The following is a 113,666-nucleotide window of genomic DNA, read 5'->3' as shown; positions in this document are numbered from 1 at the left end:
TCCTGGCTGCTCGGTGTGCTCCGGTCGGCCAAGACACCGGCACCGGCCTGGGGCCCGGCCCAAACGCCGGCCATCTGGTCGGCGCCCGCACCCCGCTCCCGGCGGCCCGAGGCCACGGCTCCCAGCGTGCAGAACGTGCTGCTCGTGCTCGGCGGCGTCCTGCTGACCGTCGCGGCGATCGCGTTCACGCTGGTCAGCTGGGGGCAGTTGGGCATCGCGGGCCGGGCGGTGGTCCTGGGCGCGGTCACCTTCGCCGCGCTCGCCGCACCCGTGCCGCTGCTGAAGCGCGGGCTCCGCTCGACGGCCGAGTCGGTGGCGGGCCTCGGCCTGGTGCTGACGGTGCTCGACGCCTACGCCCTGCACCAGGTCGCCCTCCCGAAGGTGGACGGCACCGGGTACGCGGCCGCCGCGACGGCGCTCCTGGCCGTGCTGTGGGCGGCGTACGGACGCTCGCTCGGCGCCCTGCGTCTGCCGCTCCCGGCGGCGATGGCGACGGCCCAACTCCCGCTGCTGCTCTGGGTCGTGGCAGCCGGTGCGGGTCATCACGCGATCACGGCGGCGCTGCTGGTGACGGCAGCGTTCGACACGGTCGTGGCCCTCTCGGTGTCCGTGCGCTCCGTACGTGTCGTCGCCGCCGTCGGCGCGTACGGGACGGGCGCCTGGGGCCTTCTGGCGGCCGGCTGGCTCTCGTGGGAGGCCACCGGTCCGAGCGCCGCCGCCCGTGCGGCGGCGCTCCTCGCCCTCGCCGCGGCGATCGCGCTGGGGGCCGCGTGGCGTGCTCCCGCCGCGCAGGCCGCCCCCGGTCTCGCGTCGACCGGCGGCCTGATCACCGTCGCCGCGGCGGGCGGCGTGCTCCGCTCGGTGCTGCCCGACGCCTGGACGGTTCCGGGCTATCTGCTGTGCGGCATCGCGTTGTTGGCCGTACGCGGCACCTGGCTGCCGGAGTCCGTACGCCGTGGCCTGCCGTGGTCCTCCGCGGGCGTGCAGGCCCTCGCCGTGGCATGGACCCTGCCCCTCGTCACCGTGGTCCTCGTGGGCCCGGCCGGCTGGGCGGAAAACGTGTGGTCCGGTGCGCCTTCCGACGCCCGGGACGCGGTGACGGTCTCCATGCCCTGGCCGTCGAACACGGAGACGGCTCCACTGGTGCTGGCCGCGGTCGCGGCGGTCCTGGTCCTGACGTTCCGGGGCGGGCCGCACCGGTCCGTCGCCCTGAGCGGTGCGCTCGGTCTGGCCTGGGCCTCTGTCCTCGTCCTGCCCGCCACTCTCGAACTCCCTTACCCGGCAGGCCTGTTGATGCTGGGCGTAACCACTGCCGCCACCTTGACGGCAGCGGCGTACAGCCGTCATGCACACCCGACCGACGACGGCCCCACAAGCCCGACAGAGCCCCCGGCATCGGCCTCAAGCCCGGCCAACACCCGCCCCTCCCCCATCACCCTGACCACCCTCGGCCTGGCGCTCCTCACCTCTCTCCACCTCGTCGCGCTGTCCCTCGCCGCCGAGGCCGCCACGCTCGCCGTCCTCGGAAGCCTGACCGCCCTCTTCGCGGCGGCAGCCGTGTGGCAGAAGCACGAGATCCGGGCCGTCTCGGCCGCCGCGTCCCTCGCGTACGCCGCCGCGCTGGCCTGTGCCACAGGCGCGTCGCTGGACTGGCAGCCGCACCACATCGCGCTGCTCGTGCTGGTGGTGCCGGCCACGGCCGCGCTCCTCGCGGCCCGGCTCAAGGACGCGACGCCGACACTGGCCGTCGAGATCACGGGAGCCGTCGCCGCCCTGTTGGCGATCGACCTCGCGGCCCTGGAACCGCCCGTGCTCGCCCTCGTGCTGGCCCTGTGCGGCGTGATCGCCGCGGGCACCGCGGTCCGGCCGGACCGCAGGCGGCTCGGCTATGTGGCGGCAACCCTGTTCGTACTGGCCACCTGGGTCCGGCTGGCTTCCTGGGAGGTCGGCTCGCCCGAGGCGTACACCCTGCCGGTGACCGTACCGGCGCTGGTCGTCGGGTTCGTCCGCCGGAGGCGGGACCCGGGGACCTCGTCCTGGACGGCGTACGGGCCCGGTCTGTCGGTGACCCTGCTGCCGAGCCTTCTGGCGGCATGGGGCGACCTCGACTGGCTGCGCCCGCTGCTCCTCGGCACGGCTGCTCTCCTGGTCACCCTCGTCGGCGCCCGGCAACGCCTCCAGGCCCTGCTCGTCCTCGGCGGCGGCACCCTCGCCCTGGTCGCCCTCCACGAACTGGCCCCGTACATCGCCCAGGCCATGGGCGCCGTACCGCGCTGGGCACCCCCGGCCCTGGCCGGCCTCCTGCTCCTCGCCCTGGGCGCAACATACGAACAACGGCTCCGAGACGCCCGCCGAGTCCGAGAGGTACTGGGCAGAATGCACTGAGGGACGCGCCCCGTCAGGGGGGCGTCCCTCAGGGGCGCGGGGAACTGCGCGCTCAGCCACAACGAACCCGCAGACAACCCCGCGTCCCCAGTGGAACGTCACGGCATCTTGTCGCCCACCAACGCCAGATTCTGAATAGCCGCCAACCCGTACAACGCCGTCGTGTTGGTCGAGACCCACGACGCCTCACGTCCCGAAACCAAGCCGGTCGGCCCGTCGACCTCCTTCGTGGACCAGTCCGTCGACTCCTTGTAGTCCCACGTGTCGGCACTGTTGTAGAACTGCCGCCACGCCCGCGCGGCGAGCGCGTCGTCGCCCAACTGGACGGCGGCGTACGCGTCCTGCCGCGCGTGCCCCTGGAAGAGCAGCAGGGAGCCGAAGTCGGAGCCGTAGCGGGCCTTCTGCTCGGCCTTGGTGGCGTTGAAGTAGCGGCAGTAGTCGAGCCACGCCTCCTTGAACTTCGGCATGTCGATCTGGTCGAGGAGTTCGGCGTTCAGCTCGACCAGACCGAACATCGCCGAGAGATGCGAGACCCCGACCACGGCCTTGTCGGCGACGGCGAACTTCCCGGTGTCCAGGTCGTACAGGGCGCTGCCCTGGACGAACCCGTTGGGCTGGGCGGCGATGGTCTCCATCGTCGACAGGACCCGCGCCTTCGCCTTCTCCCACTTGGGCCCGCGCCGCTCCCACTCGGTGAGCCAGGCGGAGACCAGACCGCTCCAGTCGGTGCCGAAGCCGATCGAGAGCGCGTTGCGGTCCGGCTCGTACGGCTCGGTGCGGATCTTGCGGATGGGGTCGAGGACGAGGAACGTCTCGTCGGAGTCGACGTTGGCGTGCATCAGGTCGCCGACGCGCTCGTCCGCCGTGAGGAAGTAGTAGTAGCGCCGGTAGGTGGTGTTGGCGATGCGCTGCTGCTTGGCGCTGTCCGCGTAGTGCTGGACGCCGTGGCGGGTGCCGAGGCCCGCCCACTTGCCGAGGTGGTAGACATCGACCTCGCCGGTGTGGCGGGTCATGGCCTCCGCGAAGCGGAAGATGTCCGCGCGCCCGGAGCGCATGTACGCGAACCACAGCCACAGGTCGGGCGAGAGTTCGGAGTTGTCCCAGGCGTAGCCGCCGACGTCGTAGCACCACTGGTGGCGGCTGGGGTCGTAGCTGTGCATGATGTCGCCGTAGTCCCAGAAGCCGTACCAACGGCGCATCTCCACCTGGTCCTTGTAATAGGTGAAGAGGAAGTCGAGGTGGTCCTCGATCTTCGCCTTGGCGGCGGTGGAGCGGTCCGGCTCGGAGAACAGCTTCCCGAACACGCCCGCCTTGATGAGGTGCTGGGGCGGGGCGGCGAGCTGCGCCGGGGTGCGGACGGCCTCCACCTGTTCGGCCATCGCCTCGGCGCTCGGCGTCGACTCGTGGGCCCAGAAGAGGAGTTCGCTGGTGCGGGCGATGCCGTAGGGCGTGCCGAACTCCGGCTCGTAGTCCTCGTAGGTGATGTTGAGGCCTTCGAGCTGTTCGGGGTACGTGTCCTGGCCCATGCCGTCGTGATAGAAGCGCAGGTCCATGGGCTGCGCCTCGGGCGACCAGAGCCACATGGTGACCTCGGCCTCGTCGGTCTGGGCGTCGCGGATGTCGAGCTGGGCCGGGAACTTCTCCCAGAAGTCCCGCAGCCCGAAGGCGAGTCCGCCGCTCGCGCCGCCGACGTACCCGAAGCCGCTCGCCCGCCGGCCGCCGCCCGCGCCGATCCAGCCGTGGCCCTTCTTGGTGCGCTTGCGGACCGAGAAGCCGTCCGCGGACAGCTGGGAGAGGGTGTAGTCGCCCCACTCGGGGATGTACTGGAGGCGGGTGGTCACCCGCTGGTCCCAGGTCGACGGGTCGGGCAGCTTCTTGCCCTCGAACTGGGCCGTCCGCACGGCCGTGCCCGGGTCCCGGCGCAGACCGGTGATGCCCTTGACCGCCTCGCGCAGCAGACCGGTGCCCTCTCCGCCGATACGGATGTGCCGGTCGTACGCGGCGTCGCGCATCGGCACCTTGAACCGGACGCCGATACCGCGGATGAAGTCACCGCTGGCCTTCCCCGGCTCCTGGGTGCCGTCGAAGGTGATCGTGTGCACCATGCGGAACGACTCGGCGCCCGCGTAGAAGTAGAGCCGGACCGAGAAGGGCAGCCAACTCCGGCTGCCCTTGCGGTGCTTGCCGTCGATACGGACGACGGCACGGACGGGCCCGTCCTGCTCGACCTCCACCTCCGCGATGACGCTCTCGAACCGCTCGTACTTCTCCGCGCCCTGGTCGCCGTCCTCGATCTCGGGCTGCCGCAGCAGCACGAGACGGCCGTCCTTGGCGATCTCCGTCGAGCCGCGCAGTACGGACTTCACCAGCGTGGAGCCGCTCTTGCCGATCCTCGCGGTGATGACACCGGTGGACACGTCGATGGAGCCGCCGCGCTTGTCGACGGTCACCTTCTTCGCGGGCGCGGCGGGCGACCCCGCGGCGAGCGTGAGCCTGCCGCTCCCCGCCCCCGGCCCGACCGCGTGCGCCGTCCACTTCAGGGAGCCGTCCGGCCAGTAGCCGATCGGCCAGGACTGGACGGGCACCTCCTTGCCGTCGCCGTCGGTCAGCGCGAACGTCTGCTCCTTCTCGTACGCGCCCTTCGGCCAGGGCACGCCCACGGTCGAGCCGGGGGCGGCGCCGAGGCCGCCGTCCTCCAGCCAGTCCAGGGTCACCGGGTCCGCGTCGGCGGCCTCGGCTCTCGGCGCGGCCTGCGCCTCCTGCGCGCCCAGGGCCCAGCTGAACTGGGCGGCGGCTCCGGCGACGGCGGCCGCCTTGAGGAGGGACCTACGGGGGATGGGAGACATGAGATGCAGCCATTCCTTTCCGTGCGGGGAAGTCAGGGGCATGACAGAGAGAGGCGCGGCGACGGGCGCCGACCTTGTGTACGCGTGATGGGTGTTGTTGGACGATCGCTCAGCGGTGCCGGCCGCGCTCCTCCACGGCGAGCGCCGCCGCCGCGACGGCCCCCAGCACGGGGACCGCCAGCGGCAGGACGACCCAGGCGGAGCAGGCCACCACGGCCACTCCGCCGACCAGCAGGAACGACCCGGCGGGGTCGAGGACGGTACGGCGCCCTGCGGCCCCGAGCAGTTCCCGCCAGGACGCGCCGGGCTCCCAGACCGCCGCCGCGCGCAGCCCCGCGACGACCAGCCCGATCAGGGCGAACAGACCGACGGCCCCGACGACCGGGCCGCCCGGAATCCCGGCACGCACGGCCTGGACGTCGACCCACACCGCGAGGGCCGCGGCCCACCCGGTGAGTCCCGCGATCCACCCGCCGCGCAGGGCCGACCGGTAGTCCGCGACGAACTCCCGCCAGCCGCCGCCCAGATGGGCCGTGCGCCGTCGAAGATGCCGGGATCCGGCGGCGAACGCGGCGGGATAGGTGACCACCGGCAGCGAGGCCACCGCGATCCACACCCCGGTGAGCAGACATTCGGCGAACAGTGCGAACCGCTCGGCGAAGGCCGATTCACGCCTGGGAGCGGCGGCCGTACGTGCCTTGGTGCGCGTCTGGGTCATGACCGGCTCAGCCCTTCAGCCCGGAGGTCGCCATGCCGTCGATCAGGTACCGCTGGAAGGCGAGGAAGAAGGCCAGCACGGGCAGCAGCGCCACCAGCGACATGGCGATCATGCCGCCGTAGTTGGCGACGCCCTCCTGGTCGCGGAACATCATCATGCCCAGCGAGACGGTGTACTTGCCGGGCTCGTTGAGGTAGATCAGCGGGCCCATGAAGTCGTTCCAGGCGTTGATGAAGGTGAAGATCGCGCTGGTGATGAGCGCCGGACGGCAGAGCGGCAGCACGATCGACCAGTAGATCCGCAGATGCCCGCAGCCGTCGAGCCGCGCCGCCTCGTCCAGCTCCTTCGGCAGGTTCCGCATGAACTGCACCATGAGGAAGACGAAGAACGCCTCGGTGGCCAGGTACTTGCCGATCAGCAGCGGTACATAGGTGTTGATGAGCTCCATCTTCTGGAACATCACGTACTGCGGGATGAGCAGCACGTGGTACGGCAGCAGCAGCGTGCCGATCATCAGCGAGAACATCACGTTGCGCCCGGCGAACCGGATGCGGGCGAAGGCGTACGCCGTCAGCGAGCAGGAGATCAGGATGCCGACGACGGAGCCGAGCGCGTAGAAGAGGGAGTTCTCGAAGAACGTGGCGATCGAGATGTCCGCGATGCCGTCGGCGAGCCCCTTGAAGTTCTGGAGGATCGGGCTGGTCGGGAAGAGCTGCAGACTGCCGATGATCTCCCGGCTGGGCTTGAACGAGGCGCCGAGGACCCAGATGACGGGATAGAGGACGACCGCGAGGACCAGCAGGGCGCCGAGGTGCCAGGCGAGCGACCCGGTCCGCCTGCGCCCGAGGTCCAGCGACCTGCGCGGGGCGGTCGGGGTCGTGGTCGGAGTCGTGGTGGTGCTCATCGGGAGGCCTCCTCGTAGTGCACCCACCGCTTCTGGGACCAGAAGAGGACCGCCGTCACCAGCGCCACGGCAAGCAGCAGCATCCAGGCCATCGCGGAGGCGAAGCCCATCTGGGCCTCCTTGAAGCCCTTCTGGTACAGGTAACAGGTGTAGACGAGCGTGGAGTCGGCCGGTCCGCAGGTGGCGTTGGAGACGACGTACGCCGAGCCGAAGATCTGGAAGGAGTGGATGGTCTCCAGCAGGACGTTGAAGAACAGCACCGGCGAGATCATCGGCAGGGTGATGCTCCAGAACCGCTTGAACGGCCCGGCGCCGTCCACCTCGGCCGCCTCGTACAGCTCCTTGGGCACCTGCTTGAGCCCGGCGAGGAAGATCACCATGGGCGCCCCGAACTGCCAGACGGTGAGCGCCACCAGGCTGTAGAGCACCCAGTCCGGGTTGCCGACCCAGCCGCCCACGTCCCAGCCGAAGAACGACTGCGTACGGTCCACGACGGCGTCGTCGGAGAACAGCGCGCGCCACACGAAGCCGACGGAGACGCTCGCGCCGATCAGCGACGGGGCGTAGAACGCGGCGCGGTAGAAGGCCTGCCCGCGGCGGCTCTGCGCGAGCAGCAGGGCGACGCCCAGCGCGAGCAGCAGCTTCAGCGGGGTGCCGATGACGACGTACTTCGCCGTCACCTCCACCGACTTCTGCCAGCGCGGATCGTCGAGCATCTTGGTGAAGTTGTCGAGGCCGATCCACTTCGGGGAGTCGAAGAGGTTGTAGTCGGTGAACGCGAAATAGAGCGAGGCGGCCATCGGCCCCGCGGTCAGCAGCAGAAAGCCCGCGATCCACGGGGACATGAAGAGGTAGCCGGCCAGATTCTCCCGGCGGCCCCGCCGCTTGACGGCGGCGGGGGGACCGGGACGCGCCTGAGGGGTATCCGGCGGAGAGTCCTTGATGAGCGTCGTCACTGCTGTTCCCATCAGGCGGCAAGCGCGGTCTCGGCCTCGGAGAAGAACTGCTTCACCGCGTCGGAGACCTTGGTCTTGCCCTGGGACAGGTCACCGGCGATGCGCAGGAACGCGGCTTCGACGGTGTCGGCGCCCGCCGGGTGCGGAGTGATCGTCCCGAGGACCCCGGCCGCCGCGACGTCCTCCTCGTACTTGGCGATCGCCTGGTTCGGGGCGTCGGTCGGCTTGTACGCGTCGAACTGCTCGGTGGTGGCGAGGATGCCGCGGTCGTAGCCCATGATCTTGCCGACCTCGGGGTCGTGCACCATGAAGTCGATGAACTGCGCGACCTCCTTGGGGTGCTTGGTCCGGGCGGAGCCGCTCAGCATGAGCGAGGAGAGGTACTGGCCGGTCTGCTTGCCGTCGGTCGTCGGGATCGGCGCGAGCCCGTACGTGCTGTCGCCCTCGGTGGCGTAGCGCACGGTGAAGTTGTCCCAGGTGAACTCGGACGCCGCGTCGCCGGAGGCCAGGGAGGACTTGGGCTTGTTCTGCTCGACCTTCTTCGGGTCGGTGATGATCCCCGCCTTGACGCGGTTGTAGCCGTCCTGCCACCACTCCGTCAGGTCGGCCTCGTCGAATCCGAGACCGTCCTCCGTGAAGAACGCCTTGCCGTTCTGGCGCAGATAGAGGTCGTAGAGGTACATGATCCCGAAGTAGCCGGTGTCCCCCGCCACCTTCTGGCTGTCGTGGATCTTCTTGAGGGCGGCGAAGTACTCGTCCCAGGTCCACCCTTCCTCGGGCTTGATCCCGGCCTTCTCGAAGACCTTCTCGTCAAGGACGAGTGACATCGTGTTGGAACCGACGGGTATACCGAGCAGCTTTCCGTCGACCTCGCCGACCTTCTCGACTCCGGCGCGGAAGTTCTTGAGGCTCAGATTTCCCGCGTCCACTTGGGACTTGAGATCGAGGAGAACACTTCTCTTGTCGTACTTCCGCAGATATGCCACCGCGTTCTGGAATACGTCCGGGGGATTTCCGCCCGCGGCCTGCGTCTGGAACTTCTCCCAAAAGGCCACGTAATCCTGGAAGTCCGTCTTCACCTTGATCTTCGGGTACTTCTTCTCGAAGAGCGCGATGGTCTGGTTGATGCGCTTGGCCCGCTCCTCCGCGCCCCACCAGGCGAAGCGGATCTCGACGGTTCCGTCTCCCGATCCACCACTGTCTCCCCCGCAGGCCGTCGTCGTGGCCAGCCCCAGCGTGGCCAGCGACGCTCCGGCCGCCTTGAGGACCGTCCGCCTCTCAACACTCCCGTTTTCTCCCACAGTCGGGCCTCCCCGCGACGTAGCCGTCCGCTCCATGAATCGTTTCAAGTAAGCGCTTGCTGGCACAAGGTACGGAGGGTCTTAGCGGGCGTCAATGATTCGGACAGGAATCGGTGTGAACGGGGTCGCCGGCGCGACGGCCTGAACTGGGGTGATGTGGCGGGGTGTTGGGCGGGAGTGCTGGGCGAGTGTGCAGGTGGGGCGGGGTTGGTCGGGTGGTCGAACGGGGTTTGGTGGGCTGGATTCGGGAGGGGGTGGAGTGAAGGTTGGGGGTGGGGAGTTGGTGGGGTGGTGGGAGTCGGGGGTGGGTGTCGGGGGCGGGGACCTGCGTGGGTGCTGATGGCGGGGCGTTCGGGAGGCTGGCTGGTGGCGGGGCGTTCGGGAGGCTGGTTGGTGGGGGTGGCTGGTGTTTGCGTGTGCCGGGGGGCTTGAGCAGGCATGTTGCTCAGGTGAGGGCGGCTTGTGTGGGCTTTCGGGTGCGGGTTCGTTGTGGCCGGTCGCGCAGTTCCCCGCGCCCCTGATGGGGCTTGGTGTGGGGCGGGATGTCAGGAGGGGCGGTCGTGCGTGGGGTGGTGGGGTGGCTTGGGTTGGTGCGCCGGGGGTGGGGAGTTCACGGTGGCTGGGCCGTGGGGGACTCCGGTCGGGCGTCCATTGCGCCCGGGAGTACCCGGCAGGCATCCACTTCAGGATGACCGCGGTCGGGCGCCCGGCCCTCGGAAACATGGCCGGGCGGCTCCTCAGCGGGGCCCAGACTCGGCGCCCATCGCATGACCGCAGGCTGACGCCCTCACCGGGGAGCCGAGGCCGACGTCCGCTCCGGGAGACCCGAGCCCAAGGTCTGCTCGCCAGAATCACAGCCAAGCGTCCTTTTCGGAGGCCCGGGCTCAGCGTCCGCCCCTGGAGGCCCGAGCCGGCTTCCGCTCCTCAGGATCGCGTCCGGGCGTCCGCTCCGAGAAGCCCGGACCAGCGTCCACTCCGGGAAATCTCGTCCGCGTACCCTCTCGGCGACGCCCGGACTCAGCGCCCACTCCGAGAGGTCCAGGCCCCAACGCCCACTCCACGAAACCGCAGTTCAGCGCCCTCTCCGCAGGCGCCGACCCAGCGCCACTCCGCGAGGCCACAACCGGGCACCTCCGTGAAGCCCGAGTTCAACGCCGCTCGCGAAACCATGGCCGGGCACTCCCACCACGAAGCCAAAGGTCAGCGTCCAGTCCGCGGCATCTCAGGCGGGCGCCGTCATCGGAGAGGCCCAGACCAGCGCCATTTCGCGGAATCGCAGCCGGGCGCCGCCACCGAGACGTCTGGGTTCAGCGCCACTCAACGGGGTCGCTGTCGGGCGCGCTCGCCGAGAGGTCCCAACCAGTGCCCTGCACGGGGAACCCGGACACACATCCGTCACAGGGAATCCACGTAGGCGTCCGCTCCGAACCCTCCGGTCGGCCACGTACCGGAACGCCCGCTCCAGCCGGCCACGTACCCGGGGTGCAGGTGGTGGGCCCTCGGCATGCCGCGGACCCGGGCCGAAACGGCGATTGGCGGCCGGATCCACGTGCTCTGTGGATCCGGCCGCCAACCGGCACGGTGGGCGATACTGGGATCGAACCAGTGACCTCTTCGGTGTGAACGAAGCGCTCTCCCGCTGAGCTAATCGCCCGGGCGCACGGAGAAGATTACCCCATGTCAGGGGGTGCCTCCGACCGCCTTCGAAGGATGCGGAGGGCTGCTACTCCTTGATCTTCCACGGCATCTCGAAGCCGAACTTCCAGACGTAGATCCCGACCAGCACCGCGATGATCACCAGCCCGACGGACGTCAGGATGATGTTGCGGCGCCGCACCTTGGGATCGAGCGCCTTCTGTGTCGCCTCGGTCACCTTGCGCTTCGTCCAGCGGAGCACCAGCTGGGCCCAGACGAACTCGGTCGCCCAGATCGCCATGCCGCCGAAGATCACCAGCCACCCCGGTCCGGGCAGCGGCAGCATGATCACGCCGGCCACGACGACCGCGAGGCCCACGATGAACACGCCCACCTGCCAGCTCAGGTGCAGCGCCCGTCGCGCCTTGATGAATTCCGGCGCACGGGATCCGAGCGCCGGCTCGCTCTTCGCTCCGTCGGCCGCCGCGACGGCCTCCCCCGTTTCGTCACTCCCCGTATTCATACGGCCAAACCCTACCCGACGGAAACCGGTCACCGGAATGGTGGTACTCCGCGAACGAGCACTCGGCCGGAAGAGGTACCTAAAGACACGCAAAACACTCAGAGGGGTTTACAACGGCACCGTAGGTGGCATGTCGATTTCGCCGACGTGCGAATCCCCGAGCGCACACTGAGCGAAAGGCCCTGGCGCTTATGAACACCACGGTCAGCTGCGAGCTGCACCTGCGCCTCGTTGTGTCGAGCGAGTCCTCACTGCCTGTTCCCGCAGGACTGCGGTATGACACGGCCGATCCCTACGCCGTGCACGCCACCTTCCACACCGGAGCCGAAGAGACCGTCGAGTGGGTGTTCGCCCGCGACCTTCTGGCCGAGGGCCTGCACCGGCCCACCGGCACCGGCGACGTCCGCGTCTGGCCGTCGCGCAGCCACGGTCAGGGCGTCGTGTGCATCGCCCTGAGCTCTCCGGAGGGAGAGGCCCTGCTCGAGGCCCCGGCGAGGGCCCTGGAGTCGTTCCTGAAGCGAACAGACGCCGCCGTGCCCCCTGGCACGGAACACCGGCACTTCGATCTCGACACGGAGCTCTCGCACATCCTGGCCGAAAGCTAGGACGAGACTCCGCACCAAGCCGCCCGGCGCCGTCCACTCGGGGAGACGGCTCGGGCTCAGACAACCGCATATGGCGCATGCACAGGCGCCGCCACCATGGATGTTCATGGTGGCGGCGCCTGTGCATGCGCCTGCGCAGACGTCCGTGGCGGTCCCGCGCGGATGCTGTCGGCCCGTGCCCGGAGGCCGTCCGCCGGGACTGAGCCCGTCCCCCGGGTCGGTAAGCGGCTAGCATCGGCCAGCATCGGCGGGCAGCCGCCCGACCCCCAGGCCAGGGAGCGAAATGTGCTGATCACCCACGACACCCGGTGCGCCCTCGACGCCGTGGTAGATCTGGTGAACACCGCACCGGAGGACGACACGGCGGACGGGCTCGCAAACCTCCCAGCCCTGCACGATTTCGTACGGAACCACGACATCAGCGATGTCGGCACCCTGTCCGAGCTCGATCTCTCGGCGGTGCGCAAGATCCGCACGCGTTTCGCCGGAGTCTTCGCGGGCACGGATCCCCGGGCCGCCGCCGCGCTCATCAACGAGCTGGTCGCCGCCGCGGGCACCACTCCGCGTCTCACGGATCACGACGGCTACGACTGGCACGTGCACTACTTCGCGCCGGGCGCGTCCGTCGCAGACCATCTCGCCGCCGACTGCGGCATGGCCCTGGCGTTCTTCGTGGTGGCGGGCGAACAGGAGCGGCTGCGCCGCTGTGAGGCACCGGACTGCAGGCGCGCCTTCGTCGATCTCTCCCGCAACCGCTCCCGCCGCTACTGCGACAGCCGCACCTGCGGAAACCGTCTGCATGTGGCCGCCTACCGGGCGCGTCGCAAGGAGGCGGCGGGCTGACGGAGTCCTCGGCGGGTGGCGCCAGGGACTCCGCGTACGGCTCAGAGCAGCAGCAGATCGTGCAGCGAAGCCATGAGCAGCAGACAGCCGATCACCGCAAGGAAGATCATCAGCGGTGGCTGGGAAAGCGCGAAGAGACAACCCCGCGGCTCCTCGGAAGGGGCAGCGGTGTCGCTCTGTGTTGTGTCCAGCATCTCGCGGCGATGATGGCGCAGCGGACTGGCCCTACGCGATCAACACGCCCGGATTATGGGGGAGTTAGCCGAAATCCGTGACACAGCGGTCCACGATCTGGGATAGGTGCCTGCAGCACCCGAGCAACTGTGTCGTTTCAGAGCGTCATATGCCGTGCCGTTTCATATGCCGTGCTTCTTGAGGATGGCCTCGATGTCGCTGAAGTCCTCCCCCTGCTCGGCCTTGCGGGGCTTGGCGGCGGGTCGGGCCGCCTGGCGGGTGGCCGGTGCCGCGCCGAGCGAGGGTGCCGAGGCCGCGGGGGCCACCGCCTCGCGCTGTGCGGCCCGGGCGGCCTTGCGCTCCTTGCGGGTCCCGCCGGTGCGCCGCTCCACCGCGCGCGAGGTCATGAAGAGCAGCCAGGCCCCGCCGAGCACTCCGAAGCCCGCCCAGGCCATCGGGCTGAAGGCGGTCTCCGCCGCCCATTCGACGGCCCCGGTCATCACCAGACCGAGGGGGACCAGCGAGTACGCGGTGAGGCGGACCGCCATGAGGAAACGCTTGCGGTACGCGGTGACCGCGGCGATGCCCAGGCCGGCCGCGGCGACAGCGGAACAGACGGTCTCGGCAATCATCCGGTCCTCCAGACATGGCTGGGGCGAGCAGGGTCAGATTCGTCCCTTCCATCCTGCACCGCCCGCTGCCCGGTATGCCATGGTCCGGGCAGACCTCAGGGACATCTCCGGGTCGGCTCCTCCTCAGGGCCCGGCCCCCGTACGCGATCAGGAGTGGTCCGGGGTTCGCTCAGGGGCGGAAGGTCCCGGTGGCGGTAAATCCCCGTGGCGGAAGGTCCCGGTTGGGCCGCTGGAGCCTCGGCTGGAAGACTGAGACTCATGAGCGACTCCTCCCCCGCACGCCCCGCCGCCCCCGTCCTGGACGTCTGGTGCGAACTGCAGTGCCCGGACTGCCGTGGCGCCCTCGACGACCTGCGCGCGCTGCGCGCCCGCTACGGCGACCGGCTGGAGCTGCGGCTGCGGCACTTCCCGCTGGAGAAGCACAAGCACGCCTTCGCCGCCGCCCAGGCCGCCGAGGAGGCCGCGGAACAGGGGCAGGCCTGGCCGTACGTCGAGGCGGTGCTCGGGCGCGTACAGGAGCTGGACCGTAAGGGAGAACCCTTCCTGGTCGAGGTGGCCGGGGAACTCGGCCTGGACGCCGAGGAGTTCGACACCGCCCTCATCGACGGCCGGCACATCCTGATCGTCGACGCCGACCAGGCCGAGGGCAAGGCCATCGGCGTGACCGGCACCCCGACGTACGTCATCGACGGCGAGCGGCTCGACGGCGGCCAGAGCCAGGAGGGGCTGCGCGAGCGCGTCGAGGAGATCGTGGACCGGCTGCTGGCCGAGCAGAAGGCCTGACCCCCGAACCCGCGCCCGCTGGAGGCAGACGTACGGCTACAGCAGGTTCTTGTAGAAGTGGTAGGTGGTCGTCTCGTAGCCGAGTGACTCGTAGAGCCGCTCGGCCGGGGCGTTCCCGTCGAAGACGTTCAGGCGGATGCCGGGGTGTCCGGCGGCGATCGCCTGCACCTCCGCCAGGAGCATCAGCGAACGGCCGTGGCCCCGGCCGCGATGGCGCTCGTCGGACTCGACCTCGTAGACGAACGACCAGCCGTCGCGCGCGCCCAGCCACAGCACGCCGACCGGCGTTCCCTCGTGTTCCAGGATGCTGAAGTCCATGCCCGCGCTGCCGATCCCGTCCGGCAGCGAAGTGGCGTGGTCCCGCTCGGACTTGGCGCGGGCCTCGGCCTCGGGCACTCCGCGGGTGATCCAGTCCTTGACGTACTCCTCCTTCGCCCGCTCCTCCCAGGGCCCGAACTCGGCCTCCGTCATGGGGCGTCCCAGGCTGCCGACGGGCAGTTCGGGCGGCGTGTCGCCGAGCCGCTTCTCCATGTGGCGGTTGCGCAGCACGTAACCGAGGGCCGTGGTCAGCCGCAGTGCGGCCGTGGCCGTGGCGGGCACCGACGCCTCGATCCGCGTACAGCCCCAGCCGCGCGCCACCTCCTCCGCGGCGAGCGCGGCCACGGTGCCGCGGCCACGTCCGCGGTCCGGTTCGTCGATGCCGAGGTCTTGGATCCGGGCGACGGACGGCCCGGAGAGGGAGTTCGCGGCGAGGTGTATCCCGCCGACGGGGCGGCTGTTCACGCACACCGTGTAGTGCCGTGACAACGCCCCGTCGGCGTCGCGCTGAAGCGGCTCGGTCGGCCGCAGGGTCGTGGTCATCAGGGGTGTTGTACCCGTCCGCGAGGCCTACGTCATCCGGTTAAGTGCGCGGGTCCTGTCAGGGATCGAGGTCGTCGCCCGCCCGCTCGTAGAAGATCCGCATCGCCTTGGCGGTCACCGGGCCCGGTACGCCCGGCAGTTCGCGGCCGTCGGCCCGGTGCACGGCCTGCACATCGCGCAGCGACGAGGTCAGGAAGATCTCGTCGGCCCGCTCCAGGACGTCCAGCGGCAGGTCGGTCTCCCTGGCGCCCGTCCACTCGACGGTGAGGGCCCGGGTGATGCCGGCCAGGCAGCCGGAGGCCACCGGCGGGGTGTGGATCTCGCCGTCGAGGACGACGAAGACGTTCGAGCCCGTGCCCTCGCAGAGCTGTCCGACCGTGTTCGCGAACAGCGCCTCGGACGCGCCCTGTTCGCGCGCGCGGGCGAGGGCGACGACGTTCTCGGCGTACGAGGTCGTCTTGAGGCCCGTCAGCGTGCCGCGCTCGTTGCGGGTCCACGGCACGGTGATCACGGCGGTGGAGTCGGGACGCCGGGTGGACTCGCCGAGGGCGACGACCAGGGTCGGTCCGTGCTCCCCGCGGTCGGAGCCGAGCGGCCCGTGGCCCCCGGTGTACGTGATCCGCAGCCGGCCGAGCGGCACCGGGTTGGCCTCCAGGACGGCCGCGCAGGCCCGGCGCACCTCGTCGTGGTCGGGCTCGGGCAGCCCGAGGCCGCTCGCCGAGCGCGCCAGCCGGTCGAGGTGGCGGGTGAGCGCGAACGGGCGTCCGTCGACCGCCTTCACGGTCTCGAAGACGCCGTCGCCCACGGTCAGCCCGTGGTCGAAGACGGAGACACGGGCCGATTCGCTGTCCTGCAGCCCGCCGTCGAGCCAGAGCTTCACCTGTGGGTCCCTTCACTTGCGTCGTACGCCCCTGGGTACACCCCCGACGCTACAGCGAGCAGTCGCGCGGCTTTCAGTTCGGTCTCCTCCCACTCCCGGTCAGGGTCCGAACCCCAGGTGATGCCCGCGCCGGAACCGAAGCGCAGCACGCCCTCCGCCCGGTCGATCCAGAAGGTGCGGATGCCGACGGCCAGCTCTCCGGTGCCGCGGTCCGCGTCGACCCAGCCGATGCCGCCGCAGTACGGGCCCCGTGGCGCGGTCTCCAGGGCCTCGATGATCCGCAGGGCGCTGGACTTCGGCGCACCGGTCACCGAGCCGGGCGGGAAGGCCGCGGCCAGCAGTTCGGGCCAGCCCGCGCCCTCGCGCAGTTCGCCCCGGACGGTGGAGACGAGGTGGACCAGCCCGGGGTGCTTCTCGACCACGCACAGGTCGGGCACGGTCACGCTGCCCGTGGCGCACACCCTGCCCAGGTCGTTGCGCACCAGGTCCACGATCATCACGTTCTCGGCGCGGTCCTTCTCCAACAGGTCCGCCTCGGTCCGCCCGGTGCCCTTGATCGGGCCCGACTCGACCACCGCCCCGCTGACCCGGAGGAAGAGCTCGGGTGACGCGGTCGCTGTCTCCACGTCGTGGCTGGGCAGGCGAATCGTTCCGGCATACGGTGCCGGGTTGCCGCGCGCCAGCAGGGCGGTCAGCGCGTCCACGTCGGCGCCGGGCTCGACGGGCGCGGACAGGACCCGGCAGAGGTTCGCCTGGTACAGGTCACCTGCCGCGATGTGCTCCCGGATGCGCCGGACACCGGCCGTGTACGCGGCGCGGTCGAGCGACGACGTCCAGTCACCGACCGCCGGACCGTGCCACTCCCCCGGCACCGGCGAGGGGACGGGCTCCCGTCGTACGTCCGCGAAACGGGCACAGACCAGCCGCCCCTCGAAGTCGGCGCTGACGGCCCAGAAGCCACTGGAGTCCAGGGCCGCCGGGTCGCTGGTGACATCGAGGAGACCGGTCGCGACGATGTTGCCGAAACGGGCGAGAGCTGGGAGGTCGTGCACGGCTGTGAGTCTATGGCGGGTGACCCGCGGGTGCCCCGGCCGTGTCCTGGAGCGGGCGTAGCGCAGCACGCTGCACAAACGCGTTTTTGTGCTGGCCCCGGAATCCGCTAGAGTTCAACACGTCGCCGGGACGCTCACGCGAACCGGAAACGACAAGCGGACGTAGCTCAGTTGGTAGAGCGCAACCTTGCCAAGGTTGAGGTCGCCAGTTCGAACCTGGTCGTCCGCTCGCAGGAAGTGGGGGATCTTCCCGAACCCCCGCACTCCTGGTGGAGTGGCCGAGAGGCGAGGCAACGGCCTGCAAAGCCGTCTACACGGGTTCAAATCCCGTCTCCACCTCCAAGGACGATTAGCTCAGCGGGAGAGCGCTTCCCTGACACGGAAGAGGTCACTGGTTCAATCCCAGTATCGTCCACTGGATCTTCCGGTACGTTCGGCGAGATCCGATCCCGCGCGATTAGCTCAGCGGGAGAGCGCTTCCCTGACACGGAAGAGGTCACTGGTTCAATCCCAGTATCGCGCACGCACTACGCACCATCTGCAGGTCCCACCTGCGCGATTAGCTCAGCGGGAGAGCGCTTCCCTGACACGGAAGAGGTCACTGGTTCAATCCCAGTATCGCGCACCAGCCGAAGCCCCCGGCCGTCTCGTACGGTCGGGGGCTTCGTCGTTCCTCCTGGTCCGTCAGGAGGAGAAGAGCATGTGGCCGAAGCTCTTGTGACGCTTGTTGTGGCCGTAGTGACCGCCATGGCCGCCGTGACCGCCGTGCGGGGCACCCCAGGCGGGTGCGGGGGCCGCAGGGTACGCCTGCGGGGCACCTGCGGCCGGGTACGCCTGCGGGACACCAGGGGGCGGCGGTGCGGGCTGCGAGTACTGGCCCTCCAGGCGGGCCAGCGACTCCAGCTCGCCGTAGTCGAGAAATATCCCGCGGCAGCCGCTGCACTGCTCGATCTGGACGCCATTGCGGTTGTACGTGTGCATCGGCGCGTGACACTTCGGACACTGCATGCTCGGCTCAACTCCTCGCCGGTCGGTACTGCTTCCGCCAGGACAGACTCCGCCCGGCTTCGGTCGGTTGCACCCTACGTCGCGTATTCTCCCGCCAACTCCGGCGGGTGTGTGGCCATTCGGTCACAAGCGTCGATGACGGACGTTTCCACCTCGTCCAACGGGCGCTCCGCCGCGACCGACTTGGCGATCGCCAGGGCGGCGGTCTGCACGGTCAGGGCGCGGGCCGGGACGTCGAGGGCCGGCCAGGGATCGCCGTCCGCCGGGACCGCCGGGCCATCGGCCTTCTGATACGCCGTGAGGAAGCGGGCCCACTCGTCGGGCGGGAGCAGGCCGCAGGCGAACCAGGCCGCGGGGCGGGCCAGATCCCACGCGGGCTCGCCCAGGCCCAGGTCGTCGATGTCGATGAGCAGCCAGCCGCCGTCCCGCGTCCGCACCAGCTGGCCCAGGTGGAGGTCACCGTGGCACAGCGTGCGCGCGTACGGCATCGGGGCCTCGTCCCTCGCCCAGGCGGGCAGGACGGCCCAGGCGCGCAGGACCGGGGCGGCCGCCGGGTGCGGGCCTGCCGCGTGGAGGCGCGCGACGGCGCGGGCCGCCTTGGCCGGGCCGCGCATGGGCGGGAAGCCGGGCGGGAGCACGGACTGCGGCGTCCGGTGGAGCCGCGCGAGGAGGGTGGCGGCCGCCTCCCACGGGGCGGCGTCGGGGTCGTCCCGGTCCACGGGACTGCCGTACGGCCAGAAGGTGACCGGCCGTCCGTGCGACTCGACCGCGGTCGGTCTCCGCGGGGGCAGGAGGATGCCGTCGAGCCGGGGATGCGCCGCGACCGCCATCCGCGCCGCGAGCTCGCCGGAGTCGGTGTCGGCGGCGTGCGCCTTCGCCACGGTGCCGGCGTGCCGGACGACGGTGCCGTCGGGCCGGTCGGCCAGCACGGAGGTCTCCGTACCGCAGACACAGGCTTCCGCCGCCGGATGAGCGACGGCCCGCACCTTCGCCCGGAGCGCGGGCAGCAGGTCTGCGGTCACTCGGTCCCCCTCAGGTCGTACGGCGCCGGCTCCCCGTGAGCGTACGCAGACGTTGTGAGCGCCTGGGACCGCAACCATCAATTGAGGAACCACGACGGCGAGCAATTTGGTCCGCGAGAGCGGCGCCGGTCTAGGCGCAAAGGACAGCAATGCGGGCGCAGCTCCCCAGCTGCGCCCGCATTTTTGCCGTCCGCCGCACCCCCGTCCCCACGGGGTTTCATGGCCGGATGTCCCCGCCCGGACCGCTCTTCCGGGCCTGGGGCGCCGCTCAGCGCCCCAGCATCACGCCCACGGACGACGCCTGTGTGACCACTGCTTCCCAGCCGCCGAAGACGACTACGAGCAGGGTGGCCAGAGGGAGGACCATGGCCGTCGCCACCAGGGGGTGGCGTCGGCCGGACCGGCTGGAACCGAACGCGGCGCTGTACGCCTTGCGTCCCTGCGTGCGGATCATGGTCCGCGATGCTGTGTCCGCCATGGTCCCTCTCCTGACCGTTCTGTTGAGATCTCTTGGACGAGATCTGTCGAAAAGCTTCTGCTGTCTGGCAGCGGCGGGTGTCTGACCTCGGGGGACGAGTGCTGCACCCGCCGCTTGACAACAAATCTAGGCGTGGGAGGCGTGCGGGTCGTCATGCCCTCGTACCTATTACCGGGCCTCCCCGAGGATGACCGGTGACCTGCGGACTACTCCCCTGGGTGGAGAAGAGGTCCTAGGTCTCAGGGGTTTCCCGGAGGGGACGTCCGGTCTGTTCCGAGCTGTCCTCCCTCGGGACCGGCTGCTCGACGAGGGCGAGCACCCTGGTGGCCATGAAGCGGGCCGTGCGGACGACCGATCCGCTTCGGGTGACTTCGCTCACTTCGACCACCCCCCTGCGGACCGCTGTCTCCACCCGGCGGCCCGCCCGGCTTGCCACCACCTCGTACGTACGCGTCGTGTCCCCGGCGTCGACCACTATCTCCACGCGATCACCCTTCACGGGTCCAATCCCCCTTCTGCGACGGATGGTTGGGGATCCGTGCAGCTCAACGCCGCCCGGTTCCCCCGTCCCCTGACCACCTTTCAAGTTTCCCACCCGGCACTGACAATCGATCGGGCCGTGAGGGCGCGGCCTCTGCGCGCACCCGGCCGCGGAAACGTAAGCTGTGGCTCGTCAAACGGACCGGGCAGCGGGGATGGACATGGCGATGATGCGCCTGAGGCGCGAGGACCCGCGTGTCGTCGGCTCGTTCAGGCTTCACCGACGGCTCGGCGCGGGCGGGATGGGCGTTGTCTATCTGGGCTCCGACCGGCGTGGCCAGCGGGTCGCGCTGAAGGTGATCCGGCCGGACCTGGCGGAGGATCAGGAGTTCCGGTCGCGGTTCGCCCGTGAGGTGTCCGCGGCACGGCGGATCCGGGGCGGCTGCACCGCGCGGCTGGTCGCCGCGGATCTGGAAGCGGACCGGCCCTGGTTCGCGACGCAGTACGTGCCGGGACCCTCGCTGCACGACAAGGTCAACGACGAGGGCCCGCTCTGCGCGGCCGAGGTCGCGGCCGTCGGCGCCGCCCTCTCCGAGGGGCTCGTCGCCGTGCACGAGGCCGGTGTCGTCCACCGCGACCTGAAGCCGTCGAACATCCTGCTGTCCCCGAAGGGGCCACGCATCATCGACTTCGGCATCGCCTGGGCGACCGGTGCGAGCACGCTGACGCACGTCGGTACGGCGGTGGGGTCGCCCGGGTTCCTGGCGCCTGAGCAGGTGCGGGGCGCGGCGGTCACGCCGGCCACGGACGTGTTCGCCCTGGGGGCCACGCTGGCCTACGCGGCGACCCAGGACTCGCCCTTCGGGCACGGCAGTTCCGAAGTGATGCTCTACAGAGTCGTGCACGAGGAGGCGCAGCTGCACGGGGTGCCGGACGCGCTGGCCCCTCTCGTACGGGCCTGTCTGGCGAAGGACCCCGAGGAGCGGCCCAGCACGCTGCAGTTGTCGCTGCGGCTGAAGGAGATCGCGGCCCGGGAGGCACAGGGGATGGGCGACGCACGGCCGCCCGCGCCCCGTACCGCCGAGGCCGACCGGCCGACCGGGCGGCTCACCGAGAGCTACCCGGAGCAGCGCACTCAGCGGCGTACGCAGGGCACGTCCTCGCCTCGCGGGAACGGCAGCGGCGGTGCGTCGCGGTCGGGGGCCCGTCCGGCGCCCTCGCGGTCCGGTACGGGGAGTCGGCCCGGGCCGCCCCGGAGTGGGTCGGGACGTTCCGGGCCGCGGACCACCGGGACGGGGCGGCGGCCTGCCAATCCGCGGTTGTTGCGGCAGCGGTTGTTTGTGTTCGTGGTCGTGACGCTGTTGGTGGCGTTGGGGATTGCGGCGGCGCAGGGGTGTCAGGGGCCCGCCCGGGGGCTTGATCGTGGGGGCCCGGGCGGGGATGTGCGGCAGGCGCAGACGTACGGACAGAGAGCGGTTCAGCTCGGCGGGTGAGCGTTTTTTGCCGGCTGCGGGTGCGTCGTGGCTGGTCGCGCCCACGCGGCGGAGCCGCACAACGTCACAGCCCCGCGCCCCTTGCGGGGCCGTAGGCCCCTCTAACTCTGTGGTCTGCCCGTTGCCACCGCGTAGAACGCGACCGCTGCCGCCGCTCCCACGTTCAGGGAGTCGACGCCGTGGGCCATGGGGATGCGGACCCATTCGTCCGCCGCCACCAGGGCCTGGGTGGACAGGCCGTCGCCCTCCGCGCCCAGCATCAGGGCCACGCGGTCCATCTTGTGCGGGGCCGCCTCGTCCAGGGACTTGGCCTTCTCGTCCGGGGTGAGGGCGAGGAGGGTGAAGCCTGCCTCGCGGACCGTTTCCAGGCCCTTGGGCCAGGTGTCCAGACGGGCGTACGGGACGGAGAAGACCGCGCCCATGGAGACCTTCACGGAGCGGCGGTAGAGCGGGTCGGCGCAGTCGGGGGACAGCAGAACCGCGTCCATGCCGAGGGCGGCGGCGCTGCGGAAGATCGCGCCGATGTTGGTGTGGTCGTTGACCGACTCCATGACGACGACCCGGCGGGCCGTCTGGAGCAGGTCGTCCGGGGTCGGCAGCGGCTTGCGCTGCATGGAGGCGAGGGCGCCTCGGTGCACGTGGTAGCCGGTGACCTGTTCGGCGAGGTCCGGGCTGACCGCGTACACCGGGGCCGGCAGCTCGTCGATGACGTCGCGCATGACGTCGACCCACTTGGCGGAGAGCAGCATCGAGCGCATCTCGTAACCGGCGTCCTTGGCCCGTCTGATGACCTTCTCGCCCTCGGCGATGAACAGGCCCTCGGCGGGTTCTCGCTTGCGGCGCAGCTCCACGTCGGTCAGGCCCGTGTAGTCGCGCAGACGGGGGTCGGCTGGGTCCTCAACGGTGATGAGATCGGCCACAGGGTGATACTGCCTTGTCCTGGGTGTGGTGCCAACGGCTTGGAACGGGTTGGGTTACCCGGGGTTACTCGGACGCCCTCGAGGAGCTGCCCGGGCGCACGGCCACGACCTCGCCGATGACGATGACCGACGGGGGCTTCACGTTCTCGGCGAGTACGGTCTCGGCGACCGTGGCGAGCGTCGCGTCGACCCTGCGCTGCGCGGCGGTCGTGCCCTCCTGGACGACGGCCACGGGCGTGTCCGCCGACTTGCCGTTGTCCATCAACGTACGGGCGATGGCGCCGACCTTGTCCACGCCCATCAGGATGACCAGGGTGCCGCGGAGCTTGGCGAGGGCCGCCCAGTCGACCAGGGAGCGTTCGTCGTCGGGGGCGATGTGACCGCTGACGACCGTGAAGTCGTGGGCCACCCCGCGGTGGGTGACCGGGATGCCCGCCGCGCCCGGGACGGAGATCGAGCTGGAGATGCCCGGGACGACCGTGCAGGCGATGCCCGCCTCGGCCAGCGCCTGGACCTCCTCCATGCCACGGCCGTAGACGTAGGGGTCACCGCCCTTCAGACGGACGACCGCCTTGCCCTGCTTGGCGTGCTCGATCAGCGCGTTGTTGATGGCCTCCTGAGCCATGAAACGGCCGTACGGGATCTTCGCCGCGTCGATCACCTCGACGTGCGGCGGGAGTTCGGCGAGGAGGTCGCGGGGGCCGAGGCGGTCGGCGATGACCACGTCCGCCTCGGCGAGGAGGCGGCGGCCGCGGACCGTGATCAGGTCCGGGTCGCCGGGGCCGCCGCCGACCAGGGCGACGCCGGGGGTGCGGGTGCGGTGATGGGGCGCGACGAGGGTGCCGTCGCGCAGGCCCTCCACGACCGCGTCCCTGATGGCCGCCGTGTGGCGGGGGTCGCGGCCCTTCGCGTTCGTCGTGAGGACGGCGATCGTGACGCCCTCGCTGTGGCCGGTGGCCGGGGTCCAGGCCGTGGCCGCGTCCGCGTCGTCCGAGCGGACGCACCACACTCGGTGGGCCTCCGCCTCGGCGGAGGCGGCGGCGTTCGCCTCGGTGTCGCTGGTGGCGATCAGGGCGTACCAGGCTTCCGCGAGGTCGCCGGGCTCGTACGGGCGCCTTGTCCAGGTCAGCTCGCCCGCGTCCGCCATCGCCTCGACGGAGGGGGTGGCGGCCGGGGACACGAGGTGGATGTCCGCGCCTGCCGCGATGAGGGCCGGGAGGCGGCGTTGGGCCACCTGGCCGGCGCCGAGGACTACTACGCGGCGGCCGGTGAGGCGGAGGCCTACGGGGTAGGCGGGGTTTTCGGCCATGGAGGTGCGGCTCCTCATGCGGGTGGTGCGGGTGGGCGCGCTGCTGCCTTGGAGCGGGCCTGACGTGCGGATTTTATGGTGCGGGGTGGTGGGTGGCCGGGGTGGGTGGGGGTTCTTTCCCCAGGCCCGCCCCTTCCCGAAACCGGGGGCTCTGCCCCCGGACCCCCGAACCGTGCGGGTGGGTTCCTGGTTGTGCCCACCCGTTCCGCCGTGCGGAACGCCTGCCCACAACCAGGAACGGGCTACTTCTCGGTTACCCCCGCCGAGTCGAATGTCGCTACCTCGTGCATTGCTCGGGCCGCGCTCTGGACCACCGGGAGGGCCAGGAGGGCGCCTGTGCCCTCGCCGAGGCGGAGGTCGAGGTCGACCAGGGGGCGTAGGCCGAGCTTGTTGAGGGCGGCCACGTGGCCCGGTTCGGCGCTGCGGTGGCCGGCGATGCAGGCCGCGAGGACCTCGGGGGCGATGGCGCGGGCCACCAGGGCGGCGGCGCCGGCGCTGACGCCGTCCAGGATCACCGGGGTGCGCAGGGAGGCGCCGCCCAGCAGGAGGCCCACCATCGCGGCGTGCTCCAGGCCGCCGATGGCCGCGAGGACGCCGATCGGGTCGGCCGGGTCCGGCTGGTGGAGCTCCAGGGCACGGCGTACGACCTCGGTCTTGCGGGCCAGGGTCTCGTCGTTGATGCCGGTACCGCGGCCTGTGACGTCGGCCGGGTCGCTGTCCGTGAAGACGGAGATCAGGGCAGCGGAGGCGGTGGTGTTGGCGATGCCCATCTCGCCCGTGATCAGGGCCTTGTTGCCGGCCGCCACGAGGTCACGGGCCGTCTCGATGCCCACCTCGATGGCCGCCTTGACCTCCTCGCGGGTCAGCGCGGGGCCGGTCGTCATGTCGGCCGTGCCCGCGCGGACCTTGCGCGGCAGGAGGCCCGGGGTCGCGGGCAGATCGGAGGCCACGCCGACGTCCACGACGCAGACCTCGGCGCCGACCTGGTTGGCGAAGGCGTTGCAGACCGCTCCGCCGCCGAGGATGTTGGCCACCATCTGGCCGGTGACCTCCTGCGGCCACGGGGTGACGCCCTGGGCGTGGACACCGTGGTCGCCCGCGAAGATCGCGACGGCCGCGGGCTCCGGGATCGGCGGCGGGCACATCCTGGAGAGGCCCGAGAGCTGGGCGGAGATGATCTCCAGCATGCCCAGGGCCCCGGCCGGCTTGGTCATGCGCTTCTGGCGCTCCCACGCCTCACCGAGCGCCTTGGCGTCCAGCGGGCGGATGTTGGAGACGGTCTCGGCGAGCAGGTCGTGCGGCTCCTCACCGGGCAGCGCGCGACGGCCGTACGTCTCCTCGTGCACGACCCAGGAGAGCGGGCGGCGCTTGGACCAGCCCGCCTGCAGCAGCTCGGGCTCCTCCGGGAACTCGTCGACGTATCCGACACAGAGGTAGGCGACGACGTCCAGGTGCTCGGGCAGGCCCAGTTCGCGGACCATCTCCCGCTCGTCGAAGAAGCTGACCCAGCCCACGCCCAGGCCCTCGGCCCGGGCGGCGAGCCACAGGTTCTCGACCGCGAGCGCCGATGAGTACGGGGCCATCTGCGGCTGGGTGTGACGGCCGAGGGTGTGCCGGCCGCCCCGGGTCGAGTCGGCGGTGACGACGATGTTCACCGGGGTGTCGAGGATGGCCTCGATCTTCAGTTCCTTGAACTGCTTCGCGCGGCCCTTGGGCAGCGACTTGGCGTACGCCTCGCGCTGGCGCTGGGCCAGTTCGTGCATCGTGCGCCGGGTCTCCGCCGAGCGGATGACGACGAAGTCCCACGGCTGGGAGTGGCCGACGGACGGTGCCGTGTGGGCAGCTTCCAGGACCCGGAGCAGCACGTCGTGCGGGATGGGGTCGCTGCGGAAGCCGTTGCGGATGTCCCGGCGCTCGCGCATCACGCGCAGGACGGCCTCGCGCTCGGCGTCGTCGTAGCCGGGCGCGGCCGGGCCGGCGGGCTCTCTCGTCTCTGCCACGGCGGCCGTGCTCTCTTCCTGGTCGGCGGCCCTGGTGTCCAGGTCCTCCGCGTGCTGTGCGGCTACGGGCTCCGCGTCCTGGTCGTGGCCCTGGCCCTGGTGGTCCTGGTCCTCGACCGGAGCCTCCGGTACGGGAGTTGCCTCGGCCTCGGGGGCCTGCTCGGGCTCCCTGGGGGTGGGCAGGGTGAGTGCCGGTACCGGCTCCTCCGCGGGCGCGGCGTCGGGCACGGGCTCGGGCGCGGGCTGCTCGACCGGCATGACTTGCTCGACGGGCGCGAACTGTTCAGCGGTCGCGAGCTGCTCTGTGGTCGCCGCGACCGGGGCCGGCGTCTCCTCGGCGGGCTGCTCGGCGAGTTCCTCCGGGAAGGGCGGCACGGTCATGGCGTGCGGCGGGGTCGGAGCCAGGTGCGGGGTGGTCGGGATGGTGCCCTCGACCGGCACGAACTGACCGACGCGCTCTTCCGCGTGGGCCACCTCCACGGGGGCGGCCATGACGACGGCCGCTTCGTCGTGGGGCTCGTGGCCGTGGGACTCGTGGCCGTGGGACTCGTGGCCCTGGGCCGGGGCGTCGTGGCTCGGGTCGCCGTGGACCGCGAGCGGTTCGGGTGCCGCGACCTGGTCGGGTACCGCCGCCGGTTCGGGTGCCTCGGGCTGTACGGCGATGTCGACCTGGGCCGCCTGCGAGGGGTCGACGTCGGCGACGCTCACGACGGGCGCTTCCGCGGGCTCCGTGAACTGCGGGGGCTGGGCGGCCTCCTGAGCCTGGGCGGCCTCTTCCACGGCGGGCGCGGGTTCCGCCAACTGCGGTTGCTGCTGCGGGATCTCGGCCTGCGGACCGGCCTCGGCGAACTGCGCCGCATGGTCCTGGAACTGCTGCTCCGCCGCGTACGCGGCCTGCGAGTGCGGGTCCGGCTCCGCGTGCGCGGGCTGCACCTCGCCGAGCGCCTGCGGAGGCTGGTACGCCTCGGGCGCGTGCGAGCCGGTGTCGTCCGACTGCTGCGAGGCGTATGCGGCGACCGGCGCTACCGGGAACGGCGTGGGCTGCGGGAACTGGGCGAGGTCCGGAGCGGGCGCGAACTCGGGGGCGGTCTGGGCGACCTCGTGGGTCTGGGGCGTCTCCGGAGCCTGCGGGAAGAGCGAACCGTCCGCGAGCAGCGGGGCCTGCGCGTAGTCCTGGACCTGAACCGCTTCCGGGGCCTGGGCGACGGCCTCCGGTGCCTGGACCGCTTCGGGAGCCTGTACCGCTTCGGGAGCCTGCACGGCTTCGGGAACCTGCACGGCTTCGGGAACCTGCACGGCTTCCGGCTGCTGAGGAACGTACGCGGGATCCGGAGCCGGTACGGCCTCCGGGGCCGGCTCCGCCTCCGGAACGTCGGCGACGGCCTGGACCGGAGCGGGCCCGGCCTCGTGGACCTCGGCAGCGCCCGGCGGGTCCGGATGCACCTGCTGTGCCTGCTCCACCTGGGCCTGCTCGGGGGCGGGCACCTCGGCCGGAGACTGAGCGGCGGGGATTCCTTCGCCCCCCGCGAGCGGGACACCCCCGGCGTCGGAAGCGTGCGCGGCCTCCGCGACCGGCGCGGGCCCGTCGTCCGGAGTGCCACCGGCGTGCGCTCCCCCGCTCTCGGGGAAGACCGTTTCTGCAGCCGCGGCCTCCGAGCCGACCTGTGCCACCGGCGGCGCGACCTGTACCTGAGCCTGTGCTCCCCAGGGAGCCGCGCCCTGCGGCGCGATCTCGTCCCGCGGCACGTCGAGGTACTCGGGACCGACGGTGGGCGGACCGGCCTGTCGTACGGGAACGGCGTGGACCGGTGCTCCCGCCGGGCCGCGGTCGGCGAGGGAACGGACCGGGCTGCCGGCGCCGTCCGGGGTGGGCGGGCCGAGGTGCAGCGGGCGACGGGCGACGGGCGGCTGCGGAGCGGGCGAGGACATCCGGACGGCGCTGAGGTCGACCGAGCCGCTGTCGCGGCCCGCCGTCTCGTGCGGTCCCGGTTCGTGGACGGTCTCGACGACCGGCGCCGGGGCCGGCGGGGCCACTTCGTTGCCCCACGCGCCCTGGGCGCCCGGCAGCAGCAACAGGTCTTCGTCTTCGGCGGTGCTGTCGGAGAGGTAGGTGTACGCGCCGGGGGCGGGGACGCCCGGCTGCTCCACCATGCCTTGGTTCTCCGGCAGCCCCTCGCCCGGGACCTGGCCGGTGTCGGTCATGCGTACCCCTCGCCCATCGGTTAGTGCTCCAACGACCTGCTCGTCCGGAGCGGCGCACCGACCGCCCGCAATGAAGTAACGAGCATGCGTGCCGGGCGGCACGAACGACCGGTCGACAAAGCCATTAACAGGCATTGTCGCGGTCGGCCCGCCACCGCGACAGGGTGATCCGCCACGGCCCGCTGTGGACTGCGCCACGTTGCGCGTCCTCCGGTTTTCCGCCGTACCACACGCATCCCAAAACAGGTGCGTTTTCCGGACATTGACCGGCGAAATACCGGACAAGCCGAGCGCGGTGCAACGATCGGCCAGCTTACCGCGCGCGGTACGACAACCGGATCACAGGGCGCGGTCGGGCAGGAGCCCGGTGAGCAGGAACGCGACGCTCCGCTCCTTCTCCGTCCAGGCCCTGGTGTCCAGCTCGACGGACTGCAGAAGGGCGCATTCGACCTGGTAGCCGTGCTCCGTCAGGTCCCTGCCGACGAGTTCGGCGGCGTCGCGTGTCGCGGCGTGCGTGACGATCCGCTGGGGGCGCCGGTCGGCGACGGCGGAGACCACCGCGGCGCCGCCGCCCCCGACGCGTACGACGTCCGGTTCGGGCAGGTTCTCCAGGACGTGGGGCGCGCTGCCGTGGGTGATCTGGAGCTGGACGCCGAAGCGGCGGGCGGTGGCCATGGTGCGGGCGCAGGCGTTGGGATCGCGGTCGACGGCGATGACGGCGGCTCCGCAGCGCGCGGCCTCCGTGGCGAAGGCGCCGCTGCCGGAGCCGATGTCCCACACGAGGTCGCCGACGCGCGGTCCCAGGCGGGCGAGTTGGGCCGCCCGCAGTACCTCGGTCTCACCCTCGCCGAGATCACCGCCGTACACCTCGTCGGGCAGGGCCCAGCCGCGCGGTCCCGTTCCCGGGTCGCGTCCGGCGATCCAGCTGCCGCCCTCGGCGGCGGCGACGGGCCCGCCCATGACGATGACGATGTTCGGGTCGCGCCAGGTGTGGTCGGCGACCTTGTCGGAGGTCAGGATCGTGACGCGTTCGCGCGCGGTGCCCAGTTCCTCGCAGATGACGAAGGTGCGGTGGACCCCTTCGAGGAGCAGGCCCAGCTCGGCAGGGCCGGCTCCGGGCGAGGTGAAGACGGCGACCTTGGTGTGGGCGCGACACACATTCACCGCGCGTCGCAGGGTGCGCCTGTGTGCCACGACCACCTGTGCGTCGTCCCAGGGCATACCGGCACGGGCGAAGGCGGTGGCCACGGACGACACGGCCGGGACGACTTCGACCTCCAGGCCGAACTCGGGGACGCGCAGGGTGCGTACGACTCCGAAGAAGCCCGGGTCGCCGTCGGCGAGGACGACGGCCGTGCCCCGGTGGGCGGCGATGCGGCGGGCGGCGAGGGCGACGCTGCCGAGCCGGATGCGCTCGGCGCCCGCGGGGACCTCGGGGAGGACGAGGTGATGGCCCGCGCCCGCCACCAGCGTGGCGGCACCGAGAGCCGAGCGCGCCGCGTCGGTCAGCGGCGAGCCGTCCCAGCCGATCACCGTGACCCGGTCGGCCATCGTCGTCAGTCTCCTGGAGTCTTCGCAGGTCTCGGATGGGCATGCGGCCGCCAGGCAGGCATGCGGAGCCCCGTGAGCGTACCTCGGGACTTCCGGGAGCGGGGGCGCGGGTCCGCGGCCGTCCTCCGTGCGGTGGCCGTCCGGCTACGGCGTCGGTTCCGACGCGACCGCGACGTCAGTTCCAGTCGGAGTACGAGGTGAAGCCGCCGGTGTCGGCGAGCTGCTCGGCGATGCCCTCGATGTCCTCGGGGAGCAGGCCCCACACGATGAAGTCGGTGCGCAGGGTGACCCAGCTCCCGTCCTCGGTACGGGTGCGCGCTATACAGGCGTTGCGCAGGACTCCCTCGCTGATGCAGCCGATCTTCTGCGCGACCTGCTGCGAGGCGGTGTTGTCCGCGGCGGTGCGCAGCTCCAGGCGCTCGAACTTCTGGTCGCCGAAGAGCCATTGGGCGGTGGCGAGCGCCGCCTCGGACGCGTATCCCTCACCGCGCGCCCACGGGGCGACGATGTACGACAGCTCCGTGGAGCGGACATGCCAATTCGTCTTGCCCAACTGCACGATGCCGACGAGGCGTTGGGTGAGGAACTCCGTGACGGCAAGGTCGAGCCCGCGGCCGGACGTGCGCTCGCCCGGCGCGTACCGGTTGATCCAGGAGCGGGCGGCGTCCTCGGTGAAGGGCTGCGGAACGGAGGTCCAGGCCACGACCTGCTCGTCGTTCATCATCTCCGTGAGGGCCGGAATGTCCTCGTCCTCAAGAGGGCGCAGCACCAACCGCTCCGTGCTGAGGGAGATGTCGGGGAAGGTGTTAGTCATGCGCCGCTCCGTAACCATCAGGGACCGTCGGGCCTGCTGAACTGCCCAGCATGCAGCATGAAAGCACCGAACTGCACCACGGGGTCGACGACTTGTCGATGAGTCGACCCCGTGAGCGCAGGTGGAACGGCGTCAGCCCGAGGTGACCGGCAGCACCGATCTCTCGTACTCGTCCTCGATGAACTGCCTCACCTCTACGGAGGTCACGCGTTTCGCGAGCTTCTCGACGCGCGGGTCGTCCCCGTCGCCGAGTTGGTGACGGGGACGCCGCGTACGGATGTCCTGTGCGGACTCCGACACAACGACGTCCCGCTTCGGGGCCAAGCCCCTTGCCTGAGGGCGTAGTTGTTGTTGTTGACCTCCGCCCCTCACCGGAGTGGGGAGCCGCCGGTCCTCGCGGACCGACCCTTTCTGCTTCATCGCTCACTGCCGCCCCGAATGAACGGCGGGGGACGGAGTGCCGCCCAGCGGTCTTACACGAGCTCCACAGACCTTGCTTCCCGCCAGCCCGGCGGTAGGCCCATCGGCACTGCGTACCGGAGGAGTGAACACACCGTAGCACAAGGTGACTTACCGAGCACACACTGTCACCTATGCGGCCACCGGCGCGACGTCTGTGCCCTTGGACTTGTTGAAGTCGTCCAGGTAGGGCTTGTTCTGGTACAGGTTCGCGTCGAGCGAGCCCTCCTGGAGCGCGGTGTTCGGCAGGACGTAGTCCGTGAACTCCTTGATCTCCAGGTCGAGTCCGTTCTTCGCGGCGAGATCCTTCTTGATGTACGAGAGGACCTCGCCGGCCGGGACCGCGGTGGCGCCGACGACGAGGGGGCCGTCGGAACCGCCGCCGCCCGAGCCGGACTCGGAGCCGCAGGCGGTGAGCCCGAGCCCCAGGGCAAGTGCGGCCGCGGCGGCGGGAATTACGGGCTTACGCATCTGTGGTCGTCCTCGATCCTTGGAAGGGGGTTCAGAACGACGCGACGACGGAGCCGGCGTACTTGTCCGCGATGAACTTCTTGACCTCGGGCGAGGTCAGGAGCTTGGCGAGCTTCTTGACGCGCGGGTCGTCCTCGTTGCCCTTCTTGACAGCGAGGAAGTTGCCGTACGGGTTGTTCTTGGCGGACTCCAGGACGAGGGCGTCCTCGGAGGGCTTGAGGTCGGACTCGATGGCGTAGTTGCCGTTGATCACCGCGGCGTCGACGTCGTCCAGGGAGCGCGGGGTCTGGGCCGCCTCCAGCTCCTTGAACTTGAGGTTCTTCGGGTTCTTCGCGATGTCCTTGGGGGTCGCGTCGTTGCCCGCGCCGTCCTTGAGCGTGATGATCCCGTTGGCGTCGAGGAGCTTGAGCGCCCGCGCCTCGTTGACCGTGTCGTTCGGGACGGCGACCGTCGCACCGCTCTTCAGCTCGTCGGCCTTCTCGATCTTGCTGGAGTAGAGGCCGAGCGGCTCCAGGTGGACCGTGACGACGGGCACGATGTCGGTGCCGTTCTTCTTGTTGAAGTCGTCGAGGTACGGCTGGTTCTGGAAGTAGTTGGCGCCGACGGAGCCGTCCTGGGTCGCCGTGTTCGGCAGGACGTAGTCGGTGAACTCCTTGACCTGCAGGTCGAGGCCCGCGTCCTTCGCCAGGTTGTCCTTGACGTAGCTGAGGATCTCGGCGTGCGGGACCGGGCTCGCGGCGACGACCAGCGGGCCGCTCGTGTCGGCGGAGCCCGAGGCCTCCTCCGAACCGCAGGCGGTGAGACCCAGGGTGAGGGCTCCGGCGGCGAGGACGGCGGTGGTGATCTTGGCAGTGTTACGCACGAAAAGTGCCTTTCCTGAGGGTGTAGCGGCCCCGCGGAGGGTGTGCGGGGAGAACTGAAGGGGGGTGAGGACTGAGGGGGTGGAGGACTGAGGGGGTGGAGGCGGAAGCCGTAGGAGTCAGACGGTCTTGCTGGTCGCGGTGGCGGCCTTCAGGAGCCTGAGCCTCGGGGCGGCGCCGGACTGGCCACCTCGGCGGTGCAGCCCGCGGGCGGCGAAGTCCCCGGCGAACTGGATGAGGGAGATGACCACGGCGAGGATGCCGACGGTGATCCACATCAGGTCGGTCTCGAAGCGCTGGTAGCCGTAGCGGATGGCGATGTCACCGAGTCCGCCCGCGCCGACCGTGCCCGCCATCGCCGAGTAGCCGATGAGCGCGACGATCGTCGTCGTGGTGCTGGAGATCAGCGACGGCAGCGACTCGGGGACGAGCACCTTGCGGACGACGGTCCAGGTGTTGCCGCCCATCGACTGCACGGCCTCCACGAGCCCGCCGTCCACTTCGCGGACCGCCGTCTCGACGAGGCGCGCGAAGAAGGGGATGGCGCCGATCGCGAGCGGCACGATGGCGGCCTCACGGCCGATGGTGGTGCCGGTGATCGAGCGGGTGAAGCCCATCAGCGCGACCATCAGGATGATGAACGGCATCGAGCGGGCGACGTTCACGACCTGCCCGATGACCTTGTTCAGCACGGTGTTCTGCAGCAGGCCGCCCCGGTCCGTGAGGACCAGCAGGATGCCCAGCGGCAGACCGCCGACGACGGCGATGACCGTCGACCAGCCGACCATGTAGAGGGTGTCCCAACAGGCCTGCTCCAGCAGCGGCTGCATCTCCGACCAGGTCACTTGGCACCTTCCTTGACCAGCACGGGCGCCTGGACTGCTTTTTCGACGAAGTCGATCTGCAGCCCCTGCTCGCGCAGGAAGCCGATCGGCACGACGTTCTCCTCGTAGCGGCCGGGCAGTTCGATGCGCATCCGGCCGACCTGCTTGCCGCCGACGGTGTCCATCGCGGCGCCCAGGATCGAGATGTCGATGTTGTACGTGCGCGAGAGCTGAGAGATGACCGGCTGGGTCGCGGCGTCGCCGTGGAAGGTGACGTCGATGACCGTGCGGTCGTCGGCGGAGGCGTCGCCGCTCACCGGGAAGAGCGCGGCGGCCAGCTCGGAGCCGGGGGTGGCCAGCAGCTCGCTGACGGTGCCGGACTCGACGATCTTCCCGTTCTCCATGAGGGCGGCCGAGTCGCAGATGCTCTTGACGACGTCCATCTCGTGCGTGATGAGCAGGACGGTCAGACCCAGCTGACGGTTCAGGTCGCGCAGCAGTTGGAGGATGGAGCGGGTGGTCTCGGGGTCCAGTGCGCTGGTCGCCTCGTCGGAGAGGAGCACCTTCGGGTCGCCGGCCAGGGCGCGGGCGATGCCCACGCGCTGCTTCTGGCCGCCGGAGAGCTGGGCCGGGTAGGACCTGGCCTTGTCGGACAGGCCGACGAGGTCCAGCAGCTCCAGCGCCTTGCGGGAACGTTCCTTCCCTGACGTGCCAAGGATTTCCAGCGGTAGCTCGACGTTGTCCTGGACCGTCCGCGAGGACAGCAGGTTGAAGTGCTGGAAGACCATGCCGATGTGGCTGCGCGCCTTCCGCAGCTCCCGGCCCGCACGCGGGCCACGGCCGGCGAGGGCCGTGAGGTCCTGTCCGGCGACGGTCACGGTGCCGGCGGTGGGGCGCTCCAGGAGGTTGACGCAGCGGATGAGGGAGGACTTGCCGGCGCCGGACTGTCCGATGACGCCGTACACCTCGCCTTCGCGGACGTGCAGATCGACGCCGTCCAGGGCGGTGACCTCACGGCCGCGCGAGCGGTAGACCTTCTTCAGGCCTGTTGTCGTGATCACTGGGGTTTCCGTCACTGTCGAGTGCAGGGCGTGGGTGTGCGCCGGGCACGGGTGCATTCGGTCGGAACGCGGCACGGTTGTTCACGCGGTGGCGATGAAAGCCGGGCTTCGGCAGAACTGCGTGCGCGGGGCAGGCTCAGTCGCGTACGAAAGGGTCGTACGGGCAGACCTGAGCGGTCTCGCTTCGGGGCGCGAGGCTCTGGGTGGTGCGGGGGCCCTCTAGAAGGCGCACATTCGACACATACAGCGAGCACCGGGCGTCATGGTCGCCTCGGTCGCAAGGATGCGGCTGCTCGTCGTGGTCATGAGAAAAGTAAAGCAGACGTAGGCGCGCGACCGGGAACCGCTGTCCGCATCGCGGACAGCGGTGGACACTCCTCAGTCGCCGACGGAGATCTCCACTCCCCCGTCCGTGACCAGCGCCGACACGGCCGAGAGGTCACCGACGACGACGTCCGCGTGCAGCTCGGCGGCCTGGTGGGTTGTGGTCAATGCCACGGTGGTCATCCCGGCGGAGCGGCCGGCCCGCAGACCCGCGGGCGCGTCCTCGAAGACGACGCAGCGGGCCGGGTCCACACCGAGCCGGCGGGCGGCGAGCAGGAACGGCTCGGGGTCGGGCTTGCCGCGCGTGATGTCGTCCGCAGCGATCAGGGTCTTGGTCCGGATACCGGCCTCGTCGAGGCGGGCCTCGGCCGGCCGCCGGGTGGCGGAGGTGACGACGGCCCAGCGGATGGGGGTCCCCCCGGCTTCGAGCGAAGCCGAGAAGTTGGGGGAGGGCACGGAGTCGAGGAGCGCCCGGGTCCCCGGCAACAAATGGACACCGCCCTCGACGTCCTCGACCTCCAGCTGCTCGATGCGTACGACGGCCTCGGGGACCCTCCCCCACGCTCGGCTTCGCTCGCGCGGGGGGACCCCCATGGCGGGCAGCAGGTCGGCGGCTATCTCGGCGGCGGGGCGGCCGTGCAGCTCGACCCGGGCGAACTCCTCGGCGGTGATCCCGTACTCCTCGGCTGGGGGTCCCCCCAGGCGTTCAGCTCTGGGGGAGGGTCCAGCAGCGGTACACCGACTCCAGGGACGAGACGAGCGTTCCGTCGTTGTCGAACAGCAGGGCATCAGCTTGGATCTTCATACCCCCGACCCTACGGGGCACCCCGGGGGGGGCGATCGCATCGGGCCTTTTGGCCCGTAATAGGGTCGCGGCATGCTTGTTGCCCTGACGGTCGCGACCGCCGTCGCCGCGCTCGCGCTCGCCGCCTGGTGCGGCTGGGCCGCCTACCGCGACCAGCCGACCAAGGACTGGCACTTCATCGGTATGGCCGTGGTGACGGTGCTCACCCTCGTCCAGCTCGTGGTGGGCATCGTCCAGCTGGCCCGCGGCGAGAAGCCGGAGCAGGGCACGACGATCTTCGTCGCGTACCTCATCGGTTCCTTCGCGTGCGTCCCGGCGGCCGGCTTCATGTCACTGGCGGAGCGCACCCGCTGGGGTTCGATCACGGTCGCGGCCGGCGGCGTGGTCCTCGCCGTGCTTCAGGTGCGGCTCTACGACATCTGGGGAGGCTGAGATGGCGGCGACCGACAAGCAGCCTGGGCGGACGCGGCTCATCGGCGGTCCGGGCATCCTGCTGGTCTGGCTGTACGGCGTGATGGTCGTCGGCGCCGTGTCGCGCTCCGCCGTGCAGATCGCGACGGAGTTCGACAAGGCGCCGCTCGCCTATTCGCTGTCCGCGGTGGCCGGTCTGGTCTACGGCTTCATCACGTACTCGCTCGTACGCGGCGGCGAGACGGCCCGCAAGGCGGCGCTGGTGTGCTGCGCCGCCGAACTCGCGGGCGTCCTGATCGTGGGCACCTGGACCCTGACCGACCCCTCGGCCTTCCCCGACGCCACGGTCTGGTCGGACTACGGCATGGGCTACCTGTTCATCCCGGTCCTGCTCCCGGTGACGGCACTGTTCTGGCTACGCCGCAGCAGAACCGCCGCTTCATAGGCGTACGGCGGGTCCGGCGCGCCCCTTTTTTAGGGGCGCGGGGAACTGCGCGACAAGCCACAACGAACCCGCAGACGCATCCGGCACCCCCGCGGAGCGCTACGCACTGGCGACAAAGGCACTGGTCGAAGACCCCTTCGCAAGGGTCACCAGACTCAGCCGCTCATCCACCCGCTCCGTGGAAACGAGCTGATACCCGTGCTTCCGGTACAACCGCAGATTGTGCTCACTGCGATGCCCCGTGAAGAGCTGGAAACTCTTCGCCCCGCCGTCCTCGGCCAGCCGGGACTCGATCGCGTCGAGCAACCGCCCGCCCAGCCCGTGCCGCTGCATCCGCGGATGGACGATCAACTTGTTGATGCGGGCCGTGCCATCCGCATCCACCGCCGCACGCACCGAGGCCACCACCTCGTGACCCAGCCGGGCCACCAGGACCGTGCCGCCCGCGAGCTCCGCCTTGAGGGAGTCGAGGGGCTGGGTGAGGGGCTCGATGCTGTAGTCGCCGTACAGCTCGGCCTCGCTCTGGTAGCAGAGGAACTGCAGTTTGAGGATCTGTTCGGCGTCCTGTTCGGTCGCCGCCGAGATGGTCACGCTCATGCCCATGTGTGCATGCCTCCCGCTCACCTGTTCCGCCGTTGTCCCTCACTCCTATCCCCGTGCTTCGTGCGCCGCAACCTCCGACGTAAGCATTCGGCGCAGACAACCCAGGCATCTGGAACGTTCCGGACCGAGACTGCCCTGTGAGATACCCAACTCCCCCGCGATCTCCCGGTATGTGAGGTCCTGCGGGGACAGCAGCGCGGCCATGAGACGCGGACAGCGGCCCGGCAGCTTGCGTACGGCGGAGTGCAGGGCCCGGCGCCGGGCCGCGGTGAGCGCGAGCTGTTCCGGGCCGGGCCGGCCGTCGTCGGCGGGCTCGGACGCGTACGGCAGCTCGATGCTCGCGGTGTGCCGGGTGCGGCGGGCCTCGGAGCGGACGGCGCCGCGCAGCCAGCCGGCCGGGTCGGCGGGCGGGCCGTCCGTGCCGAGGTGCTCCAGGAGGCGCACCCAGACGGCCTGTTCCAGGTCGCCGGGCTCCGCGCCCGAGGCATATGCCTCCGCGGAGGCCTCGGCGGCGAGCAGTGGACGCAGCGTGTCGAGCATGTCGTGGGTCATATGCGGCACGACGCGGCCGCGCCGGCACGAGGTTGCCGGGGCGACCGTCTGTCACCCCAACCGGGGCCGGGGGCTCAGCTGTTGACGAGCGCGGTGCCTACAGGACTCAGCCCTTCAGGAAGTCCTCGCGGGCGAGGACACCGGTGTCGGGGTTGTCGGTGAAGACCCCGTCGATGCCCGTCGCGAAGTACGTCCTGAAGGCGCCGAAGGGGTCCCCGTAGCCGTCCGCGTCGGTGCCCTTGCGGAAGTTCGTGGGCAGGAACGGGTTCTCGTTGCGCATCGTGTACGGGTGCAGGATCAGGCCCTTGGCGTGCGCGTCCCGGACCAGGGTGGTCGGGGTGGTGAGGTTGCCGCTCGTGTCCTTCAGGATGATCAGGTCCAGGGTCGGGCCGATACCTTGCGCGTAGGAGGCGATCTCCTTCAGGCCCGCGGGCTTGACCAGGTCGGCGACCGTACGCGGGTCGCCCGTCTCCACGAAGTCCCAGGGACGGGTGCCGGCGGCGGACAGGAGCACGACCAGGGGGTTGCCGACCAGCTTGTTGAGGCGCTGGATGCTGGTCGGTTCGAAGGACTGGACGATGACGGGCGAGTTCTTCTTGTCCAGGCCGTGCCTGCGCAGCACCTTGGCGACCCGCTCCTCCAGGCCGAGGCCCAGCTTGCGGAAGTAGGTGGGGTGCTTGAGCTCGGGGTAGATCCAGACCTGCTTGCCGCGCTTGCGGCTCTGCTCCTCGCGCCAGCGCAGCACCTCCTCGAAGGTGGGGATCTCCCAGCGGCCGTCGTAGAGGGTGTTGTGCGGGCGGTTGGCCGGGATGCGCTCCTTGGCGCGCAGGGTCTTCAGCTCCGCGAGCGTGAAGTCCTCGGTGAACCAGCCGGTGGTGGACACCCCGTCGAGGAGCTTGGTGGTCTTGCGGCTCGCGAACTCGGGGTGCGCGGAGACGTCCGTCGTACCGCCGATCTCCGGCTCGTGGCGGCAGACGAGGTGGCCGTCCTTGGTGGGCACCAGGTCGCCGGCCTCGATGACGTGCGCGCCCATGTCGAGGGCCAGCTGGTACGAGCCGAGCGTGTGCTCCGGCCGGTAGCCGCTGGCCCCGCGGTGCCCGATGATCGTCGGCTTCGGCAGGCTCTTGTAGCCACCGCCGCCGTGCTTCTCGTCGGCTCTCGCCGTGGCCGGTACCCCGAGGACCGCTCCGCCGGCGCCGAGGACCGCGGCCCCGAGCAGCGCACGCCGTCCCGGGCCGGTCCCGTTCAGTCCCTCGTTCGACTCCTGCGTCCCCATGTGCGCTCCTCCGCATACTGCGCTGCACCTGTCAAAGCGGGACGATCGTAGGTGCGCGGGGGTGACGGAGGGGAGACCTTGGACGGAACACGCGGGTGACGCTGGATGTCGTGTGGGGTGCGTGAGTTGGCGGGGAGTCGGCGGGGGTCGTCCCGGAGCGACTCGCCCTCGACTGACTTGTCATCAAACGCCCGGCCGGGTGGGTGGAGGTGACCGGGGTGGGTACCCGGCCTCCCAAAAGGCCTAACAGGTGCGGACTTCGTCACACCGTGTCGTACGGATGACAGCCGTGCGACGGGGCGCCACCGCAGGTAAACAAGGGTCAACAGTGCGTATCCACTCGGTGAACCCGATGTGCAAGACCCGGGGGGCCGCGAGTATCGTCCTCACCTGCACAGACTTATACCGATCCCTTGACACCGGAGGGCACGTTGTCCCGCTTCGCGCTCATCAAGGCAGTGCTCGGACCGATCATGCGCCTGATGTTCCGCCCACGGGTGGAGGGTGCGGAGCGCATCCCGGGCACGGGCCCGGTCATCCTGGCCGGCAACCACCTCACGTTCATCGACTCGATGATCATGCCGCTCTTCTGCGACCGGCAGGTCTTCTTCATCGGCAAGGACGAGTACGTCACCGGGAAGGGCGTCAAAGGCCGGCTGATGGCCTGGTTCTTCACGGGCTGCGGCATGATCCCGGTCGACCGTGACGGCGGCCGCGGCGGTGTCGCGGCGCTGATGACCGCGCCGGCGCGTGCTGGAGGAGGGCAAGGTCTTCAGCATCTACCCCGAGGGCACCCGCTCCCCCGACGGCCGGCTCTACCGGGGCCGCACCGGCATCGCCCGCCTGGCCATGATGACCGGCGCGCCCGTCGTCCCGTTCGCCATCATCGGCACGGACAAGATCCAGCCCGGCGGTGCGGGGTTTCCGCGGCCCGGCCGCGTGACTGTTCGGTTCGGTGAGGCGATGGAGTTCTCTCGGTACGAGGGGATGGACCGGGACCGGTATGTGCTGCGGGCCGTGACCGACTCGGTGATGGCTGAGGTCATGCGGTTGTCGGGGCAGGAGTATGTGGACATGTACGCCACGAAGGCCAAGGAAGCGGCTTAGCTCCGCTGGTTGGGCGGGGGCTCCGGGGGTGGGGGCTTCTGGTTGGTGGTGCGCTGCGGGTTCGTTGTGGCTTGTCGCGCAGTTCCCCGCGCCCCTTAGGGGCGCCTCAGCTGGGCTGTTCGTCCGGTGGGGCCGTGTTCGTGTGGTCGGCTCCCGGGGACGGGAACCAGAGGACGAAGGTCGAGCCCTTGCCGAGGGTTGAGAAGAGGCGGATCTGGCCGCCGTGGGACTCGACTATCTGGCGGACGATCGCAAGGCCCAGGCCCGCGTGACGGTCGCGGCCACCGCCGTTGCCTTTCGCGCGCCAGAAGCGGTCGAAGACCCGGGTCTGGTCGTCGTCGAGGATGCCGGGGCCCTCGTCCTGGACCGATGCCCAGAGCCAGCCGTCCACCCGGCCCGCGGCGACCGTGATTCCGGTGCCCGGCGGCGAGAGTCGTACGGCGTTGGAGAGCAGGTTACCGACCGCCCTGCGCAGCGCGTCGTGGTCGCCGATGACTGTCAGGCCTGTGGTGAGACGCCGGTGCAGTACGAGCCCGCGCTCGGCGGCGAGCGGCGCGAACTCCTCGCAGGCCTCACCTGCGGCCGCGGCCAGATCGACGTCCGCGTCGGCGAGCGCGGGTGCCGTACGGCGGGCGGTGGCCAGCAGGTCCTCGACCAGACGCGTCATACGGGTCGTTGCGCGGTCCACACTTCGGACGGCCGCCCTGCGCTCCGCCTCCTCGGACTCCTCGGCCGTCAGCACCGCGTCCAGGTTGGCCCGGATGATCGCGAGCGGGCTGCGCAGTTCGTGGGAGGCGTCGTCGATGAGCTGGCGCTGGGCGCGGAAGGCCTCGTCGAGGCGGTCGAGCATGGAGTCGACGGTGTCGGCGAGGTCGCGGAGTTCGTCCTTGGGCCCGTCGAGGCGGATGCGCTGCGAGAGGTCGGTGGCCTGGATCTCGGCGGCCGTACGGGAGATGGCGCGTACGGGACGCAGGGCGCGGCCGGAGAGGATCCAGCCGATGGCGAGGCTGGTGACGGCGAGTCCGCCGAGCACGGCGAAGGAGAAGCGGCGGAGGTTGGCGAGGGTCTCGTAGTTGACGGCGGCCTCGACCTCCTGGACCTTCACCACCGGGATCTCGCCGACGTACTCGTCGTTCACGTACTTCGACGCCGAGAACTGCTTGCTGACGGGGTGCGCCTCACCGCTGCGCTCGACCGCGAGATACGTCCCGCCGAGGACGAGTGCGGTGAGGACGAACAGGAGACCGGAGTAGAGGACGGTGAGGCGGAAGCGGATGGTGTGGGTGAACGCCGGGAGGCGGAGCCTCGCCCTGACGATCCGCAGCGCGCCGATCATCGTGTCCTGCCGATCATCGTGTCTCCTTGAGGCGGTATCCCTGCCTGATCACCGTCTCGATGAGCGGTTCCTCTTCTCCTGTGATCTTGCGCCGCAGCGAACCGACCGTGACCCGCACGGTGTTGGTGAACGGGTCGGCGTATTCGTCCCAGACGTGTTCGAGGAGTTCCTCGGCCGGTACGACGCGTCCCGGGCGGGTCATCAGGTAGTGCAGGACGCCGAACTCCTTGGGCGTGAGCTGGAGCGGGCGTGCGCCCCGGAACGCCTCGAACCGGGCGGTGTCCAGGCGGAGTTCGCCGACCTCGACGACCGCGGTCCCGCCGTCCTCGCGGCGCAGCAACGCCCTTATCCGGGCCAGGAGTTCGGGCAGCGCGAACGGTTTCACCAGGTAGTCGTCGGCGCCCTCGTCGAGGCCCCGGACCCGGTCGGCGAGACGGTCGCGGGCGGTGAGCATCAGGATGCGGGGACCGCCGGGCGTGGCCCGTACGGCACGGCAGACCGAGAAGCCGTCGCCGTCGGGCAGGTTGAGGTCGAGCAGCACCAGGTCGTAGTCGTTGACGGCCAGCTTCTCCGTGGCCGTGTCGACATCGGGCGCGATGTCCACCGCGTAACCGGCCCGCACCAGCCCGACCTTGAGAGCGACGACGAGATCTTCCTCGTCCTCGACGACCAGTAGTCTCATCTGCCCCACCCGCCTTCCAACGCCGAGCCGAGTCGCGCCTTTTCACGGGCGCGGGGCGTGACATTTTGCGGCTCCGCCGTGTGGGCGCGATCAGCCACAACGAACCCGCCGCTTCAATTGAGCACGAACCGTCCCGCGAACCGCTCATCCATCGATGATCGCCCGCGCAGCGGCCCGCGCGTCCGCCATCGGAATGGCGAACCCGATCCCTATCGAACCGCCCCACTCCTGGTCCAACGTCGCGATGGCCGTATTGATGCCGATCACACGACCGTCAGCGTCGACGAGCGGACCGCCGGAGTTCCCCGGGTTGATCGACGCGTCGGTCTGCAGCGCACGCCGCCGCTCACCGCCCTCACCGAGCCGCACGGACCGGTCGAGCGCGCTGACGATGCCCGAGGTGACGGTGCCGCTGAGGCCGAGCGGGGACCCGATGGCGAGGACGGTGTCGCCCACGCCGGGCCTCGCCCGGGCACCGGCGGCCAGGTCGGCGGCGCGCAGCCCGCGGGCGGTCTCCGGTTCCAGGACGGCCACGTCGTTGGCGGGGTCGTCGCCGAGCACGTCCGCACGGAGCCGGCGCCCGTCCTGGAGCTCGATCGACACCTCCGAACTCCCCGCCACCACATGCGCGTTGGTGAGGATCCGGCCGCGCTCGTCGAACACGAACCCGGAGCCCTGTCCCTCCGCCGTCTCGATCGACACGACACTCGGCAGCACACGCGCGGCGACCGCTTCGAGCCCCGTGACGTTCTCCTGCCCGGCCGCCGACGCGGCGGGCTCCTCATCGCCGACGGCCCCGGCCGCGTACCCGGCGGCCCCGCCCGCGAGGACGGCGGCGAGGACCGCGGCCACGAGGGGGCTGACCTTGCGGGGAGGTCGGGGGGCCTGAGGTGGAGGGGAGATCGGGGCCGGGGTCGCGTACGGGCGCGGGTATGCCGTCTCCGGCGGTGCGGCCGGACCGAATCCCGAGGGGGGCCGACCGGGCAGGAAGGAAGGGCCGCGCGGCTCGCCGAGGCCCGGGTAGGGGGTGTGGGGCCGGCGCCCGCTCCGGTACGGGTCGCCGGGCTCTTCCTCGGCCCAAAGCCCCTCCGCCCTGGGGCCGTTGGGGCCGAGCGGGCCGGGTGGACGGGGTGGCCCGGTGGGGCGTGACGGGCCCAGCGGGCGGGTCGGGCTGGGGTGCGCCGGAGGCCCCGCCCGGCCGGGGAGGCCCGTGCCGCCCGGAAGACCCGGCCGGTCGGGAAGAACGGGCTGGTCCGGAAGAACCGGCTGTACAGGGAGGCCCGCGTCGCGCGGTGGTCCCGGGTGACGCGGTGGGCCCGGGTGGCCCTGGAATCGGTCGTACGACACGGTCGTTCCTCCTTGGTCGCGGAACCCTGGACCCGAGGGGCCGGGGCGCGGAACCCGGTGGTGCCGGATGCCGGATGCCGGAAGCCTTGAGCGCGGCGCCCGGAGCCGGAAGGGTTGCGGATCAGGGGAGTCGGGAGAACCAGAGCAGTGAGGTGGCCGCGGTGGCGAGGGCCGTGAGGAGACCGGCCGCTACGAACCACTGCCAGATCTCGCGTTCCTCGGTGCGGTGCCCCACCGAACTGCCGATGTCCTCGTACACCTCCTGGAGTTCTTCGCCCGTCGCGGCCTCGTGGAAGTCGCCGCCGGTGCCGGCGGCGAGCTCCCGCAGGGCGGGGCCGTCGACCGGGACGCTCACCGTGTCGCCGGACGGCAGGTCAATGGTCCCGCTTTCCGTGCCGTACGCGATGGTCGAGACCGGGATTTTGTCGTCGGCCGCCTCCCGGGCCGCGGACTCGACGGACCGGCCCGTGGTGTTGGAACCGTCGGACAGCAGCACGATGTGCGCGGGCGGGGGCTTGGTCTCGGCCTCCCGGTCGAGCATGCGGACGGCGTCACGGGCGGCCACGACGGCCTCGCCGATCGCCGTGCCCTCGCCGGTGGTGAGCCGTTCGATGGCCGAGCTCAGGGCGCCACGGTCGGTGGTCGGCGGGACCGCGACCGTCGCGGAGCCGCTGAAGGGTACGAGTCCCGCGTTGAAACGCTCGGGCAGCCGGTCGACGAAGGCGAGCGCGGCACGCTGGGCGGCCTCGAAGCGGGTCGGCTCGACGTCGGTGGCCTCCATGGACGCCGACACGTCGAACGCCACCACGATCGTGGCCCGCTCACGCGGCACCTGTACCTCCGTGGTCGGCCGGGCGAAGCCCACGACGAGCAGCGCGAGCGTGCCGCAGAAGGCGGCCGCGGGTACATGGCGGCGCCAGCCGGGCCGCCGGGGAGCGACCTTGTCCAGTAGTTCCAGGTTGGTGAAGCGGACCGCGTACCGGCCGCGCCTGCGCTGCACCAGCAGATAGGCGCCGATCAGCAGGGCGAGCGGCACCAGGAGCAGCAGCCAGCCGGGCGAGTGAAGACTCACGGCACCTCCAGCGGACTCATGGCCCCTCCAGGGGGTCCGGGCGTACGGACGGGGGTACGGACATGGGGGCGACGGGCGGATTCACGCGGCACCGCCTCCCGACCGGCGTCGCTGCTCCTCGACATGGCGTACGACGTCGCGCACCCAGTCGCGGTCCGTACGCAGCCGGAGGTGGGCCGCGCCCGCCCGTCGGATGGATGCCTTGATCAACGCACGCTGTTCCAGGGCCGCTTCGGCGTACCGCTCACGCAACTTCCTTGAGTGGGTCGGGATTTCACGCCTGACGCCGGTCTCGGGATCTACGACGTTGAGCAACCCAACAGCGGGCAGCTCCAGTTCACGGGGATCGACGGTCTCGACGGCGAGGATCTGGTGGCGGTGGGCGATCGTTCGAAGGGGTTGCTCCCAGCCGGTCTCCAGGAAGTCGGAGACGACGGCGACCAGGCCGCTGCCGGGGAGTGTGCGCAGCGAGCGCAGGGCGTCGGCCAGGGAATGCCGGGCGTCCTGGGCCGTGCCCGCCGACACCCGGGGCCGGTCCAGGGCCGCCCGCAGGATCGTGAGGAGGTGGTGGCGCCCGGTGCGGGGCGGGATCCGCTGAATGCCGGCCGGTCCGGTGATCTGCGCGCCGAGCCGGTTCCCGGCCCGTTCGGTGAGGAAGGCGACGGCCGCCGCCGCGCCGACGGCCAGGTCGCGTTTCTCCATCCGTGCCGTGCCGAAGTCCATGCTCGCGGACGCGTCGAGCACGATCCAGGTGGTCAGTTCACGGTCGGCGAGGGTGAGGCGGACGTGCGGGACGGTGGTGCGTGCGGTGGCGTTCCAGTCCATCCGGCGTACGTCGTCGCCGATGACGTACGGCCGGGTCTCGGACACCTCGGTGCCCGGTCCCGGTACGAGACCGGGGTGGTCGCCCTGGAGGAGTCCGTCGGGGCGGCGGGTGAAGAGCAACTCCAGGTGTTTCAGGGCCTGTTCGGGGGTGAGTTCACTGAGGGTCGGGGTGCCGCTCATGCCGCTTCGCCCTCCGTTCCCCCCTCGGTGCGGCCCTCTGCACGTCCTTCTGTTCGCGCCTCGGTTCGCCCTTCGGGGCGCGTGGCGGCCTGGCGCGGGGTGATGCGCGGTTGCTCCACTGCGGCCAGTACCTCGTCGACGATCTCGGCGCCGGAGATGCCGTCGGCGAGCGCGTCGAAGGACAGCACGAGCCGGTGGGCGACGACCTCGTGGGCCAGGTCGTGCACGTCCTCGGGGAGGACGTAACCGCGGCCGCGCAGCAGGGCGAGCGCGCGGGCGGCGGCGACCAGGCCCAGCGTGGCGCGCGGGCCGGCGCCGTGCGCCAACCGGCTGCCGGGGCCCGCGAGTTCACGGGTCGAGACGACCAGTCGTACGGCGTACTCGGCGACCGCGTGGTGCACGAACACCTCGTCGGCGGTGCGCTGGAGCGCGATGAGCCGCTCGGGGGTGAGGACGGGTCGCGCCCGGGGCGGGTCGACGCTCATGCGGTAGAGGATCGCGAGTTCCTCGGACTCGCTGGGGACGGCGACGTCGACCTTGAGCAGGAAGCGGTCGCGCTGGGCTTCGGGGAGCTGGTAGACGCCCTCGGACTCGATGGGGTTCTGGGTGGCGAGCACGAGGAACGGCTGGGGGACGGGGATGGTGGTGCCGCCGATGGAAACCTGGTGCTCGCCCATCACTTCGAGGAGCGCGGACTGCACCTTGGCGGGGGCGCGGTTGATCTCGTCGGCGAGGACGAAGTTGGCGACGACCGGGCCGGGTTCGACGCTGAACGCTTCCTGGGACGGACGGTAGATCCGGGTGCCGGTGATGTCGGACGGGACGAGGTCGGGGGTGAACTGCAGGCGGGCGAAGCGTCCGCCGGCCACCTGCGCGAGGGTCTTCGCGGCGAGTGTCTTGGCGACGCCCGGGACGCCCTGGAGCAGGCAGTGGCCCCGGGCCAGGACCGCGGTGAACATCCGCTCCACCATGCGGTCCTGGCCCACGATCACCCGTTTTACCTCGAAGAGCGCTTCTTCGAGGAGCTTCCCGTCCGTGGTGTCGCCACGTGGGTTCGCGCTGTCGCCGCGTGGATCGGCGGTGGTCACAGCGCGGCCGCGGGGTTGCTCGGATCCGCGGAGGGGGTGCCGCTGGTGCCGTCCTTGTCAGGGCAGTCCTCGCGGGTCCAGGTGCGGGTTCCGCTGTCGTGCGTGCCCTCTTCGGCCGTGCCTTCCTCCACGACGAAGCGGACCTTTTCGCGGGGGGCCTCGTCGCTGTCGGCGGCGAGGGCGACGCCGCCGCCTGCCAGGCCTGCGGCGGCCAGCACGGCTACGACGAGGATCTTTCGGTTACGGATACGACGGGTCATGGTCGGTGGCTCCTTCGGCCGTGTGGGACGACGTCCGGTACGGAGCCAAGACCATCAGGTGAGGGCGAAAACGGGCTTAAAGGGGGGCGCTGCCTGCGGGTTTGGGGGCGGGGGGTTGTTTGTTGGCTGCGGGCGCGTTGTGGCTTGTCGCGCCCACGATGGGGGTCCCCCCGCTCGAGCGAAGCCGAGAGTGGGGGAGGAGCCGCAAATCGATACAGCCCCGCGCCCCTGAAGAGGCGCGGTTGCCCGCAGCCGGACAGGAACAACGGCGGTGCCTACGGGTGTTGCGCCCCATCCCCCAGCTTCTGGCCCCGCAGCAGCACCCATGCCGCCACCGACGCCGCCAGCAGGACCGCCGCGCCCAGGCCCGCCGCCAGGGCGATGCCGTCGACGAAGGCTGTGCGGGCGGCGGTGAGCAGGGGCTCGGCGTTGGGCAGGGCCGTCGACGCGTCGACGGCGCCGCCGAGGGACTCGTGGGCCGCGGCGGCCACCTCGGGGGGTGTGCCCGGTGGGGCTGTGAACCCGGCGTAGACGCCGGTGACGATGGAGCCGAGCAGGGCGATGCCCAGGGCCGCGCCGAGTTCGTACGCCGTCTCGGAGACCGCGGACGCGGCGCCCGCCTGTTCCTTGGGCACGCTGGAGAGGATGACGTCGGCGGTCACGGTGAAGGCGAAGCCCGCGCCCACGCCGACGACCAGCAGGGCCCCGCCGAGGAGCGGATACCCGGTCGACTCGTCGAGCAGGGTCAGTGCACCCAGGGCGAGTCCGATCGCGGCGAGACCGCCGGCGGTGACGGCACGCACCGAGTACCGGCGTGCGACCGTACCCGCGACCAGGCCGGCCGCCACCGCGCCCAGGGCGGCGGGCAGTTCGGCAAGGCCCGCCTCCAACGGGCCCCGGCCCTGCACGAGTTGGAGGTACTGCGAGAGGAAGAAGACCAGTCCGGACAGGCCGAGGATGGTCAGCAGGTCGGCGAGCACGGCCCCGGAGAAGCCGCGGTTGCGGAACAGCCGCATGTCCAACAGGGGGACGGGGAGGGTGAGTTGACGGCGTACGAAGCCGTAGAGCGCGACCGCGCCGAGCAGGGCCGCGGCGCCCGCCGTGGCGTTCGGGCCGTGCGAGGCGGCCTCCTTGATCCCGTACACGATGCCGACCATGCCGACGAGCGACAGCACGACGCTCATCAGGTCCCAGGGGCCGGGCTCGGGGTTGCGGGACTCGGGGAGCAGCTTCACGCCGACGAGGACGAGGACCGCCATCACGGGGAGGTTGATCAGGAAGACGGAGCCCCACCAGAAGTGTTCGAGGAGGAATCCGCCGACGACCGGGCCGACCGCCGTGCCGGCCGAGGCGGTGGCGCCCCAGATGCCGATGGCGAGGCTGCGTTCGCGCGGGTCGTGGAAGAGGTTGCGGATGAGCGCGAGGGTGGCGGGCATCAGGGTCGCGCCCGCGACGCCGAGCAGTGCCCGCGCCACGATCATCAACTCGGGAGTGCTCGCATAGGCGTTGAGCACGGAGATGAGACCGAACGCGACCGAGCCGATGAGCAGCAGCTTCTTGCGCCCGATGCGGTCACCGAGGCTGCCCATCGAGACGAGCAGGCCCGCGATGACGAACGAGTAGACGTCTCCGATCCACAGCAGCTGCGTACCGGAGGGCTTGAGGTCCTCGCTGATGTAGGGGGTCGCGAGACCGAGGACGGTCGCGTCGACGGCCACCAGCAGCACGGCGAGGACGAGGACGGCGAGCGCGAGCCAGCGGCCCGGGCGCTTCTCCGTCTCCGCCGCGAACGCCGGCCGCACCGTGCTGGTCATGATTCCTCTCTCCGTAGCGCGCCGCCGAGCAGCAGCTCGACGATCATGTGGTGGAAGTCGTTGGCGGCCACCCGGCCCTCGGCCACGGCCCACGCCCCGGAGGCGATGAGTCCGTAGAGGGCTTCGGTGAGCCAGGCCGGGGTAAGGTCGATGCGGAACTCGCCGCTCTCCTGGCCGCGTCGGAACACCGCGGCGATCCGCGCGTCGAGCCGGGCCCAGCCCTCGTGCCGCTCCTCGCCCTCGAACAACTGGTTCTCGGAGTAGAGGAAGGCGAGCAGCCCGGCGGCGCTCTCGATCTCCGCCACCAGGCGGCGTACGGCCTCCCGGGCGGTGTCCTGGTCGAGCCGTGCCGCGTCCAGCGCCGCCTCGCACTCGCGGATGCCGAGATCCTCCAGCGCGCGCACGAGGGCGTCGCGCCCCGCGAACTGGCGGTGCAGCGTGGCCCGGCTGATCCCGGCCGCCTTGGCGACCTCGTCCATGGTGGCGGTGGATTTCCGGGTGAGCAGGGCGGCTGCGCTGCGCAGCACGTGGTCACGGTCGATGGCCATGAGGCAACCATAAACCATATGAGACATCAATGTCTCACCCGAAGCGTGCGACGCTCACCACCAAGGGGTCCACCGTGGGTCTGCCTGTGACGGCTCAGTGCCAGGGCAGCTGGCCGCGCCGCTCCCAGTACGCCACCGGCTCCTCGGCCAGCGCGTCGAGCCGGGACTGCTGCTCGTCGTCGAGGTCGACCACGGCGGCGTGCAGGTTCGAGGAGAGCTGGACGGCCGTGGCCGCGCCGGAGAGGACGACGCCCGCCCAGGGCTGCCGCAGGACGAGCGCCAGGGCGACCGCGTCCGAGCCGAGGCCGGCCTCTTCGGCGATGGCGCGTACGGCGTCCGGTGCGTGCGGGTCGGCGAGCCGGCCGTTGGCCATGCCCTCCTTGACGATCACGGTGAGCCCGGCGTCGTGCGCCTCGGCGAGCGCGGGGCCCGCGGAGGTCTCCAGGACGTTGTAGGTGGACTGGACGGTACGGAACAACGGCTCGCCGTCGACCGTCACGGCGAGCGCGGTACGGATCGCGTCGGCCTGGGCCGGACCGCTGGTGGAGAAGCCGACGGTCAGGCCCTGCGCCGCCGCCTCGGCCAGCCTGGCGTGCAGTTCCTTGTCGGTGAGGGCCGGGCTGTCCGGGGTCACCGAGTGGATCTGGTAGAGGTCGAGCCGGTCGCCGAGCAGTTCGGCACTCTCGGCGCGCTGCCTCTCGTACGTGGCGAGGCTGTGGTCCTTGATCTCGTGCGCCTCGGCGTCGGTGCGCCAGTCGGCCGTATAGGTGTAGCCCCACTTGCTGCCGACGACGACGTCCCCGATGTCGGACCGCGTGTTCAGCCAGCCGGCGAGGAACTCCTCCGAACGGCCATACGAGCGGGCGGCGTCGAAGTAGCGCACGCCCTGGGCGTAGGCGGCGTCGAGGAGTTCGTGTGTGCGGGTGCGGAGCGTCTCGACGCTCCGGTTCTCTCCGAGGTCGGTGTCCCGGCCGAGGTTGATGTAGCCGGGGCGGCCGACTGCGGCGAGGCCCAGTCCGATGTGGCAGGTGGGGGTCGTCGCTGTGGCCAGTCGGGCGAAGGGCATCGCGGGCTCCGTTTGGTCGGCTCCAGTACGGCTGTCCGACCAACGTAACCCGCGATGACCTTTGGCGAAGGGCGCCTGAGAGCTCGGTTCGTGTGGCGCTTTGGCGGGTGCGGGTGTGTCGTGGCTTGTCGCGCCCCGCAGCGGAGCCGCAAAAGTCACAGCCCCGCGCCCCTGACGGGGCACTGGTCCTACCGCTTCTTTTTGGCCGTGGCCCACTCGTGCTGGGCCGCCACGTTCCCCTTCACCTCAGTCAGCTGGATCGCGACCGCGCTCGGGGCCGTGCCTCCCCGGGCGTTGCGGGAGGCCAGGGCGCCCGGGACGTTCAGGACGGACCGGACCCCGGGGGTGAGGTGGGCGGAGATCTTCGCGAACTGCTCGTCGGTGAGGCCGTCGAGCTCGACGCCGTCGGCCTCCGCGGCCTTGACGCACTCCCCCGCGACCTCGTGCGCGACGCGGAACGGCACGCCCTGCTTGACCAGCCACTCGGCGATGTCCGTGGCGAGCGAGAACCCGGCCGGGGCCAGCTCCTCCATGCGCTCGCGGTGGACGGTGAGGGTCGCCATCATGCCGGTGAAAGCGGGCAGCAGGACCTCGAGCTGGTCGCAGGAGTCGAAGACCGGCTCCTTGTCCTCCTGGAGGTCGCGGTTGTACGCGAGGGGCAGGGCCTTGAGCGTCGCCATCAGACCGGTGAGGTTGCCGATCAGACGGCCGCTCTTGCCGCGCGCCAGCTCCGCGATGTCCGGGTTCTTCTTCTGCGGCATGATCGACGAGCCGGTGGAGAAGGCGTCGTGGAGGGTGACGAAGGAGAATTCCTTCGTGTTCCAGATGATGACCTCCTCGGCGATCCGGGAGAGGTTCACCCCGATCATCGCGGTGATGAAGGCGAACTCGGCGACGAAGTCGCGCGAGGCCGTGCCGTCGATGGAGTTGCCGACACTGCCGTGCTCGAAGCCGAGGTCCTTGGCGACCGACTCCGGGTCGAGGCCGAGGGAGGAACCGGCCAGGGCGCCCGAGCCGTACGGCGACACGGCCGTCCGCTCGTCCCACTGCCGCAGGCGTTCGGCGTCCCGGGACAGGGACTGGGCGTGGGCCAGCACATGGTGGGCGAACAGCACGGGCTGGGCGTGCTGCAGATGCGTACGGCCCGGCATGGCGACGTCCGGGTGCGCCTCGGCGAGCCCGATCAGCGCGTCCTGGAGGTCGGCGATCAGCCCGCCGATGATCCGGGCGTGGTCGCGCAGGTACATCCGGAAGAGCGTGGCGACCTGGTCGTTGCGCGAGCGGCCCGCGCGCAGCTTGCCGCCGAGGTCCGGGCCGAGCTGCTCCAGGAGACCGCGCTCCAGGGCGGTGTGGACGTCCTCGTCGGCGATGGTGCCGACGAAGGAGCCGTCCGCGACGACGCTCTCCAGCCGGTCGAGCCCCGCGAGCATGCGCTCCAGCTCGTCGTCGGTGAGGAGGTTCGCCTTGTGCAGCACGCGCGCGTGGGCACGCGATCCGGCGATGTCGTACGGCGCCAGCCGCCAGTCGAAGTGGACGGACGCGGACAGCTTGGCCAGAGCCTCGGCGGGCCCGTCGGCGAACCGCCCACCCCAGAGCCGTACATCACCGCTGTTGCTGCTCACTTGCTGTACTCCTCAAGACTGTCAAGTACGGACGTGCCCCGTCAGGGGCGCGGGGCTGTGTCGATATGCGGCTCCGCCGCGTGGGCGCGATCAGCCCACGACAACCCGCAGACTACGCACCACCCGCAGCTCCCCCTACGCCAAATCCCTCTTCGCCGCGATCTTCGAAGACAGCGCGAAGATGTCGATGAACCCCTGCGCCTTCGACTGGTCGAACGTATCGCCCGAGTCATAGGTCGCGAGGTTGAAGTCGTACAGCGACTCCTCGGACTTCCGGCCGGTGACGACGGCACGGCCCCCGTGCAGGGTCATCCGGATATCCCCGGACACATGCTGGTTGGCCTCGTTGATGAAGCCGTCCAGGGCCCGCTTGAGCGGGGAGAACCACAGGCCGTCGTAGACCAGCTCGCCCCACCGCTGCTCGACCTGCCGCTTGTAGCGGGCGAGTTCACGCTCGACGGTGACGTTCTCCAGCTCCTGGTGGGCCGTGATCAGCGCGATCGCGCCAGGAGCCTCGTACACCTCGCGGGACTTGATGCCCACGAGCCGGTCCTCGACCATGTCGATCCGGCCGATGCCCTGGGCGCCCGCGCGGTCGTTGAGCTGCTGGATGGCCTGGAGGACGCTGACGGGCCTGCCGTCGATGGCGACCGGGACGCCCGCCTTGAAGGTGACGACCACCTCGTCGGGCTCGCGCGGCAGCGCCGGGTTCTGCGTGTACTCGTAGACATCCTCGATCGGGGCGTTCCAGATGTCCTCCAGGAAGCCCGTCTCGACGGCGCGTCCGAAGACGTTCTGGTCGATGGAGTACGGGGACTTCTTGGTGGTGGCGATCGGCAGGCCCTTCTCCTCGCAGAAGGCGATCGCCTTGCCCCTGGTCATCGCGTAGTCACGGACCGGGGCGATGCACTTGAGGTCAGGGCCGAGGGCCTGGATACCGGCCTCGAACCGCACCTGGTCGTTGCCCTTGCCGGTGCAGCCGTGGGCGACGATGCCCGCGCCGTGCTTGTGGGCGGCCGCGACGAGGTGCTTGACGATCGTGGGCCGGGAGAGGGCGGAGACCAGCGGGTAGCGGTCCATGTAGAGGGCGTTGGCCTTGATCGCCGGGAGGCAGTACTCCTCGGCGAACTCGTCCTTCGCGTCCGCGACCTCGGCCTCGACGGCGCCGCACGCGAGGGCGCGCTTGCGGATGACGTCCAGGTCCTCGCCGCCCTGGCCGACGTCGACCGCAACGGCGATGACCTCGGCGCCCGTCTCCTCGGCGATCCAGCCGATGGCGACGGAGGTGTCCAGACCGCCTGAGTAGGCGAGTACGACGCGCTCGGTCACGGGCTTCTCCTCACAATGCATTCACTGACATGCATGAGTATGCAGTCCTCTGCATGATTCGTCAATCCGGGGTGCGCCAGGAAGTAATTTCGGAGTCGTTTGAACGCGGGAAACCGCTTTCCCGTACTCCACCCCGAACGCCGGCGCCGCGTTTGTAAACCCACTCCTGACCCAAGTGAGGCACTCGCATGTCCAGGGCTCTCCCGAAGTACAACAAGCGCCGCGTGGCGATCATCGGTGGCGCGGCCGCGGTGGCGTTGTCCGGAGCGGTCATCGCCGGATCGGCCTTGGCCGGGGAAACGTCCAAGAGCACCAACAGTCAGGCCGCCAGAACAAAGGCGTCCCCCGGCACGGTGAGCTGCCCCGCGGTCGCGCCGAGCCTGCCCGCGATCCCCGCCTCCGCCAAGGCCGAGGTCGACCGCAACCTGGCTCTGCTCGACACCCAGATCGCCGAGGCCAACAAGCGCCTCGTCGACACCGTCGGCCAGGGCGGCGCGAACTTCGCGCAGAACGCCATCGTCGGCCCGCTCAAGGACAAGCGCGTAGCGACCATCAACCGCATCGCCACCGCCATCGGCCGCACCGCCGCCAAGCCCCAGGGCCTCGACTCCCTCGCCGCCTGCACGCTGAACGCGGGCGGGGCGGCAGGAGGCGGTGCCGCGGCGTCGCCGAGCCCGTCCCCGACCCAGCAGGCGGGCGGCAACACCGGAAACACGGGCAACACCGGGAATACGGGGAACACCGGCAACACGAACGCGGCCGGCACCGTGAGCTGCCCCGCCGTCGCGCCGAGCCTCCCCGCGATCCCCGCCTCCGCCAAGGCCGAGGTCGACCGCAACCTGGCTCTGCTCGACACCCAGATCGCCGAGGCCAACAAGCGCCTCGTCGACACCGTCGGCCAGGGCGGCGCGAACTTCGCGCAGAACGCCATCGTCGGCCCGCTCAAGGACAAGCGCGTAGCGACCATCAACCGCATCGCCACCGCCATCGGCCGCACCGCCGCCAAGCCCCAGGGCCTCGACTCCCTCGCCGCCTGCACGCTCAACAAGTAGTCACCGAATCACCGACGTCCCCCCACGGGCGCCCCGCACGCCGGCCGGGGCGACTCCGGGGCCCGTAGGCCACAAGGCCCGCGGGCCCCGGGGATCTCCGGGCACCACCCGGAGACCAGGCACCCCTCCCCCACACCCCCCGCACGCGGATGGGCGCAATTCCTTAGACAGACGAACGAGTTGCGCCCATAATCGTTAGACATGGGAAAGACTTATGAGCGCATAGACGGCCGCCTGCGTACGTTCATCGAGGCGCAGCCCCTCTTCTTCACCGCGACCGCGCCCCTGTCGGGCGACGGCACGGTCAACCTCTCGCCCAAGGGCCTCACCGGTTCGTTCGCGGTCCTCGACGAACTCACCGTCGCCTACCTGGACTTCGCGGGCAGCAACGCCGAGACGATCGCCCACCTCCGGGAGAACGGCCGGATCACCCTGATGTGGTGCGCCTTCCAGGGACCGCCGAACATCGTCCGCGTACACGGCCGGGGCGAGCCGGTCTTCCGCGACGACCCGCGCTTCAAGGAACTCCTCACGCACTTCCCGGGCATCGACCCGACGCCGCACGGCCTGCGCGCGATCATCGTGGTGACGGCCGAACTCGTCCGGGACACCTGCGGCTACGCGGTGCCCAACATGTCGTACGACGAGGACCGCGACCTGCACGCCAAGCGCTTCGCGCGGGAGGACGACGTCTCGCTGAACGCGTACTTCGAGAAGAAGGACCACGTGGAGACCAGCCTGGATGGCCTACCCGGGCTGCCGCTGCCCCTGCCTCCCAGTAGCGTCTGAGCATGCGCCCAGGAGCCGCCCTTCTCGCGTCCGTGTCCCTCTTCGTACTGGCCCCGAGTGCCCCCGGTGCGGCCGGTGACGCCGGCAGTCAGCCGCCGCTGCCCGAGCGGATGGCGGACACGGGCGGCGGCAGCCAGCTCATCACCGCGCAGGCCTCCCGGACCTCCTCGACGACCGGCACGGTCACCTGGTGGGACCGGCGGGACAGGCGCTGGGCGAAGGCCGGTTCCGTGCCCGCGCGGTTCGGCGCCAAGGGGCTCGTCGAGGGCGGCTCCCGCGAGCAGGGCACGAACACCACCCCCACCGGCCTGTACGACCTGCCGTACGCCTTCGGCATCAAGGCGGCGCCCGAGGGGACGAGGGCGAAGTACCGCCCGGTGAAGCAGGACTCCTGGTGGTGCGAGGACAACGCCTCCCGCTCCTACAACCGCTGGACCGAGCCACGCCCGGCCGACTGCCGTGCCGCCGAGTCCGAGCACCTGATCACGTACAAGACGCAGTACGCGTACGCGCTCGTCATCGGCTTCAACTACGAGCGGCCGGTGCGGGGGCGCGGCGCGGGGATCTTCCTGCACGTCAACGGGAGCGGAGCGACGGCCGGTTGTGTCTCCGTGTCCCACGACGCGATGCGGCGCATCCTGACCTGGGCCGATCCGGCGCGCAGGCCGCACATCGCCATCGGGACGGACGACGGGCCCACCTCGATCGTCCGCTACTGACCGCTGCGTCCGACTTCGTGCGGCCGTCCGCCGAGGAGACCCTCGCCACCTCGGGTTACCGCGAGTCGCACCAGTTCACGGCTTGCTCCGCGGGCCGTTGAACACTCCGCCGTCCCGGGACGTACCACTGGGCCAAGGGGCCACTCCCCTTCCCAGCGTCCCCCACGGAGGAACCGTGAGCACGATCGCCGGCGGCCGCGCGGCGCGGCGCCAGACGATGCGCCGCATTCGCCCACGTCGCTCCCCCGCCATCCCGTTGCTGATCGCCGTGTGGGCGGGTGCGGCGGGCGTGATCTGGCTGTGGTGGAGCAACACCCCGTCCATCGCGGACGACAAGGGCCGGATCCTGAACGCGGGCCGGATCACCGGTCTGCTGGCCGGGTATCTGATGGCTCTCGTGGTCCTGCAGATGGCCCGGGTGCCGGCGCTGGAACGCCGGGTCGGCTCCGACCGGGTCGCCCGCTGGCACGCCATGAGCGGCCGTTACATGCTCTGTCTCACGCTCGCCCACATCGGGCTGACGATGTACGGCTACGCCCTCCAGGCGAACACGGGGGTCGTCGACCAGACCATCGAGTCGGTCAAGACCCTGCCCGACATGGGCAAGGCGGCCATCGGCACGGGTGTGCTGCTGTTCATCGGCCTGATCTCCGTCGGCGGCCTGCGCAAGCGGATCCCGTACGACACCTGGTACCACATCCACCTGCTCACGTACGCGGCCGTGTATCTGTCGTTCTGGCACCAGCTGTCCACCGGCAACGACTTCGCGGTCGAGCCGGCCGCCACGACGGCCTGGTACGCGCTGTACGGGACCGTGACCGCGCTGGTGCTCTGGTACCGGGTGATCACGCCGATCCGGCTGAACCTGCGGCACCGGATGCGGGTCGAGGAGGTCGTCGAGGAGGCGCCCGGCATCGTCTCCGTGCTGATCAGCGGGAAGCGGCTGCACCGCATCGGTGCCGAGCCCGGGCAGTTCTTCCGCTGGCGGTTCCTGGCACCGGGCATGCGGCTCAGTTCGCACCCGTACTCGCTGTCGGCGGCGCCGAGGCCCGGTCTGCTCAGGATCACGGTCAAGGCGCTCGGCGACCACAGCACCGCGCTGAAGGGGCTGAAGCGGGGCACGCGGGTGTGGGCCGAGGGCCCGTACGGCGCGATGACCGCGTCCCGGCGCAGCCGCGGCAAGGTGCTGCTGATGGCCGGCGGCGTGGGGATCACCCCGATGCGGGCGCTGTTCGAGACGCTGCCCGCCGAGCGCGGCGACCTCACCCTGCTGTACCGGGCCAACAGCACGCAGGACCTGGCGCTGTGGGACGAGCTGTCGGCGATCGCCGACGAGCGCGGCGCCCGCCTGATGTACGCGGTGAACAGCCCCGACGGAGAGCGCCCGGACATCAACCCGGAGACGCTGCGCCGGAAGCTGCCCGACATCGACGAGCACGACGTGTTCCTGTGCGGGCCTCCCGGCTTCGCCGAGGGCGCGTACACCGCACTGCGCGGCGCGGGCGTGCCGGCCCGCCGCATCCACCACGAGTCCTTCGAGCTGTGACGAACGGGAGTCCGCACCGATGAAGAAGAGCCACCCCCTGCGACGCGTCGTGCTGGCCGGTGCCGCCACGGTATCCGGGATCGTGCTGCTGCTGACGCTGAAGCCCTCCTCGGACCCGGCGGCCGCGTCGGCCGAGGGCACGCCACAAGGGCAGCAGTCGGTCGCGCCCCAGGGCTCCGGAGGCGTACAGGCCGCGGGCGGCGGAGGTGACCAGACCCTCACCGGTGACGTCGTCAAGACCGAGTACGGCAACGTCCAGGTCCGTATCACGATGAGCGGCGGGAAGATCACCTCGGCCGCCGCCATCGAGGCACCCAGCGGCGGTCGCAGCACCGAGGTCAGCACCAACTCGGTGCCCAAGCTCAACCAGGCGGCCATCCAGACGGGCAGCGCCGACATCGACGCGGTCTCGGGTGCCACCTACACGAGCGGCGGCTACAAGAAGTCCCTGCAGTCGGCCCTCGACAAGGCCGGCGCGTCCTCGGCGACCGGCGGAGGCTCGGGCGGCGGAGGCGGCTCGGCCGACGCGAGCGGGTCCACGGGTGGATCCACCGGCGGATCCACCGGTGGGGGTTCCGCCCAGGCGAAGACCCTCACGGGCACGGCCGTCGAGACCGACTACGGCCCCGTGCAGGTCCGGATCACCGTCACCGGTGGGAAGATCACCAAGGCCGAGGCGGTGAAGTCGCCCAGCGGTGGCCGCAGCAGCCAGATCAGCGGTGACGCGGTGCCCAAGCTCAACCAGGCCGCGGTCGCGGCGGGCAGCGCCGACATCGACGCCGTGTCCGGCGCCACGTACACCAGCGGCGGCTACAAGGAGTCCCTGCAGTCGGCCCTGGACCAGGCCGGTGGCTGAACCGACCGAGCCGGCCGGTCTGGCCGAACCCACCGAACCCGCCGAGGCGCCCGTAGCGGTGCGTCACGCGGAGGAGGTGATGGGCACGGTCTTCTCCTTCGACGTACGGGGTGGTGAACCCGGGGCCGTACAGGCCGCGTTGGCTCAGGCCGTGGCCCAACTCCACGCAGTGGACGAGGTGTTCAGCACCTATCGCGAGGACAGCCAGATCTCCCGGCTGGCGCGCGGCGAACTGACCGTCGAGAGTTGCGACCCGGAGGTCGCCGAGGTGCTCGAACTGTGCGCCGAGGCCGAGCGGTTGAGCGACGGCTGGTTCAGTACGAGATACGCGGGTCTCATCGACCCGACCGGCATGGTGAAGGGCTGGGCCGTCGAGCGCGTGGCCCGGCATCTCGTCGCGGCCGGGGCGAGCGGCGTCAGCGTGAACGGCGGCGGTGACGTGCAGATGTACGGCGTGCCGGGGCCGCACCGGCCCTGGCGGGTCGGCGTCTCCGACCCACTGCGGCCCGGCGGTCTGGCCGCGGTGGTCTCCGCGGCCGGTGTCGACGAGCTGGCTGTGGCCACCTCCGGCTCCGCCGAGCGCGGCACCCACATCGTGGACCCGCGCACCGGCCGCTCCGCGGTCACCGACCTGGTCGCCGTGACCGTCGTCGGCCCCCGCATCACCTGGGCCGACGCCTGGGCCACAGCAGCCTTCGCCATGGGCTCCCGCCAGGCCCTCACCTGGCTGGAATCCCTACCGGACGTCGAAGCCCTACTGATCACAGCGGGCGACGAGGTCAGATGCACGGGCGGCCTGGCCAACAGGCTGGGCTGAGGCGGAGTCACCCTTCAGGCGCACGGGCAGCCGGGGGTTTTCAGAGGCACGGGCGTCCCGACGAGCGGCCTGGACTGAGGCGGAGTCAGCCCTTCGGGCACGCGGGCGGCCTGGGTTGCAGCGGGTTTTTCAGGGGCGCGGATGGCTTGGCAACCCCGTCTGGGGCCGGCGCAAGCTCTTCGGGGCGCGGGCGCCCTGGTAAGCGGCCTGAGCTGCTGCAGCTTTCAGGGGCGCGGATGGCCTGGCAATCCGCCGGGCCGGGCCAAGCTTTTCAGGGGCGCGGGGAACTGCGCGACCAGCCACAGCCCACCCGCACCCGAGACACAACCTCAATGATGGTTCTGAGCCAACCGCAGCAAGTGATCGGCCAACTCCTGCCCCCCAGTGGGGTTGCGGCTGATCAGCAACAGCGTGTCATCCCCGGCGATCGTCCCGAGAATGTCGTGCAACTCGGCCTGGTCGATCGCCGAGGCAAGAAACTGCGCAGCCCCCGGAGGTGTCCGCAGCACCACGAGGTTCGCCGAAGCCTCCGCGGAGATCAACAGCTCCGAGGACAGCCTCCGCATCCGCTCCTCCTTCGCCGACTCCCCCAGCGGCGCGCGAGGCGTACGGAAACCCCCCTCGCTCGGCACCGCGTAGATCAGGTCGCCGTCGTTGTTGCGGATCTTCACCGCGTTCAGCTCGTCCAGGTCCCGGGAGAGCGTCGCCTGAGTGACGTTCAGCCCGTCGTCGGCCAGAAGCTTGGCCAACTGGCTCTGGGAGCGCACCGGTTGCCGGTTGAGGATGTCCACGATCCGGCGGTGGCGTGCGGTGCGGGTCTGCGGGACCGCCGGCCCCGCGTGCTCGTGGTCCTGCGCCTGACTCATCGTCGTCGTCCCATTCCTCAGGATGCTCCGTCCCCGTCGGCGTCTCGGGCCTGGTCGAGGACGCCGGGCAGGGCCCGCAGGAACACGTCCACCTCGTCGTCGCTCACGTTCAGCGGCGGCATCAGCCGTACGACATCGGGGGCGGGCGCGTTCACCAGGAGACCGGCGTCCTGAGCCGTCTGCTGCGCACGGGGCGCGAGCGGCTCGGTGAGCACGATACCCAGGAGGAGACCCGCTCCCCGGACATGGTCGATCAGCGGGTGGCCGAGCGTCTCGATTCCGTCCCGCAGCTTCTCGCTCGTCCGCTTCACGTTCTCCAGCAGCCCCTCCGCCTGGATCGTGTCGAGGACGGCGAGTCCGGCGGCGCAGGCGACCGGGTTGCCGCCGAACGTCGTGCCGTGGTGGCCGGGCTTCAGCAGCTGCGCGGCCCGGCCGAAGGCGACGGTCGCGCCGAGCGGAAGCCCGCCGCCGAGCCCCTTGGCGAGCGTGACGACGTCCGGCAGGACACCCTCGTGGGCCTGGTACTCGAACCAGTGCCCCGTCCGGCCGACACCCGTCTGCACCTCGTCGAGGACGAGGAGCGTACCGGTGGCGGCGGTGATGGCACGGGCCGCCTTGAGGTAACCGGGCGGCGGTACGACCACGCCGTTCTCGCCCTGGACCGGCTCGATGACGACCAGCGCCGTGTCCTCGGTGACGGCGGCGGCGAGCGCCTGCGGGTCCCCGTACGGCACATGCGTGACGTCTCCTGGCAGCGGCAGGAACGGCTCCCGCTTGCCCGGCTGGCCGGTGAGCGCGAGCGCGCCCATGGTCCGGCCGTGGAAACCGCCGTCGGTGGCGACCATGTGCCCGCGGCCCGTGAGCCGGCCGATCTTGAAGGCGCCCTCGTTGGCCTCGGCCCCCGAGTTGCAGAAGTAGACGCGGCCGTCCCGCCCGAAGAGCTGGAGCAGCCGTTCGGCGAGCGCGACGGGCGGCTCGGCGACGAAGAGGTTGGAGACATGGCCGAGGGAGGCGATCTGCCGGCTGACGGCCTCGACGATCGCCGGGTGGGCGTGGCCCAGCGCGTTGACCGCGATCCCGCCGACGAAGTCCAGGTACTCCTTGCCGTCGGCGTCCCACAGCCTGGTGCCCGCGCCCCGGACGAGGGGCAGCCGCGGGGTGCCGTAGTTGTCCATCAGCGCGCCCTGCCATCGCTGGGTGAGCTGTTCGTTGGCGGTCATACGGCTTCCCCCTCATGCCTGTGCGGCTCATGACTGATCGGCTCATGCCCGTGCGGCTCTTGCGCGTCCGGCACGACCATCGTGCCGATGCCCTCGTCGGTGAAGATCTCCAGCAGGATCGAGTGCTGGACCCGGCCGTCGATCACCCGGGCGGTGTTCACGCCGTTGCGGACGGCGTGCAGACAGCCCTCCATCTTCGGCACCATGCCGCTGGCCAGTTCGGGCAGCAGCTTCTCCAGCTCTCTCGCGGTGAGCCGGCTGATGACCTCGTCGGAGTTCGGCCAGTCCTCGTAGAGTCCCTCGACGTCCGTGAGGACCATCAGTGTTTCGGCACCCAGCGCCGCAGCGAGTGCCGCAGCCGCCGTATCAGCATTGACGTTGTAGACATGTCCGTCGTCCTGGCTACGGGCGATCGACGAGACGACCGGGATACGGCCGTCGGCGAGCAGTGCCTCGATCGCGCCCGTGTCGATCGCGGTGATCTCGCCCACCCGCCCGATGTCGACCAACTCCCCGTCGATCTCGGGCTGGTGCTTGGTGGCGGTGATGGTGTGCGCGTCCTCGCCGGTGAGTCCCACGGCGAGCGGTCCGTGCTGGTTGAGCAGCCCGACGAGTTCACGCTGGACCTGTCCGGCGAGCACCATGCGTACGACGTCCATGGCGTCCTCGGTGGTGACCCTCAGGCCCGCCTTGAACTCGCTGACGATGCCGTGCCGGTCCAGGGCCGCGCTGATCTGCGGGCCGCCGCCGTGCACGACCACGGGCTTGAGCCCGGCCTGGCGCAGGAACACGACGTCCTGTGCGAACGCGGCCTTCAGGTCCTCGTCGATCATGGCGTTGCCGCCGAACTTGATGACGACCGTCCTGCCGTTGTGCCGCGTCAGCCAGGGCAGCGCCTCGATGAGGATCTGCGCCTTGGGCAGTGCGGTGTGCTTGCGAGTCGAAGACTTTCGCTCTTCTGAGTGATTGACCGTCATAGCCGACTTTCGGAAGGATCTCGGATCAGCCGCCGGGCGGGCGGTGTTGGCCTGCGGAGGCGATGTAAGACTCATCCCGGACTCGTCCGGGGCGAGCGGTCGCCTGAGAAACAGGAACTCTCGTCGGCGACGACGAGGACCCGCGACAACCAAGCGGGCACGTCAAGAGGAGTACGCGCTGTTCTCGTGGACGTAGTCGGCCGTTAGGTCGTTCGTCCAGATCGTCGCAGACTCACCGCCTGCCGCGAGGTCCGCGATGATGTGGACCTCGCGGTAGCGCATGTCGACCTTGTCGCGGTCCTCGCCGACGCCACCGTTCTTGCAGACCCAGACGCCGTTGATCGCGACGTTCAACTGGTCGGGCTCGAAGGCGGCTCGGGTCGTGCCGATGGCGGACAGGACGCGGCCCCAGTTGGGGTCCTCGCCGTGGATCGCGCACTTGAGGAGGTTGTTGCGGGCGATGGAGCGGCCCACCTCGACGGCGTCGTCCTCGCTCGCCGCGTTGACCACCTCGACCTTGATGTCCTTGCTGGCGCCCTCGGCGTCCCGGATGAGCTGCTGAGCGAGGTCGTCACAGACCTTCCGTACGGCCTCGGCGAACTCCGCGTCGTCCGGGGTGACCTGGGAGGCTCCGGAGGCGAGCAGCAGCACGGTGTCGTTGGTCGACATGCAGCCGTCGGAGTCGACCCGGTCGAAGGTCGTACGGGTGGCGGCGCGCAGGGCCCTGTCCAGTACGTCGCTCTCGACGTCGGCGTCCGTGGTGAGGACGACCAGCATCGTGGCGAGACCGGGGGCGAGCATGCCCGCGCCCTTGGCCATGCCGCCGACGGTCCAGCCGTTGCCGCCCGCGACCGCGGTCTTGTGGACGGAGTCGGTGGTCTTGATGGCGATGGCGGCCTTCTCGCCGCCGTGCGGGCTGAGTTGGGCTACTGCCTTGTCGACGCCCGGCAGCAGCTTGTCCATCGGCAGAAGCAGGCCGATGAGGCCTGTGGAGCAGACGGCGATCATGCCTGCGGCGTGACCGCCCGTCTCGTCCAGCCCGGCGGTGTTGAGGGACTCGGCCACCTTCTCCGCGGTGGCGTGGGTGTCCTGGAAACCCTTCGGGCCCGTACAGGCGTTGGCGCCACCCGAGTTGAGGACGACGGCGGTCAACTCGCCGCCCTTCAGGACCTGTTCCGACCAGAGCACCGGCGCGGCCTTCACACGGTTGGAGGTGAAGACGCCCGCCGCGGCCAGTTTGGGCCCGTTGTTGACCACGAGGGCGAGGTCCGGGTTGCCGTTCTCCTTGATGCCTGCTGCGATGCCGGAGGCGGTGAACCCCTTGGCGGCGGTGACACTCACGGTGCGACTCCGATCGTGGAAAGGCCCGTGGCCTCGTCGAGCCCGAGGGCGATGTTCATGCTCTGGACGGCACCGCCCGCGGTGCCCTTGGTGAGGTTGTCGATGGCGCTGATCGCGATGATCCGGTGCGCGGCCGCGTCGAACGCGACCTGCACCTGAACGGCGTTGGAACCGTAGACGGACGCGGTCGCGGGCCACTGGCCCTCGGGCAGCAGATGCACGAACGGTTCGTCGGCGTAGGCCTTCTCGTACGCGGCCCGTACGGACTCGGCCGTGACGCCCTCGCGCGCCTTCGCCGTGCATGTGGCGAGGATGCCGCGGGGCATCGGGGCGAGGGTCGGGGTGAAGGAGACGGTGACGGGCTCACCGGCGGCCGCGCCGAGGTTCTGGATCATCTCGGGGGTGTGCCGGTGGACGCCGCCGACGCCGTACGGGGACATGGAGCCCATGACCTCGCTGCCCAGCAGGTGCGCCTTGGGCGCCTTGCCCGCTCCGGAGGTCCCGGAGGCGGCGACGATCACGGCCTCGGGCTCGGCGAGAGAGGCGGCGTACGCCGGGAAGAGCGCCAGCGAGGCGGCCGTCGGGTAGCAACCGGGCACCGCGATGCGCTTGGACCCCTCCAGCGCAGCGCGGGCACCCGGCAGTTCGGGGAGGCCGTAGGGCCAGGTCCCGGCATGCGCCGAGCCGTAGAACCGCTCCCAGTCGGCCGCGTCCTTCAGCCGGAAGTCGGCCCCCATGTCGACGACCAGTACGTCAGGCCCGAGTTTCTCGGCGACGGCGGCGGACTGGCCGTGGGGCAACGCGAGAAAGACGACATCGTGCCCCGCGAGGACCTCGGGTGTGGTCTCCTGAAGCACGCGGTCGGCGAGCGGCAGCAGATGCGGCTGCAGCGCACCGAGCCGCTGCCCCGCGTTGGAGTTTCCGGTCAGAGCGCCGATCTCGATCTCGGGGTGCGCCAGGAGCAGACGCAGCAGTTCCCCGCCCGCGTACCCACTCGCTCCGGCCACTGCCGCACGTACCGCCATGGAACCCTCCTCTTGGATGGCATGACTATACGTTTCGCTGCACGTTTATGCAATCTCAGGGGTGTGGCGCGGGACAGGGGCCGCGACCTGCGGATGTCGTCGCAGAGCGGGTGCATAGGATCGCCGGCATGGCACTGCGACCTGTTCAGGTGAACATCAAGGCTCTCGATGGCTTGGCGGTCGGCCGGTTCTGGGCGGAGGCACTCGGCTGGAGTGTGTTCAGCCCCGGCGTGACCACCTACGTCGGACCCGGCGGCGACCTCGTCCGGCCGCACCCGGTCGCCGTCTGCATCGACGTCGCTCCCGTCCCGGAACCCAAGACGGCGACGAAGAACCGTACGCACCTCGATCTCGCCACCACCTCCGCGGGCCATCAGACGGAGCTGGTCGCGCGCCTGAAGGCGCTCGGTGCGAAGCCTGTCGACGTGGGTCAGCGAGACGTGCCGTGGACGGTCCTCGCCGACCCCGAGGGCAACGAGTTCTGCGTGCTGGAGCCGCGGGACGTCTACCGGGACACCGGGCCGATCGCCGCGGTGGTGGTCGACTGCGTGGATCCTCGGGCCATGGCCCGGTTCTGGGGCGAGGCGACGGACTGGACCCTGCACGAGGTGACCGACGATCACGCGTCGCTGCGCTCCGCCAAGGGTGGCGGCCCGTATCTCGAGTTCCTCCGCTCGCCCGACGTGAAGACCGTGCCGGACCGCATCCACTTCGACCTGCTGCCCTACCCCGGCGACGACAAGGCCGCAGAGGTGGACCGGCTGCGCGCCCTCGGCGCCATCGACCTCGACCTCGGCCAGGGCGACGTCCCGTGGACGTGCCTGACCGACCCTGAGGGCCACGAGTTCTGCGTCCTCGCCCCGTCCTGACACGGCACCTCGACGACACCCCGACACCTGAGCCCTGCGGGCGTCGCTGAACGTCTTCTTCTCCACCCGGCTCCTGTGGGGGATCATGCCCGTGGGCTCCGACCGGGCCCACGGGGTGGGGACGGGCGGAAACGGGGTGCGGCGGATGGTGTCGCTGGAGTCGAGGGAGCGGTGGCGCTTCGCGTCCGGCCACGGGGGGATGTCGAGGCCGGCCGTGGCGGACGGCGTCGTGCACGTCAGCAGCGGGCCTGAGCTGTATGCCCTGGACGCGGCCACCGGGCAGCAGCGGTGGAGCTTCGTCACCGGTCATGACCGGATCAGCCCGCTGGCGCCGGTGGTGGCCGGCTCGGTGGTCCACTTCGGCAGCGACGACGCGATGGGCGTCGTGTACGCGTTGGACGCACCCACCGGGCGGCAGCTCTGGAAGGCCGGTACCGGTGCGCCCGTGAGCTCACGTGCCGCCGTGGCCGACGGGATGGTGTACATCGGCAACGGGAACGGTCTGCGGGCCCTCGACGCCACCACCGGGGAGCAGCGATGGGAACTGACCGGCGGCGAGGTGCTCGGATGCCCGGCCGTGGCCGACGGGGTGGTGTACGCACACGTCGGCGGGGAGCGCGACAACAAGGGTCTCCATGCCGTGGACGCGGCCACCGGGGAGAGGCGCTGGCGGTTCACCACCGGCCGCGAGTGGAACGAGGCATCGGTGCCGGCGGTGTCCGGGGGAACCGTCTTCCTGAGCAGCGGAAGCAGCCTGTACGCGGTGGACGCCCACGACGGGCGGCGGAAGTGGGAGTGCCGCACCGGCCACTATGTGACCGCCTCCCCCGCAGTCGCCGACGGCCTTGTGCACTGCGGCAGTTGGGACAACCATCACTACGCGGTGGATGCCGCCACCGGCGAGCCGCGATGGCGGTTCGCCGCCGACGGGGCGGTGGCGTCCTCGGCGGCGGTGGCCGACGGGCTGGTCCACTTCGGCTCCTGGGACCACCACCTGTACACCGTGGACGCGGCCACCGGCGCGTTGCGCGGGAAGTTCCCAGCGGGTCACCGGGTGGGCTCGCCGACGGTCGTGGACGGCGTGGTCTACGTCGGCACCCTCAACGGCCACCTCCTCGCCCTGCGATCTCCGACCACCGAGCCGGAGCGCACCGGGGACTGAGCGCCTCCTGCCGAGGTCAGCGCCCGGTTCCGGCGGCGCGGCTACTCCGGCGTCGGGGTGCGCACCCGGTCACGGCCGAGGTACCTGCCCGGGTGCACAGGAGGTACGGGCGGCCCAGGAGCCCGTTCGGAGCCTGGGCCGCCCGCCCGGTCACCCCTTCTTGATCCGCAGGAACGTCACCGAGTTCGCCGGGAAGGTGTACGTGAACCTGTCGGCCACTCCCGAGAACGTGGACGTGACCGGCGCGACGGGCGCCTCCGTCTCGGTGTTCACGGCGTCGGGCGCGGCGGCCAGCGTGGTCACCCCGGCCTTCGGGCGGACCTTCGCGCCGCCGAGGTCGATCGCCGTACGGGCGTCCGCCGCCTGGGCGTTGACCACCTTGACGATCAGGTCACCGGTCCTCTTGTCCTTGGTGACCACCTGCCGGAACGGCTCGGCCGGCTTGTCGTCGGTGAAGCTGCCCCACTCCTTCCCGTCGAGGAGGAGGGTCACCTGTCGGCCGCGCACCTTGATGTCGATGTCGTAGGCGCGGCCCGTCTCGATGGACCCGGCCTTGGAGACGAGCGTCGACTTGCCGCCGTCCACGGCCTGTTCGACCGCGGACTGGGTGTTGTTCCAGCCGCCCAGGTTCCACCAGTAGTAGTTGCCGGTGTCCTTGACGCCGAAGGCGACGAGGAAGCCCTCCTTGCCGGACTTCTTGGTGGCCTTCACATGCAGGTCGTAGTCGTGCCAGGCCGGGTCGCCCGCGGAGACCATGGTGTTCTCGGCCGCCTCGTCGCTCTGCACGTACTGCCCGTCCTGGACGCTCCAGCTGCCGCCTCCCGTGTGGGTCCACTTGGAGGCGTCACCGGAGAAGTCGTCGCTGAGCAGCGCCGTACCGTCCGCACCGGTCACCGACACATCGTCGTACGCGGCGGTCGTCGCCCACGTCGACAGGCCGACCGCGCCCGTGATGGGCCCGCTCAGCGAGGGTGTACCGGTCGCGGTCGAGGGCACGACCCGGTCGCCGACGTTGCGCATGAAGAGCTTCTGGACCTCGTAGTTGGCCGAGTTCCAGGACGCGTGGTTGTTGAACCAGATCAGGTCGGGGCGCCACTGCACGTAGTCCTCGTTGGCGAGCAGCGGGGCGTACGAGGCGAGCTTCACGATGTCCGCGTTGCGCTCCAGGCCGGTCATGAACGCGGCTTCGGAGAGGGCGTTCTTGAAGGTGTTGCCCTGCGAGGCGTACTCGCCGAGGAAGACCTTCGGCCCGTTCCTGTCGTACGAGTCGTAGCGGTCGTTGTTCTGGAGGAACCACTGCGGGCTGTTGTAGTAGTGCTCGTCGACCATGTCGACGTTCGCTTCCCGGTTGAGCTTCCAGGCCGTGTCGAACGTCGAACCGCTGTCGTCCGGGCCGGAGTTGGAGACGACGGTGATGTCCGGGTACTTCGCCTCGATGGCCGCGCGGAACTTCTTGAAGCGCTCGAAGTACTCGTTCGGCAGGTTCTCCTCGTTGCCGACCGCGAGGTGCGTGAGGTGGAAGGGCTTCGGGTGACCCGCCTTCGCCCGCTTCCGGCCCCACTCGCTGGTCACGGGACCGTTGGCGTACTCGATGAGGTCCAGGGTGTCCTGGATGTGCCGCTGGAGGAGCGCCTCGTCGTCGACGGCCCTGTTCTGGCCGCAGCCGGTGACGAGCGCGGGCACGACGGGCAGCGGCATGGCGCCGATGTCCTCGGAGAACTGGAAGTACTCGTGGTAGCCGAGCCCGTAACTCTGGTTGTAGCCCCAGAAGTTGGCGTTCGTCGCCCGCTGCTCGACGGGTCCGACGGTGTCCTTCCACTGGTACGAGCGCTTGCGCTCCCAGTTGGAGGCCTCGCTGTAGTCCTGCATGGAGCCCGTGTTGACCAGGCAGCCGCCCGGGAAACGGACGAAGGCGGGGTCGAGGGCGGCGATCTTCTGGGCGAGGTCCTTGCGCAGACCGTGGCCCTTGTACGTGTCGCGCGGGATGAGCGAGATCATGTCGAGCGCGACGGGGCCGGCGGCGGCCACGGTGAGCCGGCCGGTGGCGCTGGTACGGGTCGCGGTGAAGCGTGCCGTGTACTTCGCCCAGCCGCCGCGGGCGGTCACGCGCCTGGCCTCGGCGAGTTCGCCGTCGGCGTCCTGGAGAGTGACCGTGAGGGCCGGTCTTCCCTCCGCTCGGGCCCACACCGAGACGTCGTAGACCTTGCCCTTCTCGACCGAAATACCGGTGTTGTAGCCGGAGTTGGTGACGGACGAGCCGCCGTCCAGGGCGAGGTAGGTGCGGTTGCGGGCGTTCAGTCGGCCGTCGTCGTCCACGGTCTTCGCGGTGCCGGTGGCCGCCCAGGAGGTGAGCGACGTGTACGAGCCGTTGTCGGCCTTCGAGTACTCGAAGGACCGGTTCTGCACGAGCTCCGCGTACAGGCCGCCGTCCGCGGCCCGGTTGATGTCCTCGAAGAAGACCCCGTACATCGTGTCGTCGATCTTCGCGCCCGAGGTCTTCGGGTCGACGGTGATCGCGTAGTCGGTGGTGTCCTCGGCGGTGACGTCCTCGGCGGCGGCGTTCACCGGGGCCGGGACGAGGAAGGACGCGGCCAGCAGTGCGGTGGCCGTCAGAGAGAGTCTCCAGCGGGTGCGGGTGCGTGACATGGATCCTCCGCGGCTCTAGAGGGGGTCAGCAAGCGAGATCAATTCGTTCGGGATATCGGACGCTGATCAATACTTCGAACGGCAAGATAGGTAGAGGACAGGAGCACGTCAATGGGTTGCACAGGAGAGGCCGGGGAGGCGGAGGGGATGTCCGAATACTGGCCGGTGACCGATGTGCTGGCGTATCTGACGGGCAGTTGGCGCGTGGAACGTTCGGTGCGGGATCTCGCGAGCGGGGCCCAGGGCTCGTTCAGCGGGACGACGGTGTTCGAGCCGCTCGACGACGAGAAGGGGCTGCTCCACCACGAGTCCGGCACCTTCGTGTGGCAGGACGTGACCCGCCCCGCCGAGCGCACCCTGCGGTTCCTGGCGGACGGCGACGGAGCCGGCCGGGCCGACGTACGGTTCGCGGACGGCCGCCCCTTCCACGACCTGGACCTGACCTCCGGGCGGCACGTCACCGACCATCCGTGCGCGGCGGACCTCTACCGGGGCGAGTTCACCGTGCGCGACGCTGACCACTGGCGGACGGTGTGGCGGGTGGGCGGCCCCACCAAGGACCTGCTCCTCACGACGGACTACACGCGGGACACCGGACAGGACCCCGAGCACGCCTCCAAGCGCAAACCAGGGCAGGGCTAGAGGCGTTCGGACTGCGCCTCGAAGCGGAGGTTCCAGCGCCCGGCCCGGCCGGTGAGCGTGGCCGTCGACAAGGGGCGGACGTCGAGGTTCCAGTACGCCGACGGGTGCGTCTTCAGGACGTAGACGAGGGCGGCCCGTACGACGGCGGGCTCGGCCACCGCGACGATACGGCCCCCGTCGTCGGCCGGGCGGGTGTCGAGCCAGCCGCCCACCCGCTGGATGAACTCCACCAGCGACTCCCCGCCGTGCGCCGCGGAGTACGGGTCGGCGAGCCAGGCGTCCACGGCCTCGGGTTCGCGGGCCATCGCCTCGCCGAGCGTCAGCCCGCGCCAGCGCCCCATGTCGCAGTCCCGCAGGGCCGGCTGGGCCAGCGGCGCGAGGCCCAGCGCGTCACCGGTCGCCCGGCTGCGCGGCGTCGGCGAGCAGTACCGCAGCTCGGCCGCCGCCAACGGCACCAGCATGTGCGCGACGCGCTGCACCTCGCCCCAGCCCGCCTGGTCAAGCGGCCGGTCGTCGTCGAAACGCTCGGCGAGCAGCGAGGAACTGCGGGCGGCGGCGACCAGCGTGACCCGAACATGCATGCGGCGATGGTGGAGGGCGGGACTCCGCAGGTCAAGAGGTGATCGGCAGCGCGCACGGAATGCTCACGGACGGTGGATCGCCAAGGACCCGGTGCCATCGGATCTCCGGGTCCGAGCGGGGCCCGGCTCAGGCCCGGAGCACCTCGTCACAGGCTGCCCGCAGCCTCCGTACGCCCTCTGCGATCTCCGCCGTCCCCGCGACCGCCGCGAAGCTCAGCCGCAGGTGTGCGGCCGGGGGTTCGGCGCTGAAGTAGGGGCGGCCCGGGGTGACGGCGACGCCCGAGCGGAGCGCGGCGGTGAACAGGGCCTGTTCGTCCGTGCCGTGGGGGAGGCGCAGCCACAGGTGGTAGCCGCCGGACGGGATGTGGGGCAGGGCGAGTTCGGGAAGGTTCAGAAGGAGTGCGGCGGTCATCGTGTCGCGGCGGTTCCTCAGCTCGGTCGCGACGGCACGCAGATGCCGTGGCCAGGCGGGCGAGCCGACGAGTTCCAGGGCCGCCTCCTGGAGCGGGCGCGGCACGAAGAAGGTGTCGACGACCTGGATCGCCCGCAGCCGTTCGAGTACGGGGCCGCGGGCGGCCAGCGCACTCACCCGGAAGCTCGGCGAGGTCGCCTTGGTGAGGGAGCAGACGTGCACGACGACTCCGTCGGGGTCCTCCGAGGCCAGCGGACGCGGCAGCGGCCCAGAGTCCTCGTGCACGAGTCGGCGCACGAAGTCGTCCTCGATGACGAACGCGCCCGCGTCGCGCGCGATCCGCAGTACCTCGCCGCGTCGCTCGGGGGCGAGCACCGCGCCGGTGGGGTTCTGGAAGAGCGGCTGGCAGACGAAGACGCGGGCGCCGGTCGCCCTCAGGGCGTCGGCGAGCAGCGCCGGTTTCACACCGTCCCGGTCCACGGGCACCGGCACGGGTCTGAGGCCGGCGGCGCGGGCGATCGCCAGCATGCCGGGGTAGGTGGGCGACTCGACGAGGACCGGAGCGCCGGGCGGGGCGAGCGCGCGCAGCGCGGTGGTCAGCCCGGACTGGCCGCCGGCCGTGATGAGCACCTCGGCGGCGGTGACGGCACCGCCGATGCCCCGCGCGAACCACTCGCGCAACTCCGGCAGCCCGTCCACGGGCGGACGCCCCCAGGCGCCGGGGCGGCGGCCGGCTTGGGACAGGGCGGCGGACATCGCCCGCTCCGGCTGGAGCGAGGGGTGCAGATAGCCGCCGTTGAACTCGACGACTCCCGGCGGCGGGGCGGCGAGCGTGGCGACCACCGCGGAGGCGTCCACCGTGCGCGGTACGAGTTCGGCGGCGGAGTCGGCGCTCAGCGCGACCTCCTGCCAGGACGTGTCCCCGACGGCCGGCCCGGCATCGCGCGGCGCGGCCCGGAACGCGCCGGCTCCGGGCCGTGTGACCACCAGCCCCTCGGCGGCCAGTTGAGCCAGCGCCCGGGACACGGTCACGGGACTCACTCGGAACCGCTCAACGAGGGCCCGACTGGACGGCAGCTTTCCACCTGGAGAGTAGCGGTTCAGCTCACCCCTCAACCGATTGGCCAGATCACCGACACTGCTACGCTCTTGCATGAGAGCACAGGATAGCGCTACTGCGCAGACCGCGATAGCGGTGCCCGTCGCCCCCGGACCCGGTCGGCCCGCCACGGGCCGGGGCTCCGCCGCGAGGGCCGGCACCCTCCAGGCCACCCTCGGCGTCACGGCGTTCTCCCTCACCTTCCCGGCCACCGCCTGGGGTCTTGAGGGGTTCGGCCCCTGGTCGCTCGTCGCCGTACGGACCGTTCTGGCGGCCGTCATCGCGGGCGGCTGCCTGCTCGCCCTGCGGGTACCGCTCCCCGGCCGCCGTCACTGGGCGGGCCTGGCCGTCGTCGCCGCCGGAGTCGTGCTCGGCTTCCCACTGCTGACGACCCTCGCCCTGCAGACGTCGACCACCGCGCACGCCGCGGTCGTGGTCGGACTGCTCCCCCTGACCACGGCCCTGTTCTCGGCCCTGCGCGTCGGCACCCGCCCCTCGCGCACCTTCTGGGTCGCGGCGTCAGCGGGCGCGGCCGTGGTGATCGCGTTCACCGTGCAGCAGAGCGGCGGCGCGCTGACCAGCGCGGACGCCTATCTCTTCGCGGCATTGCTGGTCTGCGCCGCGGGATACACGGAGGGCGGCCGGCTGGCCCGCGTGATGCCGGGCTGGCAGGTCATCGGCTGGGCGCTGGTCCTGTGCCTGCCGGTGACGGTTCCCGTGGCCGTGGTCGCGCTGTCGTACGAGCCCGTGCAGCTGACCGCGCACAGCGTGACCGGGCTGCTGTGGGTCGCGGCGGGCTCCCAGTTCGTCGGTCTGGTCGTCTGGTACCGCGGCATGGCGGCGATCGGCATCCCGAAGGCCAGCCAGTTGCAGTTGGCCCAGCCACTGCTCACACTGGTGTGGTCGGTGCTGCTCCTGGGCGAGCATCTGACACCGGCCGCACCGCTGACGGCTGCGGCCGTGCTCGTCTGCATCGCCGTCACCCAACGGGCCCGGGGTTGACCGGCCCGTACGAGCCGGTACCAACCCGTGTCACCCGCCGTAGACTTACGGCCACCAACCGCTACTCCCGTGCGAAACGAGGAGGCCCTACAGATGCAAGCAACCGTAGGCGACCAACTGCTGGTGCACGGCAGGATCGTCGGGCAGCACGACCGGGTCGCGGAAGTCATCGAGGTGCTCGGGCAGAAGGGCAGCCCCCCTTACCGGGTCCGCTTCGAGGACGGCCACGAGACCCTGATGTCACCCGGCCCCGACTGCGTGGTCCAGCACCACAAGGACACAGCCCACTAGGCCCTGCGCGCGGGCTTCGCCGGCTGCTTGTAGTGGTCGGCGACCACGCGTGCCATGGCCCCGATGCTGTCGGCCGCCACTTCCCTGGCGGAGAAGAACACATGCCCGCGCACCTCGGGATGGTCCCGCGCGAAGGTGAGGTGGCGGGACAGCTCGGCCACGTCCTGCCAGGCTGCGGGCTGCGCGGGGTCACCGGCCTTGTAGAGCGCCTCACCGACGTACAGCTTCGTGCTGCTGCCGCGCGCGGTCTCGGCCCACCAGGGGACCAGCTTCGCGTAGTCCGCGGCGGCGAAGCCGATGTTCCAGTAGAGCTGCGGGACGATGTAGTCGATCCAGCCCTGCCGGACCCACTTCCTGGTGTCGGCGTGCAGATCGTCGTACGTCTGCACCCCGGCCCGGGTGTCCGAGCCCCGTGAGTCGGTCGTGGCGTTGCGCCACACCCCGAAGGGGCTGATCCCGAACTTCGTGCCCGGCCGGACCTTCTTGATCCGGGCGGCCGTCTCCAGCACCAGCCGGTCGATGTTGTCCCGCCGCCAGGCCGCCCGGTCGGCGAAGCCGTCGCCGTACTTGGCGTACGCGTCGTCGTCGTCGAAGACCTGGCCCGCCACCGGATACGGGTAGAAGTAGTCGTCCCAGTGCACGGCGTCCACGGCGTACTTCTTCACCGCGTCGAGCATCGCGTCCTGGACGAACGTGCGGACCTCGGGCAGACCCGGGTTGTAGTACAGCTTCCCGCCGTACGGCACGACCCAGTCGGGGTGCTTGCGCGCGGGGTGCGAGGCGACGAGCTTCGTCGGGTCGGTGTGGTTGGCGATCCGGTACGGGTTGAACCAGGCGTGCAGTTCCAGACCGCGCGCGTGGGCCTCCTTCACCGCGGTGCCGAGCGGGTCCCAGCCGGGGGCCTTTCCCTGGACACCGGTGAGGCACTGGGCCCAGGGCTCGTACGGCGAGGACCACAGGGCGTCGGCGGTGGGCCGCACCTGGAAGATCACCGCGTTCAGCCGGCGCGCCACCGCCTGGTCGAGGTGCCCGAGCAGTTCGGTGCGCTGCCGGTCCGCGGTCAGCCCGGGCTTCGAGGGCCAGTCGCGGTTGGCGACGGTCGCCACCCACATGCCGCGCAGCTCGCCTCCCGGAGCGCGGCGCTTGCGGGGCCGGGAGTCGTCGCCGGATCCGTCGCCCCCGGAGACATCCACCGCCGCCGTCAGTCCCGCCGTCACGAGTCCCGACAGCCCGACCGCCGCGGCCGTCGCGAATCCCCGACGTGACATACGCCCCATGCCGCACGCTCCAAACACTCCGGGTCCGCCTGGTCACGGACCGTTTCCACCGCACAGCATGCCCGACCCGGCCGGACGATCGTGTGCAGTTCCGGAGTAACGTGCGTGGCGGTGACAGGCGCCGTACGGGGACCTGTCTGGCCAGTGACGAGTGAGAGCGAAAGGGACGATGTGACGGACATCCCGGCGGGAGACATTGCACGCGTCGGAGTGGTGGGCTGCGGCCAGATGGGGGCGGGCATCGCCGAGGTGTGCGCCCGCGCCGGCCTGGATGTGAAGGTCGCCGAGACCACCGGTGAGGCGTTGGAGATTGGCCGGACCCGGCTCTACAACTCGCTCTCCAAGGCGGCCGAGCGCGGCAAGATCTCCGAGGAGGAGCACGATGCCACCCAGGCGCGGCTCTCCTTCACCACCGACCTCGGCGAGTTCTCCGACCGCGATCTGGTGATCGAGGCGGTCGTCGAGAACGAGCAGGTGAAGACCGAGATCTTCCAGGTGCTGGACCAGGTGGTGACCCGGCAGGACGCGATCCTCGCCTCCAACACCTCCTCGATCCCGCTGGTGAAGCTCGCCGTCGCCACGTCGCGTCCCGACCAGGTCATCGGCATCCACTTCTTCAACCCGGCCCCGGTGCAGAAGCTCGTCGAGCTGATCCCGGCGCTCACCACGTCCGAGGGCACCATCAGCCGGGCGCAGTCGCTGGTCGAGAAGATCCTCGGCAAGCACGCGATCCGTGCGCAGGACCGCTCGGGGTTCGTGGTCAACGCGCTGCTGATTCCGTATCTGCTCTCCGCGATCCGGATGTTCGAGTCCGGGATGGCGAGCCGCGAGGACATCGACAACGGGATGGAGCTGGGGTGTGCCCATCCCATGGGGCCGCTCAAGTTGTCCGACCTGATCGGGCTCGACACGGTTTCGTCTGTCGCGTACTCGATGTACGAGGAGTACAAGGAGCCGCTGTATGCGGCTCCGCCGCTGCTTCAGCGGATGGTCGACGCGGGGCGGCTCGGACGTAAGTCCGGCTCCGGTTTTTATACGTACGCCTGATTTCCGCGTAACCGCCTGAGCGGACGCTCCCGCGGGTTGTCCGTTGTCTGCGGGTTCGTTGGGGCTTGTCGCGCAGTTCCCCGCGCCCCTCACGGGGCTTGGCTACTGTCCGTATAACCTCAGGCCGACGCGGGCCCGGCTCCCTTTGGGGGGCCGGGCCCGTGTCATTCACACACCGTGTGCGTGGCGGGCTCGCATATGCCCCTCGCACACTCTCCCCACGCGTCCACCAGGCGAGTTGACTTTCCGTGCGCATGAAGCGGATGTGCCGACTACGGAAAGGAGCGGACCCGTGACCGCCGACCCGGAGCATCCCGTGGTCCAAGGAGAACTCGCAGAGTTACGCCGCAAACTCGATGTGGCTCATGCCCGCGTCGAGGGCGGCCTGGCTCTGCTCAGCCATCGTGCCGAACAGACCGCCAAGGAAGTGAACGACCTGAGCGCACGCATCGTCACCCTGGAACACACCCGCTGGCCGTTGCGTGCGGTAGCGGTCGTCACGGCCGTGGGCGCGCTCGCCGTGGCGGTCTATCAGGCTCTGGGCCGCTGAGGCCCCAGGACGCGGTGGGGGGATCAGGGCAGAGCGTCCTGCCCGAGCCTCAGATGGTGCAGGAGGAGCAGCGCGGCTGCCATGTTGGCGGCCGGGACCTCGCCGCGGGCGACCATGTCGGGGACGAGCTTGAGGGGAACCCATTCCCGACGGTCCGACTCGAAGTCGTCCACGGGATGCCCGATGTACGCGCCTTCGTCGGCCCAGTAGATGTGGTGCCGTGCGTCGGTGAGCCCGTTGGAGGGCTCGACGCTCATCAGATGGCGCAGGGGTCCCGGTCGCCACCCGGTCTCCTCCTCCAGTTCGCGGGCCGCCGCGACGGCGATGTCCTCGCCGTCCTCGACGACACCCGCGGGAAGCTCCCATCCCCAGCTGTCGGTGATGAAGCGGTGCCGCCACAGAAGCAGCACCTCGTTCGCCTCATTCACCACAGTGGCCACGGCGACGGGCCGCAGCCGTATTAAGAAGTGATCGAGGTGCCGACCGTCCGGCAGCTCGACATCTGCGAGATTGACGCTGAACCAGCGGTTTGCGTACACAGTTTGTTCGTTCAGTTTCGTCCACTGCACTTTTCTGCCACCTTCCGCCGAGTAGATGGCAATATGGCAGCAGGAGCGTCTTCACAGCGCAGCGGCAGGCGCAGAGTTGCCCACCGCGGGGAGGCTCGGGGCTCCCGGCGGTGGTCGGAACGTCTAGAGCGGTACGCGCAGTGCCCCGTCGATGAGTTCGGCGGCCTCGGAGGTGCCCGCGCACCCGTTGGCCACCAGGTGTTCGCGTACCGCCCGCAGTCTGTCGCGCAGCCGCTGGGACTCCATCCCCCGGGCCCGCTCCGCCATTTCGACCGCGGTGACCACCGCCTTGTCGGCGTTGCCCTGGCGCAGTTCGATCTGGCTGAGCATCGCGAGCCGGTGCACCCTGCCCCGGTCGTGCGCCGGATTGTCCACGGCCGCCGCGGCGTGCTCCCGCGCGGCCGACAGATCGCCGAGGCTCAGGAGTGCCTCCGCCACCTGTACGTTCACCAGACCGGGTTGGACATAGCCGGTCTCGTCCGGTTCGTGGCCGCGCCGGATGCGCTCGGCGGCCTGCTCGGCACGCCGGATGCAGGACAGCGCGCTGCTGCCGTCGCCGAGGTGTGCGTACGCCTTGGCCTGCATCGCGTAGAGGTCCGACGCGAGCGCCGGAGTGATGTGCCTGCCCGCGGCGCGCAGCGCGGCCTCCGCGAAGGCGACCGCCTGCCGGTGCTCGCGCATGAACAGCGCCTGGTTGACGAGGAGCGCGATGACGTAGGCGCCAAGTCCCCTGTCCCCGCTGGCCTTAGCGAGTCGGAGTGCCTGGTGGAAGTACCGCTGGGCCAGGCCGTGCGCGTCGGAGTCGTAGGCGCAGATGCCCGCGATCGCCACCAGGCCGCCGGTGGCCCGGTGCAGCTGGCGGCCGGTGGCGTCGGTGTAGCTGCCTCTGAGGAGCGGCGCGGTCTCGGAGTTGAGGAAGCCGACGATGCGGGTACGGGTCGCCACGCCACCGGCCTTGCGATACATCTGCTCGTAGTGGGCGCGGGCGGCGCGCAGCATCTCGATGTCGGACATGCTCACGCGGTGCCGTCCGCCGCGCGAGACGTCCACGTCCTCGGGCGGGTTCTCCCACTCCCACACGGGCATCACGGCGGGCGTGCCGGTGACGGCGGGGGCGCCCAGGATGTGCGGGCGCTGCTGTTCGTCGGAGCGCCACAGCGCGGTGGCGCGCTCCACGAAGCCGGAGAGAGTCGTGCCGTGCGGGGTCGCCGGTTCGCCTGGCACGCCGAGGCCGATGTCGTCGAGTGTGACGGGCCGTTGGAGCCGGCCGGCGAGCACCTCGCAGATCAGGTCGGGCACCTGGCCGCGTGGTCGCTGCCCCTTCAACCACCGCGCCACGGCCGTGTGTTCGTAACGGAGTGCGAGGCCACGAGCCCGGCCTGCCTGGTTGACATGGGCGGCGAGTCCCGCGTGCGAGACGCCGGCCTCGTCGAGGATCGCGTCGAGCAGAGTGTTGGGCTGCATGAATGCCATCCGGTGGCTCGGTGCAGACGATGCTGCATAACGTAGCGCCTCCGTCTTCACACGGGGTGTGAACGGAGTGCCCGAATCCGGGCAGTACGCGCGCTGTTGCGGAGAGTTGCTACCCGGTTGACTGAATTGCCTCGTAAGAGGCCGGCCGGGCCGCCGGCTCCCCCTCGTACAGTGCGGCGGCCCGATTCGCGCCGTCCGCCCAGCTGCCTGCCCGACACTCCGTGGCGGGGCGGACGGCTCCGCCGGGTCGTTCCACTGGGCTGGGGCCGGACGACCGAGCACCGGACGACTAAAGGTGGTTGGTCGGCTGCGGGTCCATCGTGGCTTGTCGCGCAGTTCCCCGCGCCCCTACGGGGGCCCGATCGTGCTGACGATCGTTGCGCAGGACCAGTACGGCTACGTCGTCCGTCGGGAATCCTCCCGCGTGGCGCAGTAGTTGGGTGAAGACCGTGCGGAGTACGGACTGGGGTGAGAGCGGCTGGGAGCGGGAGGCCTCGGCCAGGGCGGCGCCCAGTGGAAAGAACCGGCCGGCGCCGTCGCGGGCGTCCTCGATACCGTCGGTGTGCAGGAAAAGCGTCTCGCCGGGCCGGAAGGGCCCGCAGTGGACGACGGGCAGTTCGGCGGGGAGGGGGAAGAGCCCGAGGGGAGGCAGGGGGTCGCCGACGGCGAGGTGCTCCACCTGTCCTCGTACCCCGACCGGTTCCGTGTGGTGGCGCAGGAGATACGGCCACGGGTGACCGCAGTTGAGGGCACGCATCTCGCCGTCGGGGCCGATCTCCAGGAGCAGGACGGTGACGAACTCCTCGGCGACCGGGTTGTCGGGGTCGAGCCCGGACGAGGGGTGCTCGGCCTTCGCGCGCTCCCGCAGATGGCGGGCCATGGCGCGCTCCAGCCTCCGCAGTACGCCCGCGAGTTCGGCCTCGTCGTGGACGGCCTCGCGGAAGCTGCCGAGCACGGCGGCGACGGTACCGAGGGCGGCGAGCCCGTGCCCGCGGACGTCGCCCATCACGATCCGCACACCGTGCTCGGTGCCGATCACCTCGTACAGGTCTCCCCCGACGGTGGCCCCGCGGTCCGCGGAGAACTGCGCCGCGGCGATGTTCAGCCCGTCGACGCGTGGCGGCAGCGGGCGAAGGAGGGCGCCCTGGGCAGCACCCGCGACCTTGCGGATCTGCCGGAGTTCGCGCAGCAGCCCTCGTCTGACGTGCATCATCAGGCCCGTGCCGACGGCGAAGAAGACGGCGCAGCTGACGATCCGGGCACCGAGCCCGTCCTCCTGGGCGAGCGGACAGGCCAGTTTGTACGTGATCGCCGCCGCGCCCCACACGGCGGGCAGCCCCATCTCCAGCATCCGCCGCAGTCGTTGCTGATCCCGGCCGAGCCGCCGGGCCTCGCTGCGGCCCGGCCGGCGGGCCCCGGCCCGGCGCAGTCTGTCGGCCTGTGTGCGACCGAGCGTCCGGGAGACGGTTTTCCGCCATCGTGTCCGGTGGCTCACTCCGGGACTGGCCCGACGGAAACCCCCAGCCTTGGTATGGATCATGCCGATGGCCCCCTAAGGCCCTGTCCAGCGCAGGCACCGGCCTGTTCGGCCGGATCGATTCTGTCGACCGCCTGCCCCGATCGGCCGGATCGCCCACACTTGTCACCCATATGAGTGAGGTGACTACGAACAGCGCCCATAAGGGGCGCGGGGAACTGCGCGACAAGCCACGACGCACCCGCAGCAAGCCATCAACCCGCAGTTCCCCGGCACCACTTACAAAGAGCTAGCTCCGAAGAACAGCCCCCGCACGCTCACCCGCGAGGGCAACCGCAGCGTCACGAGCCGCGGAAGCCTCGTCCACGGTCAACGTGCGATCATCCGCGCGGAAGCGCAACGCGTACGCCAGGGACTTCCGCCCCTCACCGAGCTGCTCGCCTTCGTAGACGTCGAACAGCCGGATGGACTCCAGCAGTTCACCCGCCCCCTCGCGGAGCGCGGCCTCGACGTCGGCCGCCGGGACGTCCCCTGAGACGACCAGCGCGACATCCTGCGTGGCGACCGGGAAGGTCGACACGTGCGGGCCCTTGGGCAGCCCCGCGCTCGCCTGCTCCAGCACGTCCAGGTTCAGCTCCATCGCACAGGTGCGCGCGGGCAGCCCCAGGGCCTTGAGGACACGGGGGTGCAGCTCGCCCGCGTACCCGATGACCCGCTCGTCGTTGTCGACGACGACGGCGAGCTCGGCGCAGCGGCCCGGGTGCCACGGCCCGTACTGGCCCTGGCGCACGAGGAGTTCGGTCCCCGCCTCGTGGGCGAGGGTGCGCGCGGACTCGACGGCGTCGGCCCAGTCGGCCGGGCGGCCCTTGCCCCACCAGCCGGCCTGCTCACGGGCGCCCGCGAGGACGACGGCGGCGTGCCGGGGCTGGACGGGCAGCGCGTCGGTGAGGGAGGCGATCTCCTCGTCCGTGGGACGGCGGTCGACGGGCAGCCGCACCGCGACGCGCAGCTCGTCCTGCGGGTGGAAGACCAGGCCCGTCTCGAAGAGCGCCAGGTCGTGCGAGCCCCGCCCGTCGTTGCGGCGCAGGGCCTGGAGGAGGCCCGGCAGCAACGTCGTACGGAGCGCGGGCTCCTCGTCGGAGAGCGGGTTGACCAGCTTGACGACCCTGCGCTTCGGGTCGTCGGCGGCCAGACCGAGCTGGTCGAAGACGTGCTCGCCGATGAACGGGTAGTTCAGCGCCTCGACATAGCCGGCGCCGGCCAGCGCACGGCCGACCCGGCGGTGCAGCCGCTGCCGGTCGGTGAGGCCGAGGCCCGCGGGGGGCTTCGGCAGCGTCGAGGGCAGGTTCTCGTAGCCCTCGAGCCGGATGACCTCTTCGGCCAGGTCGTTCGGGTCCGTCAGGTCGGGCCGCCAGGACGGGACAGTGACGATCAGCTCGTCCTGCCCGTAGACGTCGCAGCCGACCTGCTGAAGACGGCGTACGACGGTCTCGCGGCCGTAGTCGACGCCCGCGACCTTGTCCGGGTGGTTCGCCGGGATGCTGATGGTGTGCGGCGCCGAGGGCGCGATGACCTCGGTGACGCCCCCGTCGGCGGTGCCGCCAGCGAGGAGGACCAGCAGGTCGACCGTGCGCTGGGCGGCGGCGGACGTGGCCTCCGGGTCGACGCCCCGCTCGAAGCGCTTGGACGCCTCGGAGGCCAGCTTGTGACGGCGGGCCGTGCGCGCGATGGAGATCGGGTCGAAGTGCGCGGCCTCGACGACGACCTCGGTGGTGGTGCCCTCGGTGTCGTCGATCTCGGTGTTGGCACCGCCCATGACACCGGCCAGGCCGATCGGCCCACGGTCGTCGGTGATCACCAGGTCCTCGGCGTCCAGCGTGCGCTTGGTGCCGTCCAGGGTGGTGAGCTTCTCGCCCGGCTCGGCCCGGCGCACACCGATCGTGCCCTGGACGCGGGTGCGGTCGTACGCGTGCAGGGGCTGACCGAGCTCCAGCATCACGTAGTTGGTGATGTCGACGGCCAGCGAGATCGGGCGCATGCCCGCCTTCTGGAGGCGGCGCTGCAGCCAGATCGGGGAGCGCGCCTCGGGCGACAGACCGGTGACGGTGCGCGCGGTGAAGCGGTCGCAGCCCTGCGGGTCGGAGACCTGCACGGGGTAGCCGAACGCGTTCGGACCCGGTACGTCGAGCAGCGCCGGGTCGCGCAGCGGCAGGCCGTACGCGGTGGCGGCCTCGCGGGCGACACCGCGCATCGACAGCGCGTAGCCGCGGTCGGGCGTGACGGCGATGTCCAGGACCTCGTCGACGAGTTCGAGCAGTTCGACGGCGTCCGTGCCGACCTCGTGCTCGGGCGGCAGGACGATGATGCCTCCGCTGCCGTCGTCGCCCATGCCCAGCTCGTCGCCGGAGCAGATCATGCCGTGCGAGGTCTTGCCGTACGTCTTGCGCGCGGCGATCGCGAAGTTGCCGGGCAGCACCGCGCCCGGCAGGACCACGACGACCTTGTCGCCGACGGCGAAGTTGCGGGCGCCGCAGACGATCTCCTGCGGCTCACCGGTGCCGTTGGCGGTGCCGACGTCGACGGTACAGAAGCGGATGGGCTTCTTGAAGCCCTCCAGCTCCTCGATGGTCAGCACCTGGCCGACGACGAGCGGCCCCTTGAGGTCGGCGCCGAGCTGCTCGACCCTCTCGACCTCCAGGCCGGCGGAAACGAGCTTGGCCTGCACATCGCGGCCGGTCTCGGTGGCGGGGAGGTCGACGTACTCCCGCAGCCAGGAAAGCGGGACCCGCATCAGATCTCCATCCCGAACGGCCGGGTGAACCGGACGTCACCCTCGACCATGTCTCGCATGTCTTCGACGTTGTGGCGGAACATCAGCATCCGCTCGATGCCGAACCCGAAGGCGAATCCGCTGTACTTCTCGGGGTCCACACCGCAGGCGGTCAGCACGCGCGGGTTGACCATGCCGCAGCCGCCCAGCTCGATCCAGCCCTCGGAGGAGCAGGTGCGGCAGGGGCGGTCGGGGTTGCCGACGGACTCGCCCTTGCAGACGTAGCAGAGCATGTCCATCTCGGCGGACGGCTCGGTGAACGGGAAGTAGTTCGGGCGCAGCCGGGTCTTCATGTCCGCGCCGAAGAGCGACTGGACCATGTGGTCCAGGGTGCCCTTGAGGTCGGCCATGGTCAGGCCCTCGTCGACAGCGAGCAGCTCGATCTGGTGGAAGACCGGGGTATGCGTGGCGTCCAGCTCGTCCGTGCGGTAGACGCGGCCGGGGCACACGACGTAGACGGGCGGCTCCCGGTCGAGCAGCGCGCGGGCCTGCACGGGCGAGGTGTGCGTGCGCAGCACGACACCGGACTCGCCGTCGGTATCGGCACCCTTGGGACCCTGCACGAAGAAGGTGTCCTGCATCTGCCGGGCCGGGTGGTCCGGGCCGAAGTTCAGAGCGTCGAAGTTGAACCACTCCGCCTCGACCTCGGGGCCCTCGGCGATCTCGTATCCCATGGACACGAAGACGTCCGCGACCCGCTCCATCATGGTGGTCAGCGGATGCCGGGCACCGGACGGTACGCGGTCGTGGGGCAGCGTGACGTCCACGGCCTCCTCGACCAGCACGCGTGCGTCGCGCTCGGCCTCCAGTTCGGCCTGGCGGCCGGCGAGCGCCTTGTTCACCGCGCCACGGGCCTGGCCGACGAGCTTGCCGGCGGCGGCCTTGGCGTGCGGGGGCAGGGCGCCGATCTCGCGGTTGGCGAGGGCCAGCGGCGAGGCGCCGCCGGTGTGGGCGACCTTGGCCTCCTGGAGCGCGTCGAGGTCACCGGCGGCGGCGAAGGCGGCGAGCGCCTCGTCCCGCATGCGCTCGATCTCTTCCGGTTTCAGTGCCTCGACCTCAACAGGGTCGTACGACTTGTTCGGTGCCGACATCTCTTCCCGTGCTTCCGATTGGTTGGCCAACGGTCCCCGTCGCGACTCGCGGGACGCCCTGTCCCTGAAAAGGGGACGCAAAGGTGCCAAAGGCCGAGTCTAACGGGGGTGAGGTGTGCGAATGCGCCCGTGGGGGCCTCTCAGCGTTACTGCAAGTACGCCGGGGTGCCCACGGGCAACGTAAATCGGAACTGTGCGCCGCCCTCGGGGGCGCGGCCGACCGTGATGGTGCCGCCGTGGGCCTCGACGATGCCCTTGACGATGTAGAGGCCGAGGCCGGTGCCACCGCGCTTGCTGCCCCGCCAGAAGCGGGTGAAGACGCGGTTCATGGACTCCTCCGGGATGCCGGGGCCTTCGTCGCTCACCGTGACCGACGTGCAGGCGTCCTCTCCTTCGCGGAGTGACGGCGCGGGCTCCACGTCGATGGTGACGGTTCCCTCGCCGTGCCGCACCGCATTTTCCAGCAGGTTACTGAGCACCTGGTCGACCTTGTCGGGGTCGGCCCACAGATCGGGCAGGGGCTGGCCGATGCGGAGCAGGAAGCGGTCGGCCGACTGGCCGGAGGCGACGTACGCCTGGATGTGCCGGCCGACAGCGGCACCTATGTCGACGGGCTGGCGGCGCAGTTCCAGGCGCCCGGAGTCGATGCGCGAGATGTCGAGGAGCTCGGCGATGAGGCGGGTGACCCGGTTGGCGTCCGCGTCCACCGTCTCCAGCATCAGCTTCTTCTGGTCGTCCGTGAACCGCTCCCACTTGGCGAGCAGCGTCGCCGTGAAGCCCTTCACGGAGGTGAGCGGCGAACGCAGCTCGTGGGCGACCGTGGCGATCAGTTCCGCGTGACTGCGCTCGGTGCGACGGCGGGCCTCGGTGTCGCGGAGGGAGACGACGACGCGGCGGATCGGGCCGGTGGGCCGCACCCGCACGTAACGTGCCGAGACCAGGACCTCCCGGCCCCCGGGGAGCAGCAGATTGCGCTCGGGCTGTCCGACCCGGATCGCCAGCCCGCCGTACGGATCGGTCAGCTGCCACCAGCGGCGGCCTTCGAGGTCCTCTAACGGCAGGGCCCATTCGAGATGCCGGCCGAGGGCGTCGGCGGCGGGAGTGGCGGTGATGCGGGCGGCGGCGGCGTTGAAGCAGATCACCCGGCCACGCTCGTCGGCGATCACGAGTCCGTCGGGCAGTTCGTCCGGGTCGAGGCCGAGTTCGGCGAGATCGCCGTGCCGGGACGCGGGCGCGCTCCGCACGTCATGTGCCCGCAGTGCGCTCTTCGCACCGCTCGTGCCGACACTCATCCCCGTACCCCACCTCTCGTCTGGCGCAGGGCCCCCGAGCCCGTCACCCTACTAGCTGGGAGTGACGGAACGGACCCCCTCAGGAACCAGCACGGCGGGCACGCTGCGCACGAGCCGACGCGTAGAGACATACGGCGGCCGCCGTCGCGAGGTTCAAGCTCTCGGCCTTGCCGTGAATGGGTACGCGCACAACGGCGTCCGCCAGCGCACGCGTCTCCTCCGGGAGCCCCCACGCCTCGTTCCCGAAGACCCAGGCGGTGGGCCCGCTCATGGTGCCCTTGTCGAGTTCGTCGTCGAGGTCGTCCTCGCCCGCGCCGTCGGCGGCGAGAATCCGCACCCCGGCGTCCTTCAGCCCCTGCACCGCGTGCTCCACGGGTACGCCGACCGCGACGGGCAGATGGAACAGCGAACCGACCGACGCCCGTACGGACTTGGGGTTGTAGAGGTCGACGGACGCGTCGGTGAGGACGACGGCGTCGGCGCCCGCGGCGTCGGCGCAGCGCAGGACGGTGCCGGCGTTCCCGGGGTCCCGGACGTTCGCGAGTACGGCGACCAGCCTGGGCCCGGCCTTGAGGATCTCCTCGAACGGCGTGTCCAGGAACCGGCAGATCCCGACGAGTCCCTGGGGGGTGACGGTCGTCGAGATGTCCGCGATCACGTCCTCGGCGGCGAGGTGCACCCGGGCCCCGGCGTCCCGGGCCTCCCCCACGATGTCGGCATACCGCTCGGCGGCCTCCGGCGTCACGAAGAGCTCGACCAGCGTCTCGCCGCCGTCCCCCCGATGCCCGGCGGCCTCCCGCACGGCCTGCGGCCCCTCCGCGAGGAACAGCCGCTCCTTCCCCCGGAAGTTCCGCCTGGCAAGCCGCCGGGCGGCGGAGACGCGCGCGGAACGGGGGGAGATCAGCTCGGGGCCGACAGGCATGGATTCACCTTTGGTTCACGGATGGGGCACGTCACTGCCCTGCTTCACGGGTCTGGACGGGTCCGGGCAAGTCGTTCCGCCGGGTTCACGGGGCCGGGGCGGGCCCCCGTTTCCGCCGCGCCGGCGCTCAGCGACGACGGCGGATCCCGGCGGTGCCGAACCGGCCGGACGCAGCGCAAACACATATGGACCCGCAAGCCCTGAGGCGAGCGGGTCCACAAGCTAGTCCGGCCAAGGCCAGCGCCAGCGTCACGCAGCCTTCGGCGCGTTGACGTCCGACGGCAGCGCCTTCTGCGCGACCTCGACGAGCGCGGCGAACGCGTTGGCGTCGTTGACGGCCAGCTCGGCGAGGATCTTGCGGTCCACCTCGATGTTGGCGGCCTTCAGACCCTGGATGAGGCGGTTGTACGTCATGCCGTTCTGGCGGGCCGCAGCGTTGATGCGCTGGATCCACAGCTGACGGAAGTCACCCTTGCGCTTCTTGCGGTCGTTGTAGTTGTAGACCAGCGAGTGGGTGACCTGCTCCTTGGCCTTGCGGTACAGGCGCGAACGCTGACCGCGGTAGCCGGAGGCCGCCTCGAGGATCGCCCGGCGCTTCTTGTGGGCGTTGACTGCCCGCTTGACGCGTGCCACTTGTTAACTCCTTGTAGCGGGGCCGTGGTGGTCGTCACACGGCCCGAATTCGATTGGGTCCCGGTCCAGACGTACGGCGCCGAGGCGCCCGGACGTCACTTGCCGAGAAGCTTCTTGATCTTCTTGGCGTCGCCCGGGGCCATCTCGGCGTTGCCGGTCAGGCGGCGCGTCACGCGCGACGACTTGTGCTCGAGCAGGTGGCGCTTGCCGGCACGCTCGCGGAGCACCTTGCCGGAGCCGGTGATCTTGAAGCGCTTGCTGGCACCGCTGTGCGACTTGTTCTTCGGCATAGCGCCGTTCTCTCCTCGTCAGTGGCGCTCCTGTGCCCGGTCGTGAAACCGGGCACAACGGAACGTCATGTGTATCGGTTGACGTCCCCGGACTCGCGTCCGGGAACCCCCTTGGGACTCTCGCCCCGGGATCAGGCCTCGGCGGAAGCCTCGGCCGGAGCCTCGGCTGTCTCCGTGTCGGCGTCGGCGACCTCTCCTTCGGAGATGTCGTCACCCGTGTGGTTCTGCGACTTGCCCGGGTTGGCCTTCGCCTCCGCCTTGCGGGCCGCCTGGGCCTCACGGGCCTCGGCCATCGCCTCGGTCTTCTTCTTGTGCGGGCCGAGAACCATGATCATGTTTCGGCCGTCCTGCTTCGGGTTGGACTCGACGAACCCGAGGTCCTCGACGTCCGAAGCGAGACGCTGCAGCAGTCGGTAGCCGAGTTCCGGCCGGGACTGCTCGCGACCACGGAACATGATCGTGATCTTGACCTTGTCGCCCTGCTTGAGGAACCGGACGACGTGACCCTTTTTGGTGTCGTAGTCGTGCGGGTCGATCTTCGGCCGGAGCTTCATTTCCTTGATGACCGTGTGCGCCTGGTTCTTGCGCGCCTCACGGGCCTTCATGGCCGACTCGTACTTGAACTTCCCGTAGTCCATGAGCTTGCAGACCGGGGGACGCGCGCTCGCAGCCACCTCGACCAGGTCGAGGTCGTACTCCTGCGCAAGCTCCAGGGCTTTGGCAAGCGGAACAATCCCGACCTGCTCGCCGCTGGGACCGACAAGTCGCACTTCGGGAACGCGAATCCGGTCGTTGATGCGGGGCTCGGTGCTGATGGATCCTCCTCGGATAGCACCACACGGACTGTCTGGCAAACAGCTCGCATACGTCTCTTTGACTGGACCAACCGCCGCGGCACATGAAAAATGCCCCGGACAGGACACAGGCGGTGGCTCCAAGAATGACCGGAGCACCGCCGCGGTGGCCCGCGGGGCGCATATCCAGCGACTCCATCGTCCGTACGGAACGATGGTGGCCGCCTGACCGGGTGACCCGCCGTCCCGGAGGACAGTCGGGTGGGAGATCGGAGCCTCCACTTGCGGGCCGGGCACAGGAGTGACCGGCCGGTCGTTACACAAGGTTAGCAGCTCCCCCCGGGTGGTGCGAATCGGCCTGCATGCACTGTTCTCCGGCTGCTCCCCGAACGGCTCCCGCGGACGGATGCCGGGGCTCCCGCGGACGGAGGCCGACGGGCCGGGGCCTATCGTGTGGGGCATGAGTGAGACCCCTCCTGAGACCCCCGACTTCGACGCCATGACCCGCGACATCGCGGAGGTCCCCGCGGTCGAGGTCCTCGTGACGGTCGCCGTCAACCTGATGAGCGCCGCCGCCGTGAAGCTCGGTCTGACCGAGGAGGGCGACAAGTACAAGGACCTCGACGAGGCACGCAAGCTGGTGCACGCGCTCGCCGGGCTGCTCGACGCGAGCGCGACCGAGATCAGCTCCTTCCACGCGGCCCCGCTGCGCGACGGCCTGAAGTCGCTGCAGCTGGCGTTCCGCGAGGCGTCGCTCGTCCCGGACGAGCCGGGCCAGGGCCCGGGCGAGAAGTACACGGGCCCGGTCTTCGGCTGACCCGCCCGTCACCACCCTTTACCGGCGTACGCCCAGCCGTCTGTGGCGTACGTCCACTACTGGCGTACGTACAGGGGCTCGCCCGGTGGCGTCGCCTCGGCCGGCAGGAGTGCCAGGTCGAGGCCGCGTACCAGGCGGGCCCTCAGTGTTTCGTCGGCGGCGAGGCGCCGGGCGACGGCCTGGGCGGTTCCGGCCGGATCGGCGGACGGGTCCAGTACCAGAGCGAGGGTGCCGTCGGCCCGGCCGGGGCCGAGGTGGGCGCGGAGCACCAGCGGCTCGTCGGCGACCGCGGCGCGCACCGCGGCGACCACCGCCGGATCGGCCAGCGGGTCCGTCGTGGTGCGCCCTTCGGCGAGCGCCAGCAGGGCCGGGCCCGTGAGCTCGTACGGAACCGGGCCCGCGAGGTCCAGTACGACGGTGTCGGCCTGCTCGTGGGCGGCGGCCTGGAGAGCCTGGTGCAGGGGTACGGCGACGGGGCGGGCCTCGGGGTCCCAGCGGGCCAGCGACTCGGTGGACGTGAAGGCGGGCAGGGCCGTCCTGTTGCCGGCCTTGAGCGTGGGGACGGCCATGTCGCTGGTCTTCTCGCGGCGCAGCCCGTTCTCGTCCTCCTCGACCTCACCGAGCACGGCGACGACGGGGACCAGGAGCCGGGCCCCCTTGAGCGCGGCGAGCACGGGGCCGTGCGCCGAGCGGTCCTCGGCCCACGCCGTGAGCGCCGCGCTCAGCCGGGGGTCGACGGAGCCGTCGTCGTCGGAGAAGCCGGGGTCGGGGATGTTCTTGTTCGCCACGGGCACCGAGCCTATCGGTGGGCGGGGGTAGTCCCTCCGGTGGGCCGATCGTGCGGTTTGTGTCGCTCGGAAACCCGTCGTTCACGAGGTTCACGGGTTTCTCAGGGATCGCTGACACGCTTCTAACATCCGTCTAACCGGGCGCACAGTGCCGGGGCCCACGATCGCGGCATGTTCCCCCACAGAGCTCGTCTGCGCAGTGGCCGTCCGTCCCGCCGCAGGTCTCTCGTGTACGCCTCGGTCGCCTCCGTCGTGCTCGTGGGCGCCGCTTCCTCGGGGAGGATGTACGTGCAGGCGCACGATGCCGAGGGGCTCGTATCGTCCTCCGTGTCGCCCGGTACGGGGGCTTCGTCGGGGGCGACGGAGGTTATGGAGGCGACGGTGGAATCTTCGGCTGTGCCCACGTCCGCGGCCAGTTCAAGGACCCGGCCCAGTCCCGCGGTGGACCGGGACGCGCTGCTCGCCGAGGCGGTGGAGGCCGTGGCCGTCGAGGACGGGGCGGAGGTGTCGGTGGCGGTGCTGGATGTCTCGTCCGGTGAGAGTGCGGTCTACGGGGACGAGGCGTTCGACACCGCGAGCATCGTGAAGGTCGACATTCTGGCCTCGTTGCTGTTGCGGGCGCAGGACGCGGGGCGGGGGCTCACCGCGCAGGAGAAGACGTACGCCGCCGCGATGATCCGGAACAGCGACAACGCGTCGGCGACCGCCCTGTGGACTGCGATCGGGCAGGCGGAGGGGTTGCGGGCGGCGAACGAGCGGTTCGGGCTGCGGGACACGGAGGGTGGGGACGGGGTGTTGTGGGGGCTTACGCAGACCACGGCCGCCGATCAACTCACCTTGTTGCGGCAGGTGTTCGGGGAGAAGTCGGAGTTGAGTGAGGGCTCTCGGGCGTATCTGGCCGGGCTCATGGGGGAGGTTGCCGTGGGGCAGGACTGGGGGGTGTCCGCGGCCGCGTCTGGGGTGGGGGCCTCTGAAGTCGCCCTGAAGAACGGGTGGTTGCCTCGGAGCGCGACCGGGTTGTGGGACATCAACAGTGTGGGGCGGGTGGGTGTCGGCGGTCGCGAGTATCTGGTGGCCGTGTTGTCCGACGGCAACTCGTCGAAGGAGAAGGGGGTTTCGGTGGTGGAGGCGGTTGCGAAGGCGGCCGTGTCTTGTTTTGAGGGGGACTGAATCGCTCCCGCGAGGTCCGGTGGGAATGTGCGGGTTGTGGTGGGCTGGTCGCGCAGTTCCCCGCGCCCCTGAAAAGCGCCCCTTACGGGGCGGTCGGCTTTCTGCTGCCTCGCCAGAGGATGATGGCTACTACCAGGAGGACGCCGCCGGTGCTGCCGGCCAGAGGGCCGACCCAGGCTGATGTGGGCCTGTCCTCCTTGGCGGTGTCGGGACCGTTGCCGAAGTACTTGTTGTTGTGGGCCGCGGCTTTCAGGCCCTCGGGCTTCAGGTCGGCGCCTTCCTTGATGGCTGCCGCGGGGTCCACGAAGCCGAAGCCCCGGGAGTCGTCGCGGCCGCCGGTGGGGGCGTCGCGGGCCGTGTCCTCCAGGAGCTGCTTGATCTGGGCCGGGGACAGGCCCGGGTGGGCCGCCTTGATGAGGGCGACCGCGCCGGAGACGAAGGCCGACGCGGCGCTCGTGCCCCAGCCCTCGTAGTACTTCCGGTCCGGATCGGCGATGACGACGTCGACGCCGGGCGCGCTGACCGTGGCGTACCAGCGGCGGGTGGAGAACGAGGCGCGGGTGCCGTAGCGGTCGACGGCCGTCGCGGCGACGACGCCCGGGTAGGCCGCCGGGTACGAGATGTGGTCGCCCTTCTCGCCGCCGTTGCCGGCCGAGGCGACGACGACGGCGCCCTTCTTCAGGGCGTACTGGACGGCGGCGTCCTCGGAGGCCTCGGGGTGGGCGGACTTGGAGTCGTCGCCGAGGGAGAGGTTGATGACGTCGGCGTCGTGGTCGGCGGCCCAGCGGATGCCTTCCGCGAGGGCGTTGCCGCGGGTGTTGCGGGCCTTGCCGCGGGCGGAGTCGCCGTCTTCGAGGATCACGCGGACGGGGAGGATCTTCGCCTCGGGGGCGATGCCCATGACTCCGTCGGCGTCGCCCGCGCCGTGTCCGTGGCCCGCGATGATGCCCGCCATCGCGGTGCCGTGACGGGCCCAGGGGCGGTCGCCGCGGCCGGCGCCGAAGCCGACCATGTCCTTGCCGGCGAGGACGTTGCCCGCGAGGTCCGGGTGTTCGTCGTCGACGCCCGTGTCGAGGACGGCGACGGTGATGCCCTTGCCCTTCGTCGTCTGCCACGCCTCCTGCGTGTGCATCGCGTCGAGGGCCCACTGCTTGGCGCGGATGCCGTCGGCGTGAGCGGCGGTGGCGGGCAGGAGGACGATGGTGGCGGCCATGAGGCCGACCACGAGTCCCCTCCCGGGCAGGGCCCTGCGGGTCATGACGGCTTCTCCGTGGCCGAGTTGACGGTTTTGCGGAGGCTTCGCTCGATGCGGTCGGCGAGGCCCTGTGCGTCGTGGCCCAGGCCGCCCTGGGCGGCGGGCGTGGTGGCGTCGGCCTTCATCGCGTCCTCGGCCGGCTGCGGTTCGGTGAAGCTACGGCCGTCGGCGAAGCCGGAGACGGCGTAGACGACGACCGGGGCGTCGGTCAGGACCGACACGGTCCAGGACGCGCGCTGGGCGTCGCCGAACCCGGCGGCGAGGGTGCCCTGTGCCGCGTACGGGCGGGGCATGAGGTCGCGCCGCCGGTCGAGGCCCTGGGCGTTGAACCGGGCGCGCAGGGTGCCCATGGCCGCGGAGTCCGCCTTCGTGAACAGCAGGCCGACCGTGGTGACGTGACTGCGGGTGGCGTCCGTGTAGGTCGCGCGCAGGAGGCGCAGACAGCCCGCGGGGGCGAGGGCCTTGCGCAGGAGCGGGTCGAAGGCGTCCTTGCAGCCGCTGTCCGGGGCCACGGCGATACGGGTCCACGCGCGGTCGGCGCCGCCCGGGCCCGCGCCCTCGCCGTCGACGGTGGGCGGGAAGAGTTCGTCCACGGGGATGCTGTGCCACAGGGCCCCGGCCGCCGTGAACACGTCCGGCGTTCCGGCCCCGCCGTCGCTGTCACCGCTCAGCCAACTGCCCGTCACCGCACCGCCGATGAGCCCGAGCCCCAGCACGACGCAGGTCACCACGGCCGCGAGGCGGGGGCGCCGGCGGGTGCCTCCCGTGTGCGGCTGGACGGTGTCGTTGTCGAACGTGTCGGGGGCCGCGAGGGACACGAAGGGGCGGTGGGCCGGGTCCGGGGGTTCGGTGACGTGCGGATCGGGGTCCGTGAAGGACTCCGCCGAGCCGGACAGGCGGATGTCGGGGCGGCGTGGGGTACTGGGTGCCGCGGGCGGGTCGGCCGGGACGGGCCGGAGCCTGGTGGTGGTCTCCGACGGGGTCTCCCAGGGCGCGCCGGTGCGCCGCGCGGAGGGGTGGAACGTGCTCGGCCGCGGCGGAACGGGCGGCCTGGCCGGGCGTTCCGCGGCGCCCGGTCCGCTCGGCGGCGCAACCCGGGGCTCGGCGGCGCCCGGCCGGGGCGCCGGAGTTCCCGGCCTCGGCGGGGCGAAGGGGCGCAGGGGCAGACCGGGGGCGGACCGCTGCTCCGGCGAGGTGCCGTCGGCCGTCCTCGGCTCGGGGGCGGGGCGGGGCGGGGCGGACCTGCCCTCGCCGTTCGTCATCGGGTCGCGGGGCTCGGTCGCGGGCCGCGACGGACCGTCGGTCCCCCGAGTGCTCCGGCCGGCCGCTCCCGCCCCTCCCGGTGCGTTCGCGGGACGAGGCGGGACCCCGGCCGCCCCCTCGGCGTTCCGCCTCGGAGCATGCGGATCCCCGGCCGGACGCCGCGGGAAACCTGCCTGCCCCGCACGCCCTGCGGTCGCCCCGGACTCGGTCGCCGGACGGGGCGGAGCACCCGCCTGCTCGGCACGCCCGGTACGCGTCCCGGACTCCGTCGCCGGACGCCGTGGGACATCGGTCCGGTCGGTGGTCCTTGAGGCCGCCCCGGGTTCACGCGCCGGACGCGGCGGAACGCCCGTCTGATCAACACGTCCCGGAGTCTCGCCGGGGGCACCGGCCGGACGTGGTGGGCGAGCCGTGTTCCCCGGGCTCGTCGGGGAAGTGCGCGGGCCGGTCGCCGGACGCGGCGGGACGGACGGGGTCCCTGTCCGTTCCACGCGGGGCATGGCTCCCGTGTCGGGCGGCGGTGTGTCCGGGAAGCGGGCCGAAGCGGGCGGGGGCGGGGGCATCTCCGGTTCGTGCCGCCGTTCGCCGGCGGGACGGAGGTTCGGGAAGCGGGACGACGCGGCCGAGGACGTACCTCGGGAGCCGGTCCCGTCCGACGCGTGCGGCCGGTGCGATGTGCCCGGGGTACCGGAGCCCGGCCGGGTTCCCGAGACGCCGGGCCTCGGCGGGGCGTCTACGGGGGCGCGCCTGGGGGGAGAGTCCGTGTCGTCGGCGTCGGTTCCCTCGGGTCGCCGCGGAGCACCCGCGGCCCCGGGCTCGTGCGACGCCCGTCCGGGCCTCGCAGGTCCGAAGAAGCCGTGCCCGGGCCGGCGGTCCGGGATCTCGGACACCTCAGCGGCGCCCCGACCGGACGGCGTACCCGGATTTCCCGTGTCCCCGGACCCCTCGGACTGCTCTCGTCCGCTCTCCGCCGAGGGCTGCTCGGGGGGCGTCGAGGGGCGAGGAGGAATGGAGGCGCGGCGCGCTTCCGTGCTCATGCACCCCCCGTTTCCTCGGCCCCGGCGACCGGCCCGCCGAAGGATCCCCTCCGGATCCGTTCCCTGCTTGCGTGCGCGTCACTCTACGGGTTGACGCTGTGCGAGTGGGAACCAGTCGGCAGGCCCGGGGCATCTGCCCGGAACGTCCCCCTACCCTGCGGTAATCAGGTCTGGCAGGCTTCGCCCATGACTGCCCGCGCCGCAGACCGGGCCCGTTACGACCGGGCCACCGCTCACCTAGACGCACCCGTCGCCATCGTGGACTTGGAGGCCTTCGACGCCAACGCGGAGGATCTCGTACGGAGGGCGGCAGGCAAGCCCGTACGCGTCGCGAGCAAGTCCGTACGGTGCCGTGCGCTGCTCGAACGCGTGCTGGCCCGGGACGGCTTCGCCGGGATCATGTCGTTCACGCTCGCCGAGTCGCTGTGGCTGGCGCGCTCCGGTTTCGAGGACGTACTGCTCGCGTACCCGTCCGCGGACCGCAAGGCGTACGCGGAGCTCGCCGCCGATCCGAAGCTCGCGGCCGCCGTGACGGTCATGGTCGACGATCCGGCGCAGCTGAGGCTGATCGACGACGCCCGGGACGGCGGACGCGAAGAGGTGCGTGTGTGCCTGGAGTTGGACACCGCGCTGAAGATGCTCGGCGGCCGGGTCCGGGTCGGCGCCCGCCGTTCGCCGCTGCACTCCCCCGCCCAGGTCGCCGAGATGGCTCGTACGGTCGCTCGTCGGCCCGGTTTCCGGCTCGTCGGGATCATGGCGTACGAGGGGCACATCGCGGGGGTGGGCGACTCCCTGCAGGGGCGGCCGCTGCGGTCGCGTGCGATCCGGCTGATGCAGGCCACGGCCCGCAAGGAGCTGGCGCAGCGCCGTGCGGACGTCGTGCGGGCTGTCCGGGCCGTCGTGCCGGACCTGGAGTTCGTCAACGGCGGTGGCACGGGCAGCGTCCAGCACACCGCGGCCGAGGAGTCGGTGACCGAGATCGCGGCCGGGTCCGGGCTGTACCAGCCACGGCTCTTCGACAACTACACGTCGTTCAGCGGGCGTCCGGCCGCGCTCTTCGCGCAGCCCGTCGTGCGCAGGCCGGGGGTGGGTGTGGTGACCGTCCTCGGCGGCGGCTATCCGGCGTCGGGTGCCGCGGGTGCCGACCGGTCGCCCGTGCCGTATCTGCCCGAGGGGCTGCGGTACGACGCCCAGGAGGGGGCCGGCGAGGTGCAGACGCCGCTGCTCGGCTCGCCCGCGGACGATCTGCTGATCGGCGACAAGGTGTGGTTCCGGCACGCGAAGGCCGGGGAACTGTGCGAGCGGTTCGACGTGCTGCAGCTCGTGGAGGGCGACGCGGTGACGGCGACGGTCCCGACCTACCGAGGGGAAGGCCACACGTTCCTCTAGCCGACGGCCGACAGACGGCCTGCCGGGCAGGCCGGAGTCGGTTACCCGGTGGGGCCGATGCTGCTGCCCACTCCGCCGCCCGTGCCCTCGTCGCCAACCGGCCGGATCCCCTTGGTGATCCGGTCCATGTCGGCGAGGGGCGGCCCCTCCTCGCCCGCGTCGAAGGCGTACCGCACCATGACCATCGACTCCGAGCCGACGCTGGACGGGAACGCCATCGACTGGACGTAACCTCCGGGCCCCGCCTCCGTCTTGACGCGCCAGCGCACGAAGTACCCGGTGCGGCCGGCGACCGCCACCGACCCCTGCTCGACCACCTCGTGGGAGGTGATGCCGTGGAAGGGGCGCTGGTTGACCTTGTTGCGGTCGTAGGCGCGGTCGGCGGCCTCGGATATGTCGTCCTTGGCCAGGGTCTCGGGGGACTTCTCGTCGTTCGAGGTGACCGTGCGCGAGATGACCGTGCCGTGGCGGCAGAGGCCGTCGTCGCCCGGGCAGTCGTACGTCCCGGACGTGGTCATCATGATGTCGGTCTCGGTGACGCTCTGGGGTCTGGCCCAGCCGTCGAGAAGCGGCAGGGTGATGCCGTTGAGCTCGTCCACGACGACGGAGGGGTCGTCGGCGGACGGTTCGGAGCTGGACTCCGAGGGCGAGGGCTCGGCGCTCGTGGGCGCGGACGACGTGGGCGTCGGCGCGGTCTGCGTCTGCGGGTCGCCGTCGTCCCCTCTCAGGACGACGGCGCCCGTGACGATCGCGGCGACCAGCACGACCGCCGCGGCGGTGAGGGCGATCGCCTTCGCGCGTCCGGAGCCGCCGGAGGCGCCGGAGCCGCCGGTCCCGAGCGGAACCGTCGGCGTCGATGGCGTGAACTGCGGCTGCGCGTACGGCTGTTGGGGCGTCGTCGCCTCGGGTGAGCGCCGGTGTTCGGTCCAGGCGGTCCCGTCCCACCAGCGCTCCACGTGCGGGGCGGAGGGGTCCCGGTACCACCCGGGAGGGGGCGTCATGCTCATCCCGGCACTCTAGGCGGCTTCGGCGAACTCCGGTGCGCCACCGTGCCCCGCAGGGGCGCGGGGAACCGCGCGACCGGCCACGGACGGCCCGCGGCCGAAGTGACGCACTCCCGGACGCGCTCCCAAGGGGCCGGGCCCCGGCACACGGGCGTCTCCCGGACCGGCCTACAGAGGCGTGACGTACGCGCCGGAGATCCCGCCGTCCACCAGGAAGTCCGTGGCGTTCACGAACGAGGAGTCGTCGCTGGCGAGGAACGCGACCGCCGCGGCGATCTCCTCGGCCTGCGCGAACCGCCCGACCGGGATGTGTACGAGGCGGCGCGCGGCCCGCTCCGGATCCTTGGCGAACAGTTCCTGGAGGAGAGGCGTGTTGACCGGCCCCGGGCACAGCGCGTTCACGCGGATGCCCTCCCGGGCGAACTGCACGCCCAGTTCACGGGACATGGCGAGAACTCCGCCCTTGGAGGCCGTGTACGAGATCTGCGAGGTCGCGGCGCCCATCCGGGCCACGAACGACGCGGTGTTGATGATCGACCCCCTGCCCTGCTGCCGCATGTAGGGGATCGCGGCCTTGCAGCACAGGTACACCGACGTGAGGTTGACCTCCTGGACGCGCTTCCAGGCCTCCAGGCCCGTCTCCAGGATCGAGTCGTCGTCGGGCGGCGAGATGCCCGCGTTGTTGAAGGCGATGTCGACGGACCCGTACGTGTCGAACGCGGTCTTGAACAGCGCGTCGACCTGCTCGGGGTCGGTGACGTCGACCTTCACGAAGATGCCGCCGATCTCCTCGGCCGCCGCCTTGCCGCGGGCCTCGTCGACGTCGCCGCAGACGACGTGGGCGCCCTCGGAGGCGAGCCGGCGTGCGGTGGCGAGGCCGATGCCGCTGCCGGCCCCGGTGATGACGGCGGTGCGGCCGACCAGGCGGCGGCAGATGATGTCGTCGGTCGATGCGCTCACTGTGCGGGGCCCTCCGTGCTGATGAAGACGTTCTTGGTCTCGGTGAAGGCGGCCAGGGCGTCCGGGCCGAGTTCGCGGCCGATGCCCGACTGCTTGAAGCCGCCGAAGGGGGTCCAGTAGCGGACGCTGGAGTGGGAGTTGACGGACAGGTTCCCGGCGCGGACGGCGCTGGAGACGCGCAGGGCGCGGCCCACGTCCCGGGTCCAGATGGAACCGGACAGGCCGTACTCGGTGGCGTTGGCGAGGCGGATCGCGTCGGCCTCGTCCTCGAAGGGGAGGACGACTGCGACCGGTCCGAAGACCTCCTCGACGGCCACGCGCGCGTGGGACTCGATTCCGGTCAGAACGGTGGGCGGGAACCAGAAACCGGGGCCTTCGGGGGCGGTGCCCCGGATGCCGCTCAAGTCATCGGTGACGTACGACCGTACGCGCTCCAGTTGGGACCTGGAGATCAGCGGGCCCATGGCTGTCTTCTCGTCGGCCGGGTCGCCGACGACGACGGACTCGATCGCCGGAGCGAGGAGTTCGAGGAAGCGGTCGTACGCGGACCGCTGGACGAGGACGCGGGTGCGGGCGCAGCAGTCCTGGCCGGAGTTGTCGAGGAAGGACATGGGGGTGGCGGCCGCGGCGGCCTCGATGTCGGCGTCGGCGAAGACGATGTTGGGGCTCTTGCCGCCGAGTTCGAGGGTGACGCGCTTGAGAAGCGCGGAGCCCTTCGCCAACACCTGTTTGCCCACAGTCGTTGACCCCGTGAAGACGATCTTCGCGACCCCGGGGTGTTCGACCAGTGCGTTGCCGGTGACAGGGCCGGCGCCCGGGAGCACCTGGAAGAGGTGCTCGGGCAGGCCCGCCTCCAGGGCGAGTTCGGCCAGCCGAAGAGCCGTCAGCGGGGTCGTCTCGGCGGGCTTGAGGATGACCGCGTTGCCCGCCGCGAGCGCCGGAGCCGTCCCCCACGCGGCGATGGGCATCGGGAAGTTCCAGGGGGCGATGATCCCGACGACGCCGAGCGGTTCGAGGATCGTGATGTCCAGGCCGCCGGCGACCGGGATCTGGCGGCCGGTCAACCGCTCCACTCCCCCGGCCGCGTAGTCGAGCAGATCACGGACGTTGCCCGCCTCCCAGCGGGCGTTGCCGATGACGTGCCCGGCCTCGCGGACCTCCAACTGGGCGAGTTCTTCCAGATGTTCATCGACAACGACGGCGAACCGACGCAGCAGCCGGGCCCGCTCACCGGGTGCGAGAGCGGCCCATCGGATCTGTGCCTTTTCCGCCCGTACGACCGCGGCGTCGACGTCCTCGGGGGTGGCGCCCGGGACGGTGGCGATGACCTCCTCCGTCGCCGGGTTGAGAACTACCAGTTCGTGCAGGTGCGACAACTTCGGCCTCACAGACGTTCGAAGGAGCGGCGGAGCTCCCAGTCGGTCACCGCGGCGTCGAAGGCGTCCAGTTCGACGCGCGCCATGTTGCGGTAGTGCGCGACCACCTCGTCGCCGAAGGCGGCCTTGGCGATGGCGCTGTTCTCCCAGATCTCGGCGGCCTCGTGCAGCGTGGTGGGCACGTGCTCGTAGCCCGAGGTGTACGCGTTCCCGGTACATGCCTCCGGCAGCTCCAGCTTCTGCTCGATGCCGTACAGCCCGGCCGCGACGAGCCCCGCGACGGCGAGGTGCGGATTGACATCGCCACCCGGAAGCCGGTTCTCGAACCGCATCGAGCGACCGTGCCCGACCACCCGCAGCGCACAGGTGCGGTTGTCGTACCCCCAGGCCACGGCTGTCGGCGCGAACGACCCGGGCTGGAACCGCTTGTACGAGTTGATGTTGGGCGCGTACAGCAGCGAGAAGTCCCGGAGCGCGGCGAGCTGTCCGGCGAGGAAGTACCGCATGACCTGCGACATCCCGCCCTCCCCGTCGCCCGCCATGGCATTGGTGCCGTCGACGTCGGCGAGCGAGAGGTGGATGTGGCAGGAGTTGCCCTCGCGCTCGTTGTACTTGGCCATGAAGGTGAGCGAGACACCTTCCTGGGAGGCGATCTCCTTGGCCCCGGTCTTGTAGATGGCGTGCTGGTCGCAGGTGACCAGGGCCTCGTCGTACTTGAACGCGATCTCGTGCTGCCCGGGATTGCACTCGCCCTTGGCGGACTCGACGATCAGCCCGGCGGCGCCCATCTCATTGCGGATTCTGCGCAACAGGGGCTCGATCCGCCCGGTCCCGAGCACCGAATAATCGATGTTGTACTGATTGGCGGGCGTGAGCCCCCGATAGTTCGCGTCCCAGGCCTGCTCGTAGGTGTCCTTGAAGACGATGAACTCCAGCTCGGTCCCCACCTGCGCGGTGAATCCGTGCTCGGCGAGCCGCTCAAGCTGGCGCCGGAGGATCTGGCGGGGCGCGGCCACGACGGGCGAGCCGTTGTCCCAGGCGAGGTCGGCGATGAGCATCGCCGTACCCGCGTTCCACGGAACACGACGCAACGTACTCAGGTCCGGATGCATGGCGAAGTCGCCGTACCCGCGCTCCCAGGACGACATCTCGTATCCGTCGACGGTGTTCATGTCGGTGTCGACGGCGAGGAGGTAGTTGCAGCCCTCCGTACCGTGGTGCAGGACCTCGTCGAGGAAGAAACGCGCGGCGAACCGCTTGCCCTGGAGCCGCCCCTGCATGTCCGGGAAGGCCAGGACGACCGTGTCGATCTCCCCGCTCGCGACGAGGGCGTGCAGCTCCTCGACACTGAGGGGTGGTGTGCGGTCTGCCACGGGAAATGCCTCCTTCGGTCAGCCGAGAGCCATAAGGTATTGCCGAGAACCATTGCTTGGGAAGGGGGCACGGCCAGATGTCGCAGCCGGATCCAGACGAACTGAACGACCGGCTGACGCCGGTGCTGCGCCCGGTGCGCGCGGGCAACGGCTTCGAGGAGGCCCTGGAGCAGATCCTCCAGGTCGTCCGGCTCGGCCTGGTCCCCGGGGGTGAACGACTGCCCGCGGAACGGGAGTTGGCGGACCGGCTCGGGATCAGCCGGGTGACGCTGCGCGAGGTTCTGAAGGTCCTCCAGGACCAGGGTCTGGTCGAGTCGAGACGCGGTCGCTACGGCGGCACGTTCGTCCTCCCCCGAACCGACGCCCCCGGCGAGGCGGAGCTGCGCCGCCGGATCGACGAGGTCGACATAGAGGACGTGCTGCGCTTCCGCGAGGTCCTGGAGGTGGGCGCGGCGGGCCTCTGCGCCGCACACGGCCTGTCCCCCGCCCAGTCGGCCCGCCTGCGCGAGGCTCTGGCCCGCACCCAGGACGCCCCTCTGGCGGACTACCGCCGCCTGGACACCCTCCTGCACCTCACCCTCGCCGAGCTGTGCGGTTCACCGACGCTCACCGCCCAGTACGCGGCCGTGCGCGCCAGCGTGAACGACCTGCTCGACTGCATCCCCCTCCTGGTCCGGAACCTGGAGCACTCACAGCGCCAGCACGAGGCACTGGTCGAGGCGGTGCTGGACGGGGACGCCGACGGAGCCCGGGAAATGATGCGCGAACACTGCGCGGGCACGGCGGCACTCCTGCGCGGCTTCCTGGCATAGGAACGTGTGCGAGGCGGTCTCGGACAAGATCCGATCAAGCCACCCCTGTAAAGGTATGGGGTCGGTCTATTAGCCTCCTCCCGAGGGGCGCACGAGAAACAGGGAGCGTGGGGATGGCAGGCAGACCGCTCATCGGAGTCAGCACATACCTGGAGACCGCACGCTGGGGCGTATGGGAACTGGAGGCGGCACTGCTGCCGGCCGGCTACCCGCGCCTGGTCCAGTCGGCGGGCGGCCTGGCGGCGATGCTGCCACCGGACGAACCCACCCGTGCCGCCGAGACCGTGGCCCGACTCGACGGCCTGGTGATCGCGGGCGGCCCCGACGTGGACCCGTCCCGCTACGGTGCCGCCCGCGACCCACGATGCGGCCCCGAGGCCCGCGCCCGCGACACCTGGGAACTCGCCCTGATCGACGCCGCGTTGACCTCCGGCACACCCCTCCTCGGAATCTGCCGCGGAATGCAACTCCTGAACGTGGCGCTCGGCGGAACCCTCGTCCAGCACATCGACGACCACATCGAATCCGTAGGAGTCTTCGGCCACCACACGGTGAAGCCGGTCCCGGGCTCCCTCTACGCCACCCTGGTCCCCGAGGAAACCTCCGTACCGACCTACCACCATCAGTCGGTGGACCGCCTGGGCACGGACCTCACCCCCTCCGCCCACGCGGCGGACGGCACGGTCGAGGCCCTCGAACTCCCCGGCCCCGGCTGGGTGTTGGGCGTCCAGTGGCACCCCGAGATGGGCGAGGACCCTCGAGTCATGGCAGGCCTGACCCAGGCCGCTTCCTGAGCCATTCGAGGGCTGCGTCGCCCTGGGCCCGCTGGAACGCGCGGAGTGTGGGCAGGCCGGGCGGCGCGGGCCGCCGCGACTGCCGGACGAAGTATCCCGCAAGCGCGGCCAAGGTTGCCGTCACCCCGGCCGGGTCCGCCGCCCTCCCCAACGGGTGCTCGGTGAACAGCACTTCGGGATCGGGGCCGCCCTGTACGCGGACGCACGGCAGCATGACCAGGAGGTCGAACCAGGGGGCGGCCAGCTGGGCGTGCGGCCAGTCGACGAAGAGCACACGATGCGGTGCGTTCTCCGGGGCCGTGAGGAGGATGTTGTCGGCGCGGAGGTCGCCATGGGCGAGGGTGTCGCCCGAGGCGAACTCGGCCCAGGGTGCGGCGAGTTCGGCGAGCGCGCGAAGATTCCGTACGGTCCAGGGGTCGAGGCCCTCGCCCCTGTCTCCGGCTCCGTGTCCCTCGTCCAGCATCTTCTGCCAGCCTCGGAAGGCGCGCGAGAGGGCTTTTCCGACCGGCGGGACGTCCACGGGGGACGGCGTGAGCGTGCGGCTGAGCTCCCCCACGGCGTCGAGAACGCGCGCCAACTCACGCTCGTCCCAAGGCACATGAGGCTGACGCCCGTCGATGTCCTCGAAAACGAGCGCCACCCAGTTCCCGTCGTCGTGCATTCCGAGAAGTCTCGGTGCGGGGGTCTCGGCCGGCAGGGCGGCGGAGTTCCGCGCTTCGCGTCGGTGCATGTCCGGGCTGTCCGGGTTCCCTTCGGCGCTGACGGCCTTGACGAATGCCCGTCGGCCGTCCGCGGTCCTCACCCGGGCGGCCGGTCCCGGCGAGAATCCTCCGGTCTGCGTGACCGCTTCCACGACGGGGCCGCCGAGCAGGTCCGCGACGGCTTGCCTCACCGGCTCGGGGATCGCTCCCCACGGGGTGCGGACGCCTGTCGCCGGCGGTGCGCTCATCGTCATGCCCAGCATCGTCCGTCGGCGGCGCGCTCCGCCGCCACCACATTTCCCACCGCGGGTGCCACGGGGGCGCTGCCCGGGTGGGGTGCGGCGCCTCGGGTGGAATGTCATGTACGGGCAGGTGGGGGCGGGTCGCGCCCCGCGGCGGAGCCGCAAATGTCGCAGCCCCGCGCCCCTACGACCGCGTCAGCGTCAGCAAGTCCCGCGCCGGTCCCGTAGGCCGATGCCCCACAGGCCAGACAGCCCGCAGATCGCGGCTCAGCCGGATCCCCTCCACCGGAATCTCGACGAGCCGACGAGCGGACAGCTCCTCTCCGAGCGCCAGCTCGCTGAGAACCGCCGGTCCCGCCCCCGAAGCCGCAGACGCCTTTACCGCCGTCGTGGACGAGAGCTCGATCAGAGGGCGGGCCAGCCCGCCGAGCGCCGCGTCCAGCACCTGCCGCGTCCCCGACCCCTCCTCCCGCAGAATCAACGGCGCCCCTGCCAACTCCCTCGCGTCGAGCGCCCGCCGCCTCCGCGCCCACGCGTGCCCGGGCGCGGTCACCACGATCAGCCGGTCGTGGGCGATCACCACGGAGTCCAGCCCGCTCGGCACGGACACGCCCTCCACGAAGCCGAGGTCCGCCTCACCGGAGAGCACCCGCTCGGCGACCACCGTCGAGTTCCCGGCGATCAGGGACACCGCGGTGTCCGGCCGCTGCGCGCGCAGCGCGAGCAACCACCCGGGCAGCAGGTACTCGGCGATCGTCATGCTCGCCGCGACCCGCAGCCGGGAGTCCCGCCGGTCCCGCAACGCCTGCGCCCCCGCGTCGAAGGCCTCCGCGGCCTCGACCACCCGCCGGGCCCAGTCCGTCACCAGCGCCCCCGCGTCGGTGAGCCGCGACCCGGTGGGCGAGCGGTCGACCAGGGCGACCCCCAGCTGCCTTTCCATGGACCGGATCCGGCTGCTGGCGGCCGGCTGCGTGATCCCGACCTCCCGGGCGGCCCGCCCCAGACTCCCGAGCCGCGCCACGGCGAGCAGCAGCTCCAGCGCACCCAGATCGGGGACCCGATGCGACAGCCCACCCACCGGTATGGACGCCGTCTCGCGAACCCCCTGGTCACCCGTCCCGTCATCCCGACTCATAAGCCCACCTTATGTCCTCATAGACCGGTACTCCCTGGTGAGCCGCCCCCCGCCGAGGCACGGTGAACTCATGGCCACAGCCCACCCGCTCACCGCCACCACGGACAACACCAGCCATGCCAACCCGAGCCGCCCCACAAGGGCGAACGCGGAGGCAGAGGCAAAGTCATCCCCCTTCCGCCACCTCGGCCCGAACTGGTACGCCCCGGTGATGGGCACGGCGATCGTGGCCACCGCAGGCGCGGGCCTCCCCTTCGACGTCCCGGGCCTCCGCACGTTCTGCGCAACGGTCTGGGCCCTGTCCCTGACCATGCTCATCGCCCTGCTGGCCGCCCGGACGGTCCACTGGACGCACCACAGGGACCAGGCACGCGCCCATCTCCTGGACCCGTCGATGGCGCCCTTCTACGGCTGCCTCTCCATGGCCCTGCTGGCCGTGGGCGGCGGCGCGCTGGTGGTCGGGCGGGACTGGATCGGCACCCGGCCGGCGGTCGCCCTGGACGTCGTGCTCTTCTCCACGGGCACGCTGATCGGCCTGGCGGCGGCGGTGGCCGTCCCGTACCTGATGGTCGTGCGCCACCGGGTCGACCCGTCCCAGGCCACCCCGGTGTGGCTGCTCCCCCTCGTCGCACCGATGGTCTCCGCGGCGCTCGGCCCCCTGCTCGTACCGCATCTCCCGGCCGGCCAGGCCCGCGAGACGCTGCTGCTCGCCTGCGTCGCGATGTTCGGCCTCAGTCTGCTGGCCACGCTCGTGATGCTGCCGATGATCTTCGCCCGCCTCGTCACGGGTGGCCCGCTGCCACTGGCGCTCACCCCGACCCTGTTCCTGGTCCTGGGCCCGCTGGGCCAGTCCACGACGGCCGTCGACAAGTTCGCCGTCGCCGCCCCGGGTGTGGTGCCCGCCCCGTACGACCAGGGATTCGGGATCCTGCCGGTGCTCTACGGCGTACCGGTGATGGGTTTCGCTCTGCTCTGGCTGGCGCTGGCCACCGCCCTGGTGCTGCGGGCCCGCCGCCGGGGCATGGTCTTCGGCATGACCTGGTGGGCGTTCACCTTCCCGGTCGGTACGTGTGTCACGGGCGCCGAGGGGCTCGCCCGGCACACCGGACTCGTCGTCTACGACGGGCTCACGGTCGCCCTCTACGCCCTGCTTCTCGCGGCCTGGGCGGTGGCCGCCGTCCACACGGCCCGCGGCCTGGTCAGCGGACGGCTGCTCGCAGCGCCTCGCCGAGCACTCGCGGTGCCTGCGCCAACGACGGCCCGTACCACGTGAGATGGCGGCCGCCGACCAGTGCGCAGGGCAGCCCAGGGAACGCCTCCGGGCCGTCGTCGCTCGTGAAGCGGTACGGCTCGTCGGGCAGCACGACCAGGTCGAGGCCGGCGGCGCGCAGTTCCTCGACGGGGACGCGCGGATAGCGTTCGGCGTGGCTCGCGTACGCGTTGTCGACGCCCAGCCGCGCCAGCACGTCCCCTGCGAACGTGTCCCGCCCGACCACCATCCAGGGCCGCCGCCAGATCGGTACGGCGGCGCGCAGGCGCCTCTCCGGGCGGGGCGGGTCCAGCCAGGCCTCCTCGGCCTCGTCCAGCCACCGCGGCCGCGTCGGCAGTCCGCATGCGCGGACCACCCGGTCCAGTTCCCGAAAGGCCCGCGGCACGTCCCGTACCTCGGTGACGAGCACGTCGAGTCCCGCCTGCCGCAGGGCGGTCAGGTCGGGCTCGCGGTTCTCCTCCTCGTTGGCGATCACCAGGTCGGGCGCGAGGGCGACGATCCGCTCGACGTCCGGGTTCTTGGTGCCCTTGACGCGTACGACGTCGAGGCCGGCCGGATGGCTGCACCAGTCGGTCGCCCCGACCAGGACGCCCGGCGCGGACACGGCGACGGCCTCGGTGAGCGACGGAACGAGTGACACCACTCTCATGGCCGAGTACTCCGGATGACGGTCATCGGCGTGGATCGTCCTCCACGGCCTCGATGTGGTCCGCGACCGCGACGATGAGCACGCGTGTGTCCGCGTCGGTCGCCCGCCACCGGTGCCGTACGCCGCCCGTCAGGTGCAGCGTGTCGCCGCGGCCCAGTCGGTACGCCCGGCCCTCGGCCTCGACCTCGACGGCGCCGTCGGCCACGTACATCAACTCGTCGTTGCGGTGCTGGAATTCGCGGCCGGCGTCGTGGTCGCCGGAGAACTCCATGGCGTGCAACTGGTGGTGACCGCGCACCAGGGGGCGCACTCGGGGCTCGTGGGTGAACTCGGAGTCGTCCGCGCGCACCACGTCGACGCTGCGCGCCGGGTCGGCGGCGGCGAGGAGTTCGACACACGTGGTGTGCAGGGCGTCCGCGACCCGCTGGAGGGAACGCATGCTGGGCCGCGCCCGCTCGTTCTCGACCTGGCTCAGGAACGGCACCGACAGGCCGCTGCGCTCGGCGACGACGGCGAGGGTGAGCTCCAGTGCCCGGCGCCGCCGCCTGACGGCCGCGCCCACTCGAAGGGTCTCCTTGTTTTCGTCCATCGCCTCGGCCCCCCCTGTGCGTCGTCGGTGCGCTGCTCGGTGCATGCGTGCGTGTGATGCGGTGCGGTGGCGGCACGTTCGTTGTACGTACACGCCAATTTCTCGCGAGTTCCTGATGTCTTGTCTGCACCCTACGGGTGTTCGGCAAACCGTTTCATGCGCCCGTCACATCGCGGTAAACATCGCCGCACCGATCGCGTGACCGACCGCCACGGTTCGCGCCGGTGGGAGAGCCGGCGCGGTTGTTGGGGGGCGGGGACAGTGCCGGAAAGGCGGCGGGGCCCTTGCCCGGGTCGTATGCACAGGTAACGCCGCGAGGGGTGGGCAGCGCCGTACGGCGCTGCCCACCCCTCGCGGAGGCCCCTACTGGAGACGTGTCTCTACTGCGGAGTCATCCGTTCCACCATGTCCGGGTGCTCCTTCAGCCACGCGGAGACGGCTTCCTCCTCCTGGCCCTGGCCGCGGTCCTTGATCTCGCTCTCCAGGCTGCCGAGCTCGTCCTCGCTCATCTTGAAGTTCTTGATCCACTTCGTGAGCTGCGGGTACTGCTCCGGGAACTTCTTGCTGGAGATGGTCCGGATCGTGTTGCCCTCGCCGAACGTCTTCTTCGGGTCCGCGAGCTTCGTCAGCTCGTACTCGCTGTAGGCCCAGTGCGGCGACCAGAGCGTGACGGCGACGGGCTCCTTCTTGGCGTACGCGCGCTTCAGCTCGGCCAGCATCGCGGGCGTGGAGCCGTCGACGATCTCGTACTCCTTGTCCAGGCCGTAGCCGGGCAGGACCTTCGTCTTGGCGAGGTTCATCTCGCCGGTGCCCGGTTCGATGCCGATGATCTTCCCGTTGAAGAGATCGCCCTTGCCCTTGAGGTCGGCGAGGGACTTGACGTCCTTCACGTACGAGGGCACCGCGATCTCCAGGGAGGTCGGCTCGTACCAGGTGCCGAGGTCCCGCAGGTTGTTCTTGTGCTTGTCCCAGTAGTTCGCCTGCGCGTACGGCAGCCAGGCGTCGAAGTTGAGATCGATGTCGCCGGTGGCCAGACCGGTGTAGACCGGGCCGACGTCCATCTGCTTCAGGTTCAGCTTGTAGCCGCGACGGGCCAGGACGTCCTTCCACAGGTAGGTGACGGCGACGTCCTCGTCCCAGGGGAACCAGGCGACGTCGACCGTGCGCTTCGCCTCGGCCGGGGTGCCGGAGGAGGACTTCTCGACCGGGGCCAGCTTGTCGACGACACCGGGGTTGCTCTTCAGCCAGGTGCGCACGGCGTCCTGCTGCTTGCCCTTGCCGGCCTTGTTGATGTCCGCCTCAAGGCTGGTGAGCTGCTTCTCGGTCATCTTGAAGCTCTTGAGCCACTTGGCGACGACCGGATTGTCCTGGGCGAAGCCCTTGCGGGAGAGCGTGTGCACGCCGTCGCCCTTGCCCCAGGCGACCTTGGGGTCCTTGAGCTTCTTCAGCTTGTACTCGCTGTACGCCCAGTGCGGCGACCAGAGCGTGCCGACGAACGGCTCCTTCTTGGCGTACGCGCGCTTCAGCTCGGCCAGCATGGCGGGCGTGGAGCTGTCGACGACCTTGTACTCCTTGTCGAGCCCGTACTCCTTGAGGACCTTGGTCTTGAGCAGGCCCATCATTCCGGCGCTGGACTCGATGCCGGTGATCTTGCCGTCGAACTCGCCCGCCTTGCCCTTGAGGTCCTCCAGGGAGTCGATGCCCTTCATGTAGGCGGGCACGCTCAGCTCCAGGGACGTCGGGCCGTACCAGGAGCCCAGGTCGTCGAGCTGCTTGCCGTACTTCTTCCAGTACTGCTCGTGGGTGGTCGGCAGCCAGGAGTCGGTCTGGAAGTCGATGTCCCCCTGGGCGAGCGAGGTGTAGAGCGGGCCTGCGTCGAACTGCTTGGTCTCGACCTCGAAGCCGCGCTGCTCCAGGATCTCCTTCCAGAGGAAGGTGGAGGCGACGCCCTCGTCCCAGGGGATGTAGCCGATGCTGACCTTCTTGCCCTGGCCGACGTTCCCGCCGTCGGACGCGGTGGGCTCGCTGTCGCTGGAGCCGAAGATGCCCATGCCGCCCGCGACGAGCGCGAGCACGACGACGCCGATGACGGCCACGGAGGGCTGAGGCCGGTAGGACCAGATCTTCAGGCCCTGTGCGGCACGCAGCTTGGCGGCGGTGCGGCGGCCGAGCGGCGAGACCTGGGTGCCCAGGGCGCTGGTCATGCGGTCCAGGTAGATGGCGAGGATGACGATGGCTATGCCCGCCTCGGCGCCGAGGCCGACGTTGAGCTGGCCGATCGCCTCGTTGACGTCGCCGCCGAGGCCGCCGGTGCCGACCATGCCGGCGATGGCGGCCATGGACAGGCCCAGCATGATGACCTGGTTGACACCGGCCATGACGGTGGGCAGCGCCAGCGGCAGCTGGACGCGCAGCAGGATGTTGCGGGGGGTGGTGCCGAACGCGTCGGCGGCCTCGACCAGTTCCTTGTCGACCTGGCGGATGCCCAGTTCCGTCATACGGACGCCGGGTGCCAGGGCGAAGATCAGGGTGGCCACGATGCCCGCGGGTCCGCCGGTGCCGAAGAACAGGATCGCCGGGATGAGGTAGATCATCGCGGGCATCGTCTGCATGAGGTCGAGCACGGGGCGGACGATGCCGCTGACGCGGTCCGAGCGTGCCGCCCAGATGCCGACGGGCACGGATATGACGAGCGCGATGATCGTCGCCACGAGGACCAGCGACAGGGTCACCATCGCGTTCTCCCACAGTTCGAGGGAGTCGATGAAGGCGAATCCCACGAAGGCGAGGACACCGGCGGACGTGCCGCGCAGCCAGAAGGCGATGACCGCGAAGATGCCCGCGAGGAGAAGGGGTTCGGGCGCCTGCAGGACGTCGTTGATGACGTCGTAGGTGCCCTGGAAGACGGTCTTCAGGAAGTCGAAGAGCCACGCCATGTGGTTGAGCAGCCAGTCGACCGTGTCGTTGACCCAGTCGCCGAAGGGGATCCTAGGCACCGGCCTTCACCGCCTTGACGGTCTTGTCGCGCGGTGTGTCGCAGGGCACGGGTTCGCCCTGTTCGTCGCCGAGGAAGCCGACGAGCCGCTGCCGGGGAACGACACCGAGCAGCTTGCCCTTCTTGTCGACGACCGCCACGGCGTGCGTCAGCCGCGCGCTGATGGCGCACAGCTCGCCGAACGACGAGTCGGGCCTGGCGGTCTCACAGCCGCAGTCGGCCTCGTCGCCGCGCAGCTCCGTGTCCATGACGGAGGACGCTGTGAGGACCCGGGAGCGGTCGACGTCCTTGGTGAAGGAGGCGACGTAGTCGTTCGCGGGGCGGACGAGGATGTCCTCGGCGGTGCCGATCTGGACGATGCGGCCGTCGCGCATGACGGCGATGCGGTCGCCCAGGCGCATGGCCTCGTTCAGGTCGTGGGTGATGAAGACGATGGTCTTCTTGAGCTTCTTCTGCAGCTCGATCAGCTGGTCCTGCATGTCGCGGCGGATCAGCGGGTCGAGCGCGCTGAAGGACTCGTCCATCAGCAGCAGGTCGGCGTCGGTGGCGAGCGCCCGGGCGAGGCCCACGCGCTGCTGCATACCGCCGGACAGCTCGTCGGGCCAGGACGTCTCCCAGCCGGCGAGGCCGGCCAGCACCAGGGCCTTGGTGGCCCGCTCCTCGCGCTCGGCGCGCGGCACGCCCTGCACCTCCAGGCCGTACGCGGCGTTCTCCAGGACGCTGCGGTGCGGGAAGAGCGCGAAGTGCTGGAAGACCATGCTGACCTTCTTGGAGCGGACCTCGCGCATCTCACGGTCGTTGAGCGCGGTCAGATCCTGCCCGTCGAAGACCACGCGTCCCGCGGTCGGCTCCAGGAGTCCGTTGAGCATGCGCAGCAAGGTGGACTTGCCGGATCCCGACAGGCCCATGACGACGAATATCTCGCCCGGTTCGACCGTGAACGACGCGTCGATCACCGCGGCCGTGGTGCCGTCGGCACGCAGTTCCTCACGGTCGGCTCCCCCGCGCAGTCGCTCGACCGCCTCGCCGGGTCGTCTGCCGAACACTTTGTAGAGCTGTTCCGCCTGCAGCCTTGATGACACAAGTACCTCTCGGGTCGAACGAAGACGGCCCGCCTCCCCCGCCGGCGGGCCGTGGAGCGACGCGGGTTCCGCCCGCTCGTCCGGTGCGCATATGTCAGATGTGGTTGAAAATGCGACCGGGTTCGCTCCGGATCGACGCCTGCCCCCGCCCGGATGGCGCAAACGCGACCGTGTCCCAGTTCACAAGGCGTTTACACCCGGACAGTGCGGGCACTCGCTTTCGTCCACTCTCCGCGCCGACTGGTGACTACCGGTGACTGTCAGTGGCGTACGGCATGATGCGAGGCGTGACGCAGCAGACGCAGCAGCCCCGGCGAACCATGCTCCTCGACACCGCCTCCCTGTACTTCCGGGCCTATTTCGGGGTCCCGGATTCCGTGCGGGCCCCGGACGGCACACCGGTGAACGCCGTGCGGGGCCTGCTCGAATTCATCGACCGGCTGGTGAAGGACCATCGCCCGGACGACCTGGTCGCGTGCATGGACGCGGACTGGCGGCCCCAGTGGCGGGTCGACCTGATCCCCTCCTACAAGGCGCATCGCGTCGCCCAGGAGACCGAGACCGGCCCGGACGAGGAGGAGGTGCCCGACACGCTCTCGCCCCAGGTGCCGGTCATCGAGGCGGTCCTGGACGCGCTGGGCATCGCACGCGTGGGCGTCGAGGGGTACGAGGCGGACGACGTGATCGGGACATTCGCCGGCCGCGCCACGGGCCCGGTCGACATCGTCACCGGCGACCGCGACCTGTACCAACTGGTCGACGACAAGCGGGAGGTGCGCGTGCTGTACCCGCTCAAGGGCGTCGGCATGCTCCAGCTCACGGACGAGGCCTGGCTGCGCGAGAAGTACGGCGTCGACGGCGCGGGGTACGCGGATCTGGCGCTGCTGCGCGGCGACCCGAGCGACGGCCTGCCGGGCGTGCCGGGCATCGGCGAGAAGACGGCCGCCAAGCTGCTGGCCGAGTTCGGCGACCTGGCCGGGATCATGGCGGCGGTCGACGACCCGAAGGCCAAACTCACACCGTCCCAGCGCAAGCGTCTCGACGAGTCCCGGCCGTACGTCGCCGTCGCACCCAAGGTCGTGCAGGTGGCCGGAGACGTACCCTTGCCGGACGTGACCACCGCGCTGCCCCACACGCCGCGCGATCCGGCAGCTCTGGAGGAGCTCGCGACACGCTGGGGCCTGGGTGGTTCGCTGGCGCGCCTGCTGACGACACTCCACAGGTGAAGCAGCAATTCGATTCCCACGGAACGGTAATCGGGTTCTCAAGAAGGGGGCGCCAGTGGGCGGTGAGGTGCTAACTTAGGTAAGCCTAAGCGAACTTCGGGAGGCTGTCATGGCAGAGCGTCCGGCACGGAGGGCCCCCAAGCCCCACGCCGCGAGCGTGATCCGCACGGAGCGACTCACGCCGCATATGCAGCGCGTGGTCCTCGGCGGCGACGGCCTCGCCGAATTCACCGCGGGCACGAGCACCGACCACTACGTCAAGCTGCTGTTCGGGGCCGAGGGCGTGACCTATCCGGAGCCCTTCGACATCGCCCGGATCCGCGAGGAGTTCCCGCGCGACCAGTGGCCCGTGACGCGCACGTACACGGTGCGCGCCTGGGACCCCGAACTGCACGAGCTGACACTCGACTTCGTGATCCACGGCGACGAGGGTCTCGCCGGGCCGTGGGCAACACGCGTCCAGGCCGGCGAGATCGTCCGGTTCCTCGGCCCCGGCGGGGCGTACGCCCCCGACGCCGAGGCGGACTGGCATCTGCTGGCCGGTGACGAGAGCGCACTGCCCGCGATCGCCGCCTCGCTGGAGGCGATGCCCGACGGTGCGCGGGTGCACGCCTTCGTGGAGGTCTCGGGGCCCGAGGAGGAGCAGAAGATCGACTCCGACGTGGAGGTCGTCTGGCTCCACCGCGGCGACCGGCCGATCGGTGAGGCGCTGGTCGAGGCCGTGCGGGGCCTTTCGTTCCCCGAGGGCCGGGTGCACGCGTTCGTGCACGGTGAGGCCGCGTTCGTGAAGGAGCTTCGTCGGCTGCTCCGTGTCGAGCACGAGGTCGCCCGTGAGGATCTGTCGATCTCCGGGTACTGGCGGCTGGGGCACAACGAGGACGGGTGGCAGGCCGCGAAGCGGGACTGGAACGCGCAGGTTGAGGCGGAGCAGGAGGCTCCGCCGGTTGCCTAGGTTCTGCCCCGGGTTCGTTGTCGTCTGCGGGTTCGTTGTGGCTTGTCGCGCAGTTCCCCGCGCCCCTGAAGGGGCGCGGCTACAGAGCGCCCCCCCAAGGGGCTATACCGAGCGCTGGTACGACCTGAACGTGCGGATCGACAGCCAGACCGCTGTTACCGCCAGGGCCAGGAGTGCGCCGCCCCTCGTCAGTACGCCGCTCCAGTCCGGGTTGTCCGACATTGCCGAACGGCCTGCCACCATCGCCCAGTTGAGTGGGTTGTAGTCGGCGATGGTGCGCATCCAGCCGGGCATCCGGGACGGGGCCATGAAGGCGGAGGAGAGGAAGGTCAGCGGCAGCAGCAGGAAGGTGTTGATGCCGATGATCGACTCCCGCTGGCGCACCAGCATGCCGAGCGCGTTCGAGAACGCGCCGAAGACCGTGCCGAGAAGTGAGGCCGCGACGACGAGCACGAGCAGGCCCGCGGCCCCGCCGGGATAGTCCGCGCCGCCGAGCTTGCCGAGCAGGATGATCAGCAAGGACTGCACGGCCGTGGTGAGCGCCTGCTGCACGACGTTGGCGTTCATCAGGGCGCCGCGGCCGACCGGAGTGGTCAGGAACCGGTTGAGCGTGCCGCGCTCGATCTCCTCCAATGTGCCCATGCCCGCCCACATGTTGGAGCTGAGCGCGCTCATCACGACGATGCCCGGGACGAGGTAGTCGAGATAGCTGGTCGTGCCGAAGCCGCCGAGCTCGACGACCTCCTTGAAGAGGTTGCCGAACAGGAAGAGCCAGATCGCGGGCTGGATCAGCATCATCACGACGTACGCGGGCTGGCGCAGTACCGCGGTCAGTTGGCGCTGTGTCATGTACCAGGTCTGGGTGAGGGCGTCGGTGCTCATCGGGTGCCTCCCGTGAGGGCGAGGTCGTCGGTTCCCCCGGCCGTGACCGCTGCCGCGGCCTCGGCTTCGGAGTAACGGCGGCCCGCGTAGCGCAGATAGACGTCGTCGAGCGACGGGCGGGCGACGGTGGCGGCGCTGACGGCGACCCCGGCGCGTTCCAGGGCGGCGAGCAGGGCGGGCACGGCCGCGGCCCCGTCCTCGGCGCGGACGCTGATGCGGCGTCCGTCGAGGAGTGCCTCGTACACGCCGGGCAGGGCGGTGAGGGTGCCCGTCAGGAGCGTACGGCCGGCCTCGCCGACCGGGTGGCGCAGTTCCACATGGACGGCGTCGCCGCGGAGTTCGCCCTTGAGGGCATCCGGGGTGCCCTCGACGACGACACGGCCGCGGTCGACGATCGCGATGTGCCCGGCGAGGCGGTCGGCCTCTTCGAGGTAGTGCGTGGTGAGCAGGATGGTCAGACCCTCGTCGCCTGCGAGGCGGGCGATCTCGTCCCACATCGCGGTGCGCGCCTCCGGGTCGAGGCCTGTCGTCGGCTCGTCGAGGAAGAGGACCTCGGGCCGGTGGACGAGGCCGAGAGCGACGTCGAGACGGCGCTGCATGCCTCCGGAGTAGCCCTTGACCTGACGGCCGGCCGCGTCCGCGAGATGGAAGCGGGCCAGCAGCTCGTCCACCCGCCGGCGGAGGTCCGCGCCCTTCAATCCGTAGAGCCTGCCCTGGAGTTGGAGGTTCTCGCGGCCGGTGGCCACCGGGTCGGCGCCGGACTTCTGGGCGACCACGCCGATCGCGCGGCGCACCCGGTCCGGGTGGCGCAGGACGTCGTGGCCCGCGACCGTGGCGGTGCCCGAGTCGGGGCGGGCGAGGGTGGTGAGGATCTTGACGGTGGTGGACTTGCCGGCGCCGTTCGGGCCGAGGAGTCCGAAGACGGTGCCTGCCTCGACGGTGAGGTCCATGCCGCTGAGGGCGGTGACATCACCGGGGTAGGTCTTGATCAGCTGACGCGCCTGCA

The 113,666-nt window shown here is 70.8% G+C and carries 99 protein-coding genes, 6 tRNA genes and 4 pseudogenes (2 of these 109 running past the window's edge); 34 read left to right on the top strand and 75 right to left on the bottom strand.

Features of this window, described 5'->3' with window-relative positions:
- Window positions 1–2,385 carry the 3' portion of an SCO7613 C-terminal domain-containing membrane protein gene (locus QF035_RS41735; RefSeq protein WP_307526574.1) on the top strand. It extends 132 nt beyond the left edge of the window, so the window shows 2,385 of its 2,517 coding nt (coding positions 133–2,517); its start codon lies beyond the left edge, outside the window; it ends in the stop codon at window positions 2,383–2,385.
- Window positions 2,386–2,483: 98 nt separating this feature from the next.
- Here the strand turns inward: QF035_RS41735 and QF035_RS41730 are convergent, their stop codons facing one another.
- From QF035_RS41730 to QF035_RS41700, 7 genes are all read right to left on the bottom strand, one after another.
- Window positions 2,484–5,231, bottom strand: coding sequence for an exo-rhamnogalacturonan lyase family protein (locus QF035_RS41730; protein WP_307526572.1), 2,748 nt, complete (start codon window positions 5,229–5,231; stop codon window positions 2,484–2,486).
- A 109-nt stretch (window positions 5,232–5,340) separates the two neighbouring features.
- Window positions 5,341–5,949, bottom strand: coding sequence for a hypothetical protein (locus QF035_RS41725; RefSeq protein ID WP_307526570.1), 609 nt, complete (start codon window positions 5,947–5,949; stop codon window positions 5,341–5,343).
- Window positions 5,950–5,956: 7 nt separating this feature from the next.
- Window positions 5,957–6,853 (bottom strand): carbohydrate ABC transporter permease, encoded by an 897-nt coding sequence (locus QF035_RS41720; RefSeq protein ID WP_307526568.1) that lies wholly within the window; start codon window positions 6,851–6,853, stop codon window positions 5,957–5,959.
- The gene (locus QF035_RS41715) at window positions 6,850–7,821 is read right to left on the bottom strand and encodes a carbohydrate ABC transporter permease (RefSeq protein WP_307526566.1); all 972 of its coding nucleotides are present in this window, start codon (window positions 7,819–7,821) and stop codon (window positions 6,850–6,852) included. The genes QF035_RS41720 and QF035_RS41715 overlap by 4 nt, the downstream gene beginning before the upstream one ends.
- Window positions 7,821–9,146 (bottom strand): ABC transporter substrate-binding protein, encoded by a 1,326-nt coding sequence (locus QF035_RS41710; RefSeq protein ID WP_373466812.1) that lies wholly within the window; start codon window positions 9,144–9,146, stop codon window positions 7,821–7,823. Before QF035_RS41710 ends, QF035_RS41715 begins: the two co-directional genes overlap by 1 nt.
- 1,546 nt (window positions 9,147–10,692) lie before the next feature.
- Window positions 10,693–10,764: transfer RNA gene (locus tag QF035_RS41705), tRNA-Val, on the bottom strand.
- A 69-nt stretch (window positions 10,765–10,833) separates the two neighbouring features.
- Window positions 10,834–11,268 (bottom strand): TIGR02611 family protein, encoded by a 435-nt coding sequence (locus QF035_RS41700; protein ID WP_307531814.1) that lies wholly within the window; start codon window positions 11,266–11,268, stop codon window positions 10,834–10,836.
- 191 nt (window positions 11,269–11,459) lie between these two features.
- Here QF035_RS41700 and QF035_RS41695 point away from each other — a divergent pair, with 191 nt between their 5' ends.
- Both QF035_RS41695 and QF035_RS41690 read left to right on the top strand, forming a co-directional pair.
- The gene (locus tag QF035_RS41695) at window positions 11,460–11,873 is read left to right on the top strand and encodes an SsgA family sporulation/cell division regulator (RefSeq protein ID WP_003959770.1); all 414 of its coding nucleotides are present in this window, start codon (window positions 11,460–11,462) and stop codon (window positions 11,871–11,873) included.
- A 285-nt stretch (window positions 11,874–12,158) separates the two neighbouring features.
- On the top strand, window positions 12,159–12,716 hold the full coding sequence (locus QF035_RS41690) for a CGNR zinc finger domain-containing protein (protein ID WP_307526562.1): 558 nt from the start codon (window positions 12,159–12,161) through the stop codon (window positions 12,714–12,716).
- A 41-nt stretch (window positions 12,717–12,757) separates the two neighbouring features.
- On the opposite strand, the gene QF035_RS41685 is transcribed toward QF035_RS41690, so the two are convergent.
- A complete protein-coding gene (locus tag QF035_RS41685) occupies window positions 12,758–12,910 on the bottom strand; it encodes a hypothetical protein (RefSeq protein ID WP_169802000.1) in 153 nt (50 codons plus the stop codon).
- A gap of 162 nt (window positions 12,911–13,072) precedes the next feature.
- The gene (locus QF035_RS41680) at window positions 13,073–13,522 is read right to left on the bottom strand and encodes a hypothetical protein (protein ID WP_189839916.1); all 450 of its coding nucleotides are present in this window, start codon (window positions 13,520–13,522) and stop codon (window positions 13,073–13,075) included.
- A gap of 258 nt (window positions 13,523–13,780) precedes the next feature.
- On the opposite strand from QF035_RS41680, the gene QF035_RS41675 reads away from it, so the two are divergent.
- Complete coding sequence (locus tag QF035_RS41675) at window positions 13,781–14,305, top strand: DsbA family protein (protein WP_307526559.1); 525 nt, start codon at window positions 13,781–13,783, stop codon at window positions 14,303–14,305.
- A gap of 36 nt (window positions 14,306–14,341) precedes the next feature.
- On the opposite strand, the gene QF035_RS41670 is transcribed toward QF035_RS41675, so the two are convergent.
- From QF035_RS41670 to QF035_RS41660, 3 genes are read right to left on the bottom strand one after another with little or no spacing between them, the layout of a single operon-like run.
- The gene (locus QF035_RS41670) at window positions 14,342–15,166 is read right to left on the bottom strand and encodes a GNAT family N-acetyltransferase (RefSeq protein WP_307526557.1); all 825 of its coding nucleotides are present in this window, start codon (window positions 15,164–15,166) and stop codon (window positions 14,342–14,344) included.
- A 58-nt stretch (window positions 15,167–15,224) separates the two neighbouring features.
- Window positions 15,225–16,046, bottom strand: coding sequence for an aminotransferase class IV (locus QF035_RS41665; protein WP_307526555.1), 822 nt, complete (start codon window positions 16,044–16,046; stop codon window positions 15,225–15,227).
- A complete protein-coding gene (locus QF035_RS41660) occupies window positions 16,043–17,098 on the bottom strand; it encodes a chorismate-binding protein (RefSeq protein ID WP_307526553.1) in 1,056 nt (351 codons plus the stop codon). The genes QF035_RS41665 and QF035_RS41660 overlap by 4 nt, the downstream gene beginning before the upstream one ends.
- 156 nt (window positions 17,099–17,254) lie before the next feature.
- Between QF035_RS41660 and QF035_RS41655 the strand changes: the two genes are divergently transcribed.
- From QF035_RS41655 to QF035_RS41635, 5 genes are all read left to right on the top strand, one after another.
- Window positions 17,255–17,327 (top strand) — tRNA-Gly (locus tag QF035_RS41655).
- A gap of 39 nt (window positions 17,328–17,366) precedes the next feature.
- Window positions 17,367–17,440: transfer RNA gene (locus QF035_RS41650), tRNA-Cys, on the top strand.
- 1 nt (window position 17,441) lies between these two features.
- Window positions 17,442–17,513 (top strand) — tRNA-Val (locus tag QF035_RS41645).
- 36 nt (window positions 17,514–17,549) lie between these two features.
- Window positions 17,550–17,621, top strand: a tRNA-Val gene (locus QF035_RS41640).
- A gap of 30 nt (window positions 17,622–17,651) precedes the next feature.
- Window positions 17,652–17,726: transfer RNA gene (locus QF035_RS41635), tRNA-Val, on the top strand.
- A gap of 56 nt (window positions 17,727–17,782) precedes the next feature.
- Here QF035_RS41635 and QF035_RS41630 read toward each other — a convergent pair.
- The 4 genes from QF035_RS41630 to QF035_RS41615 all read right to left on the bottom strand — a co-directional run bounded on the left by QF035_RS41630 (window position 17,783) and on the right by QF035_RS41615 (window position 20,105).
- Complete coding sequence (locus QF035_RS41630) at window positions 17,783–18,106, bottom strand: TFIIB-type zinc ribbon-containing protein (protein ID WP_307526551.1); 324 nt, start codon at window positions 18,104–18,106, stop codon at window positions 17,783–17,785.
- Window positions 18,107–18,180: 74 nt separating this feature from the next.
- The gene (locus QF035_RS41625; RefSeq protein ID WP_307526550.1) at window positions 18,181–19,128 is read right to left on the bottom strand and encodes an aminoglycoside phosphotransferase family protein; all 948 of its coding nucleotides are present in this window, start codon (window positions 19,126–19,128) and stop codon (window positions 18,181–18,183) included.
- A gap of 268 nt (window positions 19,129–19,396) precedes the next feature.
- Window positions 19,397–19,606 (bottom strand): hypothetical protein, encoded by a 210-nt coding sequence (locus QF035_RS41620; protein WP_055618075.1) that lies wholly within the window; start codon window positions 19,604–19,606, stop codon window positions 19,397–19,399.
- Between the two features lie 232 nt (window positions 19,607–19,838).
- Window positions 19,839–20,105 carry a hypothetical protein gene (locus QF035_RS41615; RefSeq protein ID WP_055511046.1) on the bottom strand — a complete coding sequence of 89 codons (267 nt, stop codon included), beginning with the start codon at window positions 20,103–20,105 and terminating at the stop codon, window positions 19,839–19,841.
- Window positions 20,106–20,301: 196 nt separating this feature from the next.
- Here QF035_RS41615 and QF035_RS41610 point away from each other — a divergent pair, with 196 nt between their 5' ends.
- Window positions 20,302–21,579, top strand: coding sequence for a protein kinase domain-containing protein (locus QF035_RS41610; protein WP_307531812.1), 1,278 nt, complete (start codon window positions 20,302–20,304; stop codon window positions 21,577–21,579).
- 101 nt (window positions 21,580–21,680) lie between these two features.
- Here QF035_RS41610 and QF035_RS41605 read toward each other — a convergent pair whose 3' ends face one another.
- The 10 genes and pseudogenes from QF035_RS41605 to QF035_RS41555 form a co-directional block, all read right to left on the bottom strand.
- The gene (locus tag QF035_RS41605; protein WP_143635483.1) at window positions 21,681–22,499 is read right to left on the bottom strand and encodes a TrmH family RNA methyltransferase; all 819 of its coding nucleotides are present in this window, start codon (window positions 22,497–22,499) and stop codon (window positions 21,681–21,683) included.
- A 64-nt stretch (window positions 22,500–22,563) separates the two neighbouring features.
- Entirely contained in the window at window positions 22,564–23,808 is a 1,245-nt protein-coding gene (cobA, locus tag QF035_RS41600) for a uroporphyrinogen-III C-methyltransferase (RefSeq protein WP_307526548.1), read from the bottom strand.
- Window positions 23,809–24,050: 242 nt separating this feature from the next.
- On the bottom strand, window positions 24,051–28,010 hold the full coding sequence (cobT, locus tag QF035_RS41595; protein WP_307526546.1) for a nicotinate-nucleotide--dimethylbenzimidazole phosphoribosyltransferase: 3,960 nt from the start codon (window positions 28,008–28,010) through the stop codon (window positions 24,051–24,053).
- 339 nt (window positions 28,011–28,349) lie between these two features.
- Entirely contained in the window at window positions 28,350–29,561 is a 1,212-nt protein-coding gene (cbiE, locus tag QF035_RS41590; RefSeq protein ID WP_307526544.1) for a precorrin-6y C5,15-methyltransferase (decarboxylating) subunit CbiE, read from the bottom strand.
- A 175-nt stretch (window positions 29,562–29,736) separates the two neighbouring features.
- Window positions 29,737–30,375 (bottom strand): GNAT family N-acetyltransferase, encoded by a 639-nt coding sequence (locus tag QF035_RS41585; protein ID WP_307526542.1) that lies wholly within the window; start codon window positions 30,373–30,375, stop codon window positions 29,737–29,739.
- 132 nt (window positions 30,376–30,507) lie between these two features.
- A pseudogene (locus QF035_RS55940) lies at window positions 30,508–31,305 on the bottom strand (MetQ/NlpA family ABC transporter substrate-binding protein).
- A gap of 31 nt (window positions 31,306–31,336) precedes the next feature.
- Window positions 31,337–32,167 (bottom strand): MetQ/NlpA family ABC transporter substrate-binding protein, encoded by an 831-nt coding sequence (locus tag QF035_RS41570; RefSeq protein WP_307526538.1) that lies wholly within the window; start codon window positions 32,165–32,167, stop codon window positions 31,337–31,339.
- 117 nt (window positions 32,168–32,284) lie between these two features.
- Window positions 32,285–33,010 carry a methionine ABC transporter permease gene (locus tag QF035_RS41565; RefSeq protein WP_307526537.1) on the bottom strand — a complete coding sequence of 242 codons (726 nt, stop codon included), beginning with the start codon at window positions 33,008–33,010 and terminating at the stop codon, window positions 32,285–32,287.
- Window positions 33,007–34,050, bottom strand: coding sequence for a methionine ABC transporter ATP-binding protein (locus QF035_RS41560; protein ID WP_307526536.1), 1,044 nt, complete (start codon window positions 34,048–34,050; stop codon window positions 33,007–33,009). The genes QF035_RS41565 and QF035_RS41560 overlap by 4 nt, the downstream gene beginning before the upstream one ends.
- A 378-nt stretch (window positions 34,051–34,428) precedes the next feature.
- Window positions 34,429–35,179, bottom strand: a pseudogene (locus QF035_RS41555) (HAD-IA family hydrolase).
- A gap of 72 nt (window positions 35,180–35,251) precedes the next feature.
- Here QF035_RS41555 and QF035_RS41550 point away from each other — a divergent pair.
- Window positions 35,252–35,611, top strand: coding sequence for a hypothetical protein (locus QF035_RS41550; RefSeq protein ID WP_307526534.1), 360 nt, complete (start codon window positions 35,252–35,254; stop codon window positions 35,609–35,611).
- Between the two features lies 1 nt (window position 35,612).
- Window positions 35,613–36,035, top strand: coding sequence for a hypothetical protein (locus tag QF035_RS41545; protein ID WP_307526533.1), 423 nt, complete (start codon window positions 35,613–35,615; stop codon window positions 36,033–36,035).
- A 99-nt stretch (window positions 36,036–36,134) separates the two neighbouring features.
- Here the strand turns inward: QF035_RS41545 and QF035_RS41540 are convergent, their stop codons facing one another.
- From QF035_RS41540 to QF035_RS41530, 3 genes are all read right to left on the bottom strand, one after another.
- Window positions 36,135–36,638 carry a GNAT family N-acetyltransferase gene (locus tag QF035_RS41540; RefSeq protein WP_307526532.1) on the bottom strand — a complete coding sequence of 168 codons (504 nt, stop codon included), beginning with the start codon at window positions 36,636–36,638 and terminating at the stop codon, window positions 36,135–36,137.
- Window positions 36,639–36,683: 45 nt separating this feature from the next.
- The gene (locus QF035_RS41535) at window positions 36,684–37,190 is read right to left on the bottom strand and encodes an RNA polymerase sigma factor (RefSeq protein WP_307526529.1); all 507 of its coding nucleotides are present in this window, start codon (window positions 37,188–37,190) and stop codon (window positions 36,684–36,686) included.
- 106 nt (window positions 37,191–37,296) lie between these two features.
- Entirely contained in the window at window positions 37,297–38,466 is a 1,170-nt protein-coding gene (locus tag QF035_RS41530) for a glycerophosphodiester phosphodiesterase (protein ID WP_307526527.1), read from the bottom strand.
- Between the two features lie 431 nt (window positions 38,467–38,897).
- Between QF035_RS41530 and QF035_RS41525 the strand changes: the two are divergent.
- Window positions 38,898–39,573, top strand: a pseudogene (locus QF035_RS41525) (lysophospholipid acyltransferase family protein).
- Window positions 39,574–39,679: 106 nt separating this feature from the next.
- On the opposite strand, the gene QF035_RS41520 reads toward QF035_RS41525, so the two are convergent.
- The 12 genes from QF035_RS41520 to QF035_RS41465 form a co-directional block, all read right to left on the bottom strand.
- Window positions 39,680–40,909: a sensor histidine kinase gene (locus QF035_RS41520; RefSeq protein WP_307526525.1), complete on the bottom strand. Its 1,230-nt coding sequence runs from the start codon at window positions 40,907–40,909 to the stop codon at window positions 39,680–39,682.
- Between the two features lie 13 nt (window positions 40,910–40,922).
- Window positions 40,923–41,591, bottom strand: a complete 669-nt coding sequence (locus QF035_RS41515) for a response regulator transcription factor (RefSeq protein WP_055616520.1) — start codon at window positions 41,589–41,591, stop codon at window positions 40,923–40,925.
- Window positions 41,592–41,735: 144 nt separating this feature from the next.
- Window positions 41,736–42,443, bottom strand: a complete 708-nt coding sequence (locus QF035_RS41510; protein WP_307526523.1) for a S1C family serine protease — start codon at window positions 42,441–42,443, stop codon at window positions 41,736–41,738.
- Between the two features lie 616 nt (window positions 42,444–43,059).
- Window positions 43,060–44,010 (bottom strand): VWA domain-containing protein, encoded by a 951-nt coding sequence (locus QF035_RS41505; protein WP_307526521.1) that lies wholly within the window; start codon window positions 44,008–44,010, stop codon window positions 43,060–43,062.
- A gap of 81 nt (window positions 44,011–44,091) precedes the next feature.
- Entirely contained in the window at window positions 44,092–45,015 is a 924-nt protein-coding gene (locus QF035_RS41500) for a DUF58 domain-containing protein (protein ID WP_307526519.1), read from the bottom strand.
- Complete coding sequence (locus QF035_RS41495; RefSeq protein ID WP_307526518.1) at window positions 45,012–46,103, bottom strand: AAA family ATPase; 1,092 nt, start codon at window positions 46,101–46,103, stop codon at window positions 45,012–45,014. The genes QF035_RS41500 and QF035_RS41495 overlap by 4 nt, the downstream gene beginning before the upstream one ends.
- A complete protein-coding gene (locus tag QF035_RS41490) occupies window positions 46,100–46,363 on the bottom strand; it encodes a hypothetical protein (protein WP_307526517.1) in 264 nt (87 codons plus the stop codon). Before QF035_RS41490 ends, QF035_RS41495 begins: the two co-directional genes overlap by 4 nt.
- Window positions 46,364–46,638: 275 nt before the next feature.
- On the bottom strand, window positions 46,639–48,177 hold the full coding sequence (locus QF035_RS41485; protein ID WP_307526515.1) for an MFS transporter: 1,539 nt from the start codon (window positions 48,175–48,177) through the stop codon (window positions 46,639–46,641).
- Window positions 48,174–48,725, bottom strand: coding sequence for a TetR/AcrR family transcriptional regulator (locus QF035_RS41480; protein WP_307526513.1), 552 nt, complete (start codon window positions 48,723–48,725; stop codon window positions 48,174–48,176). The genes QF035_RS41485 and QF035_RS41480 overlap by 4 nt, the downstream gene beginning before the upstream one ends.
- 94 nt (window positions 48,726–48,819) lie before the next feature.
- Window positions 48,820–49,791 (bottom strand): aldo/keto reductase, encoded by a 972-nt coding sequence (locus tag QF035_RS41475; RefSeq protein WP_307526512.1) that lies wholly within the window; start codon window positions 49,789–49,791, stop codon window positions 48,820–48,822.
- A gap of 188 nt (window positions 49,792–49,979) precedes the next feature.
- Entirely contained in the window at window positions 49,980–51,413 is a 1,434-nt protein-coding gene (gene argH, locus QF035_RS41470; RefSeq protein ID WP_307526510.1) for an argininosuccinate lyase, read from the bottom strand.
- 135 nt (window positions 51,414–51,548) lie between these two features.
- Window positions 51,549–52,742 (bottom strand): argininosuccinate synthase, encoded by a 1,194-nt coding sequence (locus QF035_RS41465; protein ID WP_307526508.1) that lies wholly within the window; start codon window positions 52,740–52,742, stop codon window positions 51,549–51,551.
- Between the two features lie 188 nt (window positions 52,743–52,930).
- On the opposite strand from QF035_RS41465, the gene QF035_RS41460 reads away from it, so the two are divergent.
- The 6 genes from QF035_RS41460 (at window position 52,931) to QF035_RS41435 (ending at window position 58,521) form a co-directional block, all read left to right on the top strand.
- Complete coding sequence (locus QF035_RS41460) at window positions 52,931–53,794, top strand: hypothetical protein (protein ID WP_307526507.1); 864 nt, start codon at window positions 52,931–52,933, stop codon at window positions 53,792–53,794.
- A 201-nt stretch (window positions 53,795–53,995) separates the two neighbouring features.
- The gene (locus tag QF035_RS41455) at window positions 53,996–54,583 is read left to right on the top strand and encodes a pyridoxamine 5'-phosphate oxidase family protein (RefSeq protein ID WP_307526505.1); all 588 of its coding nucleotides are present in this window, start codon (window positions 53,996–53,998) and stop codon (window positions 54,581–54,583) included.
- A gap of 2 nt (window positions 54,584–54,585) precedes the next feature.
- Entirely contained in the window at window positions 54,586–55,302 is a 717-nt protein-coding gene (locus tag QF035_RS41450) for a L,D-transpeptidase family protein (protein ID WP_307526503.1), read from the top strand.
- A 217-nt stretch (window positions 55,303–55,519) separates the two neighbouring features.
- On the top strand, window positions 55,520–56,848 hold the full coding sequence (locus QF035_RS41445; RefSeq protein ID WP_269652315.1) for a ferredoxin reductase family protein: 1,329 nt from the start codon (window positions 55,520–55,522) through the stop codon (window positions 56,846–56,848).
- A 19-nt stretch (window positions 56,849–56,867) separates the two neighbouring features.
- Entirely contained in the window at window positions 56,868–57,704 is an 837-nt protein-coding gene (locus QF035_RS41440) for an FMN-binding protein (protein ID WP_307526502.1), read from the top strand.
- 79 nt (window positions 57,705–57,783) lie between these two features.
- Complete coding sequence (locus tag QF035_RS41435) at window positions 57,784–58,521, top strand: FAD:protein FMN transferase (protein ID WP_307531810.1); 738 nt, start codon at window positions 57,784–57,786, stop codon at window positions 58,519–58,521.
- 329 nt (window positions 58,522–58,850) lie between these two features.
- Here the strand turns inward: QF035_RS41435 and QF035_RS41430 are convergent, their stop codons facing one another.
- The 5 genes from QF035_RS41430 to argC all read right to left on the bottom strand — a co-directional run bounded on the left by QF035_RS41430 (window position 58,851) and on the right by argC (window position 63,950).
- Window positions 58,851–59,387 carry an arginine repressor gene (locus QF035_RS41430; protein ID WP_307526500.1) on the bottom strand — a complete coding sequence of 179 codons (537 nt, stop codon included), beginning with the start codon at window positions 59,385–59,387 and terminating at the stop codon, window positions 58,851–58,853.
- 17 nt (window positions 59,388–59,404) lie between these two features.
- Entirely contained in the window at window positions 59,405–60,607 is a 1,203-nt protein-coding gene (locus QF035_RS41425; protein ID WP_307526498.1) for an acetylornithine transaminase, read from the bottom strand.
- Entirely contained in the window at window positions 60,604–61,584 is a 981-nt protein-coding gene (argB, locus tag QF035_RS41420; protein ID WP_307526496.1) for an acetylglutamate kinase, read from the bottom strand. Before argB ends, QF035_RS41425 begins: the two co-directional genes overlap by 4 nt.
- Window positions 61,585–61,746: 162 nt before the next feature.
- On the bottom strand, window positions 61,747–62,925 hold the full coding sequence (argJ, locus tag QF035_RS41415; protein WP_307526494.1) for a bifunctional glutamate N-acetyltransferase/amino-acid acetyltransferase ArgJ: 1,179 nt from the start codon (window positions 62,923–62,925) through the stop codon (window positions 61,747–61,749).
- Complete coding sequence (gene argC / locus QF035_RS41410) at window positions 62,922–63,950, bottom strand: N-acetyl-gamma-glutamyl-phosphate reductase (RefSeq protein WP_307526492.1); 1,029 nt, start codon at window positions 63,948–63,950, stop codon at window positions 62,922–62,924. Before argC ends, argJ begins: the two co-directional genes overlap by 4 nt.
- Before the next feature lie 128 nt (window positions 63,951–64,078).
- Here argC and QF035_RS41405 point away from each other — a divergent pair, with 128 nt between their 5' ends.
- Entirely contained in the window at window positions 64,079–64,819 is a 741-nt protein-coding gene (locus QF035_RS41405) for a VOC family protein (protein ID WP_307526490.1), read from the top strand.
- An 85-nt stretch (window positions 64,820–64,904) separates the two neighbouring features.
- The gene (locus tag QF035_RS41400; RefSeq protein ID WP_307526488.1) at window positions 64,905–65,981 is read left to right on the top strand and encodes an outer membrane protein assembly factor BamB family protein; all 1,077 of its coding nucleotides are present in this window, start codon (window positions 64,905–64,907) and stop codon (window positions 65,979–65,981) included.
- A gap of 150 nt (window positions 65,982–66,131) precedes the next feature.
- Here the strand turns inward: QF035_RS41400 and QF035_RS41395 are convergent, their stop codons facing one another.
- Window positions 66,132–68,627, bottom strand: a complete 2,496-nt coding sequence (locus QF035_RS41395; protein WP_307526486.1) for an alpha-L-arabinofuranosidase C-terminal domain-containing protein — start codon at window positions 68,625–68,627, stop codon at window positions 66,132–66,134.
- 147 nt (window positions 68,628–68,774) lie between these two features.
- On the opposite strand from QF035_RS41395, the gene QF035_RS41390 reads away from it, so the two are divergent.
- Window positions 68,775–69,269 carry a DUF6314 family protein gene (locus tag QF035_RS41390; protein ID WP_307526484.1) on the top strand — a complete coding sequence of 165 codons (495 nt, stop codon included), beginning with the start codon at window positions 68,775–68,777 and terminating at the stop codon, window positions 69,267–69,269.
- Here QF035_RS41390 and QF035_RS41385 read toward each other — a convergent pair.
- Together QF035_RS41385 and QF035_RS41380 are read right to left on the bottom strand one after the other, a co-directional pair.
- Entirely contained in the window at window positions 69,266–69,850 is a 585-nt protein-coding gene (locus QF035_RS41385) for a histidine phosphatase family protein (RefSeq protein ID WP_307526482.1), read from the bottom strand. The two genes, QF035_RS41390 and QF035_RS41385, sit on opposite strands and share 4 nt — an antisense overlap.
- Before the next feature lie 127 nt (window positions 69,851–69,977).
- A complete protein-coding gene (locus tag QF035_RS41380) occupies window positions 69,978–71,417 on the bottom strand; it encodes an aminotransferase-like domain-containing protein (protein WP_307526480.1) in 1,440 nt (479 codons plus the stop codon).
- Here QF035_RS41380 and QF035_RS41375 point away from each other — a divergent pair.
- Both QF035_RS41375 and QF035_RS41370 read left to right on the top strand, forming a co-directional pair.
- Window positions 71,416–72,363 carry a DMT family transporter gene (locus QF035_RS41375; RefSeq protein WP_307526478.1) on the top strand — a complete coding sequence of 316 codons (948 nt, stop codon included), beginning with the start codon at window positions 71,416–71,418 and terminating at the stop codon, window positions 72,361–72,363. The genes QF035_RS41380 and QF035_RS41375 overlap by 2 nt on opposite strands.
- Window positions 72,364–72,456: 93 nt before the next feature.
- Window positions 72,457–72,654 carry a DUF1918 domain-containing protein gene (locus QF035_RS41370; protein WP_307526476.1) on the top strand — a complete coding sequence of 66 codons (198 nt, stop codon included), beginning with the start codon at window positions 72,457–72,459 and terminating at the stop codon, window positions 72,652–72,654.
- Here QF035_RS41370 and QF035_RS41365 read toward each other — a convergent pair.
- Window positions 72,651–73,931: a glycoside hydrolase family 10 protein gene (locus QF035_RS41365; RefSeq protein WP_307526474.1), complete on the bottom strand. Its 1,281-nt coding sequence runs from the start codon at window positions 73,929–73,931 to the stop codon at window positions 72,651–72,653. The genes QF035_RS41370 and QF035_RS41365 overlap by 4 nt on opposite strands.
- Before the next feature lie 171 nt (window positions 73,932–74,102).
- Between QF035_RS41365 and QF035_RS41360 the strand changes: the two genes are divergently transcribed.
- Together QF035_RS41360 and QF035_RS41355 are read left to right on the top strand one after the other, a co-directional pair.
- Window positions 74,103–74,978 carry a 3-hydroxybutyryl-CoA dehydrogenase gene (locus QF035_RS41360; RefSeq protein ID WP_307531808.1) on the top strand — a complete coding sequence of 292 codons (876 nt, stop codon included), beginning with the start codon at window positions 74,103–74,105 and terminating at the stop codon, window positions 74,976–74,978.
- A gap of 292 nt (window positions 74,979–75,270) precedes the next feature.
- On the top strand, window positions 75,271–75,528 hold the full coding sequence (locus tag QF035_RS41355; protein ID WP_055613885.1) for a hypothetical protein: 258 nt from the start codon (window positions 75,271–75,273) through the stop codon (window positions 75,526–75,528).
- A 23-nt stretch (window positions 75,529–75,551) separates the two neighbouring features.
- Here QF035_RS41355 and QF035_RS41350 read toward each other — a convergent pair whose 3' ends face one another.
- The 10 genes and pseudogenes from QF035_RS41350 to infC all read right to left on the bottom strand — a co-directional run bounded on the left by QF035_RS41350 (window position 75,552) and on the right by infC (window position 86,945).
- On the bottom strand, window positions 75,552–76,097 hold the full coding sequence (locus QF035_RS41350) for an NUDIX hydrolase (protein WP_055613886.1): 546 nt from the start codon (window positions 76,095–76,097) through the stop codon (window positions 75,552–75,554).
- Window positions 76,098–76,220: 123 nt separating this feature from the next.
- A complete protein-coding gene (locus QF035_RS41345) occupies window positions 76,221–77,561 on the bottom strand; it encodes a transcriptional regulator (protein ID WP_307526471.1) in 1,341 nt (446 codons plus the stop codon).
- A gap of 298 nt (window positions 77,562–77,859) precedes the next feature.
- Entirely contained in the window at window positions 77,860–78,921 is a 1,062-nt protein-coding gene (locus QF035_RS41340; RefSeq protein WP_307531806.1) for a PP2C family protein-serine/threonine phosphatase, read from the bottom strand.
- 415 nt (window positions 78,922–79,336) lie between these two features.
- The gene (pheT, locus tag QF035_RS41335) at window positions 79,337–81,838 is read right to left on the bottom strand and encodes a phenylalanine--tRNA ligase subunit beta (protein WP_307526469.1); all 2,502 of its coding nucleotides are present in this window, start codon (window positions 81,836–81,838) and stop codon (window positions 79,337–79,339) included.
- Window positions 81,838–82,968: a phenylalanine--tRNA ligase subunit alpha gene (gene pheS / locus QF035_RS41330; protein WP_307526467.1), complete on the bottom strand. Its 1,131-nt coding sequence runs from the start codon at window positions 82,966–82,968 to the stop codon at window positions 81,838–81,840. The genes pheT and pheS overlap by 1 nt, the downstream gene beginning before the upstream one ends.
- 146 nt (window positions 82,969–83,114) lie before the next feature.
- The gene (locus tag QF035_RS41325) at window positions 83,115–84,260 is read right to left on the bottom strand and encodes a sensor histidine kinase (RefSeq protein WP_143635565.1); all 1,146 of its coding nucleotides are present in this window, start codon (window positions 84,258–84,260) and stop codon (window positions 83,115–83,117) included.
- A 79-nt stretch (window positions 84,261–84,339) separates the two neighbouring features.
- On the bottom strand, window positions 84,340–85,182 hold the full coding sequence (locus QF035_RS41320) for a TrmH family RNA methyltransferase (RefSeq protein WP_307526465.1): 843 nt from the start codon (window positions 85,180–85,182) through the stop codon (window positions 84,340–84,342).
- Between the two features lie 249 nt (window positions 85,183–85,431).
- Entirely contained in the window at window positions 85,432–85,815 is a 384-nt protein-coding gene (gene rplT / locus QF035_RS41315) for a 50S ribosomal protein L20 (protein WP_003970214.1), read from the bottom strand.
- Between the two features lie 95 nt (window positions 85,816–85,910).
- A complete protein-coding gene (rpmI, locus tag QF035_RS41310; protein ID WP_019065473.1) occupies window positions 85,911–86,105 on the bottom strand; it encodes a 50S ribosomal protein L35 in 195 nt (64 codons plus the stop codon).
- Window positions 86,106–86,236: 131 nt separating this feature from the next.
- Window positions 86,237–86,945: pseudogene (infC, locus tag QF035_RS41305) on the bottom strand (translation initiation factor IF-3).
- 414 nt (window positions 86,946–87,359) lie between these two features.
- On the opposite strand from infC, the gene QF035_RS41300 reads away from it, so the two are divergent.
- Window positions 87,360–87,716, top strand: coding sequence for a DUF1844 domain-containing protein (locus tag QF035_RS41300; protein ID WP_055613892.1), 357 nt, complete (start codon window positions 87,360–87,362; stop codon window positions 87,714–87,716).
- 56 nt (window positions 87,717–87,772) lie between these two features.
- Here QF035_RS41300 and QF035_RS41295 read toward each other — a convergent pair whose 3' ends face one another.
- Window positions 87,773–88,504, bottom strand: a complete 732-nt coding sequence (locus tag QF035_RS41295; RefSeq protein WP_307526462.1) for an SseB family protein — start codon at window positions 88,502–88,504, stop codon at window positions 87,773–87,775.
- A gap of 171 nt (window positions 88,505–88,675) precedes the next feature.
- Between QF035_RS41295 and QF035_RS41290 the strand changes: the two genes are divergently transcribed.
- Entirely contained in the window at window positions 88,676–89,674 is a 999-nt protein-coding gene (locus QF035_RS41290; protein WP_307526461.1) for a serine hydrolase, read from the top strand.
- 82 nt (window positions 89,675–89,756) lie between these two features.
- Here the strand turns inward: QF035_RS41290 and mycP are convergent, their stop codons facing one another.
- A complete protein-coding gene (gene mycP, locus QF035_RS41285; protein ID WP_307526459.1) occupies window positions 89,757–90,932 on the bottom strand; it encodes a type VII secretion-associated serine protease mycosin in 1,176 nt (391 codons plus the stop codon).
- Window positions 90,929–92,191, bottom strand: a complete 1,263-nt coding sequence (locus QF035_RS41280) for a hypothetical protein (protein ID WP_307526457.1) — start codon at window positions 92,189–92,191, stop codon at window positions 90,929–90,931. The genes mycP and QF035_RS41280 overlap by 4 nt, the downstream gene beginning before the upstream one ends.
- A gap of 1,224 nt (window positions 92,192–93,415) precedes the next feature.
- Between QF035_RS41280 and QF035_RS41275 the strand changes: the two genes are divergently transcribed.
- A complete protein-coding gene (locus tag QF035_RS41275; RefSeq protein WP_307526455.1) occupies window positions 93,416–94,618 on the top strand; it encodes an amino acid deaminase/aldolase in 1,203 nt (400 codons plus the stop codon).
- A gap of 41 nt (window positions 94,619–94,659) precedes the next feature.
- On the opposite strand, the gene QF035_RS41270 is transcribed toward QF035_RS41275, so the two are convergent.
- From QF035_RS41270 to QF035_RS41255, 4 genes are all read right to left on the bottom strand, one after another.
- Window positions 94,660–95,619, bottom strand: a complete 960-nt coding sequence (locus QF035_RS41270; protein WP_307531804.1) for a DUF2510 domain-containing protein — start codon at window positions 95,617–95,619, stop codon at window positions 94,660–94,662.
- A 171-nt stretch (window positions 95,620–95,790) separates the two neighbouring features.
- Complete coding sequence (locus QF035_RS41265) at window positions 95,791–96,582, bottom strand: 3-oxoacyl-ACP reductase (RefSeq protein WP_307526454.1); 792 nt, start codon at window positions 96,580–96,582, stop codon at window positions 95,791–95,793.
- Window positions 96,579–97,958 (bottom strand): aldehyde dehydrogenase family protein, encoded by a 1,380-nt coding sequence (locus tag QF035_RS41260; RefSeq protein ID WP_307526452.1) that lies wholly within the window; start codon window positions 97,956–97,958, stop codon window positions 96,579–96,581. Before QF035_RS41260 ends, QF035_RS41265 begins: the two co-directional genes overlap by 4 nt.
- An 8-nt stretch (window positions 97,959–97,966) precedes the next feature.
- The gene (locus QF035_RS41255; RefSeq protein WP_307526450.1) at window positions 97,967–99,331 is read right to left on the bottom strand and encodes a glutamine synthetase family protein; all 1,365 of its coding nucleotides are present in this window, start codon (window positions 99,329–99,331) and stop codon (window positions 97,967–97,969) included.
- A 77-nt stretch (window positions 99,332–99,408) separates the two neighbouring features.
- On the opposite strand from QF035_RS41255, the gene QF035_RS41250 reads away from it, so the two are divergent.
- On the top strand, window positions 99,409–100,143 hold the full coding sequence (locus QF035_RS41250; protein ID WP_307526448.1) for a FadR/GntR family transcriptional regulator: 735 nt from the start codon (window positions 99,409–99,411) through the stop codon (window positions 100,141–100,143).
- 113 nt (window positions 100,144–100,256) lie between these two features.
- Complete coding sequence (locus QF035_RS41245; protein WP_307526446.1) at window positions 100,257–100,937, top strand: gamma-glutamyl-gamma-aminobutyrate hydrolase family protein; 681 nt, start codon at window positions 100,257–100,259, stop codon at window positions 100,935–100,937.
- On the opposite strand, the gene QF035_RS41240 is transcribed toward QF035_RS41245, so the two are convergent.
- Together QF035_RS41240 and QF035_RS41235 are read right to left on the bottom strand one after the other, a co-directional pair.
- The gene (locus QF035_RS41240; protein WP_307526444.1) at window positions 100,906–101,892 is read right to left on the bottom strand and encodes a phosphotransferase family protein; all 987 of its coding nucleotides are present in this window, start codon (window positions 101,890–101,892) and stop codon (window positions 100,906–100,908) included. The genes QF035_RS41245 and QF035_RS41240 overlap by 32 nt on opposite strands.
- Before the next feature lie 172 nt (window positions 101,893–102,064).
- Window positions 102,065–103,015: a LysR family transcriptional regulator gene (locus QF035_RS41235; protein WP_307526442.1), complete on the bottom strand. Its 951-nt coding sequence runs from the start codon at window positions 103,013–103,015 to the stop codon at window positions 102,065–102,067.
- A gap of 70 nt (window positions 103,016–103,085) precedes the next feature.
- Between QF035_RS41235 and QF035_RS41230 the strand changes: the two genes are divergently transcribed.
- Entirely contained in the window at window positions 103,086–104,288 is a 1,203-nt protein-coding gene (locus QF035_RS41230; protein ID WP_307526441.1) for a TDT family transporter, read from the top strand.
- Here the strand turns inward: QF035_RS41230 and QF035_RS41225 are convergent.
- The 4 genes from QF035_RS41225 to QF035_RS41210 all read right to left on the bottom strand — a co-directional run bounded on the left by QF035_RS41225 (window position 104,215) and on the right by QF035_RS41210 (window position 109,600).
- Window positions 104,215–104,934 (bottom strand): helical backbone metal receptor, encoded by a 720-nt coding sequence (locus QF035_RS41225; RefSeq protein WP_307526440.1) that lies wholly within the window; start codon window positions 104,932–104,934, stop codon window positions 104,215–104,217. The two genes, QF035_RS41230 and QF035_RS41225, sit on opposite strands and share 74 nt — an antisense overlap.
- 22 nt (window positions 104,935–104,956) lie before the next feature.
- A complete protein-coding gene (locus QF035_RS41220) occupies window positions 104,957–105,523 on the bottom strand; it encodes a helix-turn-helix domain-containing protein (protein WP_143635589.1) in 567 nt (188 codons plus the stop codon).
- A 380-nt stretch (window positions 105,524–105,903) separates the two neighbouring features.
- The gene (locus QF035_RS41215; protein ID WP_307526439.1) at window positions 105,904–108,519 is read right to left on the bottom strand and encodes an ABC transporter permease/substrate binding protein; all 2,616 of its coding nucleotides are present in this window, start codon (window positions 108,517–108,519) and stop codon (window positions 105,904–105,906) included.
- Entirely contained in the window at window positions 108,512–109,600 is a 1,089-nt protein-coding gene (locus tag QF035_RS41210) for a quaternary amine ABC transporter ATP-binding protein (protein ID WP_307526438.1), read from the bottom strand. Before QF035_RS41210 ends, QF035_RS41215 begins: the two co-directional genes overlap by 8 nt.
- 278 nt (window positions 109,601–109,878) lie before the next feature.
- On the opposite strand from QF035_RS41210, the gene QF035_RS41205 reads away from it, so the two are divergent.
- Together QF035_RS41205 and QF035_RS41200 are read left to right on the top strand one after the other, a co-directional pair.
- Window positions 109,879–110,826: a 5'-3' exonuclease gene (locus QF035_RS41205; RefSeq protein ID WP_307531802.1), complete on the top strand. Its 948-nt coding sequence runs from the start codon at window positions 109,879–109,881 to the stop codon at window positions 110,824–110,826.
- A 109-nt stretch (window positions 110,827–110,935) separates the two neighbouring features.
- Complete coding sequence (locus QF035_RS41200; protein WP_189839982.1) at window positions 110,936–111,778, top strand: siderophore-interacting protein; 843 nt, start codon at window positions 110,936–110,938, stop codon at window positions 111,776–111,778.
- 102 nt (window positions 111,779–111,880) lie between these two features.
- Here QF035_RS41200 and QF035_RS41195 read toward each other — a convergent pair whose 3' ends face one another.
- Window positions 111,881–112,660: an ABC transporter permease gene (locus tag QF035_RS41195; RefSeq protein WP_307526435.1), complete on the bottom strand. Its 780-nt coding sequence runs from the start codon at window positions 112,658–112,660 to the stop codon at window positions 111,881–111,883.
- A protein-coding gene (locus tag QF035_RS41190) for an ATP-binding cassette domain-containing protein (RefSeq protein WP_307526433.1) crosses the window boundary here: on the bottom strand, window positions 112,657–113,666 show its 3' portion. It continues 22 nt past the right edge of the window; 1,010 of the gene's 1,032 nt are visible here — the last part of the coding sequence; its start codon lies off the right edge, out of view; it ends in the stop codon at window positions 112,657–112,659. Before QF035_RS41190 ends, QF035_RS41195 begins: the two co-directional genes overlap by 4 nt.

The sequence above is a fragment of the Streptomyces umbrinus genome (assembly GCF_030817415.1).
Lineage (GTDB): Bacteria > Actinomycetota > Actinomycetes > Streptomycetales > Streptomycetaceae > Streptomyces > Streptomyces umbrinus_A.
This window is presented reverse-complemented; position numbering and strand designations above follow the sequence as displayed.

Bases quoted from the DNA above. Each gene is read 5' to 3' on its own strand.
- cbiE (WP_307526544.1), bottom strand. From the start codon at position 29,561: ATGGCCGACCGGGTCACGGTGATCGGCTGGGACGGCTCGCCGCTGACC.
- QF035_RS41720 (WP_307526568.1), bottom strand. From the start codon at position 6,853: ATGAGCACCACCACGACTCCGACCACGACCCCGACCGCCCCGCGCAGG.
- QF035_RS41245 (WP_307526446.1), top strand. From the start codon at position 100,257: ATGGCAGGCAGACCGCTCATCGGAGTCAGCACATACCTGGAGACCGCA.
- QF035_RS41400 (WP_307526488.1), top strand. From the start codon at position 64,905: ATGCCCGTGGGCTCCGACCGGGCCCACGGGGTGGGGACGGGCGGAAAC.
- QF035_RS41325 (WP_143635565.1), bottom strand. From the start codon at position 84,260: ATGAGTGTCGGCACGAGCGGTGCGAAGAGCGCACTGCGGGCACATGAC.
- QF035_RS41430 (WP_307526500.1), bottom strand. From the start codon at position 59,387: ATGAGTCAGGCGCAGGACCACGAGCACGCGGGGCCGGCGGTCCCGCAG.
- QF035_RS41290 (WP_307526461.1), top strand. From the start codon at position 88,676: ATGTTCCCCCACAGAGCTCGTCTGCGCAGTGGCCGTCCGTCCCGCCGC.
- QF035_RS41365 (WP_307526474.1), bottom strand. From the start codon at position 73,931: ATGGGGCGTATGTCACGTCGGGGATTCGCGACGGCCGCGGCGGTCGGG.
- QF035_RS41425 (WP_307526498.1), bottom strand. From the start codon at position 60,607: ATGACCGCCAACGAACAGCTCACCCAGCGATGGCAGGGCGCGCTGATG.
- QF035_RS41235 (WP_307526442.1), bottom strand. From the start codon at position 103,015: ATGAGTCGGGATGACGGGACGGGTGACCAGGGGGTTCGCGAGACGGCG.
- QF035_RS41715 (WP_307526566.1), bottom strand. From the start codon at position 7,821: ATGGGAACAGCAGTGACGACGCTCATCAAGGACTCTCCGCCGGATACC.
- QF035_RS41535 (WP_307526529.1), bottom strand. From the start codon at position 37,190: ATGACCCACGACATGCTCGACACGCTGCGTCCACTGCTCGCCGCCGAG.
- QF035_RS41460 (WP_307526507.1), top strand. From the start codon at position 52,931: ATGTCCAGGGCTCTCCCGAAGTACAACAAGCGCCGCGTGGCGATCATC.
- QF035_RS41300 (WP_055613892.1), top strand. From the start codon at position 87,360: ATGAGTGAGACCCCTCCTGAGACCCCCGACTTCGACGCCATGACCCGC.
- QF035_RS41545 (WP_307526533.1), top strand. From the start codon at position 35,613: ATGGCGGCGACCGACAAGCAGCCTGGGCGGACGCGGCTCATCGGCGGT.
- QF035_RS41370 (WP_307526476.1), top strand. From the start codon at position 72,457: ATGCAAGCAACCGTAGGCGACCAACTGCTGGTGCACGGCAGGATCGTC.
- QF035_RS41530 (WP_307526527.1), bottom strand. From the start codon at position 38,466: ATGGGGACGCAGGAGTCGAACGAGGGACTGAACGGGACCGGCCCGGGA.
- QF035_RS41195 (WP_307526435.1), bottom strand. From the start codon at position 112,660: ATGAGCACCGACGCCCTCACCCAGACCTGGTACATGACACAGCGCCAA.
- QF035_RS41710 (WP_373466812.1), bottom strand. From the start codon at position 9,146: ATGGAGCGGACGGCTACGTCGCGGGGAGGCCCGACTGTGGGAGAAAAC.
- QF035_RS41520 (WP_307526525.1), bottom strand. From the start codon at position 40,909: ATGATCGGCGCGCTGCGGATCGTCAGGGCGAGGCTCCGCCTCCCGGCG.
- QF035_RS41725 (WP_307526570.1), bottom strand. From the start codon at position 5,949: ATGACCCAGACGCGCACCAAGGCACGTACGGCCGCCGCTCCCAGGCGT.
- QF035_RS41340 (WP_307531806.1), bottom strand. From the start codon at position 78,921: ATGCTGGAGATGGGGCTGCCCGCCGTGTGGGGCGCGGCGGCGATCACG.
- QF035_RS41240 (WP_307526444.1), bottom strand. From the start codon at position 101,892: ATGACGATGAGCGCACCGCCGGCGACAGGCGTCCGCACCCCGTGGGGA.
- QF035_RS41450 (WP_307526503.1), top strand. From the start codon at position 54,586: ATGCGCCCAGGAGCCGCCCTTCTCGCGTCCGTGTCCCTCTTCGTACTG.
- mycP (WP_307526459.1), bottom strand. From the start codon at position 90,932: ATGACCCGCAGGGCCCTGCCCGGGAGGGGACTCGTGGTCGGCCTCATG.
- QF035_RS41200 (WP_189839982.1), top strand. From the start codon at position 110,936: ATGGCAGAGCGTCCGGCACGGAGGGCCCCCAAGCCCCACGCCGCGAGC.
- argC (WP_307526492.1), bottom strand. From the start codon at position 63,950: ATGGCGGTACGTGCGGCAGTGGCCGGAGCGAGTGGGTACGCGGGCGGG.
- QF035_RS41680 (WP_189839916.1), bottom strand. From the start codon at position 13,522: ATGATTGCCGAGACCGTCTGTTCCGCTGTCGCCGCGGCCGGCCTGGGC.
- QF035_RS41225 (WP_307526440.1), bottom strand. From the start codon at position 104,934: ATGAGAGTGGTGTCACTCGTTCCGTCGCTCACCGAGGCCGTCGCCGTG.
- QF035_RS41485 (WP_307526515.1), bottom strand. From the start codon at position 48,177: ATGACCAGCACGGTGCGGCCGGCGTTCGCGGCGGAGACGGAGAAGCGC.
- QF035_RS41270 (WP_307531804.1), bottom strand. From the start codon at position 95,619: ATGACGCCCCCTCCCGGGTGGTACCGGGACCCCTCCGCCCCGCACGTG.
- rpmI (WP_019065473.1), bottom strand. From the start codon at position 86,105: ATGCCGAAGAACAAGTCGCACAGCGGTGCCAGCAAGCGCTTCAAGATC.
- QF035_RS41395 (WP_307526486.1), bottom strand. From the start codon at position 68,627: ATGTCACGCACCCGCACCCGCTGGAGACTCTCTCTGACGGCCACCGCA.
- QF035_RS41205 (WP_307531802.1), top strand. From the start codon at position 109,879: ATGCGAGGCGTGACGCAGCAGACGCAGCAGCCCCGGCGAACCATGCTC.
- QF035_RS41445 (WP_269652315.1), top strand. From the start codon at position 55,520: ATGCGCCGCATTCGCCCACGTCGCTCCCCCGCCATCCCGTTGCTGATC.
- QF035_RS41280 (WP_307526457.1), bottom strand. From the start codon at position 92,191: ATGACGAACGGCGAGGGCAGGTCCGCCCCGCCCCGCCCCGCCCCCGAG.
- QF035_RS41405 (WP_307526490.1), top strand. From the start codon at position 64,079: ATGGCACTGCGACCTGTTCAGGTGAACATCAAGGCTCTCGATGGCTTG.
- QF035_RS41480 (WP_307526513.1), bottom strand. From the start codon at position 48,725: ATGGCCATCGACCGTGACCACGTGCTGCGCAGCGCAGCCGCCCTGCTC.
- pheS (WP_307526467.1), bottom strand. From the start codon at position 82,968: ATGTCGGCACCGAACAAGTCGTACGACCCTGTTGAGGTCGAGGCACTG.
- cobA (WP_307526548.1), bottom strand. From the start codon at position 23,808: ATGGCCGAAAACCCCGCCTACCCCGTAGGCCTCCGCCTCACCGGCCGC.
- QF035_RS41320 (WP_307526465.1), bottom strand. From the start codon at position 85,182: ATGCCTGTCGGCCCCGAGCTGATCTCCCCCCGTTCCGCGCGCGTCTCC.
- QF035_RS41220 (WP_143635589.1), bottom strand. From the start codon at position 105,523: ATGGACGAAAACAAGGAGACCCTTCGAGTGGGCGCGGCCGTCAGGCGG.
- QF035_RS41380 (WP_307526480.1), bottom strand. From the start codon at position 71,417: ATGCAAGAGCGTAGCAGTGTCGGTGATCTGGCCAATCGGTTGAGGGGT.
- QF035_RS41440 (WP_307526502.1), top strand. From the start codon at position 56,868: ATGAAGAAGAGCCACCCCCTGCGACGCGTCGTGCTGGCCGGTGCCGCC.
- QF035_RS41500 (WP_307526519.1), bottom strand. From the start codon at position 45,015: ATGAGCGGCACCCCGACCCTCAGTGAACTCACCCCCGAACAGGCCCTG.
- QF035_RS41475 (WP_307526512.1), bottom strand. From the start codon at position 49,791: ATGCCCTTCGCCCGACTGGCCACAGCGACGACCCCCACCTGCCACATC.
- QF035_RS41375 (WP_307526478.1), top strand. From the start codon at position 71,416: ATGAGAGCACAGGATAGCGCTACTGCGCAGACCGCGATAGCGGTGCCC.
- QF035_RS41585 (WP_307526542.1), bottom strand. From the start codon at position 30,375: ATGACTAACACCTTCCCCGACATCTCCCTCAGCACGGAGCGGTTGGTG.
- QF035_RS41700 (WP_307531814.1), bottom strand. From the start codon at position 11,268: ATGAATACGGGGAGTGACGAAACGGGGGAGGCCGTCGCGGCGGCCGAC.
- QF035_RS41620 (WP_055618075.1), bottom strand. From the start codon at position 19,606: ATGGCGGACACAGCATCGCGGACCATGATCCGCACGCAGGGACGCAAG.
- QF035_RS41490 (WP_307526517.1), bottom strand. From the start codon at position 46,363: ATGACCCGTCGTATCCGTAACCGAAAGATCCTCGTCGTAGCCGTGCTG.
- QF035_RS41515 (WP_055616520.1), bottom strand. From the start codon at position 41,591: ATGAGACTACTGGTCGTCGAGGACGAGGAAGATCTCGTCGTCGCTCTC.
- argB (WP_307526496.1), bottom strand. From the start codon at position 61,584: ATGACGGTCAATCACTCAGAAGAGCGAAAGTCTTCGACTCGCAAGCAC.
- QF035_RS41540 (WP_307526532.1), bottom strand. From the start codon at position 36,638: ATGGGCATGAGCGTGACCATCTCGGCGGCGACCGAACAGGACGCCGAA.
- cobT (WP_307526546.1), bottom strand. From the start codon at position 28,010: ATGACCGACACCGGCCAGGTCCCGGGCGAGGGGCTGCCGGAGAACCAA.
- QF035_RS41685 (WP_169802000.1), bottom strand. From the start codon at position 12,910: ATGCTGGACACAACACAGAGCGACACCGCTGCCCCTTCCGAGGAGCCG.
- QF035_RS41630 (WP_307526551.1), bottom strand. From the start codon at position 18,106: ATGCAGTGTCCGAAGTGTCACGCGCCGATGCACACGTACAACCGCAAT.
- QF035_RS41610 (WP_307531812.1), top strand. From the start codon at position 20,302: ATGGACATGGCGATGATGCGCCTGAGGCGCGAGGACCCGCGTGTCGTC.
- QF035_RS41670 (WP_307526557.1), bottom strand. From the start codon at position 15,166: ATGACCACGACCCTGCGGCCGACCGAGCCGCTTCAGCGCGACGCCGAC.
- QF035_RS41385 (WP_307526482.1), bottom strand. From the start codon at position 69,850: ATGCATGTTCGGGTCACGCTGGTCGCCGCCGCCCGCAGTTCCTCGCTG.
- QF035_RS41435 (WP_307531810.1), top strand. From the start codon at position 57,784: ATGGGCACGGTCTTCTCCTTCGACGTACGGGGTGGTGAACCCGGGGCC.
- QF035_RS41230 (WP_307526441.1), top strand. From the start codon at position 103,086: ATGGCCACAGCCCACCCGCTCACCGCCACCACGGACAACACCAGCCAT.
- QF035_RS41675 (WP_307526559.1), top strand. From the start codon at position 13,781: ATGAGCGACTCCTCCCCCGCACGCCCCGCCGCCCCCGTCCTGGACGTC.
- QF035_RS41455 (WP_307526505.1), top strand. From the start codon at position 53,996: ATGGGAAAGACTTATGAGCGCATAGACGGCCGCCTGCGTACGTTCATC.
- QF035_RS41250 (WP_307526448.1), top strand. From the start codon at position 99,409: ATGTCGCAGCCGGATCCAGACGAACTGAACGACCGGCTGACGCCGGTG.
- QF035_RS41695 (WP_003959770.1), top strand. From the start codon at position 11,460: ATGAACACCACGGTCAGCTGCGAGCTGCACCTGCGCCTCGTTGTGTCG.
- QF035_RS41390 (WP_307526484.1), top strand. From the start codon at position 68,775: ATGTCCGAATACTGGCCGGTGACCGATGTGCTGGCGTATCTGACGGGC.
- QF035_RS41550 (WP_307526534.1), top strand. From the start codon at position 35,252: ATGCTTGTTGCCCTGACGGTCGCGACCGCCGTCGCCGCGCTCGCGCTC.
- QF035_RS41275 (WP_307526455.1), top strand. From the start codon at position 93,416: ATGACTGCCCGCGCCGCAGACCGGGCCCGTTACGACCGGGCCACCGCT.
- pheT (WP_307526469.1), bottom strand. From the start codon at position 81,838: ATGCGGGTCCCGCTTTCCTGGCTGCGGGAGTACGTCGACCTCCCCGCC.
- QF035_RS41345 (WP_307526471.1), bottom strand. From the start codon at position 77,561: ATGCAGCCCAACACTCTGCTCGACGCGATCCTCGACGAGGCCGGCGTC.
- QF035_RS41730 (WP_307526572.1), bottom strand. From the start codon at position 5,231: ATGTCTCCCATCCCCCGTAGGTCCCTCCTCAAGGCGGCCGCCGTCGCC.